This is a genomic window from Anaerofustis stercorihominis, assembly GCF_024623185.1.
GTDB lineage: Bacteria > Bacillota > Clostridia > Eubacteriales > Anaerofustaceae > Anaerofustis.
Map to the genome: position 1 here is coordinate 57,672 of NZ_JANJZK010000004.1, position 92,844 is coordinate 150,515.

Consider the following 92,844-nt stretch of genomic DNA (forward strand, 5'->3'; position numbering starts at 1 on the left):
ATGTGCAATTATAGAAGAATTTTTAAAAGGAGTAAACTAATGAGTAAAATTAAAGCAGTTATTTTTGATTGGGCGGGAACAACGGTTGACTACGGATGTTTTGCACCCGTTCAAACTTTTATAGAAGTTTTTAACGCATACGGACTCAATCCAACAATGGAAGAAACAAGAAAACCAATGGGTATGCTTAAAATAGATCATATAAGAACTATGCTTAATATGGATAGATTAAATAAAGAATTTACTAAAAAACATAATAGAGATTTTAATGAAGATGACGTTAAAATCATGCATGATAGATTTTCAGATATGATATTAAAAGTTTTGGATAAACATTCTGATGTAAAGCCTTATGTTTTGGAAACAGTAGAAGAGCTTAGAAAAATGAACATTAAAATAGGCTCAACTACAGGTTATACAGATAAAATGATGAATATAGTGACCGACTCGGCAAAGAAGCAAGGATATGAACCTGATATATGGTTCAGTCCCGATTCGACTAATGGAATAGGAAGACCTTATCCATATATGATATTTAAGAACATTGAAGAATTAAAAATACAATCCGTAAATGAAGTTATTAAAGTCGGAGATACCGTTTCTGATATTTTGGAAGGAAAAAATGCGGGAGTTATTTCTGTAGGTATTATCGAAGGCAGCTCTGAAATGGGGCTGACAATGGAAGAATATAATAATTTAAGCCAGGATAATAAGAAAAAAGAAATTGAAAGAGTAAAACTATCTTATAAAAATGCAGGAGCAGATTATATAATTAATGATATTAGAGGAATAATAGATATTATTAATGCCCTTTAATATAAATATATTACTCCGTACAAAAAATAGATGGCAATGATAATTGTCATCTATTTAAATTTATAAATATAATATAAATTTAAAATAAATCTGGTAAATAACCATAAATATTAATATAATAAAAAAAGACTTTATACATTTTAGAAAGGACACTGAATGCAAAGTTCCAAATTAGTTTCTAATATATTGGATATAGGTGAAATGCTTCTTGTATCGGGAGCGGAAGTAAGCAGAGTCGAAGACACTATGATAAGAATTGGAAATGCTTACGGTTTTAAAAAAGTAGATGTATTTACTATTACATCAACAATAATTTTAACTATACACCTCTCAAATGATGAAATATTGACGCAAACGAGAAGAATTAAAAAATATAATACAAATTTTGAAAAGGTCGAATATTTAAACCAACTATCCAGAGATATATGTTCTAAGAAAATAAATATTTCAAAAGTAGAAAAAGAAATAAAAAATATAGATAAAACAAAAAATTATCCCAAAGTATTACATTTATTTTCTTATATAGCTATTTCATTTGCTTTTTCTGTCTTCTTCGGAGGCACTTTTTTAGATGCTGTAGCGTCGGGAATGACAGGAGGATTTTTATATTTATTACTTGAACTACTAAATAAAGTTAATATGAATAATATAGTTATAAGTCTTTTATCCTCTACAGTAACGGCTTTAAGTGCAGTAACCTTATCAAATATGGGTGTAGGAAGTAATATAGATAAAATCATAATAGGCAATATAATGCTTCTGATACCGGGGATCCCTCTTACAAATTCTTTAAGAGATTTAATCAACGGTGATATAATATCCGGTCTGTTGGGGCTGCTCGAATCCTTACTTAAAGCTATAGCGGTTGCACTGGGGTTTGCTCTTATTCTAATACCCTTAGGAGGTTAACATGATAGAAAGTCTTATTCAAATAATAATGGCCCTATTGGGTTCCGTAGGTTTTGCGATACTTTTTAATATAAAAAGAGATAAGATATCTATAATAGCGTTCGGAGGAGCAATGTCTTGGATTTGTTATTTGTTTTTTTACAGTTATAATGCAAATAAAGTAATAAGTTTATTTATTTCAACTTTTATATTATCTATATTCGCAGAAATCATTTCCAGAAAAATAAAAACTCCTGTGATAATAATCTTAATACCAATACTGGTACCCTTGATCCCGGGAGGAGACTTATATTATACGATGTACAATTTGGTTACAGACAAAATGGATAGTTTCATTTATTTTTTTAATCTTGTAATTAAAGAAGCGGCAGCCATTTCTTTTGGAATAATATTAGTAACTTCAATAATGCAAATAATTACAAAAGTAAAAAAATATTATATAAGAAAAAGACCTTATTAAATAAGATCTAATCTTATGGGCACTACGCCTGCTGCGCAGATTCCGCGCCCAAAAACATAAAGCTATAATTTATCACTTCTTCTCTATAAATTCAAGATTTTCTACACTTGGATCATTTATAATATTGCCCATATAATCAAACCTCGAACCATGGCAGGGACAGTCCCACGATTTTTCGTCGGGGTTCCATGACAGTTCACACCCCAAATGAGGACACTTTGTAGAAACTATAAAGCACTTTCCGCTTTCATCTTTATATACTCCGACTTTCTTACCATTATACTTAACAACTCCCCCATGTCCCAAAGGCAGTTTGTCAAGTTCGGTATTTGGTATATCAAGAAATTCCTTAGATAATCCTTTTATGGAATATGGACCTTCTTTAATAGCCGATTTAACAATGCCTTTGGTATCAAATCTGCTTGGAGAAAAAATACTATTTTTATTATCGAGACCGTTAGATATCATATCAGCAATTATATTACTTCCAAGCATAGAAGAAGTCATTCCCCACTTATTAAATCCGGTAAGCACATAAACATCTTTAAGAGAGTCTGAAAATAATCCGATATAAGGAACCTTATCTATACTTATACAGTCCTGAGTTGAGTATTGTCCGACTTCTTTATACTCTTTATCAAATGTTCTTAGTTTTTCTCTGAGTAATTTATATTTATCGCCTTCTTTATTTTCTCCCGTCCTGTGATTTTCTCCTCCAAATAAAAGATACTTATCATAGCTTCTAAAAGAATAACTCTTATCATCTACATCTAAATATACATTTTTAAGCTTCTTCGTACTTTCTGATATAAGTACATAAGATCTTTCCTGATGCATCCTTAAAAAATAATATCCGGGAGTATTCACAAAAGGATAATGACATGCAAATACTATTTTATCTGCTTTTATTTTATATCCTTTATCGGTAGTTAATTCTTTATTATCTCCATTAAATTCTTTTATAAATGTATTTTCATATATTTTTAAACCGTTTATTATATGTTTTACAAACTTTAAAGGATTAAATTTTGCTTGATCCTTATATTTTATTGCTCCCTTAAAGCCTTTTGGAAGTTCACATTCTTCAATATATTCACAGTCTATACCGCATTTAATAGCTGCTTCATATTCTTCTTTTAAATGATAATCATATAAAGTAGAGTAAAGAAAAGAAGAACATTTTTTAAATTCGCAATCAATATTTTCTTTATTTATTAAATCTTCATATTCGTTTATAGCTCTTTTATTATAGTCGGCATATTCTTTTGCTTTTTCCAAAGAAAAATTATCTATCAAATAATTATAAATAAGTCCGTGAGCCAAAGATATTTTTGCTGTCGTATATCCGGTAGTACCCGAACATATTTCTTTCGCTTCAAAAATAGCAGCATTTATTCCTTTTTCCTTTAATTTATAAGCTGTTAGTATACCGGCAAGACCTCCTCCTATGATGGCTACATCAACATTGATATTATTTTTCAAGCTTTCATAGCTAGGCAAATCAGTAGTGTTTTTCCAAAGTGCATCCATAATAAATACCTCTTAATATTTTTTTATAATTATTGACACATTATTGAAATGTATAACATTATAAAAATAAAAAAAGCAGTATTTATTTACTGCTTTTTAGCTCTATCTATTCAATATAAAATTCATTATTTTTTCTGCTCTCACATGCTTTTTTTAACTTTTTCTTAGAAGCCGCAAGCATAACTTTACTGACACTTCTTGCTTTATTAGGACAAATCTCTATACATCTCATACAGGAAATACACTTTTCTTTATCTGTAAGTTTTGGGTTATCCATAGGTATTGCCCCTACAGGACATTTTTTGACACATAGCCCGCATTCAATGCATTTGTCAGAAGATTTAGGTTTGATGGGTACTCCGTTATATTCTTTATAAGGATAATTTCCGGGAACTTCAACATTGCCTTTAATATCATCATTATCATTTAAATAATCTTTAACTTTATTAGCATAATCAGTTAATTCTTTTTTATCATCTTCATCGGGACGTCCTTTTCCATAAATGTGCATTATGGAATGTTCAGCTACAGCCGCAATAGCAGAAAAACATAAGAAACCATTATCTTTAAGTATATCTTTAAGTTCTTTTAGCGTATCATCATATGCTCTGTTACCATAAGAAACGATAAGTAAAGCAGGAGTATCATTACCTTTTATTTTTGAAATATTATTTATTGCAGCACTTGGAACTCTGCCTCCAAAAGACGGAACCGAGATTATACAGAGTTCATCTTTATTAAATTGATATTTTTCATAGTTTTCATTATGTACAGATATGTCTATATTATTTATTAGTTCCTTATCCCATACATCTAAAATGATATGTACTATTTTTTCAGTACCTCCTGTAGGACTGAAACATAGGCTGTTCACCTTTGATATTTTCATGATTATCTCCTTTTTATTTCTATTTGATTATTTTATTAATTTTCTAAAATTAATATTAATATTTTTAAATTTACTGTTTTAATTTAAATAAAACCAGTCATATAATATGATATTTAACTTAATATAAATAATATTCACCAAATTTATCAATATAACTAATCAATAATTTTGTTATTTCTGAACTCATAATTTTAATTTTATTTATATTATCAAAACAACATAAAAATGATTTTAATAAAATACTTATTATTATATTAAATAATACTTCAATTTTATATTATATTAAAAACAAAAAATCTGATTTATACAAATTAAACATTTCTGCTACTTTTAATTTAAAATCGAAATCTGCTTCTACTTATATATTAAATATTATAAATAAAATAACAAATTTATTTAATATTAAATAACTAAATTTGATTTAATTAAAAAAGACAATTATATATTGTCTTTTTTATATTTCTATTTTTTAACTCTGTCAAAATATGGACTTTTACCGCTGATACTTATAGGGATACCTTCCCATAAAATATCTTCACCCTCAGCATAATCCATTTCCTCGGCTACTTTTCCTATCGAAAACATGACTCTGCTGTCAACCCTGTTATCAGCGGCAACAGAAACGGCTGAGCCTATAGCAATACCCAAATCCAATGTATTAAAAGCACATCTTCCGCCTAACTTTTTATTTTCACTGCAGTTTTCAAATCCGCAGAACGAGCAATGAGGAAGTCCTGTATAAGCCCTTTTTACACCAATCAATACTACTGCATCCGAAGCTCTGAGGTTTCTTCCGTCCCTTACATAATGCCCTTCTGTTTCTCCGAATTCTCTTAAATAAACTTCTTCCATTTTATCTGCAAGTGCATCCTTTTCTTTTCCGGTTAAGACAACGGTTACGATATTGTCTACACCTTTTGCCTTTGGCGCGGTTCTCGCAGCGGCACACATCTTTGCGGCAGTTTCTAAAACAGCTTTTTCTTCCATTTGTTTTTCATCGTAAAACATTTTTATATCTCCTTTTTATTTATATAAAATATAATTTATATAATTTTTACAAGTATCATTGCAAGTCCAAGAACAGCAAGAACTATACCCGTTATCCTGTTTAACTTTTCGGGAGTTGATTTATTTGCAAATAATGCAGCCACTCTCGCACCTACAAATGTAGCTATTATACAAGTTATAAGAGCAGGTATATCCGGGGTAGTACTTATGGCAGTGTGAGATAAAAATCCTGTAAGTGCAGTAAAAGTCATGATGAAAACACTTGTACCGACAGCAGTCTTAAGTTCATATCCAAGAACACTCGTTAAAATAAGAAGCATCATCATACCGCCTCCGGCACCTATAAATCCGCATATAAAACCAATCAGTATACCACAAATAATAGAACTTATGATCATGGATTTTTTATCTTTTTTCTCCAAATTTTCTTTGGTAGTCATAACGGGTTTTACTATAAATTTGATACCCAGTAAAAATGTCATGAATACAGAAAAACTACCCATTGTGGAATTGGGTACTATTGAAGCTATATAACTTCCCACGACGGTAAATATCAAAACAGCGATAAGCATTATAATCCCGTTTTTAATATCTATATTTTTATTTTTGTAATATATGTAAGCAGAAACTGCAGAAGCTAAAACATCCGAAGCCAACGCGATAGAAACAGCTTCATACGCATTAAATCCCAAGAATGTAATAAGCATTGGAGAAATTACCGCCGCCGCAGAAAGACCTGCCAGCCCTGTTCCTATCCCGGCACCAAGCCCTGATATAATATAAATCAAATAACTAAAAATCATAAAAACCTCTCAATATAAATTTACTTAAATAAAATACTAATTATCAATATCTAATTTATTTAAACTATCGAAAGTTTTTAATAAATTAGTAAAATTTTCTTTACCTATTTTATTTTCGATATCTTTCTGAGCATTTTCCCATAATGGTATAGCCAAATTTAAAAGAGTTTTCCCTTTTTCGGTAAGCCTTACTTTTTTATTTCTTTCAGATATATCTGAAATATCTTCTATCAAATATTCTTTAAACAGTGATTTTAAATTTCTAACCACGGTAGTTCTTTCAAGTCCTACTTTAACTGCAATCTCGCTTACCGAAGCAGGTTCTATCTTTAATATATTTTTAAGTAAATAAAACTGATTTATTGTAATACCAACTTCTTTTAAATAATTGTCATAATATTTTGTAACTATATTTGCTGCTCTTCTAAAATTAATACAATAACAGCTATATTTTTTTGAATTATCCATACCCTCACCTTTTCGTGTATATACACTGTAACACTTTATAAAAACTTTGTCAATATATTTAATTTATACTATATCTTCAAGTTTAAATTTTATGACTTTCTTTAAGTCATTTATGTTTACTTCAACCTGATATCCAACCTTACCGGCAGAGAATATAAAAGTATCAAATTCTTCTGAAGTTATATCAATGACAGTTGTAAATAATTTCTTCATCCCTATAGGAGAACATCCCCCATGAACATATCCGGTAAGCGGTAAAAGCTCTTTTTCTTTTATCATATTAATAGATTTCTCACCTACACTTTTTGCGGCTTTCTTCAAATCAAGTTCTTTATTTACGGGAATGACAAACACATAATATTCCTTGGATTTACCTACGGTAACTAAAGTTTTAAAAACTTGATTTTCATTTTGATTTAAATACCTAGCTACTTCCCTTCCGCTTATAGCTCCTTTTTCCTTATATGTATAACTTTTATATTTAATATTCTTTTTATCCAATATCCTCATAACATTCGTTTTTTCACTCATCATTGACCTCAATATAAATAATTTAAAATAAGTTTAGCACATGATAATGCTTCTTTCAATTTAAGTAAATAAAAAACACCTTATAAGTAAGGTGTTTTAAATCATAAATCTATTTTTTTAAATGATTTTATCGACTTTTTATATGTAAATATATTAGATATGATAAATATAAATATACTAATGATCAATAACATTATTTTTCCAAATAAAAATATATCATCGGGAGTATCTATATAATTAATTACAAAGGGAAAAATATGTGTAGATGATTCAATTATTATCATAAGTATAGTAGAAAGTATTGAAGCTATACAAAATGAATATCCCACTTTATTTACATTCTTATAATAATGTGTAAAGAATACATAATTATATATACTATATATCAAAAATCCCATTGCTAATAATGAAATATTTGCATCGAGTCCTGCCAGATTAGGTGTATATACAAATATATTTTTTATAATTATAAAAGGTATAAGTAACAAAACTTGAGATATTTCAATAAGGCAAACAAATAATATCCTGGCTTTCACAATATCACTTCTGTCTATGGGAAGAAGCATTGAATAATATATATCCTTAGTTTCTCTGACGTTTAAAGATATAAAAAATATTCCTAAAATACTATAGAAAAATATGACCATATAAGGATAATTGGGTATTATTACCATTGATGATAATAGTAAAAATACATATGTACTCGGATGTATAGCAAGTTTAAATTCTTTATATAATATATTTTTCATTATTTTCATCCCTCTCTAAATGTATCATTATACTTTCCAAATCAGTATTTACTACCTCATAATAGTCTTTTAAATCATCATTAGAGCTTATAATGCCTTCATAACCATATTTAGTTTCTTTTATTCCTATTAGATTTTTATTATCTTCATCTATATAGTTTTCTTTTTTAATCCTCACACATTTGAATTTACTTATCAAGTCATCATAAGTTTGATTTAAAATGATTTTTCCGTTTTTTATATATATGATATTGTCTGCACATCTTTCCAAATCAGATGTTATATGAGTAGAGAAAAATATAGTTACCTTTTCTTTATTTATAAGCTCTAAAAATATATCTAAAAGTTCTTCCCTCGAAACGGGATCCAACCCGCTTGTGGGTTCATCAAATATCAATAACTTTGCATTATGAGAAAGTGCAAGTATCAGAGAATATTTAACTTTCATTCCTTCGGATAATTCACAGGGTTTCTTATTTTCATCGATATTAAATTTATTCATATAATCCTTATATGCTTCATCATCCCAGTTGTCATAAAATCTCTTCGTAACAGAAGTTATAACTTTGATAGGTTTTAAAGAATAATAATCTATACCTCCGCTTACAAAACCAATATATTTTTTTATTTTATTTATATTATCTCTGTTATATTTTTCAAAAAAAGTTATATCGCCGTCATCGATTTGAATAAAATTCATAATAGATTTAATTGCGGTCGTTTTACCCGCTCCGTTCCTACCTATAAATCCTACTATTTTACCTTCATCAAGAGAAAATGATATATTTTTAAGTTCGAACTTTTCATACTTTTTATTTAAATTTTCTATATTTAATACTTTCATTTTATTATGTCCTTTTCTTATTTATCTTTTAATATCTCGTCTGTTATAGGTTTGAATATTTCTGTCTTAGCAAGAGCCAATCCTTTATTTATATCACCTAAAAATATAAGATAATCTCCTGCATTGATATTAAAAATTTTTCTTGCTTCTTTAGGTATAACTATTTGTCCCCTATCGCCGACTTTTACAGTACCAAATAAATATTTGCCTTCATCATCATCGGATTTATCATCTACATCATCGAGTAAATACCTCACCAAAGTATCGATAGTTACCGAGTAAACATTGGATAGTTCCAATATACTATATAAATCAGGTATACTCTCTCCTTTTTCCCATTTTGCTATGGCTTGCCTGCTAACACCTATCTTCTCTGACAACTGTTCCTGAGTCAAACCGTTATTTTTCCTTAAGTCTTTTAAATTTTTGTAAATCATAACTCTTCTCCTTAATTCAAAAGTATAAATTTAATATAGAAAATTTAAAACCAACCAATATTTACATTTATGTTATATTTAGTTGCAAAATATAATTTAAATATATCATCATTTACCCAATAACAATATTATTATTTCTATCTTTATGTTTTTTATAAAATAAAAAAGACAGGTATAAACCTGTCTAAAAAATACTAAATATTATTAATCCGATAATTTCTTTTGATTATAAACAAATACGAATACAGTTGCAAGAACCACCAAGTTTACCATCATGATAGAAACTCGTAGAAAAGTAAAGTTATTTGCTATATCAAATATGATAGTCATCAATTGTCCGCTGTATAATCCCATTGCAATGGTAGATAAAAATCCGCTTCCTGTACCCGATGCAATTAGTGGAACAAGTGCGAACAAAATTGTTATAGGTGTACTTGCAGCAGCTACATTCGAACCCGACTTAACAATTACCCCTATAATAGCACCAAGTATCGTTGAACATAGTATACCGAGCATTACTATAAGTAAAAACTGAGGTATATATATAAGCTCTAAATTTAAAAGAGGCAAAAACAAACATGAAGTAACTATATTAAGTACGAATACAAAACTACCTACACCAAGCAGATACTGTAACGGTTTAACATTTGATAGTATCAGTACTCTTAAAGTTTGTTTATCTTTTTCCTCTGCAATAAGTGCAGCAGTAATCATCAAAGGTATCATAGATATATGCATTGTAAGGAAAATAAGCGGATTTGTTCCTGCATTTCCTTTCATCATTGCTGTTATCAAATATGCAAATACAGGGAAAAGTAAGAATAAAAATACTATTCTGTTACTTCTAAGTGCATCTTTGATTTCTTTAACAAAAATTGCTTTTATTTTTCTAAGTGATGTTGACATTATATTAACTTCCTTCCTGTAAGAGCAATAAATACTGTTTCCAAGTTAGGTTCAGAAGAGTGGATAGATACGACTTCATTGTTTCTGAAATGATTTGCTATCTTATCGGCACACTCACTGTTATTTAAATATCTTACTATATTACCAGATTTAAGAAGTAATTCGACTTCATTTTTTTCATTATACTGTCTGCATAATTCTTCAGGAACACCATACTCAACAATAACACCTTCATTAAGTAACGCTACATGATCACAAAGCTTAGTAGCCTCTTCCATATTATGTGTAGTTAGGAATATAGTAGTACCTTGTTCTCTAAGTTCAAATAATAATTTATGTACTTTCTGAGCTGTTAAAGGATCAAGACCGCTTGTAGGTTCGTCTAAGAATATAAGTTCGGGTTTATGCAGTATAGCTCTTGCTATAACAAGTCTTTGCCTCATACCTTTTGATAAGTTACCCGCTTTTTCCCACTTAGCATCCGCTAAATCTACTTTATCGAATACATCATGAACTTCCTGTCTTGATATATTATGTAAATCTGCAAAGAAAAGAATATTATCAAAACAAGTAAGTCTTTCATAAACTCCGCTGTCGTCAAGAACCATACCTATTCTTTCATAATCTGCATCTTTAAGTCTTATACATTCTTTATTAAATACTTCTGCAATACCAAGATCCGAAGGGATCTGACCTGTAAGGATTTTTATCAAAGTGGTTTTACCTGCTCCCGAAGGACCTAAAAAACCTAATATTTCACCTTTATTTACATTAAAAGTTACATCTTTTAATGCTTCTTTTTCGCCGAACTTCTTGTTAACATGTTCCAGCTTTATAACTATGTTTTTATTTTTCGCCATACAATACCTCGTATAAATTTTACTTAAATATTATAGTAATTTTTAAAACTTATATCTCATTATATATTGTTTAAAATCAGTAGTCAACAGTTTTGAAATTTACTTTTATTTACATAATAAAAAAAGACTAAAATACTAAATAGTCTTTATTCTTCGATTATATGATTATCTATTATCGCATTTATATCTTTATATAAAAACTTTTTAAGTACTTCGAGTTTTACAGGCTCATTATATAATATTACATTATAACAAGTTGAATTTACAAATTCCAATATGGTATAAAGCATAAGTTCTTGATTATCAAATTTATATCCTGATGTGTCAATCAAATCGTAAAAATATTTTTTAAATTTATTATCTTCTTCATTATCCTCTATTATTACTTTCTTAAATACGGCCCAGCTTAAATTTTTAGCAATGAAACTCAACATAATTGGACTTTTATCCAGTAAATCAATTATATAATCCACTATAAATATTATTTTATCATGGAATTCACTTATATTTTCTTTTTCTAAAGCTGATTTTGCTGCATTAAAAATTTCCGTAGACTTATTGAAAATAAGAGTATCATTAATATCATATTTATTTTTAAAGTATAAATAGAAAGTTCCTTTTGCAACTTTAGCTTTTTTAGTTATATCCGATACAGATGTTTTTTCTATGCCTTTAGTTATGAATAAACTAAAGGCAGAATCTAAAAGAGCATCTAATTTTAATTTCTTTTTATCTTCAATAATCCCCATTTTTATATCTCCTTACTTTAAATATTATTATATTAATAGAGGAAAGTCAATTATTAAATCAAAATAATTGACCATAAGTCATTTTTTATTTATTATATATTGACTAATGGTCATATTAGTATTATAATCTTCTACAATAATAAAATGACTAATGGTCATATTAGTATTATAATCTTCTACAATAATAAAATGACTAATAGTCATTATTTAATATATACCTTCATATATTAAACTTAAGGAGGAAATTATATGATAAAAATATCTGAAAAAATAGTAAAAAATAAAATACTGATTTTAATAATAAGTTTACTTTTATTGATCCCGTCAGTAATAGGATTTATTACTACAAGGATAAACTATGATATATTATCATATCTGCCTAAAGACCTGGATACGATGAAAGGTCAGGATATACTCATCGATGAATTTGGTAAAGGCGGATTTGGTATGTATATAGTTAAGGGAATGGAAGATAAAGACATATCAAACTTGAAGACCAAAATAGAAAATGTAAAAGGTGTTGAATCGGTAATATGGTACGACGATATAATGGATACATCTGTACCGAAAGAAATACTTCCGGATAATATTTATAAGGAATTTAACAACAAAGAAAATAATGAAACATTAATGGCAATTTTCTTTAAAGGAAGTATGGGGTCGGATGAAACGATGAAAGCTGTGGAAGAGATAAGGAGTATATCCGATAAACAATGTTTCTTAAGCGGTATGTCATCTGTAATAACAGATATAAAAGAGGTCGTCAATCAAGAAACAGTGGTTTATGTAATAATAGCAGCTATTCTTACATCTATAATATTAGCTTTTTCAATGGATTCATTTATGATCCCTGTATTCTTTCTGCTCAGTATAGGCATGTCAATATTATATAACCTCGGAAGTAACTTCTTCTTAGGAGATGTATCATTCATAACAAAAGCATTGACTGCAGTTCTTCAGCTTGCCGTTACAATGGACTATTCGATTTTTTTATATCACAGTTATCAGGAAGAACTCGAAAACTTTGATACAAAAAATGAAGCAATGGCAAATGCCATAACAAATACATTTACTTCGATAGTAGGAAGTTCCATAACAACTATAGCAGGATTTTTAGCTCTTTGTTTTATGACATTTACTCTCGGACTTAATCTTGGAATAGTAATGGCAAAGGGCGTAGTAATAGGTATTATATCCTGCGTTACAATACTGCCTTCATTTATACTTACTTTTGAAAAGACAATCAATAAAACAAAACATAGAAATTTTATGCCGAACTTTGATAAGTTATGTAACTTTATAGTTAAAAACTATAAAATATTTGCTTTACTGTTTGTAATAATATTGATACCTTCTATATACGGATATAAAAATACAAAAGTTTACTACAACTTAGCTGATACACTCCCTGCTGAAACAGAAAGTATAGTTGCAAATAATGCACTGGTTAAAGATTTTGATATAGGTACAACACATATGATACTTGCAGATAAAAATCTATCCAGAAAAGATACCTATAATATGATAAATGAAATAAAAGATGTAAAAGGTATAAAAGATGTCTTATCACTGGATTCTATAGTAGATCCTTCTGTACCCGATGAAATGATACCAAGCGACGTGAAAGAATTATTAGAAAGCGATAAATATAAACTAATAATAATAAATTCATCTTACAAAACCGCATCAACAGAAGTAAACAATCAAATAACAAGTATAAATAACATTACAAGTAAATACGATAAGAACTCACTGGTGATAGGAGAAGCCGCATGTACTAAGGATTTAATAGATATAACAGACAGAGATTTTAAAGTTGTAAGTTATATTTCAATAATAGCAATACTTATTATAATAGCCTTCGTATTTAAATCAATATCCCTTCCTATTATATTGGTTTCGATTATAGAGTTCGCTATATTTATAAATATGGGTTTACCTTTCTATACAAATACCACGATACCATTTATAGCTTCTGTGGTTATAGGTACTATACAGCTTGGAGCTACGGTAGATTATGCAATCCTCATGACCACGAGATATAAAAGAGAAAGGACTAACGGACTTAGTAAAAAAGAGTCTGTGACGATAGCTCTTAAAACATCAATAAATTCAATTATAGTAAGTGCTTTGGGATTTTTCTTATCAACTCTCGGAGTTTCTGTTTATTCAAAAGTGGATATGATAAGTTCTCTTTGTACTCTTTTATCAAGGGGGGCGATCATAAGTATGTTTACTGTTATATTCATGCTTCCATCAGCATTGATGATATTTGATAAACTAATAATAAAAACAAGTTATAAATTCAATATAGGTAATAAAGGAGAAGTTTTAAATGAAAAATAAAAACAAAATAATCGCAGGAGCTTTATCTTCGTTACTTGTAATTTCTACATTTACTCCAAGTATATTTGCAAAAAGTTCAAAAGTAACTAAAGAAGAAAGCGTATATGTAATTGCAGACCAAAACGGTAATGTAAATAAAAAAATAGTAAGCGACACTTTAAAAAACACAAAAAAAGGTGATAAAATCGAAGACAAATCTAATCTAAGAGATATAAAAAATGTTAAAGGAAAAGAAACATTCAATAAAACTTTTTCTAAAGTAATATGGAACAGTGAAGGAAAAGATATAACTTACCAAGGAACATCAAATAAAAAACTACCTATAAGTGTAAAACTATCATATTACTTAAATGGAGAAAAAGTAAGTGCAGAGGATATAGCACATAAATCAGGAAAATTAAAAATAAGATTTGATTATAAAAATACAACATTCAATAATAACCCGTTTATGATAGTTTCAGGGATGATAATGGATTCTAAAAAAATAAGCAATGTAAAAGTTACAAACGGAAAATCAGTTGATGAAGGAGATAATACATTAATTATAGGGTACGGTTTTCCGGGAATGGATGAGTCTTTAAGTATGAAAGGAGTAGATATACCTTCATATTTTGAAGTAAGTGCCGATGTAAAAGACTTTACATTTGACGGAAGTATGAGTTATGCTACGAATGAAATATTTAGTGACATAGACTTATCCGATGTAGATAGTTTAATGGATTTAACAAATTCTTTAAGTAAACTTTCAAGTGCTTCAAACAGCCTTGTTGAAGGATCAGATGAATTATATAAAGGAATTACCACTTTAGTAGATAAATCGGGAACACTTACAACAGGAGTAGATAAATTAAATAAAGGTGCTAAAAAATTAGCCGATGGAAGCAAACAGCTAAAAACAGGAGCAAATGATATAAAAAACGGAGCAAACACTTTATCTAATAAAATAGATACTCTTTCAACGAGTTTAAAAACAGCAAAAGAAGGAGCTTCTACATTAAAGGGAGGTTTAAATACAGCCGGAAGCACTTTAAATCAAACAATAGCTTATAATGAACAAGTAAAATCAGGTATTGATACCATGATAAGTCAATTAAAGAGTGCAGATCCTTCAAATCCGATGATTACACAGCTTGAAACGATGTCAGGTACACTAGACCAAACTATCAAAGGTCAAAAGCAAATATCTTATAACTTAACTACATCATCTAATTCCGGAGGAAATCCAACACTTATGAAAGGTGCTTCTGACTTACAAAGCGGACTTTCTCAGATATATGACGGAAGTAAATTATTAAAAACACAGGGAAGCGATAAAATAGCTATAGGTGCAAATGATTTAATAAATAAAGGTATCGATCCATTGATATCAGGAAGCAATGATTTAAGTGACGGACTTAATACACTTCAAAAAGGAAGCAGTCAACTGATAAGCGGGATAAATAAATTACAAAAAGGTTCTAAACAACTAAAAGAAGGTATGAACCAATTTGATAAAGAGGGTATAAGTAAACTTGTTGAAGCTGCCGGAAGTATAGATAACTTAAAGGCTAGGCTTCATACGACTATAGATAAAGCTAATGATTATAATAATTTTTCAGGAATATCAGATAATATGAATGGAAGTGTTAAATTTATATATAAAACAGATGCTATAGAATAAAGTAATTAAACTCAATAATATTGTAAATATAAAAAAGGATTGAATTAGATCAATCCTTTTTTATATATCATTTAAACTTTATATATTATTTTAAAGCCATGAGTAGCTCTAATTAAATATTAAATAAACTTTATAAGTCAATTATATATATTTATTTAAAAGTCCTTCAAAACCTTTTAAATCATCTTTATCGGGATGAGTAAGAGCATTATCAAAATTATTGATCATACCTTTAATGTTTTCATCATTGGGATTTACATCTAAAGATTTTTCATATCTTTTTCTAATTCCAATACCCATTTTCCCCTGACACATATAATAATCTATTACTTCACAGCTATCATTAATATCCTTTTTTATATTATTGATAATCTTATTATAATATTCTTTATTACTCATAAAACCTGCGGTACCAAATAATATAATTTTTTTATTTTCTATTTTACTTAATAGTTTTTTTATATTATCGGCAGCACTTCCTTTATCGGTCCAAAATCCCACTAATATTATATCTTCATTATTATCAATATAATTATCTTTATACTCTTCAAATTTAACTATATTATTTTTTAATATATCATATGCTTTTTCGGCAAGCAGCTTTGTATTTCCGGTTTTTGATTCGTAATAAATACTATATTTCATTTTAATTCTCCTTATTAAAAAAGACCATAAGGTCTTTCTTAGTTAGATATTCTAACAGGCATTATTAGATAAGTGAACTTATTTGAACTTACAGGCTTAATCAAACAAGGACTGTTAGAACTGTTAAATTCTAATATAACTTTTTCATCTTCGATAACTTTAAGTGCATCTATAACATATCTGCTGTTAAACGAAATATCCAAATCTTCGCCGCTTAAATTTATATTTATATTTTCTTCAACATTACCGTAAGCAGACTTACTTGTAAGTAGTAAATTATTATCGGTAAAATGAAGTGTTATCAGATGAGCTCTTCCTTCATCGGAAATAATCGCAGCTCTTTCACAAGCAGACAATAACTCATTTTTATTCATTTTAACTATTGTTTTACTTTCTTTAGGTAAAAGATTACCGTAATCTATAAATTGCCCCTGAAGAAGGCTTGATACCAACTGAGTCCTTCCGATGTTTGCAACGAACTTTTTATCATTGATATTTAAAAATACATCATCATCGTAATTTGTAAGTATTTTATTGAGTTCGTTTAATGTACTCGAAGGAACTACACACTTAATGTTATTCATATATCTTTCTTTTGATTGTTCGCTTCTTATAGCCATTCTAAAGCCGTCTATTGCAACAAATTTAATATCTTCGTCGTTATTTTCTATTAATATACCGGTTAGTATAGGAGAAACAGAATCCGAAGTCGCACATGCAAAAGATGTTTCTTTTACCATATTTCTTATAACGTGGTTGTCCATTTTTATAAAATCATTTATATTATAAACTTCTTTGTTAGGGAATGTTCTATGGTCCATAGCAGTAATATTAAACTTTGAATTTAAACAAGTAAGTTTAATATTATTGTTCTCATCTGCATCTATCTCAACTTCACCGTTATCAAAACTTCTGACTATATCACTTAGTATTCTTGAATTTATTAAAAGTTTACCTTCTCTTATTACTTTAGCATCTATTATCGTTGATATTTGTATCTCTTTATTAGTAGCATATAAAGAAAGTACATCATCATAACTTTCAAGTAGTATACCTTCCAAAGATCCTACATTTCTAAGAGTTGTTGCTTTACTTACCGTTACAAGTGCTTTTAAAAATTCATTTCTATCAACTTTTATGTTCATTTATGAGTATCCTTTCTGTTATAGAGTTAACTGCCATTTTTATCTTTATAGAATTATTAATTATTAAAGAGTAATAGTATTAGTAGTGTTGATAATGTTGATAAGTCAAAAATCTATTTTTATCAGCTGATTTTGTCGATTTTTTCATGTTAATAATTAATAATTTTATTAGGATAACTATCTTAGTAAGTTGTTACTTACTATTTTTTATTTCGAGAGTTATCTTCTTTATTTCTTCTTCAAGTGTTCCGTTTGTCTTAAGTTCTTCTTTTATTTTATCATAACCGTGGATTACTGTCGAATGATCTCTTCCTCCGTAGTAATCTCCTATTGCAGGAAGTGAACTGTCTGTTAGCTCTCTAGCTAAATACATGCTAATCTGTCTCGGAAAAGCTATATTCTTAGTTCTTCTTTTAGATAAAATATCGGCTTTACTTATATTGTAATAATCACAAACTACTTTTGTAATCAAATCCATAGATATTTTTTTATCGCTTATATCAATTATATCTTTTAATTGTTTTTTTACAAGGTCTAAAGTTAAAGGTTTGTTATAAAATTCATTGAGAGCCATTACTTTTAATAATAAGCCTTCAAGTTCCCTTATATTGGATTCTATGTTTTCAGCTATATAATTAAGTATTTCGTTACTTACCTGATAATTTTCTTCTTTTGCTTTTTTTCTGAGTATTGCAAGTCTTGTTTCAAAGTCAGGCATAGATATATCACATATAAGTCCAAGAGAAAATCTGGAACGAAGCCTGTCTTCAAGATGAGGGATTTCTTTTGGAGGTTTATCGGATGTTAATATTATCTGTTTATTTGAACCTTGAAGTGCATTGAATGTATGGAAAAATTCATTTTGTGTTTCATTTTTTCCCGCTATAAACTGAATATCGTCAATCAATAATACATCTGCATTTCTGTATTTATTTCTAAACTGTACATTGGTTTTATTTTGTATAGCATCCAAAAATTCATTTAAGAATTGTTCGCTCGATAATAAAACAACTTTTTTTGTAGGGTCTTTTCTTAGTATATGCTGTGCTATTGCGTGCATTAAGTGAGTTTTTCCAAGTCCCACTCCCCCATATATAAAAAGAGGATTGTATTTTTTAGCCGGAGCATCGGCAACAGCCAAAGAAGCTGCATGAGCAAATCTGTTATTTGGACCTACCACAAAAGAATCAAATGTATATTTGGGATTGAATTGTATATAAGAATTATTATATACATTATATTCCACACTTTGTTTTGGTTCTGCAGCTGCAATCTCATCTATGGCTTCATTTTCACTATAAACCATATCATTTGATGACGCTACTACGAATTTAACTTTAATATATCTTTGAGTATAATATTTTAAAGCATTTTCAACAAGTACTGCATATTGCCCTTCAAGCAGTATTTTATTTCCTTCGTCGGGAACTTGTAGAAAAAATGTATCATTTTCATAAGCTAAAGGTGTTATTGATGTTTCGAAATATTCTTTAAACACAAAATCAGATAATTCATCTTCTAAATATTCCAGTGCATTGTTCCATAATTCCGTTTTAAAAGACATTTTAACCTCCAAGTAATAATATAAATATCAATAGTAAACAATCATATATAAATGTGAAAATAATAAAATTCAACTTATAAATTTTATTAACATTTAAGTTATCAACATATAAACGAACTTAAAATCGACATATTTTCCTAAAAAAGCAGAAAAAAAATAGGCTTATTAATAATTTACCCACAATAAATGTTAATAACTTTTATAATATATGTAGATAAGTGGTCTTTTTATCTATTATAACAAAAAATGCTAAATTATCAACATTTATTTTAAGTGTTATAAACAGTGTAAATATGCTATATTTCTACTATATATGCTATTATTTTTATGATTAAGTAATGCATTTTGTGTTTTATAAATATATTGGTTATAAAATAGGTTAAAAAAATATTATTAAAATTTATGTTAATAAAAAATATACTTATTCAAAGATTATTTATAAGTATACTAATAATAAAAGTTGAAAAATAAATAAATTAATTTTTACCAATCTGATTAAATAAAACAAATTAAATATTAAAAAAGTCCTGATTTAAATCAGGACTTTTTATTAATTTTGATTTCTTCCACAGCATTTTTTATATTTTTTTCCGCTTCCGCAAGGACATGGATCATTTCTTCCCACCTTATTTTTATTAACTACAGGTTTCTTTTTTGCAGGTTCTTCTCCGTCGTTTACATACATTTCTTTAGGAGCTTCGTTTACTATTTCTTCTACTCTTTCCATGTGGAATAAATATTTAACGGTATCTTCTTTTATTACTTCATTCATTTCTTCAAACATACCAAAACCTTCCTTTGTATATGCCTGAACAGGATCTACTTGTCCGTAAGCTCTAAGGTTGATACCTTGTTTTAATTGGTCCATATTATCAATGTGTTCCATCCAATTTGAGTCTACTACTCTTAAAAGAACAAGTCTTTCTAATTCTCTGAGTTCCTGAGATGAAAATTCTTCTTCTTTTTTCTTATATAATGAATATACTTCTTCTTTTATCGTATCCTTTAATTTTTCTTTACTGTCTATGGAATTATCAAAATCCATTTTAAGGTCAAAGATATTAAATATATTTTCTTTGATTTTATCAAAGTTCCAATTATCTGTAAAATGTTCTTCTGTCGTGAAAGATTCAACAATATTATCGATAATGGAATCTATCATTTCTCTTATTGCATCGGATACATCTTCACCTTTAAGCACTTTCTTTCTTTGATCATAAATAACTTTTCTTTGTTTATTCATTACATCATCGTATTGAAGTACATATTTTCTTATACCGAAGTTCTTACCTTCTATTTGCTTTTGAGCATTTTCTATTGTTCTGGTAAGCATTCTGCTTTCTAAGGCTTCATCTTCTTCCAAGTTTGTTTTACTTGCAAAGTTTTGAATTCTTTCTCCGCCGAAAAGTCTCATTAAATCATCTTCCAGAGAAATGAAAAATTGTGAAGAACCTGGATCACCCTGTCTACCGGATCTACCTCGAAGCTGATTATCTATTCTTCTGCTTTCGTGTCTTTCCGTACCTAGTATATGAAGACCGCCGAGCTCTTTAACTCCTTCTCCGAGAACTATATCAGTACCTCTACCTGCCATATTTGTGGAGATTGTAACTGTTCCCATTTGACCGGCATTAGCTATGATTTCAGCTTCTTTTTCATGGAATTTAGCATTAAGTACACTATGTTTGATACCTTCTCTTTTAAGAAGTTTGCTTAATCTTTCACTGTCTTCGATCGCTATTGTACCAACCAAGATAGGCTGACCTTTAGTATGTCTTTCTTTTATTTCATTTATAATTGCTTTTTCTTTACCTTTTTTTGTTGTAAAAACCGCATCTCTCATATCTTCTCTGATTAGAGGTTTATTTGTAGGTACTTGAAGAACGTTCATATTATATATTTCTTTGAATTCTTCTTCTTCAGTTTTGGCTGTACCAGTCATACCTGCAAGCTTATTATACATCCTAAAGTAATTTTGGAATGTTATTGTGGCAAGTGTAACACTTTCTCTTTCTACTTTTACGCCTTCTTTTGCTTCTATTGCCTGATGAAGTCCTTCTGAATATCTTCTTCCTTCCATAATTCTTCCGGTAAATTCATCTACTATCAAAACTTCTCCGTCTCTTACAACATAATCTCTGTCTTTAAACATCAATGTATTTGCTCTCAGTGCTTGATTTATATGATGTTGAAGTTCCATATTGTTGATATCGGATAGGTTTTCAATATTGAATGCTCTTTCGGCTTTTGCTATACCCTTTTCAGTTAAGTTACATGTCTTTTCTTTTTCGTCTACCGCATAGTCTTCTTCGTTTTTAAGAGTTTTTATGAATGCATTGGCATCATAATATCTTTTTGTACTTTCATTTCCGCTTCCTGAAATAATAAGAGGAGTCCTTGCTTCATCAATCAAGATACTGTCGACTTCATCGACAATGGCATAATTAAGGTCTCTTTGGACCATTTCATCCATTTCTGTGACCATGTTGTCTCTTAAGTAATCGAAGCCGAATTCATTGTTTGTACCATATGTTATATCTGCATCATATGCTGCTTTCTTTTCTTCAAATTCAAGACCATGAACAATAAGTCCAACGTTTAATCCTAAGAAATTGAACATTTTTCCGTTCCATTCGCTGTCTCTTTTTGCCAAGTAATCATTGACGGTTACTATATGAACACCTTTACCGTCAAGTGCATTTAAGTATGCGGGAAGTGTAGCCATCAATGTTTTACCTTCACCGGTCTTCATTTCCGCTATATTTCCCTGATGAAGAATGATACCGCCTATCAGTTGAACTTTAAAATGTCTAAGTCCGAGTATCCTGGTCGATGCTTCTCTTACCGTAGCAAAAGCTTCAACGAGCAGATCATCCAATGTTTCGCCATTATTTAATCTTTCTTTGAATTCTATAGTTTTATGTTGTAGATCCTCATCGCTTAAAGCAGAATATTCATCTGCCAACGCTTCTATTTTATCTGCAGTTTTTTCTAATTTTTTAATTTCTTTAGTGTCTAAAGATTTTGCAACCGCTCCAAGTAATCCCATTTATAAATCCTCTCTTTTAACGATTTTCGTAAATTATATTGTATCATACTATAAGTTAAAAAATGTAAAATTTAAGCAAATTTTAATATAAATCAGTAATTTATTAATTAATTTTAATTATTATAAGTTGTGTATCTTTTTAAAACTTCATTATTCATTAAATAATAATTTGCAAAGTCAAAAAGATCATCTTGCGATATATCCATTTCATATAAAATATCAGCATTTATATCATCCAAATTTTCGATATTATTTTTTTCATTTTCATTAATATTTCTCTTACCTTTTACTTTTTCTTCCATTATCATGTCATAAGTTATATCAGTTTGGTCTTTATGTTTTATAAATGCATATTGATCATAATTACTGTAATAATGAATTATTATGTACTCTTCTTTATTTAAAAGAATATTTTTTTACAATATTATTTTTTGATAAAGAAAATTTTAATATATACTTATTAAAATCAGTTATATAATATAAACTTAAATTATTATTTTTTAATTCATAATTATAACCGGACTTTTTCATTTTATTATAAATTAGCTTTCCATTATTACTGTCATATTTATAATCAAGTCCTAACATAATCAAAAAAACTATAATTATAATGATAAAAAAAGGAATAATTATAAAATAAATTTTTTTTTAAATTTTTCCCTTTTATTTCCCCTAATAATCTTATATAAGTATTATTATATCATACTAATAAATAATACTTTATAATAATATATTGTTTTATAAAAATATAGTTATTTGTGTTATACTGTTTTTGATATATTTTACTTTAAATATTTATTATATATGAGGTGTTAATAATGATATTATCTGGAAAAGAAATAGAAAAACATATCGGAAAAGAAATAATAATAGAACCCTATGATAAAAATAGAATAAATCCTAACAGTTATAATTTATCATTATCTAATGAGCTGCTTGTTTATGATAATGATTTACTTGATATGAAAAAGGAAAATAAGGCTTCAAAAATTATAATTCCGGACGATGGACTCATACTGGAACCAAATAAATTATATCTCGGCAGGACAAATGAATTTACGAAGACGAATAAATTTGTTCCTATGCTTGAAGGTCGTTCTTCAACAGGAAGACTGGGATTATTTATTCATGTAACAGCAGGCTTCGGTGATATCGGTTTTGCGGGATATTGGACACTTGAGATTTTTTGTGTTCAGCCTATAAAAATTTATCCTAATGTAGAAATATGCCAAATTTATTTTCATGATATCCACGGAGATTATGATTTGTATACAAGCGGTAAATATCAAAATAATACAGGGATACAGCCAAGTTTAATGTTTAAGGATTTTGAAGAGTAAATTTAAATGATGCTTATTAACTAAGCATCATTTTTTATTATTTTATATAATCCCTTATTTAACTTTATATTTATATCTTATTATTTTTTGCTTTTTTATTGTAATGTTTTTTATTCTGTAAAAAATATTTTAAATAAAATAACCATTAATATATTTATAAAAATATGTTAGATTATATCATTTTTTAATGATTTATAATTTATATTATTATGCTATTTTGACTGAAAAACAATATAGTATATAATTACATTATTATTTTTAAATATATATTTAAAAAACCTCTAATATGTTTATTAAAAATTAAATTCATTCTCCCAGTTAAAATCTCCTGATTCTTCAATGCTTTTAGGCCAATGTTCGCACCAAGAAGGTACACTTGGATTTCCAACTCTATCTAAACTTGGTGTATATGGTTTTATATCCAGTACCGGACTGTTATTATACGCGTCTATATAATATGTCTTTATTATTCCCTCATTCAAGTCTATATCTGCAATATCAATAACGGATACTGCTATAGGATTTGGTCTGAACGGTGAACGTGTTGCAAATGTTCCCATTATGTCAGGTGAATTTTTATATGGACTTTCGACCTCTACTATTTTTCTATATTCCTCTTTATCATTTTCGCTGAACCACCAAATAATTTCTGCATGAGAAAAATCATTTAATTCTTTTAATCCATGGATATATTCTTTATCCACCCTGATGTACATCATATCATTATTTACTTCGATTTTACCTATAGGATTTATTTTTAAATTTTTATTCATTTTGTTTTACCTCCGTTTTATATATCGAAAGTATAATCCCTCACACGGTGTGAAGGTCAAGAGGTTTTTATAAGAGGGATTTGAAGTTCTGTTAAATATTCCTCAGGATTAGTGCTATTAAACGGACCTATATGGCATATTTGTCTTGTAGGGTTTTTGATTTTATAATAATTATGATTTTCCAGCCATTTTGCAAAATCATAATAATACTTTCCTATATTACTGAAATCGCCGTAGGCCATTATTGAAGCCATGTTTTCTACTTCTTCTGTTTGTATGTATTTAAAATTGCCGTCATCTTGATTTGATTTATTTACACATACCCCTACCGCTATATCTATATTTTCTTCTTTATGTTCCTCATCATAAAAAAAAGTTATGCATTTGGGATCTTTTTCTATTTCTATATCATTTTCATTTATATATTTATTTAATTCTTCCCACAGCTCACTTTCATGAAAATATGTTTTTATTTTTTTTCTTAGTATGAACATATTATAACTTGGGATATTCTTGATAATTATATTAGAATGTATATCAAAATTATTTTGATTAATATCTTTTACAGCGGTATCAATTTTATTGATTTTTTCTTTAAGACAATATATTTGCTCATATAAGTTTTTCTTTTTATTGTTTAATTCCTTAATAAAAATCTCTTCATTTTCCTTATTTAATATATCTTTTATTTTTTTTACCGGGAAATCCATATCTCTTAATAGTAATATTTTTTGAAGTGTTTGTATTTGTTCTACAGAGTATAACCTGTAATTAGTAAATTTATCCACCTTCACAGGTTTTAATAAATCCACTTCGTCATAATATCTGAGCATCCTAACGGATACTTGTGTCAACTTAGAGAACTCTCCTATTTTAAACATTTTAAATCTCCTTAAAAAAACAATCCCACTATAGTGGGATTAAATTTATCTGTAAAAAATATCATCTTCTGTTAAATTTTTAATGACATCATTATATTTTATTAATTCTTTTTTTGCTTCTTCCAAATCAAGTTCTTTATAATTTCCGCACTCTATTTCGGACTGACCCGGTATAGCTCCTTCATAATCGCAAAGTTTATCTATTGTCTCTTTCACTAAATTGATTACTTCTTTATGTGTAAGTCCCAATGTTAAAAGATAAAACCCCGTTCTGCATCCCATTGGTCCGAAGTAAATTACATTATCACTAAATTTTGAATTTCTTAAATGAGTTGCACATAAGTGTTCTATTGTATGAAGTGCTTTATTTGATAAAAAAGGAGGTGTATTGGGTTTTATAAACCTTAAATCATATGTTATAACTCCCCTGTCTTCTCTTGATAAATAAATACCGGGTTCTAATTTTGTATGATCCACCATAAAACTTGCTATCTTTTCCATTTTTCTCTCCTAATATTCAATTTTTATGTATATTTTAGCATAGTATTACAAAAAACATTATAAAAGAATATAAATATTTGTTTTTGTGATTATTCTTGTTTAATAAATGGTAATTTAATGTTAAAATTATATTCAAGATATAAAAAATAAGGGGGTGAAGATGATGAAAGAAATTTATGATTTCCTTAAAATATGCGATACTTATTATTTGGCAACAGTAGAAGGTGATCAGCCAAGAGTCCGTCCTTTTGGTACAGTCAATATTTTTGAAGATAGGCTTTATATTCAAACCGGTAAATTGAAAAATGTAAAAAAACAAATCGACATAAATCCAAAAGTTGAAATATGCGCTGTTTGTGAGGGAAAATGGCTGCGTGTTGAAGCTGCTTTAGTTGAAGATGATAGGATAGAAGCAAAAAAAAGTCTTCTGGATAATTATCCACAGCTTAAAGATATGTATTCTGCAGAAGATGAAAATACTGTAGTATTTTATCTTAAGAATGCAGTAGCTACGTTTTATTCGTTTACTGATGAACCTAAAGTAATAAGATTTTAAGAATAATATATTTACATAGGTATTGATATATGTTCTATATAAATAAAAAAATGGACAATCAACTTTAGCTAAGGGAATATTTCTTGATTATCCATTTTATATATTGTTATACAACAACAGTTATATAGTTATTATATCAATATAAGTTTGAAATTACAACAATTTTTAAGCGATTACTTAATTAAATTCGAGTATTTGCTTAATTCGAGAAAAAAAATGGTTTTTATGTAATAAAAAATTGATTATTATAAAAAAATAATATATATTATTTGTATATATATTATTTGGAAAGGTATATTCATGAAAAAAGGATATATAACCAGTCAGCTTATATTGGAAAATACGATTGATTATGTTGCAAATCATGGTTTGGAAAATGTCACAACAAAAAAAGTGGCAAATGAAATGAATATTTCAGAAGGTACTATTTTATATCATTATAAAAATAAAAAAACTTTACTTAGAGAATGTTTATATTATGTTGATAATAAAATAGACGGTGCATTAAAAGAAGTATCTTTTTGGGGATTTAATTTACCTAAAGGTATAAAAGAACTTTGGTTTAAATATTTTGAATATCTTATTGCTCATGGTAATTATACAAAATTTTATTTAAGCTACAGACAATCATCATATTATGATGAAGAGACTATGAAAGGGCAAAATAAATCCTTTGCGTTTTTTATAAAGATAGTAAAAAAAGTAATGCCGAAACTTGGAGCGGATCCTGATATATTTTGGGTATATTTAATAGAAACAACGTTAAATTTTGCTGTTAGAGTATCAGATAAGCAAATAGAAAATAATGATAAAAATATAGAAAAAATATTTAAAATTATATTTTATGGAATAAATGGTATAACACATAATCATAAGATGGAAGAGTTTAAATAATAAAACTAAAACATTTAATCAATGATTAAATGTTTTTTTGTTTAATTAAGGTTAAAAAGTATAAAATTTCTATTTTTAGCAAAACTAGTATTAATGAATTTTTATCAAAGGAGAGTTTAATGAAAGCAACTGGAATTGTTAGAAGAATAGATGATTTGGGTAGAGTTGTAATACCAAAAGAAATAAGAAGAACATTAAGGATCAGAGAGGGAGATCCTTTAGAAATATATACAGATTCACAGGGAGAAGTAATTTTAAAAAAATATTCTATGGTCGGAGAATTATCAAATTTTGCTCAGGAGTATGTTGATAGTTTATCTCTTTCAGCTAAAGTCACAAGTGTTATATGTGACAGAGAAAATATTGTAGCGGCTTCAAGCGGAGATAAGAAAGAACTTATGGATAAAAGGATAAGTAAAGAGTTAGACAGAGTGATATCCAAAAGACAGCTTGTAACATCTTTAAACGGTGATTATGATATTGTAAGTGATAAAAAGAATGAACATGTATACGAGGTTATTTCCCCTATTGTGGCAAACGGAGATCCTATAGGAGCAATAGTATTACTTAGTAAAGATAAACATGCACTTCCCATTGAACAAGCTAGTCTGCTTGCTAAGACAGGTTCTATTTTCTTGGCTAAACAGCTTGAACAATAATTAATATAAAATTTTATAAAATAAAAAACATATGATATACATATGTTTTTTTATTATATAAATAAAAATCAGTTTTTTATGATATAATTATATAAATTAATTAAAAAATGAGATTTATAATAAAGGATAAAATTATGGGTCAAAGTAAAGATAAAAGAATTTATTTGTGGGATAATTTGAAATTTGTTTTAATTTTTTTAGTTGTTTTAGGACATTTTGTTGCAGTTTATTATAAAAAAGAAAATATGGATTATATTAGGGGTATATATTCATTTATATATTTTTTCCATATGCCATTATTTATTTTTATTACAGGATTATTTTCAAAAAAATCAATAAATTCATATAAATTTCCTTATAAAAAAGTTATATCATATATTATATTGGGTTATTTCTTAAGTTTTTATGATAATTTTATAAGATTTTTATTAAATAAAGATGTAAATTTTAATTTATTAGGATCAAGTGGTATTATATGGTTCTTATTTGTTATTGCTATATTTTTTACTATTACATATTTTTTGAAATGTGTAAATATAAAATATTTATTTGTTTTTTCTATTTTAATGGGATTATTTGTTGGTTATGATAAAAATATAGGTGATTATTTATATATTATGAGAAGTGTTGTTTTTTATCCATTTTTTCTAGCAGGATATTATTTGGATCCCACTCAAATTATAGATAAAGTAAAAAATAAAAAATATCATATTATTTCATTTATATGTATTTTAGCCTTTATATTTATATGTGTTAAATTTCCTAACCAGATGTTTCAATTTAGAAAATTATTTTTAGGTAAATATCCTTATTATAATGGTATAAATATATATTATAGATTTATTTATTATATATCTGTTTTTATTTTCATATCAATGGTTATATCTATAACGCCAAATAGGTATATTAAAGGATTTACCCAATATGGTAGTAGAACGTTGCAAGTATATTTTTTACATAGACCTATGATAACATTTGTTATTAATTTAGGTTTTGGAACCTTTCTAATGAATTTCTGTGGCAAGTTTTGGATGATACCATATTTCATATGTGCAATAATTCTTACATATGTACTCTCAATAAAGTTTTTTGAGAGACCATTTAATTTTATTCTTAAAGATATATATAAAGACAGATAATCTATCTGTCTTTATTTCTTTCACTTATAAACAATCCAATCAATACTAATATAGTTCCTAAAATGATACTTAAAGTTATTTTTTCTTTAAGTACTATAAAAGAAGTTATTATCGTTATTACGGGAACGATGTAGATATAAGCACTTGTCTTTATTGTACCGAGTATCTTTATTGCAGTATTCCAGGTTACAAAACAAATTGAGCATGCCCCAATTCCTAAAAATAATATATTAAATATCACTGTGAAATTATTAAACAAAGATAAATCAAATGTAAAGTCAAAAAAAGGCAGCATTACTGACATAAATATCAGTCCATAAAAGAATATCCTCCTGGTACATTGAATTATATTATATCCCAATTCACTTATTTTTTTGCTAAGCAGTGAGTAAACAGCCCATATCATTGCCGCTAGTAAGGCGAGAATATCTCCCATAGGGGAGAGGCTGACATTATTGGCATCTTTAAAGCTTATAAAAATAATTCCGCTTATAGCTATAATAAACCCTATAAAAAAATTTTTATGAAGGCTTTCGTTTTTTATGAATATACTTGATAAAATTGCCGTAAAAAATGGAGCTACTGAAACGAGCACCCCAACATTAGATGCAGAAGTATAAGTAAGCGCGGTGTTCTCAAATAAATAATATAAACTTACTCCGCTGAGGCCCGCAAATATAAAGTATATCTCTTCTTTTCTCTTCTTTAATTTTAATCTTTTAGGATACATTAATATTAAAAATATAAAACCCAGAAAAAATCTGTAGAATAATATTTCTATTGGCGTAAAAGTTTTAAGTAAAATCTTTGTTGAGATAAAGGTGGTTCCCCAAATAAAGATAGTTATAAATGCTAATATATGTCCTTTTGCTTTTTGCTCCATTTCTCCCCCATTATTTAAAGATATTTTTATACTCCCCGGGTGTTAATCCTGTAAGTTTTTTAAATGTTTTAGTAAAATGACTTTGGTCGGTAAAACCTAGTTTAAGTGCAACTTCTACAATATCGTTATTAAATTTTAATAACTCTTTTGATTTATTTATCCTTATAGTTTCAATATATCTATACGGCGTTATTCCCTTTATTTTTGTAAAACTTCTTATTACGGAGTATTTATTAAAACCTGATATTTCACTTAGTATATCAAGGGAAATAATTTTATCGTAATTTTCTTTAATATAATTTTCTATGGTTTGGATTTTAATATTTTCATTAGTTATTTCAAGGCTTTTATATTTAGAATATTTATCTATTAATTCATCCATAAAAAGAATAAACAATTCTTCTCTTTCCATCTCATTTTCATTTTCCATAATCATATCATGAACTTTTATAAATTGCTTTGCGAGTCCCATATCTTTTATTATGGGATATTTGAATTTTAGAGTATTTTTATCCTTTATGATATATGTAAGATATTCCATGCTTTGTTTTGGTATATTTACTGCTATGTATTTTAGCAATGAATTATCTTCGTTTCTGCAGTCATGATTATCGTAAGAATTAAATAATATCATATCATCACTTTTTATATAATATTTTTTTTCTCCGTAAGTTAGAGTCCTGTTCCCTTCATTTATGAGACCTATTACATAATGATCATGAAAATGATTGGGAAAATCCTGAGTTCCGTTACTGAAAATATAAGCTTCAATATTTAGTGTTTTATCGAATATAATTTTTCTATCATTCATTTTTTCACCTAATTTAATTTACCATTTAAATTTTTAATAGTATTGTACAATATTGATAGATCCATATAATTATATATTTTTTATCATCAAAAATCATTGAATTTAACTAATTATTATAATTATAAAGTTTCTATATATGAACATACGTAAGGATAAACTAACAATTTTATTTTTATTGGCGAAATATATTGCATTTATATGACATAAGTAATATTATAATGTTAGCAATAAGTTGCTGAGAAGCAGAAGATTATATAGTAAAATGATAAAATTCTAAATATATGATCCATTATGTGTTAATAGCCAATTTCACTTCTGCTTCTCTAATGTAAATTTTTCTTGATATATCATTGTCAAATATAGAAAAATTTGGTATAATAAATAAGCAAATTTTGTTTGAAAAGTTAATAAATCGGAATAAACAGAAATGTCTTTTAAGATATTTCTGTTTTTCTTTTATAAATAACTATAATGAAAATAAGCTTGAAATAGATTGTTGTAGAGGTATATAATTAATTAATAAAATTTAAAGGAGAAATAGTATGGATTATAGAATTTTTCTTGATACTGCAAATGTAAAAGAAATCGAAGAAGCTGTAGAAACTGGAGTTATTTCCGGTATTGCCACAAATCCCAATAAGATGGCCAATGTCGGCAGAAAATATGAAGATGTTATAAAAGATATTCGTTCGTTTTTTGACGGTCCTATTGCCGTAGAGGCAATCCCTACGGAAACCGAGGAAATAATTGAAGAAGCAAAGAGATTAAATGAACTTTCAGAAAATATTGTTATTAAAATACCTGCAAATAAGAAAGGAATAAAAGCTATAAATAAATTGGTTCCTATGGGAATAAAGACTAATGCAACACTTATTTGTAATCCCGGTCAGGCACTTGCGGCAGGACTTGCCGGCTCTCCTTTTATAAGTCCGTTTATAAGCAGAGTTGATTATATTGGTCATGACGGAATGGAATTATTTAAAAAAGTAAGACAAATGTATGACTTTTATGAAATAAAATCTGTTGTTATCGCCGCAAGTATTAAAAACTGTAATGATGCTATAGAAGCTATTCTTGCCGGTGCGGATTCCCTTGCACTTACATATGAAGTATTCAATCAACTATTCAATCATCCTATAACTGAGGAAGGAATAAAAAAGTTTACCAAGGATTATAATTCTATTTACGGTAAGTAATATATATATTTAATAAATTTATTAAATATAAAAATTAAAGGAATGTCTCTAGTATGAAAACATATATAAGAGATAATATGATTTTATAGGTATACAAATTTTTTTATTATGATTATTTGAAAAAGACTATTTTAAAACTATTGAAGTTGAAAAGTAATATGTTTTGTATATTAAATATGAATTTATAGAAAATTGTATGAGAATAAAAATAAAGAGTTATTTTATTTAGTTAATAAATATTAATATATAAATGAAAAAAATATAATGATAAGGTGATTACGTTCGTCGTCACGGAAATAATTAATAGCATTAAAAAAGACCTCATGTGAGGTCTTTTTATTTTATATTATTGCATCAACAAAGTTATCTACATCGAATTCTTCCAAGTCTTCAAGTCCCTCTCCGAGACCTATATACCACATAGGCGGTTTATCTTCTCCCGCAAGTGATACTATTACCCCGCCTTTTGCACTTCCGTCAAGTTTTGTCATTATGATTCCGTCAACTTTTGCACTTTCATTAAAACTTTCTGCTTGTATTACACTGTTTTGCCCAGCCCCCGCATCAAGAACCAAGACCGTATATAGGTTATAATCTCCTTTGAATTTGTCACAAACTCTGTAAATTTTATTTAGTTCATCCATTAAATTCTTTTTGTTTTGAAGTCTTCCCGCGCTGTCCGCTAATATTATATCCATATCTTTAGCCTTTGCCGAATCCAAGCAGTCATATATCACGCTTGCGGGATCCTGTCCCTGAGAGCTCTTTACTATAGGTACATTTAGTCTTTCTGCCCAAGTAGCCAGCTGTTCGCTTGCGGCGGCTCTGAATGTATCTGCAGCTGCCAATATTACTTTTTTATCTTCTTTTAAAAATTTATTTGCAAGTTTAGCTATCGTTGTGGTTTTTCCTGCCCCGTTCACTCCAATAAATAATATTAAAGCGGGTTTTTTGATTTCCCTGTCCCATAAATTTAAATTAAGTCTGTTTCTGATTTCATCTTTTATCAAATCATATAATTTATTTATATCTTTTACATCTTTTTTAGTTGCATTTTCCTTTACATTTTCAATGATTTCTTCACTTACGTTAAAGGGGATATCGCTTAAGATAAGTACTTCTATCAATTCTTCATATAAATCATCATCTATTTTATTTGAAGAAAATACATCTTTCAGTTTCGATAATAAACTTTTTTTTGTTTTATCCAAACCTCTATTATATTTTTCGTTAGGCATTTTTTATTTGACCTCCTTCATGGATATCTTTTAGTTTAACACTTACGATTCTCGTTATACCTTCGCTTCCCATAGTAGCTCCGTATAACACATCGGCAATACCCATTGTTATTTTTCTATGTGTTACGATTATAAATTGATTGTCATTGATTATTGATTTTAAATAATTACAAAACCTTGCAACATTTGCGTCATCAAGCGCTGCGTCGATTTCATCCAAAACACAGAATGGTGCGGGTTTTAATTTAAGTATAGCAAAAATCAATGCAATTGCTGTCATAGACTTCTCTCCGCCGGAAAGGGAAGATATGTTTTTAAGTTTAGTTTTCGGCGGCTGAGCTACTATGTCGATACCGCTTTCCATGATATCATCCGGATTGGTAAGTATGAGTTTTGCGCTTCCTCCGTTGAATAGTTTTTTAAATACATTATCAAATTCAATATTTATATTGTCAAATTCTTTTATAAATCTTTCTTCTATTTTAGAATTCATATCTTTAATAATATGTAATAATTCTTCCTTTGAATTTTCCAAATCATTTTTTTGTTCACTTAAAAATTCAAATCTTTCCTTGACTTCTTTGTACTCTTCGATTGATTCAACATTTATATTACCAAGCTTTTTAATATTTGATTTTAGATCTCTTACTTTAGTCTCGATCTCAAGCATATTTTCTATAGGTGCTTTGAATTCCACAGCCTGCGAGTATGTAAGATTGTAATCCTCGACAATCCCTCTTTGCAGATAGTCAAATTCCAATGTGGTTTTATCTTTTTTATTCTCAAGCTTTTGAATTCTTTCGCTTAAAGCAAATCTTTCTTCCTGAAGATTTTTTAGTTCTATATTTACTCTGTCAAAGTCTTCGCTATTTTCTTTTTTCTTTTCAATCAAAGATTTATAATTATCATCCAAGTTTTGTTTTAATCTGTCGTAGTCATTGTCTATTTCTTTTGCTTGTTCTATCTGTTCTTTTAATATCAAAATATTTTCTTCGTTTTCGTCTATTTCTTTTTTGCTATCTAATAAAGACTTTTCAATATCTCTGATATTTTTATTTAAATCATAAATAGAAGAATTATAATTTCTCAGTTTTTCTTCTTCCTTATAAAGTTTAAGCTGTTCATTGTTTAATTTTGTAGCCATTTCGAGATATTTATCTTTATATAATCCCAGAGAAATCTTAGATATTTCATCTTTTTTTTCTTCTATTTCCAAAGCCAATTTTTTTACTTCTTCTTTTGATCTTTCATTCATTTCATGGATTTTTTTATCCGCTTCTTTTAAGTTTGATATTTTCTTTTTATTATCTTCAAATGTTTTTATTAAATTTTCCAGCTGATCTTCTTTGTCTCTGTTTTTATCTTCTTCTTTGCTTATGATCAGAGTAAGCTTATTAATTTCTTCGGCTTTGATTTTAAGTTCTTCATCTTTTTCTCTTAATTTTTCATCAAATAAGCCGCCTTTTTTAAGATGTTCATTATAATCTTTGACGGCTTGTTTTATTTCATTCTCTAATTTATCTATTTTATTTTTTCTTGATAATAGTCCTTCATCTCCGCGTTTATTTTGCCCGCCGACTAGAGCGCCTCCGGGGAATAATACTTCTCCGTCTAAAGTAGCTATTTTATATTTGTGTCCGCTTTTTTTAGCAAAGTCATTTGCATTATTTAAATTATCAAATATTAAAAGAGTACCTAAAGCATTCTTTATAATATTTTCAAATTTTTTATCGTATTTGACTAAATCACTGCCTATACCTTCGAAACCTTTTGCAGATGTTATAGAGGAATTTAAGTTATAAATTTCTCTTGGTTTTATTATATTATGAGGAAGGAATGTTATTCTGCCCCACTTGTTTTGTTTTAAAGCTTTTATTGCCTTTGATGCGGTAGCTTCATTTTTTACTATTACGTGTTCTATGGTAGAAGCAAGAGATTTTTGAATTGCATCCATGTACTTTTCTTCTACGGAAATTAAATCCCCTAATGTTCCATATACTTCATTTTTTAATTCACTGTTTGATTTTGAGTATTCAAAGATTTTTTTGATTGCAAATTTATAGCCTTCTTTGTTTTCTTCGTATCCCGAAAGTATGTCTTTTTGTCCTTTAAGAAGCTTTACTCTATTATACTTATCTAAAAGTTCTTCTCTGAAATCTGCTTTTGCTTCTTCGATTTTATATCTTTCTTCCAATAGTTTGTTATTTTCGTCATCGAGTTTATCGAGCTTTTCTTCATTCTCTGAATTATTCACATTTTTGAGTGAATTTTCCAATTCTTCTATGTTTTTTTCTAAATTATCATTTTCTTCTTCTAATTTCGATTTGATAAACTTATTGTTTTCTATTCTGTTTAAGCTGTCGGATAATAAGCCTTCTTTGTCCTTTAATAATCTTTCCTTTGTCTTTAAGTTTATATTTTCTCTTTGAATAGCATTTTCCGTTTCGTTTGAAATGCCTTTTAATCTTTCAACTTCTTCCTTGAGTTTATTATATTCTTTTGTCAATTCATCAAATAAAATTTCCTGCTCATTTAATAAGCTTATAGTTTCTTTTTTCTTATTTTCTATCGTTTCTTTTTCTTCTTCTAACCTTATTATACCTTCTTTTAAACTGTCTATATTACCCAGATGAGTTTCTATTTTATTCTTATTTACTTCAACTTCAACTTTTGAATTTTCATATGTGGAAATAAAATCATGAATTTCTTTGTTTGCATTATTTATTTGTTCATCAAAAGTATTGATTTTTAATTTTAGTTCGCTGTATTTATCATCTAAAATAGAGATACTTTCCTCTTGTTCTTTTAAAGTATCTTTCATGATTTTTTCGTCTTCATCTAATTTAGATAATTCTTCTTTATATTTGTCTGCTTTATGCACAAAGAGATTAAGTTCCAAACCTTTGAGTTCTTCACTAAGTTCTATATATTTTCTTGCTTTTTTCGAATTTCTTTTTAAACTTGGAAGTCTGATTTCAAGTTCGCTTATTATATCCAAGATCCTATATAAGTTATTTTGTGTTTTATCAAGCTTTCTTAAAGCCTCATTTTTTCTTGTCTTATATTTTACTATCCCTACGGCTTCTTCTATCATCAGTTTTCTGTCCACTGCTGAATTGTTGACTATACTTTCTATCTTACCTTGAGAAATAATTGAATAACCTTCTCTGGACAGCCCCGTATCCATAAATAATTCATGAACGTCTTTGAGTCTTACCGCATTTTTATTTATATAATATTCGCTTTCTCCCGAGCGGTACAGTCTTCTTGATACATTGACCTCACTGTATTCGCTTGGTAAGATACCTGTTGTGTTATCTATAGTTATACTGACGAACGCATACCCAAGTGCTCTTTTTTCTTCTGTTCCGGAAAAGATGACATCTTCCATCTTGCCGCCTCTTAGAGTCTTTACTCTTTGTTCTCCCAGAACCCATCTTATTGCGTCTACTATATTACTTTTACCGCTGCCGTTTGGACCTACTATCCCCGTAACTTTATTATCAAAAATTATTTCGACTTTTTGTCCAAAGGACTTAAAGCCATATATTTCAACTTTTTTTAAATACATTTATTACCGCCTAAATCAGTTTAAGTTTTTTTAGAGTGTTTAAAGCTGCGTGCTGTTCCGATTCTTTTTTATTTTTACCTTCGCCATGTCCCATATCTTTATTATTTAATATTACTTTTGAAGTAAATATTTGATCGTGTTCCGGACCTTTGATTTGAACGAGTTCATAACTGAAATCTTTTATATTTTTTGAATGTACATATTCCTGAAGAAGTGTTTTATAATCGTAAGTCAAATTTCCGCCAATTGCCTTTTTTATTACATCGGATAATAAATTCAGTGCTATCGTACTTACTTTTTCGTAATCGCTGTCTAAATAAATTGCTCCGAGCACAGCTTCAAAACAGTCGGCAATAATATTTTTTTTGTATTTACCTCCGCTGTGCATTTCCCCTTTACCGAGCATGATAAATTCTCCAAGCTCTAATTTCTCCGATGCGATAAATAATGAGTCGGCACAGACTATCAGTGCTCTGAGTTTTGTAAGAACTCCTTCTTTTTTATTTGTAAGGGTTTTATAAAGATATGCACCTACGCATAAATCCAGCACTGCGTCTCCGAGAAATTCCAATCTTTCATTGTTTTGTAAAGCCTTATTTTCATTGCTTTTTGATGAATGAGTAAGGGCAACTTTTATCAATTCTTTATCTTTAAATTCATAACCTAATTTTTGTTCTAATTTTTCAATCTCCATATTTCTACCTCATAAACTATGTAAAAAATCACAGAAATCATTCCTTCAATTTTTTAAATAGTTTAAGGCTCCCTTATAAGGAGCCCATTTTCTATTTTTATTAATTTTATAATGCTTCTAAATAATCAACTACATCTTTAACAGTCTTCATGTCTTCTAATTTGTCTTCTTCGATTTCTATACCGAATTCATCTTCGAAATCTGCGATCAGTTCGATTAGAGTAAGTGAATCAACATCTAAATCATCTGTAAAAGAAGTTTCCATTTTAACTATGTCTTCATTCACCTCTAACTGCTTAACGATAATATCTCTAACTCTTTCAAAAATCATTGGTGATATCCCTCCATACGTATTTATAGATTATTATATATATACTTATATCATATATTCCTTATTTAGCATAGATATTTTTAATTTTTTCTAAAACTTCATTTTCTTCAAATTTTATGGCTTGCCCAATTGCGTTTTTAAATGCTGTTTCATCAGAATTTCCATGGGCTTTAATGATACCACCGTTTACTCCGAGAAGAGGTGCTCCGCCGTATCTCTTAGATGATAATTTAGCCATTTCTTTGTTTAAGACACTTTTTGTTAGTACATAACTTAGTTTTGTCTTTGTATTGGTGTAGAAAACATCTTTTAGTATGTCCTTCATCAAGTTTCCCATACCTTCTATTGTTTTTAGGATAATATTTCCGGTAAATCCATCACATACTATAACGTCATTATCACTGTTCATTATATCTGTTCCTTCCATATTCCCTGCGAAATTTATATCTTCTGTTTCTTTTAATACTTGATGAGTTTCTTTATATAATTTATTTCCTTTTTCTTCTTCGCTTCCAATATTTGCAAGGGCAACTTTGGGATTTTCAACTCCCATAACGTATTTCATATAAATACTTGACATTGAAGCAAACTGTTTTATATATTCGCTTGTGCAGTCTGCATTTGCTCCGCAGTCCATAAGCAGGATAGGCTTCTTCCTTGCAGGAAGGACTGCTCCGAGAGCCGGTCTTTTTACGCCTTTTATTCTTCCCGTAACCAGCACTCCCGCTGAAAGAACAGCTCCCGTACTTCCCGCTGTTACAAGAACGCTGTTATGGTCTTCTTTAATGAGATTTGCGGCAACTACCAATGATGATTGTTTTTTTCTTCTTATTGCCAAAGCACTTTCGTCATGACAGGTTATTTCTTCCGGTGCATGGATAATGCTTATCTTATCCATACTTAAGCTATTTTTATCAAAAACTTCCTTGATTTTTTCTTCATGACCTACTAATGTGATTTCTCTGTTGAATTCTTTAACTGCCAGTACAGCTCCTTTGACCATTGCGTCGGGAGCATAGTCTCCGCCGAAAGCATCTACATATATCATATCTATACCTCTTTATATAATTTTTTCATTTAAAAATGTAATTTAATTTAAAATAATTTTAAATTAGTATCTAAACCGGATTATATCATAATTATAGCTTATTTTCCAGCACTCCAGCTTTACTTTATAGGCTATTATGTGCGAAATAAAATGAAATATCACAAAATAAATAAAATAATTTTTAAGATATAGCTCTTAAAAAATTTTATAAATCAGTTATAAACATTTTACATATGTCTTTTGCTTAAAGAACAAATAATTATTTAACATATTGGAAAAGCTCAGATTATTTAATGTATAAATATGTCGTTTGACATTTATATATTAGGATATTAGAATAAAATATAATACAAATATTATTATTTCAGGGGGAATAATATAGTGAAATTTTTAATATTAATGGGAAGCCCGCGTAAGAATGGAAATACGATTTCTCTTGTAAAGCCATTTATAGACGAGATAAGAAGATCAGGGGATGAAACAGATATTATTTGGTTATATGATAAAGATATCAAGGGATGTATCGCTTGCAGGCATTGCCAAAAAGATTGGAGTAAATTTGGATGTATACATAAAGATGACATGCAGTTTATTTTTGATAAAATTCTTTTATGCGATAAAATAATTTTAGCTACACCTATTTATAGTTGGTCGTGTCCGTCACCTATGAAAGCGATGCTCGATAGGCTTGTATATGGAATGAATAAATATTACGGTGATAGAAAAGGTCCTTCTCTATGGAAAGGTAAAAGTGTTTCTATAATAACTACATGCGGATATGACCCGCAAAAAGGGGCAGACTTATTCGAAGAGAGTATAAAAAGATACTGCAAGCATTCTAAGTTGATTTACGAAGGTATGTTGGCAGAACGCGACTTAGGATATAGTGAAGTCTTTATCAGTGATGATAAAATAGAAAGAGCCAGGTCATTTGCAAAAAAATTATTAGACTGATTTTAATATGTATTATCATATAAAGGTAATATAAAATTTAAGATATGGATAAGTAAACTTGTTAATAACAAAAATAATGGAGTATAGATGTTTATATTAAAGAAATATGATAAAGAGTATCAAATAGATTTAATTAATTTTTTAAGTAAGTGTCTTCCTGAGTCCAAAAGGGTATTTGATATATCTTCTCGTCATAAAGTATATGAGGACATAGATAATAACTTTGAGTATTTTGTATGCTTGTTTAATAATAAAGAGATCATAGGCACGGTTGGATTAAAAAGATTAAATAACGAAGACTGTGAATTAAAATCTTTATATATTTATAAGGATTATTATGGTAAAGGTCACGGTTTAAAATTATTAACGGATGCTATAAATAAGGCTAAAAGTTTAGGCTATAAAAAAATGTTCTTGGATACTTTATCCAAAAGCACCAATGCCATATCTTTATATAAAAAGGTTGGTTTTACTGTTACGAAAAGATATAATGATAATGAACTTGCTAATATATTTATGGTCTTGGATTTAAATAATTAAATTTAGAAATTAAAAAGTAATCAATATTTTCATTTGATTGCTTTTTTTATTAAATTAACTATTCATTAATGAAATTTTAAGTTATGATTAACTTAAGTAGTGTATAAATATAATATAACATTTAAGGAGAGGATAATGTCACTAATACTTGTAGTTGAAGACGATAATAAACTCAGAGGTGAGTTAACCTTATATTTAAAGAATAATGGCTATGAAGTCGATGAGATTTTAGATTTTAAGAATAGTGTGGATATTATCTTATCAGGTCATGCGGATCTGGTTCTTCTTGATATAACTCTTCCGGGTATCGACGGGGAATATATCTGCAGGGAAGTCAGAAAATCCAGTGATATACCTATTATTATGCTTACGAGCAGAAATAATGAAATGGACGAGCTTTTAAGTATCAATTACGGAGCAGACGACTATATTACAAAACCATATAATCCGAGGATTTTGATTGCAAGGATAGAAGCACTGTTAAAAAGAGCAAATAAAAATTTCAGCGATGTTATTTTTTATAACGGACTTAAATTAAATATTTCAAAAAGCACTTTTTCATATAATGATAAAGAAATCGATTTAAGTAAAAATGAACTTAAAATATTACATTTTCTTCTAAAAAATAAGTCTAGAATAGTATCAAGGGACGAGCTTATGGATTATTTATGGGACAATAATGAATTTGTTGATGATAATACTTTGACCGTGAATATCAATAGGCTTAGAAAGAAGTTGGAAGGCGTGGAGCTTAAAAACTTTATTGAGACAAAAAGAGGACAGGGATACATAATATCATGAAACTAAAAGATTTTTTAAGGGACAAGTTTGTAAATATAATGTTATATATAGGTTTATTTTTAATAAGTCTATTTCTGCTTAATATATTTAAAGTCAACAGCTCACTGAAAGTAAATATATTGATTTTGACATTTATAGTCCCGGTTATTTCTTTAGGCTATGAGTTTTATAGAAAAAGAGATTTTTATAATAGACTTAAGAAAAATCTGGATAATTTGGATAAAAAATATTTGATAAGCGAATTTATCAGAAATCCTAATTTTATAGAAGGCAGGATTTTAAATGATACGATTTATGAAATCGATAAGTCGATGAATGAATACGTAAATTTATATAAAAGAAAAAATCATGATTTGGAAGATTACATAGAACTTTGGTGTCATGAAATAAAAACGCCTATTTCTACTTCTAAAATGATTATTGCCAATAACAGTAATGAAGTAACGGATAGTATAGACGAAGAGTTAAATAAAATAGATAATCTTGTTGAGCAGGTTTTATATTACGCCAGAAGCAAGAACGTCGAAAAAGATTATATAATAAAAAGAGTCAATCTGGAAGATATAGTAAAAAAAGCAGTGCTAAGAAATAAAAAAGACTTTATTAATAAGCATATAAGTCTGTACATGAATGATCTTGATGTAGAGGTAAGCAGCGATAGCAAATGGCTTGAATTTATTATTAATCAAATAATAATAAATAGTATTAAATATTCAAAAGATGAAAAACCTAAGATTTGGATTTATTCCATAAAGAAGAGAGATGGAATAGAGCTTTATATAGAGGATAACGGTATCGGAATAAATAAAAGTGAGCTCGGTAAGGTGTTTGAAAAAGGTTTTACCGGAACCAACGGAAGGAAAACATATAAGTCCACGGGTATGGGGTTATATCTTTGCAAAACCCTTTGCGACAGCTTATATCATAAAATAGATATCCTTTCTCAGGAAAATGCAAAAACCGTAGTGGTAATCACTTTTCCTTTAAGTTCACTTATAGATGAGGTAAAATAAAACAGACATATGTCTGTTTTTTTATTTATATGTTTGGCTATTATTTACAATAAAATTAATTCTTACAAAACTGTAAGGTTATGTAATATAAATCAATGGATGAAAAAATTATCTTCTTCTATAATCTGATTAAAGGAGGGAGATAAAATGAAAAAGAAAGTGGCACTGGTACTTATTTGTTCGATTTCACTGTTGTTGGTAGGCTGCAGCATCAATAAAGATAAAGTAATAAATAAGTACAATGATATTATCGAAACATTTGGAAAGAATGCTCTTACAAAAGATAATGACTTGATCGGAAAGAGGGTTCTAGAGGATAATTACAACATAGGGACATATGAGTGTAATTATAATGATTTCTGTAATACCGAAGTTTTATTTGGTTCTTGTAAAGTTAACAGATCAAAAGAGAAAATTAGTTTAAATTACAAAGTAAGTGTTGATAAAGGAAAAGGCAAGTTGGTTTGTAAGAATAACGGAGAAGTAAAAACTATCAATCTATTTGAAGGTGCTGGTTTTGAAAGCGGAGAAATTAATATAACCATGTACGATGGTGATTTTTATATAGGATTTATAGGTGATCATTTTAGCGGTTCACTAAATTTAATATCTAAGGAAATTTAAAGGAGATTTATTATGGAAAGAGTTTTAAAAGTTGAAAATATTGAAAAATATTATGGAAATAAGAGTAATTTGACAAAGGCTATTGAAGATATAAGCTTTGAAGTGGAAAAGGGAGAGTTCGTTGCGATAATGGGTGCCAGCGGAAGCGGTAAGACTACGCTTCTAAATGTTATATCTACAATAGACAAAGTTACAAGCGGAGATATTTTTGTCGGTGATATCAACATTACAAATTTAAAAGGTAAACAGTTAAATGAATTCAGAAGAAACAGACTCGGTTTTATATTCCAGGACTTTAATTTGCTTGATACTTTAACCGCATTTGAGAATATAGCTCTAGCCCTTACTATACAAAAGATAAAACCAAACGATATAGAAAGAAGAGTAAAAAATGTAGCTAAAGCACTGGGGATAACAGAAGTACTTAATAAATATCCTTATGAGATGTCGGGAGGACAAAAGCAAAGAGTTGCATGTGCGAGGGCTATAATTACCAATCCTAAATTGATCCTTGCTGATGAACCTACGGGAGCCTTAGATTCAAAAGCCGCAAAAATGCTTTTATCGAGTTTAGATTTACTCAATGAAAAACTAAGTGCTACTATTTTGATGGTAACACATGATGCTTTTACAGCATCTCAGGCAAGAAGGATCCTTTTCATTAAAGACGGAAAGATATTTAATGAAATAATCAGAGGAGACAGCTCCAGAAAAGAATTCTTTAATAAAATTATCGAAGTAGTTACGCTTCTTGGAGGTGAACTAAACGATGTTATTTAAATTATCGATTAAGAATATCAAGAAAAGTTTTAAGGATTATGCCATATATTTTATGACATTGATCCTTGGTGTCGCAGTGTTTTATATATTTAACTCTATGGACGCACAGGAACCAATGATGAACTTTTCCAAATCTTCATACGATGTGGTCAAGTTGATGATCGATATGTTGTCAGGGTTATCGGTATTTATATCAGTTATTCTTGGATTTTTGGTAATATATGCAAATAACTTTTTAATTAAGAGGAGAAAAAAGGAATTTGGTATCTATTTGACTCTTGGAATGGGCAAGGGACAGTTATCTAAAATATTACTTTTGGAAACCTTATTCATCGGTATCATATCATTAGCTGTTGGTCTTGTATTAGGAGTATTTGCATCTCAGTTTATGTCTATCATAGTTGCCAATATGTTTGAAGCTGATATGAGTAATTTCCATTTTGTACTTTCCAATGCTGCAATCATCAAAACAATAATATATTTTTCGGTTATGTATTTATTCGTAATGGTATTTAATACATTTATGATTTCTAAATATAAGCTCATAGATTTATTGATGGCAAGCAGAAAGTCGGAAAAAATCAAAATGAGAAATCCGATTGTATCCATAATTGTATTTATAATATCTATAATAATGTTGGGATTTTCTTATTATAAAGTAACTGCTGGCGTTGAAGGACTTAATGAAAATGATATTATTATATATATTGCTATCGGTTCGGTCGCTACTTTTCTATTTTTCTTTTCACTGTCAGGTTTTATATTAAGACTCGTGAAATCGAATAAGAGGTTATATTATAAAAATTTAAATATGTTTGTACTTAAACAAATAGATTCAAAGATAAATACCACGGTAATCTCTATGAGCATTATATGTTTGATGTTATTTACAACCATAGGTATGCTTTCATCGGGACTTGCTATGAACAACGCTTTAACACAAAATTTGGAGAAATATAACCCTGTAGACATGACAATAATAAAAACCATGAATTTGCCGGATAACAAAGGGTATTCAGATACAGCAATCGATTATTCAAATAAAAGTATCAAAGAGATATTAAATGGATTAGGTTATGATTTAAATAAAGATTTTAAAGGATTTACAGAAGCTTACAGTTATGCAACGAATGAACTTACTTTAAAAGATACTTTAAAAAGTCAACTTGATAACATGAAAAAAGATTTTCCTGAAGTTAAGACTGATACCGCGGAAGAAATCATGAAGTTATCCGATTATAATAAGATAGCTAAATTATTTGGTAATGAACAAATCAAATTAAATAATAATGAGTATGCTATAGTTTGTGATTATGATAACATAAAAGTATATCGCGACAAAGCACTTGAAAGCGGGAATGAAATAACTATAGGGGGTAAAACTTATACTCCTGTGAATAAAGAATGTATTGACGGATTTATTCAAAATACTATGCAGGCTGTGAACACCGGACTCATAATTTTACCCGACAGTGCAAAACTTAAACCTTCTTGGATAGAATTCAGTTATGCAAGTTCAAATTATACACTATCAACCAAAGAACAAAAAACTGCTTTTGAAGAAAAGATGATCAAAAAAATAGATAAAAACAGCGGGTTTAAGGATGTAAAAGATTATAATATAAGGATAAAAAGTGCAACAAGAATAACTAATATAGAATCCTCTAAAGGACTTGGTGCGACGGTGACATTTATTGGGATATATCTCGGAATAATATTCCTTATTACATCTGCCGCGGTACTTGCGTTAAAAGAGCTTTCAGAGAGTGCTGACAATAAAGACAGGTATACTATTCTAAGAAAAATAGGTACCGGTGAAGGTATGATAAATAGGGCACTGTTTACACAAATAGGGATATTCTTTATCCTTCCGTTATTGCTTGCGATAGTACATTCAATATTTGGTCTTCAGTTTGCCGATCACATATTAAGTACTATAGGTCACATGAATATACTTCCTTCTATAATCGTAACATCTGTAGTAATAATTTTGATTTACGGAGGATACTTCTTATTGACTTACTTCTCAAGTAAAAATATAATCAAAGAAAATTAAAAAAAGAGGCTTATGCCTCTTTTTATTTACTTGAATGAGTCAGATAAATCTTTTAAGCTATTGAGAAGATTACCTAAAATAGCATTTGATAATTTATCATTTTGTTTTATTACCCACTTATCGTCTTTCTTGTTTAAACTTACTGTTACTTCATTTGTAACTGTTGCAGAGCTTTTAACCGCATCGTCAATCATTGTATTTAGTTTCTTTTCAACGTATTTATTCATTTCGTCTTCCGATGCATCTAAATGAGATAGAGCGTATGCGAACATATCGGTAAAAAATGTTTTCATTCCGCTGCCAAAGTCTTTATTCGTTATTTTTACTTTTACTGCAGCGGTATCTCCATTATCTTCTGTAGATACGATTTCGTAAGATAGATTAGATAATATTTTTTTAGCTATTTCCTGACTTTCTTTATCTACTTTATCCTTGTCCTTTTCATCTAAAAAACTGCTTAGATTTTTATCCACACTGTCCAGTACATCTTCATAGTTTTTAAGAGTTTCGGCATCGTAAGCTTTGAGTGCGTCCAAGTATTCACTTACCGATTTATCCGGTGACTGTCCGCCGCATGCGCTCAACGATACTAGCATTAAAATACTCAATACAAATCCGGTTAACCTTTTTACATTTTTCATTTCATTTCCCCTTTTTATTTTATATAAATATTATAAAAAATTATTAAAGAAAACTCAATCAAATTATTCTTTTGTCGCCTTTGTATAATTATATAAATAATGAAAATGATAAAAACTTTTAATCTTTTTGTGAAAGGAAATCAGATATCTTATATAATATCTGTATTTTAATTATGTTGATATTCATAGAGCCAGAAAAGAAATTTTGCATTATCTCTGGGTCTTAAATATAAAAACACTGTCAGACAATATTTTATCGTTATAGCCATGATCGGTTTATGATGAGCTTCTTACAAAATAGGTTTTATCTTTGCGATAATCGTTAGATAATAAAAAAAATTTGAAATAAGAAATTAAACTCAATGGATTGACAGAATTATCAGACAATGTTAGAATATTACCGACAACTTGTCGGTTATAAGTCGTAATAGGAGTGTGTGAATAATGCGAATAGTAAAAGAAGCCGAGGAACGAAAAAATGAAATACTGGATATAGCAGAACAGCAATTCGTAGCAAAAGGATTCGACAACACCAGCACTAACGATATTCTGCGGGAAATTGGGATTGCCCGTGGAACACTGTATTATCATTTTAAATCAAAAGAAGAAATATTAGATGCTGTGACTGAACGGATTACTGAACAGTTGGTTGAGAAAGCAAAAGAAATATTTAATAAAAAGGAACTTTCTGTGTTTGAACGAATAATCATGATAATAAATTCGCTTAATATAAGCAGTGGTAATCTTGGACATGAAATTCTGGAGCAAGTACATAGGCCACAAAATGCACTTATGCATCAGAAAATGCAAAAATGTGTATTGTCAGGCATTACTCCTCTTATTACATCACTAATAGAAGAATTAATCACACAAGGAATATGCCAAACGGATTATCCTAAGGAAGTCTCGGAGATGGTACTTATTTATTATAACGCCATGTTTGATAATCTTACGGAACTTAACGAAGAGATCAAGCAGAAAAAATTAACTGCATTAATTTATAATCTGGAACGACTTTTAAATATGGAGCAAGGTAGTATACAAAAATTGATTTCGTAACAACCCAGATAGAAACAGTTATATAAAAACAATTATAAATTAGAACTTATGGAGGTTCAACATGAATATTATTGAAGTAACAAACAGAAATTCATCACTGATAGAACAATTATTAGGAGTGTGGGAAAGCTCAGTAAAGGCAACACACTTGTTTTTATCTGAAAATGAAATAGAAGAAATTAAGAAATATGTCCCACAGGCATTAAAAGAAATACCACATTTAACGATTGTGGAAACCGAAAATCATATTCCGGTAGGATTTATGGGAATAGTAGAGCAACATCTTGAAATGCTTTTTATTTCTCACAAAGAAAGAGGAAAAGGGTTAGGTAAAGAACTTCTTAAATATGGAATAGAAAAATATTCAGTGAATGATTTGGCAGTAAATGAACAAAATCCTCTTGCGAAAGGCTTCTATGAACATATGGGATTTGAAGTATATAAAAGGACAGAGTATGATGAGCAAGGTAATCCATATCCTCTTTTATATATGAGATTGGACTAAATAAATTCCGGCTTATAGAGAAATTGTTAGAAAAATAAATTATAAGAAACGTAAAGTTTGCATAGAATTCGAAGGTAAGACAAATAAATAAGAAAAATTTAGCAATATTTTTTTTGAAACCGAAGAACTAATATTACAACAAACTGTTAAATTGTACTATTTTACTTTCTCAGGTTCTCTTGTTTATATTAACCAAACTGTAAATAGATTTTGACTTTACCCGTTGATAAGACATTTATTATAAAAAAAGTAAAAACCGCATATCCGACAACAAAAGGATTTGACCTGCTGTATTTTATCTTATAACATAAGGGGCAGATATTTATGAAAGACTAACTTTATGAAAATATTTGGGGCTATAATTATATATCAGATACTAAAAATTCGACTTCAATTATACGGAGGTTAAGAAAAAGAGTGTGCCTTTCCCTGGTAATCTATATTATTTACTGACCGTCTGGAGTTCTTGATATAAACTCATCACAGAAAAATCGTAGGTTATGTATTACTATTTTGTGAGCTCTATATAACTGCGATTTTTATATATAACACATATTTTTAATCTCAGAGTCATATCAAAGCACTTCTATAATTGGTAAATTAAACACCAAAATTTATATTAATACTTTATAAGTCTGGTGTTGAAATGAAAATCAGCATTTTTATTTTGAATTTTATGTAAAAAAAATCTCCTCATGCGAAGAGATTTTTTTACTATAATTCTTTTTTCCATAATCCGTGAAGATTACAATATTCATGAGCCGAAATGACTTTATCACCTTCAGGGATTGCAAATTCTGCTTTTGGTTTTTCTCCCGGTTTTAAGTGAGTAATTTGATTTGTTTTTTCAGTTTCAAGAGTGATCCATTCAATATAGTGTTCATCAACCATAGGATGTTCAACTTCTCCGATGAATACTTCAACTTTATTTCCTTCAACCGCTACGACCGGAATATGTTTTTCAACCGCAGCATCTTTTACTCCAGGTTTTATTTCTTCCATTTTTTCACCGCAGCACATAACAGGCACATCCATATTTCTTACGAAAGTAATGATATTTCCGCAGTGTTTGCATAAATAAAATTTTTGTTCCATTATTATCCTCCTAATTTTTTCTACTATTATTTTGTTTACTTAGACCCAAATTTATACTTTCTTTTTAAATTTAAAATCAATTTATATTTTTTTTATAGAATTTTTATTATTTTTAAATGTTAAATTATAACTGGATATAGATAAAATCTATTTCTAAATGATAATTATTGTATTTACTTATAACAAAATATTTGATACCATTAAATTTAACTTAATTCAGTTAGGAGAAATGAAATATGGATATAAAAAATAAAAAACAAGGAACTAAATGTGTTCAGGGCGGATACCAGCCTAAAAGCGGTGAACCCAGAATACTACCTATAATACAGTCAACGACCTTTAAATATGGTACAAGCGAAGAAATGGGAAAACTTTTCGATCTCGAAGCCGAAGGTTATTTTTACACTCGTCTTCAAAATCCAACAAATGATATGGTGGCTCAAAAAATTTGTGAACTTGAAGGAGGCGAAGCTGCCATGCTTACTTCTTCCGGTCAGGCTGCAAATTTCTATGCGGTCATGAATATTGCCGAAGCGGGAGACCATATTATTTGTTCATCTGCTGTTTATGGAGGTACATATAACCTTTATGCTCATACCATAAGGAAAATGGGCGTTGAGTGTACTTTTGTAGACCCGGATATAACTAAAGAAGAACTTGGTAAAGCATTTAAAGAAAATACTAAAGCAGTCGTTGGAGAATCTATCGCAAATCCGGCACTTGTAGTATTGGATATAGCGAAATTTGCTGAGGCGGCACATGAGCACGGAGTTCCGCTTATTATTGATAATACTTTTCCAACACCTATCAACTGCCGTCCTTTTGAATGGGGTGCGGATATAGTAACACACTCAACCACTAAGTATATGGACGGTCATGCTACAAGTGTAGGCGGATGTATAGTTGACAGCGGAAATTTTGATTGGGATGTTTATAAAGCTAAATTCCCGGGACTTACAACTCCGGATCCTACATATCACGGACTTATTTATACCGAGAGATTTGGAAAGAAGGCTTATATAACTAAGGCAACTGCACAGTTGATGCGTGACCTCGGTTCAATTCAGTCTCCTGAAAATGCTTTTCTTTTAAATATAGGACTTGAAACACTTCATTTAAGAATGAAGAGACACTGTGAAAATGCACTGGCAATCGCTGAATTTTTATCTAATCATGAAAAAGTAGCATGGGTCAATTATGCTGGACTTAAGGGTAATAAGTACTATGAATTAGCTAAAAAATATATGCCTGAGGGTACATGCGGAGTGATATCATTTGGCTTAAAAGGCGGAAGGGATGCTTCAGTTAAAATGATGGATAATCTGGAACTTACCGCTATTGTAACCCATGTTGCAGACGCCAGAACTTCGGTGCTTCATCCTGCAAGTCATACTCATCGTCAAATGAATGATCAGGAATTGATTGAAGCAGGTGTTCAGCCTGATTTAATCAGACTGTCCGTAGGTATAGAAGACGTAGAAGATATCAAGGCAGATTTAGCAAAAGCTCTTGAATTGGTTTAGTCAAATGGAATAAATATGATAAGCAGCAGTTTTAGAAATAATATCGGAAGTTATTCTTGGATTATTACTTGGAATATTTATTAAGAAGAAATTAAAGAGATATTAATTTTAGTAGTAGAAAAGAGGATTGAATTATGGCTGTTATAATACCAAAAGATTTGCCTGCATCTAAGCAGCTTGATAGAGAAAATATCTTTGTTATGCATGAAGAGAGAGCCAAAAGCCAGGATATAAGACCTCTTGAACTTGCAATAGTAAATTTGATGCCCACGAAAATCGTTACAGAAACACAGTTACTTAGGCTTATAAGTAACACTGCACTTCAAGTCAAAGTAGATTTGATTAATATGAAATCTCATACCAGTAAAAATACATCACATAATCACTTAAAAGCCTTTTATAAGAATTTCGATGATATAAAACATAAGAAATACGATGGTATGATTATAACGGGCGCTCCTGTTGAAAAATTGGAGTTTGACGATGTAAATTACTGGGAAGAACTTCAGGAAATATTTGATTTTGCAGATAAGAACGTTTTTTCTACCATGTTTATTTGCTGGGGAGCACAGGCTGCATTAAATCATTACTATGGAATAGATAAAAAAGATTTGCCTGAAAAAATGTTTGGAGTATTTGAACATAAAATAGTCAGAAGAAGACCTATAGTAAGAGGTTTTGATGATGTTTTTTATGCACCTCATTCAAGACATACTCAGTGCAGGATCAAAGATATTAAAAAAATAGATGATTTGGAAATAGTTGCTTCAAGCAGAGAAGCAGGAGCATACTTATTGGTCAGTAAAGATCAGAGAAAAATTTTTGTATTTGGGCACAGTGAATATGATCCCAATACATTAAAAAAAGAATATGAACGTGATAAGGCAAAAGGACTTAATCCCAAAGTTCCAAAAAATTATTTTCCAAATGATGATGATACAAAAAAACCTATAGTAAGATGGAAAGCTCACGGAAATTTATTATTTTCAAATTGGCTTAACTATCATGTTTACCAGACAACACCGTTTGATCTTGAAAAATTAAATCAAATAGATAAAGAATTCGGAGTAGACGAATAAATAAAAATAAAAAACGACCGATATAGGTCGTTTTTTATTTTTGTTGTGAGAGAAATCAAAAGTCTGAGGGGTTTAACTTTTGTTCTTCCAAATCTATGCTAATCAGATATTGAGCAAGTTTTAACTACTTTTGCTATTCCCTTTTCATTTAAAGAAATTACTTTAAATTTATTAGAACTTACAACTATTTCGGAAAAACAGTTGCTGCAAAAATATTTTTTTCTGCCAATTTTTCCCATATCTTTATTTGAACAGTAAGGACATTTCATATTAAAAACACTCCTTTTTTCCTTATGATTAAGAAGTATATTCGCCGAACCTTTAAATTACCTTAAAAAATTAAAAATATCAAAAAAAATTGTTTATTTTTATCTAATGAACTATAATATATAAAACAGAAAGGAATTGATATTATGAGAGTACTTATTATAGAAGATGAAGTTAATTTAGCCCTTCCTCTTGTAGCACTTTTAGAGAAAAATAAAATACTTGCAGATACTGTCGCTGACGGGACATCCGGATTGATGTTAGCCAGAAAACCTGTTTACGATGTTATCGTTCTTGATATAATGTTACCTGAGATAGACGGGCTTACCATACTCAAGATTTTAAGAGAAGAACATAATAATACACCGATACTTCTTTTAACTGCTCTGGATAATATTGATGACAGAGTCAGGGGACTTAATCTCGGTGCGGATGATTACCTTACAAAACCTTTTGATACAAAAGAATTAATCGCAAGAATCAAGGCTTTATCAAGAAGAGGCTCGGGGAGTATCACCGAAGAGGTGCTTCATATCGGTAACGTAAGTTTGAATGTCAATAATGCTTCTTTAAGTATCGGGGACAGAGAGGAAACTTTAACAAAAAAAGAAGCTAATCTGCTTGAAACTTTAATGAAAAACAAGGATAATGTACTTTCTAAAGATTATATTTTGGATAAAGTATGGGGTATTGACAGTTATGCAATAGATAACAGCGTTGAAATATATATACATTATTTAAGGAAAAAATTAGGCAGTGATGCAGATGTTAAAATAGTCACAAACAGAGGACTTGGATATACTTTAAAGGAAAAGGATAATGCTTAATAAGATAAAAAATAAACTTATTTTAACGAATACTTTTGTTTTATTAGTCATCTTGATTATGGTGACTTCTTTTATTTATGTATTTTCTTCTTATTCTTTTTCAAATACTTCGGATAATGAACTATTAAATCTTGTATATCAGTCAAAGCGATTTTCAAAGAGTAATTTTAAGAGTATTGAAAATGATTTATCCTATAATCAGGAACTGAGTTACTTTAAAGAAAAATTAAGCAATGAAAAATGCAAATTGATATTTTTTAACAATGAACTTAAACCTATTTTTTCTTCTGGTAAATTTAAAATCAGCAAAAAAAAATTAGGAAAAATCGCTACGCTTTATTTTGCTGATGTCAATTCGTCTCATACCGAGGTCAAAGAGCAGGATGGAAGATATGTCTTTTCCGATTATGAAGACAGCAAAATATCATACAGAACTTGTACTACTCTTATTACAGATAATGACGGGAATATGCAGCTTATCCTAATTGCAGAAGATAACAGGGCGGAAAATGCCACTTTAAATACTCTTTTATATATATTGGCACTAACTGTTATTTTCGGTGTTGTCGCGTCTCTTCTCGGAGGTTTTTATACTGCCGATAAAGCTCTGGTTCCAATAAAAGAAAATATGGATAATCAAAGACAGTTTATCGCGGATGCTTCACATGAGCTTAGAACACCTATTGCGGTAATAAAAACAAATCTTGAATTGATTGAGTCTAATGAAGACGAAACGGTCAAATCCCAGGAAGTATGGATAGATTATGCTAAAAGTGAAATTAAAAGAATGGATAAAATGGTGGGAGATTTACTAATATTATCTAAAGCTGATTTAAATGAAATACCTTTTAATAATAAAGAACATGATATAGTTCACCTTATAAAAGAAGCAATCGAAAAAATCGAACCTATTGCCGTAAAGCGAGAGATAAGAGTTTATATGGCTTGTCCATACAACAGAGTAAAAACAAATATAGACGAAGATAAATTTACTCAGCTATTAATGATACTTCTTGATAATGCAATAAAGTATTCTGAAGATAAAACTCAGATCATGATTACTGTTAAAGTCAATTTAAGTAAAAATAATGTAGTAATCAAAGTAAAAGATCAAGGTATAGGAATGAAGAAAGATGAGATAGAAAAGGTATTTACAAGATTTTATCGAGTAGATAAAGCAAGGAGCAGAAGAGAAAACGGAAGCGGACTTGGACTTCCCATCGCAAAATGGATAGTGGAAAAGTTAAACGGAACTATTAATATAGAAAGCATTGAAGATAAAGGAACTGATGTTATAATAGCTTTACCTTTAATTTCATATGAGGAGACAGAATAATGGATTTACTAAGTATGTTAAATGAAAAACAACAGGAGGCTGTCACATGTGTGGACGGTCCTCTTTTGATACTCGCAGGTGCGGGAAGCGGTAAGACGAGGACGATAATACATAGAATAGCTTACATAATTGAAAATGGTTATGCAAAGCCTTGGGAGATACTTGCGCTTACCTTTACTAATAAAGCAGCGGGAGAAATGAGAGAAAGAATAGACAGTATGGGGATACCTTTTACATCCGATATTTGGATGGGTACCTTTCATTCCATTTGTGCAAGGATATTAAGGATAGAAGGACACAATTTGGGATTTACAAGTAATTTTTCTATCTATGACGACGATGATACAAAAAGATTAGTTAAATCAATATTAAAGGATTTGGATATTTCGGATAAAGAATTTCCTGTTGAAGGTGTCAAATCACAAATATCTTTACTTAAAAATAATTTGGAAACCAGTGATGATTACCTTGAAGAACACGATGATTTTGAAGGAGGATATACCGAAGCTAAGATAGCTCAGGTTTATGCCGAGTATCAAAAGAGATTATTAAGTAACAATGCGATGGATTTTGATGATTTACTGCTTAATATGAATATATTATTTGCAAAATGTCCTGAAGTGCTTAATAAATATAAAAACAGATTTAAATACATATTGGTAGATGAGTATCAGGATACCAACCTTTCTCAGTATGCTATAGTAAGCAAACTTGCAGAGGATCACAGAAATATATGTGTCTGCGGTGATGATGACCAAAGTATATATGGCTGGAGAGGAGCGTCTATCAGAAATATTTTAGAGTTTGAAGAAGACTTTGAGGATGCGACGGTCATAAGACTTGAACAGAATTACAGGTGCACACAAAATATTTTGAATGCGGCAAATGGTGTAATAGAGCATAATCAAAGAAGAATGGGTAAGACATTATTTACGGATAATGACGAAGGAGAAAAAATAAAGTATTTGAATGCAAACAGTGACCTCGAAGAATCGTCGCTTATTTCCAGGGAAATATTTTGCTTGAATGAATATCACGATATACCATACAGCGATATAGCCATACTATATAGGACTAATGCTCAGTCTCGTATACTTGAAGAAGGACTCATGAGAAGGAATATACCTTATCAAATCGTTGCGGGAACGAAGTTCTATGACCGTATGGAAATCAAAGATATCCTTGCTTATTTAAAACTCATAGTCAACCCTCAGGATGATCTTGCTTTAATAAGAGTGATAAATACGCCCAAAAGGGGTATAGGTCCCGCAAGCGTGGAAAAAATCAAAGATTATGCCTTTATGAAGGGTATATCTATGTATGAAGTAATAAAAGATATAGATTCTTCGCCTTTGTTTAAAGGAGCCATAAAAGAAAAGCTTATGAATTTTAGGGATACTATAGAAGAAATCAGAAGGCTTCCCGAGAATAACGGACTTATGGACATAGTAATAAACACTATTCATTTAAGCGGATATGAAGAAATGCTTAAAGAAGGTAAAGTAGAAAATTCTTCAAACAGACTTGAAAACCTTGATGAACTTGTAAATGCCGCAGGAGATTTTGAAAGTAACGAAGAAGAAAATACATTGGAAGCATTTCTGGAAAATGCGGCTTTGGTCGCCGGAGTTGATTCATATGATGAAGATAGTTCAAAAGTATTATTGATGACTTTACATAATGCAAAAGGTCTTGAATTCAACATCGTATTTATGCCGGGCATGGAAGAAAATCTCTTTCCTACGTACAGAGCCGTGAATGAAGACAGCGAAATGGAAGAAGAGAGAAGACTTTGCTATGTTGGTATAACGAGAGCCAGAAAACAGCTTTACATGTCTTCCGCAGAAAGCAGAAGAGTTTACGGAAGAAACGAATTCAGAAATCCTTCAAGGTTTTTACTCGAAGTTCCCGATGATTTGATTGAAGGAACAAATTTTATCAAAGAAAATAGTAAAGAAAAAGAACTCTTAAAAAGTTCAATTAAAAGAATATATGACCCATATAAACAATCTCCTAAAAAGGCAGAAAATCTATTTAAGCAGAACAACAATCTTTCTGATGTTGACTTAAACCCGGGAGATAAAATAGATCACAACGCTTGGGGTATAGGTACTGTAGTGGGAGTTGACGGTAGTGGTGAAGATGCAAAAGTAACCGCAGCCTTTCCTGAAATTGGTATAAAGAAATTTATGGCGGGTATAGCCAAATTTAAAAAAGTTCAGTAATATATATAAAACCATATTTTAAACTCTTTAGGGTTTTAGTATGGTTTTTTTATATACAAAAATCTATGATTATTGTAAAATTATATAGAAAAAGTAAAAATTTTCTTTTAAAAGTGTCACAATTTAAGATAAAAAGAGTCTAACTATATGAAAGGAGGAACGAAATGGAAAATAAAGAGATCAATAAATTTATATCGTTAGCTGTCGAGGGAAACAGCGAAGCTTTAGAAAAAGTTTTATCTGAAATAAATGATTTTATATTCAATCTTTCCCTTAGAATGCTGGGGACGATACATGATGCAGAAGACGCTACTCAGGAAATACTAATAAAAGTCATGTTAAATCTATCTTCGTTTAAAAAAGAGTCCGCATTTAGAACTTGGGTATATAAAATCGCGGTTAACTATTTATTTGATTATAAAAAATCCATGTTTTATAAATATCCTTTAAGTTTTGAATATTATGCAGATGATATCAAAGCCGGATATATTGATGATGAAGATATTTTTGAAGGAGATAAAAATGAGCTGTCAAAAGAGCTTAAATTATCGTGTACCAATGTAATGCTCCAGTGTCTGGACGCTAAAAGCAGATGTGTTTTTATTATCGGGACTATGTTCGGTGTCGATAGTAAAACAGCGGGAGAAATATTGGATATGACACCTGAGAATTATAGGCAGATACTTCATCGTGCACGAAAGAAAATGGCTAAGTTTTTAAGTGAATACTGCGGATTGAGCGGGACCGGATTGTGTAATTGTAAAAAAAGAATTGGTTATGCAGTATCTCAGCATAGATTAGATCCTAAGGACCTCGAGTATTCAAAACTTGAAATATTGGATGAAGATATATTGGAAGATTACATGAAATCAATGGAAGCTTTTGATGAAAAAATTACAGTTTTTGAAGATTTACCAAAATATAACTCCAATATAAATATGAAATCTTTCATTAACGATTTAGTTACCTCAAAACATATGAAAAAAATTAAAGAATACTAGGAGAATAAAAAATGATAGACACTAAGAAAATTTTAAACTTTATAAAAGAACTTAAAGAAAACAATAACAAAGAATGGTATCATGCACATAAAGAAGAGAGACTTAAAGCCAATATCGAATTTGAAAAATTAATACAAGAATTGATAATCGAAATAGGTAAATTTGATGAAAGTGTTTTAAATAATAATCCGAAGGATCTGACATTTAAAATGGTGAGAGATACTAGATTTAGTAAAGATAAGTCTCCATATAATCCTGTATTCAGAGCACATATTTCATCGAGAGGGAAGCTTCCCATTCCTGTCGGATATTATATTTACATAGGTTGTGACAATACTACATTTTTAGGCGGCGGATTGTTTGCTGATATGTTTAAAGACGCTATCAACATGGTAAGAAGCTATATAGATAAAAACGGAAAAGAATTAGATGAAATAATAAACGACCCCGGTTTTAAAAATAATTTTGAAATGTGCGGAGTAAAACTTAAAAATGTACCCGCAGGTTATGATAAAGAACATCCTTACGGAGAATTTCTTAAACATAAAAGCTGGTTTATAGAATACCCTATAAGTGACAAAGACTTCATGGACAGTGAAGCATTTATAAAGAATGCAGCAGAAACATTTAAACTGATGAAGCCTTTTAATGATTATTTAAATAAAGCATTGGTCGATTTTGAAATGCCAAAAAGATAAATATTTACTGATTTTATTATTTATAAATCTATTATTCAATTTTAAATATAAATATAATTAAAAAAAGAACTCAATATGAGTTCTTTTTTATAAGTTAATTATATATTAAAATTCTATATTTCTGTATACTACTTTTCCGTCTTTTATTGTCATCTTTGGAATTATTAGTTTATTTCCCTCTAAGCTGCCGCCGTATTTATCATTGAATGTTACATCTTTTTCTTTGATTTCCATAATACATATATCCGCGATTGTACCTTCTTTTAGCGTATCTATTTCTCCGCTTAGGTTCATTCTTTCTGCCGGATTTTTTATACATATTTTTGCTAATTCTTCTATACTCATACCGAGGTTTAAGTATATTGACATTGTATACGGAAGAGAAAATATAGGTCTTTCATAAACGTTGTATGTTACCAAATCCGTACCTATCAAATCCGGTTTTAAACCTTGCTTGAATGCCTTATTGATCATATCAAAGGAAAAGCTTCCTCTTCCGCTTGCTACATCGAATAAAACTCCTCTTTCCTTAGCTTTTATAGCTTCGTCTATTATTTTATCTTCGTCATCTAATATAGTAGGTTTTGTTTGCTGATACATATGAACCCAAATATCATTTTTTCTCAGCATATTAGCGGCTTCTTTTAATTCATCTAAATCTTTTATATGTACAGAAACCGGAATATTTAGCTCTTCTGCCAATTCTATTGTTTTTTCAAGAGGTTTTAACCCCATATCTTTGATAGATTCTCTGCAAAGTCTGATTTTAAGACCTAAGATAGTATCTTTATATTTTTCGGTATAGAATTTTATCATTTCTTTATTGAAAAATTTGGGGTCTATGTTTTCAAAGTAATCTTCGGTAATGAGTCCGGAATTGGACACGTTTAAATAGCATTTTATGTTCATCATCGAATTCATAACAACGCTTTTATAGAATAAATTGAAATTTGACCAACCCGAAGACCCTTGGTCTATAGCGGATGTCACTCCGCTTGGAAGCATTATTACGTCCGCATTTAAATTAGTATCTCCGCCTCCGTTATAAATATGAGTATGGTTTTCGATGAGTCCGGGCATTACGTAATGCCCGTCTGCATCTATCTTTTGTTTATACTCTATTTTTTCATTATCTTTCGGAGGTGATACTATTTTATCATTAATAATATAAATATTTCCTATTTGATGTTTATTATATAGCGGATCGATTAACGTTCCGTTTTCAATGATAATATCATATAGCATTTATCTTTCCCGACTTTCCTTTTGTCTTTTATGAGTAGCTCTTGCTTTTAAAAGCTGATTTTGAATATCTTTTTCAGTCTTTTCCCCTGCTCTGTCTAATAAAATAGGAGTTGCGTCAATAGTCTTTTTATCTAAAACGACTTTATTATCCAAAGTAACTGCAAAATCATAATCAAAATTAATGTTTTCCGCTTCCATACTATCGACAGCTATGACGTTGCTTTCTATAAAGAAATCTTCTCCTAAATTATAAATTCTTTCTTTAATGTTTTCAACATCATCTTTATTTCCATTTGATACCAGTAAAACTTCAATCATAATTTAACCTCTTAGCCTGCTAAGCCAAAAATTGATAGTATTGGTTTTATTAATAATAAGAATGCATGTTCAGGATTACCGCCTGCTATTAATGATGCACCTGTAGGTAAATCTACTCCTGCCCATGTTGCAAGTCCCGTAACTAGCGGACATATTGCATTGATAACATATATATGCAGTGCATAGAAAATGAGCATTGTAACAATGGTCCTAAATAAATTTCCTTTAGAGTATGCAGCCGCAGGAACGCAGAAATATGTAAGTCCTGTTAGTGAAACTATAGGTAAAAATCCATTTCCCGGAAGTAATACCGCTAAAAGTATTGCGAAAGGTATCATTATCGTAGATGCTGCTATAACTGTAGGATCTCCTATACCTAAAGCACAGTCCATACCAATTAGTAAAGATCTTCCTTTAAGTTTTTTCTTGGTAAATTCAGAAGCGGCTCTTGAAATAGGAGCTAAACCTTCCATAAGAAGAGAAACCATTCTAGGAAGAAGTACCATAGCTGCCGCAATACCTACACCGGTATTAAGGATTTTATCAAGCGGAAGTCCGCCAAGTAAACTTAATATTATACCTATGAAGAACCCTAAGAACATAGGGTCGCTTATACCCTTTAATTTGTTGATCTTAGCCGGATTTATATCAAAATCTTTAAGTCCGGGTATAAGGTCGATTACTTTATTTACAATGAATGAACAAATTGCGCTCGTCATTGTAGCAAGTGTGGTACAGCTGGTGCCTTCAAGTCCGAAATATTCCTGCCAGGTTTTTGAATCCCAGTCGGCAAGAAGAAGAGTTATAATAGAGAATATAGCTGAAACTATGAGGCCTACAGCTATACTTCCCGAAATCAAATAGGCAATGCCTCCTGCTAAGATAAAGTGGAACATGTTCCAAATATCAATGTTTAATGTTTTTGTTAATTTTAATACAATCATTATTACGTTTATTAAAATAGCTAACGGAATAACGAGTGCTGCGATAGGGGTTGCCCATGCTGCTGCTCCTACTGTCGGAAATCCAACGTCGATTATATTAAAATTAATACCAACTTTTTCTGCAAGTGCGGTTGCCGCAGGTGATACTGCGTTACCGAGCAGTGATATAATCAAGTTGATACCCTGAAATCCGATACCAACGAGTAATCCCGATCTGAATGCTTTCAATGGTTTCATTCTGAATGCCAATCCCAATAATATTAGAAATAGCGGCATGATTACCATTGCTCCGAGTGAATCTGTAATATATTTTACAATAGTTAATAATGTATCCATAATATCCTCCTTATTAAAACTTATAAATTACAATATTTTTCCCTTTTTAATACGTATATTTTTTCCCTTTTATACAACTATTTTTTTATTTCTTTTACTGCTTCAACGAATTTATCGATAAATATATCTTCTCCTATTCCCGTAAGAAGAGATGTTCCCGATAATATTTTTACTTTTACATCATCATTGGAATACCTGCTGGTCACGACGACCAAATCAGCATCCGCCAGCATTCCCTCAAGTCCGCTCATTGATGTTTTCTTGAGATTGATATCTAGATTATAGTCTTCGGCGATATCTATAAGACGCTGTTCTACGACTGTCGATGTTGCTATCCCGCTTCCGCATGCGACTACCACATTTACTGTCACAGTATAAACCTCCTTTCAATTTTTTATAAAATATATATAATGTATATATTTAACTGAATTATTTGGCAATCAGGATCCTTACTCCCTTTTCTTCAAATCGTCTCTTTAAGTCCGCTTCCATTTTATCTGTTATTATTATGTCTATTTTATCTACATCGCAGAGTTTCGCGAAAGATTTTTTCCCTATTTTAGAGCTGTCACATAGAACGATTACTTTATTTGCATTTTTTATCATTTGTTTTTTTACTGCTACCGAGTCCAAAAAGTTATAAGATAAACCTTCATTTAAATTTAAGCTGTCTACGGATAAAAAACATATATCGGCTAGTGTATGTTTGAATAGATCTTCCGCCATAGGTCCAAAAATGGCATATCCCGGAGTTTTTATATATCCTCCGCATATTACAACGCTCATACTCGGATATGTAGCAAGCTTATTTGCTATCCTTACATCATTTGTAACTACTACGATTTCTTTATCATTCAAGTATGAAGCTATTTCATTCGTTGTAGAACCGTTATCTATTATTACTATTTGCTTATCTTGTATCAGCTTCGCGGCAAGAGCTCCGATTTTTCTTTTTTCGTTTATTGCCGTCATGTTCTTTTTATAATAGGGTGTTTCGTTTAAAAATATATTTTCTGAAGGTATTGCTCCTCCATGATTTTTCTTAATCTTTCCTTTTTCTTCTAATTCAATCAAATCTTTTCGTACAGTTACTTTAGAAACATTAAACTTCTCTGAAAGTTCATTTACCGTTGCCTCTTTCTTTTCGTATATGTATTCTAATATTGCGTATTGTCTTTTATTCTTATACATAACTATTCAATCCTTTGTTTCTTTTCTCTTTACCTTAATTATAGCAAAAAGAAAAGAAAAGTAAATTAAATATGTTTGTTTTTGTTGTTTATTGCGTATTTATGTTGCGTTTTATTTCCTTTGTTGTGAAAATCATATAATATTACTTTCCGTTAGAAAGAGATATTATATATGTCTCTATTTCTGTTTAAGTAATTTTGATATTAATTATTTAGTGCAGCGAATTAATGTAAATTAAGCAATCATGGCATAACTGATAGTAAAATATTAATTTTAAATAATATTAAAGCTATAACACACTTTATATTTCTTTTAATTGTTATTTTCTTACTTTTAAGTCAATAAGAAATATTTTAAAGATTCTGAAAATATTGTTAAAAGATAAACATGTGATATTATAATTTATTTTATATGAGAAGGTTTTTGAAATTTTATTATATTAAAAAATAAGTACAAGAATATTTATTTTGTGTTTTGAAGCAAGATATTAAAATGGATATATCTGTAATTATTAATATGATATTCTAATTAGTTTAAAATCGAACAATAATTTAATATATGTATTTTTAGATTTATTAAGATTTGTTTTAGGAGACTACACTATATTAAAATATTTAATATGTGAATTAGCATTCGGAAATAAAAAAATTAGTGGTAGAGGAATATTACCCGGGAAAAGTACAATACTCCGTGATATATTATCGATATACAAAGAATAAAAATAATTTTATATTTTATAAGTAAAATGGTTATAAACTATATGTTTGGTAATTTATTAAATTTTAATAATGAGATAAAGAAATTAAATGTTTTTGTAACAAGTGATTTAAATAGAGTAAAAAAAGGTAAGTAGGTAAAAAGGAGGAGTATTCCTCTTTTTTATTTGTTTTTATAATATTAGGTTGATAAGTAAAGCAGAAAAGTTATATAATCTACAATAAATACATAATAAGGAGCATAATAATGGATAAAAATAAAGATATACTTTTAATAAATGACTTGCCGGGGGTAGGTAAAGTTGCGTTATCGGCTATGATGCCTATAGTGTCTTCAATGGGGTTTAGAGTTCATAATCTGCCTACCGCAATAGTTTCAAATACTCTTGATTACGGACTATTTGAAATACTTGATATGAGTGAGTATATGAAAAAGACTATAGGTATTTGGAACGAACTTGGATTTAAATTTGATGCTATCTGTACCGGCTTCATAAATTCCGACGAACAGGTTGGACTTATCGAAAAGATAATTGAAGATAATAAAGAGAATGATCCCCTTGTTATGGTCGATCCGATTATGGGGGACGATGGTAATTTATATATGGGATTAAGTAAGAATGTGGTTAAGAATATGAGAGAAATGTGTGCCCTTGCAGATATCGTTACTCCTAATTTTACCGAAGCTTCTTTTATACTTTATGATGAAATGAAAAAGGATGAACTTGATAGTGATGAAATAAAAGAATACATTGATGAATTCAGAAAACTGGGTTCAAAATCAGTAGTGATAACAAGTGTTAAAAGTAAAGATAGTAGTAATTATTCAATAGAAGGTTATTCACATTTTGAGGATGAATATTTTTCTGTGCCTTATGATTATATAAACGTAAGGTTCCCGGGTACCGGAGATGTTTTTTCAGGTGTCATGGTAGGAAAAGTCTTGGAAGGCAAAACTCTTAAAGAAGCTTGCAAAATAGCTTCGGATTTTGTCAGGAAAGCTATGGAGAGAGATGAAAAGATAGTTGTTGACAAGAGAAAAGGAATGAATATAGAAGATAATCTTCAGTTTTTAAAATAGGAGAATGAAATGAGAAGAAAAGACAGAGAAATGAATAAAGATTTTGCCTTTAGTGTTCTGGATAAGGCTCCTTTTGTTACTTTATCCATGGTAAACGAAGATAAGCCTTATTCCGTACCCGTTTCAATAGCAAGAGATAATAATATTTTATATTTTCATTGTGCTTTGGAAGGAAGCAAGGTAGATATTTTAAATAAGAATAATAATGTGACATTGACAGCAGTAAGTAAATGTAAGCCAAGACCTATCGATTTTACTTTAGAATATGAAAGTGCCGTAGTAAATGGAAAAGCATTTAGTGTAATTGATGAAAAAGAGAAGATTTATGCTCTTAAATTGATATGTGAGAAATATGCATTATCTAATATTGATAATTTCGAAAATGCAATTAACAGAAGCTTACATAGAACTAATATCATAAAGATAGAAATTGATGATATATATGGAAAGAGAAAAAAATATGGCTCTGATGGAAAAGAGCTGAAATACTGTAAAGAAAAATAAAGGACTAACATATGTTAGCCCTTTATTTTATAGTGTTCCGAAAATCCTGTCTCCCGCATCTCCGAGTCCGGGTACTATATATCCATTTTCGTTCAAATGATCGTCTAATGTACCCATATAAATATCTATATCGGGGTGTGCTTCCTTAAGTTTGTTTACCCCTTCAGGAGCAGCTATTACACATATGAATGTTATGTTTTTTATTCCTTTTTCTTTTATTTTATCTATTGCGTCAACTGCTGAGCCTCCGGTAGCCAGCATAGGATCCACCACAAATGTCTGCATGGTTTCGTAATTCCCCGGCATTTTAAAATAATATTCTCTGGGTTTTAATGTTTCTTCATTTCTTTCCAGCCCTATATGTCCTACCCTTGCATTCGGTAAAAGTTCCAGCATTCCTTCCAGCATTCCAAGCCCTGCTCTTAAAATCGGAACTATGGTTATATCTTCATTAATAAGTTTTTCGCATTGTGCCGTGCATAATGGTGTTTCAACCTCAATATTTTGTGTCTTTAAATTTCTTGTTGCTTCATAGCCAATCAATACGGAAAGCTGTTTTATGGAATCTCTGAATGTTTTTGTATCGGTTTGTTTGTTTCTTATTTTACTTAAATAGTCCTTTATTATAGGATGTTCTGCAATTACTATTTTTGACATATTATTACCTCATCGTTATTCTGTTATTTATTTTATAATAAAGTAAAGTATAAATCAATTACAGTATCATAATTATTTAGAAATATTACATAATTTGACTAAATGTGTACTATGTTATATAATTAAAAGTATTAATAAATAAATTTTTATAAAATTATAATTCAATATTCATACTAATTTAAGTTTCATTTAATAATAAAGTAGGATAATTATAATATATATGTAGAAAAATAAAATTTTATGGAAAGGGAGTATTTAAATGATTAAATTTGAAGATGTCTCCAAGTCGTACAAGAAAAAATCTGTACTCAAGGACGTCTCATTTGAAATCGAAGATGGTGAATTTGTTTGTTTATTAGGTCTTAGCGGCTGCGGAAAAACCACTATCCTAAAGATGATAAATAAACTCATAACCCCCACAAAGGGTAAAATAAGCATTAACGATGAGGATATAAGTAAAATCAATGATATCGAACTGAGAAGAAAAATCGGCTATGTAATACAGCAGACCGGATTATTTCCTCATATGACGGTTAGAGAAAATATAGAGCTTATACCAAAACTTCAGAAGAAAGATAAAGAAAAAATAAAAGAGAAGACTTATGAACTTTTGGATATGATAGGTCTTGAAGCAGATGAATATCTCGATTTATATCCTACACAGATGAGCGGCGGTCAGCAGCAGAGAATAGGAGTTGCAAGAGCTTTTGCAAACGATCCTGATATCATACTTATGGATGAACCATTCAGTGCACTTGACCCCATTACGAGAAACAACCTACAGGATGAGCTTTTGGAAATCCAGTCAAGGGTCAAGAAAACTATTGTATTTGTAACTCATGATATTTCCGAAGCAATAAAACTAGCGGATAGGATATGTCTTATTAATGAAGGAAGGATCCAGCAGTATGCTTCCCCCGAAGATATCTTGAAACATCCGGCAAATGACTTTGTTCAGAATTTTATAGGCAAGAAAAGGATATGGGAATCTCCCGAACTTATAAGAGCAGAAGATATTATGCTTGATAATCCCGTTACATGCTATGATAATCTGAAATGTTTTAAAGCCGGTGCAATAATGGGAGATAAAAAAATTGACAGCATTATAGTTATAAACAAGAAAAGAAAATTTTTGGGTCTTTTGGATGCCAGACGTGCATTAAAGGAACGTAACAAAGACTTGACTGTGGGAGAAGTATTAAATAGACACAAAGAAAAATATCATACCAACTTTATATATGTTTCTCCGGAAGATTCCATAATAGATGTGCTTAATAAGACGGATGAGACAAATATATATACTATTCCTGTGGTTGACAAGGATAATAAATTAGTGGGACTTATTACTAAGAGTATCTTATTTACAGCACTTAAACAAAAATATGATGAAAGCGAGGATGAAGAATAATGAGTGGATTTATAGATTATTTTTCGGCTAACGCTTCTACCATATTAGATTTGTTCATAAAACATATCGAGCTTACATTTATTGCAATTATAGCTTCGATAATAATAGGTGTTCCTTTAGGTATTTTGATTTCCTACGTAAAACCTGCCAAAAAACCTATAATGGCTCTTACTAATATAATCCAGGCTATTCCTTCAATGGCACTGCTCGGATTTTTGATACCATTTGTAGGTATAGGAACAAAGCCTGCGATTATAATGGTTATATTGTATTCGCTTCTTCCAATAGTAAAGAATACTTATGCGGGTCTATCGAATGTAAATCCTGATACACTTGAAGCTGCCAAAGGAATAGGGCTTACCAAACTCCAAATACTTTATAAAGTCCAGCTTCCACTTGCTCTTCCGGTAATCCTTGCCGGAGTAAGGATAAGTGCTGTCAGTGCTGTAGGGCTTATGACTCTTGCCGCATTTATAGGTGCCAGCGGTCTTGGTTATTTGGTTTATGCGGGGATTAGGACAGTTAATAACAATCAAATATTATCCGGAGCCATACCGGCCTGTTTCTTAGCGTTATTTATTGATTATATTTTTGGTATATTTGAAAATAAATTGATACCTAAAAATATGAAACTTTCAAATCCTACAAGTAAATTCAAAAGGAATTTTGATAATGTAATTATAATACTTACTTGTATAGCATTAATCTTTGGAAGTGTATATAATTTTAAACAAAGTTCCGGCGGGAAAACTATTAATTTAGGTTCCATGGACTTTACCGAACAGGAAGTTCTTTCATACATGACAAAAGAGCTTATAGAAGAAAATACAGATATCAATGTTAAACAATCATTATCATTAGGTGCCAGCGGTATCGTACTCGATGCAATGAAATCCGGTGATATAGATATGTATATCGATTATACCGGGACTTTATACGGAAGTGTATTGGCGCATGAAAATATAAATGACATGAAGAAAGTTCTTGATACATGTAAAAAAGAAATGAAATCGAAGTATAATTTAAATGTTTATGATAGTTTAAACTTTAATAATACTTATACATTAGCGGTAAGAAAAGATACAGCTAAGAAATATAATTTGAAGAAATTCAGCGATCTTGAAAGAGTTGCAGATAAACTTACTTTATCGCCGACTTTGACATTTATGGAAAGGAAGGACTGTTATAAATCACTTCAAAAGACTTATGGAATGAACTTTAAGGAAGTTGTACCTATAGACGGTTCTCCTAGATATACAGCTCTTAAAAATAAGAACTGTGATGTAATTGACGCTTATTCTACTGACGGACTTTTGAAGAAGTATGACCTTGTTGTCCTTGAAGATGATAAGGGAGCCTTCCCTAGATATGAAGCCGTTCCCGTAGTTAGTGACGAAGTCAATGAAGAATGCCCTGAAGTAAAAGGGTTAATGGAAAAATTGTCAAAATATCTAAATGAAGATGTAATGATAGACCTTAATTATCAAGTTGATGTAGAGGGTAAAAAAGCTAAAGATGTTGCTCATGATTTCTTATTATCAAAGGGACTTATAAAATAGGTTATAGAAAATTAAATAAAAAATCTCATAGAAATTTCTATGAGATTTTTTTATTATAAGAATTTATATAAGTTTAGTCCGGTTTCCTCGTCGTACTCTCTTTCTACTTTTCCTTCTATATTAAGGAGTGTAATTTCACTGGTAGCGGAGATAAAGCATTCATTTAAGTGACCTCCGAAAATTTGCATATCTTTATTGCAAAGATTTATATGTACATGCAGATATACTTCATCATCAAAAGTGGATATATTACCCACCAGAGAAGTTATTTCCATTGGCTCTTCCATAGTCGTTTGATGATATAATTTATTTTCTGTATCGTATAGACCTATCGTTGCTTTATTTGCTGCGCCAAGCCCCACGAAGCTTCCCAGCTTGATATTTTCTTTCCTGCATAAATCCGTTATGCTTGATATTACTTCATCTCCTTTATTGAGTCTGATTATATATTTCTCTTTAAATTTTCTAAATTCCATTTTTATCTCTCCCCTCAAGGAATTATTTAATGTTAATATAATTATACTTCTTCTAAAATAAAAGAACAAGCAAGTAAATAATTCTTAATGTATATTTAATGAAATATAAATAAAACTCTAACAATTAATTTAATTCATTATTATGTTTTCTTTGACTGAATATAAAAAAGAGTATATAATTGAATTAATAAATATTCATTTAGGGGGTACGTTATGAGTTACATATTAGGTTTTTTTGATATCCTGTCAAACCTTGGAGCAAGTGTTATGATGCCTATAATTATTTTTGTCATCGCTCTTTGCCTTGGTACGGGATTTGGGAAAGCACTTAAGGCAGGTCTTACAATGGGAGTTGCGTTTATAGGTATCAATCTTGTAATCAATTTGCTTGGAAATACTATCGGTCCGGCTGCACAGCAAATGGTAGAAAATCTTAATTTAAATTTAAATATCCTTGATGTAGGCTGGCCTACCGCAGCACAGATCGCATTTTCAACAAAAGTAGGAGCAATAATCATTCCTGTTTGTCTTCTTGTAAATGTCGTCATGTTGATATTTAATCTTACACAAACCGCGGATATCGATATTTGGAATTTCTGGCAGTTGGCATTCACCGGTTCTCTTGTTGCTATAGTTACTTCTTCTGTAACATTAGGACTACTTGCCGCTGTTTGTGAATTCGTAATAGCTTTGGTGCTTGCGGACTTAACGGCGGATAAAATTGCTAAAGTTACAAAAATGGACGGGATAAGTTTTCCTCATACTATGACTGTAGTTTTGGCTTCTATTTCATTCGTAGTAGATAAGATAATCGATAAAATACCTGGACTTAACAAAATAGATATAAATGCTAAAAAAATGGAAGAAAAACTCGGAGTCTTAGGCGATCCGCTTATTATAGGATTTGTTATAGGTCTAGTTATAGGTATACTTGCATATGGTATAAAAGCTTATGATAAGTACCTTTTAATTGCTATTACTTTAGGAGCTACACTCGTTCTTATTCCCGCAATGGCAAAATACTTCGGAGAATCTCTTACTCCTATTTCCGAAAGAGCTCAGGTAATTGTAAATAAGAAGTTTAAAAACAGAGGTAAAATATATATAGGAATGGACGCTGCCGTTGCTCTCGGTAATTCAACGACTATAGCTACCGCACTAATCCTTACACCTATCATAATACTTCTTGCTTTGATAGTTCCTCACAATCAGTTCCTTCCTTTTGCGGACCTCGGTTCTGCACCGTACATAATGGCTTTGATTGTACCTATGTGTAACGAAAATGCATTCAGAAGTTTACTAATAGCTATATCTATGATGGCTATAGGTGTGCTTTTATCTACTGCCATCGCTCCTGTGTTTACTCAGGCTGCACTAAGTGCTTCTTATCAGCTTCCCGAAGGTTTTAGTTTAGTAAGCTGTATTTCAAACGCATCGACGCCTTTAAATTATATACTGGTTAAAGTGTCAGAAATATTTAGATCTTACGGTGCTGCCATATTCTTTGCGGTAACAAGTTTAGTATGTGCAGTAGCAAATGGTATCAGGATAAGAAAACAAGTTAAACAATCAAAAGAAATAAGCGAAAATTAAACAAAATCAAAAAATTAAAGTAAAATACCAAGATTATCCCGTCTTGGTATTTTTTATTTGTGGAAATATTTATAAATTTGTGAAAAAAATTTTATTTTTATGAAATTGTTTGTTATAATAGTGAGGCATATGTTAAACAAAGGAGATCGAAAATGAAGGAACAAGAAAATTTTAAACCTTTTGTCCCTGCCGAAAAAACATTGCCAGAGTTTACAGCAACATCTATTATATTAGGTATCATCATTGCTGTATTGTTCGGTGGGGCTAATGCCTACTTGGGACTTAGAGTAGGTATGACAGTATCCGCTTCCATTCCGGCGGCGGTTATCTCAATGGGGATTATCAGAGTAATCCTTAAAAGAGATTCAGTGCTTGAAAATAATATGGTACAGACCATTGGTTCTGCGGGAGAGTCCGTAGCAGCCGGTGCTATCTTTACCCTTCCTGCACTTTTCTTATGGGCAAATGAATGGAAAACAGCATTCCCTTCTTTACTTGAAATCGCAATTATTGCCGCAATAGGCGGATGTCTTGGTGTACTTTTTATGGTACCGCTAAGAAAAGCATTGATTGTTAAAGAACATGGGACTCTTCCTTATCCCGAAGGACAAGCTTGTGCGGAAGTACTTCTTGCGGGAGAGGAAGGCGGAGCAAAAGCCGGTCTTGTTTTTAAAGGACTTGGTATAGCCGCTGTTTATAAATTTATAGCAGACGGACTTAAACTGTTCCCAAGTGAAGTCCATTATGAAATCCCGGCATATCCCGGAGCCGGAGCCGGTGCGGATGTACTTCCCGCTTTGCTTGGTGTGGGTTATATCTGCGGAACTAAGATTTCATCTTACTTATTTGCAGGCGGTGTTCTCGGATGGTTCGTATTAATGCCGATGATCGTACTTTTCGGAAGTAACATAGTACTATTCCCTTCTACTACTCAAACTATAGGTCAGATATATGCTGAAATGGGTTCAATGGGGATTTGGTCAAACTATATCAAATATATAGGTGCCGGGGCAGTTGCCGCAGGCGGATTTATAAGTTTGATAAAATCTTTACCTCTTATAGTTACTACATTTAAAGATGCTATAAAAGATTTTGGTAAAACATCAAGTGATAATGATACTGCAAGAACTGACAGAGATTTACCTATGTCTGTAATCCTTGTTGGTATTTTGGCGTTTGCTTTGATATTGTGGTTGATACCAATAGTCCCTGTTAATTTATTCTCTGCATTAATGATAGTAGTGTTCGGATTTTTCTTCGCAACAGTATCATCGCGTATGGTCGGACTTATAGGAAGCAGTAACAATCCTGTATCGGGTATGACAATAGCGACAGTATTGATTGCCAGTATCTTATTAAAACTTACCGGTCAAACAGGCAGAGAAGGTATGGTAGCAGCCATTGCAATCGGTGCTGTTATATGTATCATAGCTGCTATAGCCGGTGATACATCTCAGGATTTAAAGACAGGTTATATTGTAGGAGCTACACCTAAACGTCAGCAAATCGGTGAACTTATCGGTGTTGTTGCGTCTGCTGTTGCAATCGGAGCAATCCTTTACTTATTGAATGCTGCTTGGGGATATGGTTCAACTCAGCTTCCTGCTGCACAAGCCACTCTTATGAAAATGATCGTAGAAGGCGTTATGGGAGGAAATCTTCCATGGAACCTGATATTTGTCGGAGTATTTATAGGTATTGTAGTTGAAATACTTGGCATCCCCGTTCTTCCGTTTGCAGTAGGGCTATACTTACCTATACATTTAAGTGTACCTATGATGATCGGCGGAGCCATTCGTTGGATTATTGAAAAGAAAAAGGACATGGACGAAGCTAAAAAGAAAGCTGTTGTTGAAGACGGAGTATTATTCTCATCCGGTTTGATTGCAGGCGAAGGTCTGATAGGTATTCTTCTTGCGGTATTTGCCATAATCCCAATGAAAGGCGGAAGTTCCAATCTCGGTGAAATATTAGGAAACTTCGGTTCTCAAACGTTCTTAAATTCTAATTTAGGAGGTATAGTATTCTTCCTTATCTTGATTGCTATATTCTTTAAATTAACATTATTTAAGAAGGCTAAGAGTAATGAAGAATAAAAATAGCGAAAATTATTTGGACTATATTCCGATTTGTGCTCCCGACCATGAATTTACGGTTCGTAAAGACGGTATCGTTGTAATTCATCAGGAGCATAAAGGATTTTACAGTAAAATCGCACAAAAGATTTATAAACGTCCGAAGGTAAGTAATATCGATTTGGATGAATTCGGAAGCTTTGTATGGAAACAAATGGACGGACAAAGAACTATTTATGAAATAAGTTTACTTGTTAAAGAAAAGTTTGGAGAAGATGCTGAACCGTTGATCCCAAGGCTTACGGAATTTTTTAGGATATTATTTAAAAATCAATTTATCGGATACGTTAAGGAAAAGAAATAATAAATTATTTTTTGATTTAGAGAACACATTTATATGTGTTCTTTTTTTATTAATAGTGTTATTATATAAAATTAAAAGGAGCAGAAAAATGGAACAAAAGGAATATTGGAATAATATTGCAGATACAAAAGAATTTACTACACCTTTTAATTTAAGTGAATTTAGTAACTTTGTAAAGAAGGATATGAAAATTCTTGATGTTGGGTGCGGTTACGGAAGAACTTTAAATGAGTTATATGACTTTGGATATAAAAATCTTTATGGGATAGATTTTTCAGAAAACATGATCAAGAGAGCAAGGTTGAATAATCCAAGTATAGACTTCAAAGTAAATGACGGAAACTTGCCTTATAAAGATGACACTTTCGATGTTGTGATTTTATTTGCTGTTCTTACATGTATCAGTGATAATGGTACTCAAAAGGATTTAATAAATGAAATCTATAGAGTGTTAAAACCTGGTGGCATTGTTTATGTCAACGATTTTCTTCTAAATAATGATGAAAGAAATATCAATAGATATAATAAATATAAAGATAAGTATGGTATTTACGGAGTCTTTGAACTTGAAGAGGGTGCTATATTAAGACATCATGACTATGGTTATATAAAAGAGTTACTAAATCTTTTTAATAAATTAAAATTTAAAAGGGAGACCTTTAAAACCATGAACGGACATACATCAAATGGTTTTTATTTCTTTGGTGAAAAATAAGATATATATTATATTTATTTCCAATTATATCATTATATGTAAAGTATTATGTTGTATTTTACATTATAAAGTTTATTTTAAATATGTTATAATATAAAAATAATAAAATTATCAATATAATTATTAAATGAATAGTAAAATAGATAGTAATTTAACCAATAAAAATAATATTATTTATATTATACATTACACCAATAGACGGAGATAAATATGAAAGATATTGTTTTGATCATAGACTGCGGGACGCAAAGTATAAGAGCTATGCTTATAAACAAAGACGGAGAAATACTAAATAAGAAGAAAAAAGAATATTTATATATTACAAAAGACAAAGGAAGTATAGTTGAATTCGATGCAAATGACTTTTTTGAAGATATTATTAATTTACTAATAGAACTTAGAAACGATAATGTAAATTTATATGATAAAATTAAAGGCGTTACGGTAACGACACAAAGAGATACCTTTGTTCTTGTAGACAGAAACGGAGAACCTGTGCGAAATGCAATATCTTGGCTAGACAGAAGAAAAGCCAAAGAATATAAAAAATTAAACCCGCTATATAATTTATTATTTAGTATAGTGGGGATGAAAAAAATGGTTAAAAACTTTATGGAAGATGCAAGATACAACTGGGTAAAAGAAAATGAACCTAAAATATGGAGTAAAACTTATAAATATCTTCTCCTTCCGCAATACATAAATTATAAATTAATAGGAAAATACATAGAAAGTGACTCCGGAACTGTAGGACACATACCCTTTGATTATAAAAAAAGAGTATACGATAAAAAGTTTGGAGTAAAAAGACAAATATTTAACATAGAGCAGTCTAAACTTGCAAGAACAGCTCCTACTACCAAAATAATGGGATATATTACCCAGGAAATAAGTGAAAGAACACATTTAAAAAAGGGGACACCACTAATTGCAAGCGGAAGCGATAAAGCCTGCGAGACAGCAGGAGTAGGATGTATAAAAGAGGGTATAGGTAGTATTTCACTGGGCAGCCAGGTAACCATGCAAGTTACAACCAATAGATACTATGAACTGACTAGATTTGTTCCCCCATTCGATAGTGTAATACCCGATATGTACAATCCGGAAATAATCCTCTACAGAGGATTTTGGCTGGTGACTTGGTTTATTAAAGAATTTGGATACAAAGAAGAATTATTTGCTACAGAACATGAAAAAAGCATATTTTCCATAATGGACGAAAAATTAAATGAAGTACCTATAGGATGTGACGGACTGGTCCTTCAGCCTTACTGGGGACAGGATATACTTCGCCCCGGAGCCAAAGGAAGTATACTTGGTTTTAATGATAAACATACCAGATTTCATATTTACAGAGCTATAATAGAGGGAATAGGATATTCTCTAAAAGAAGGAATAGAAAGGATAGAACAAGTATCCAAAGTAAAAATAGAAAAAATAGCTCTTTCCGGGGGAGGCTCAAAAAGTGAAGTCATATGCCAAATATTAAGCGATATTTTGAATAAAGAGGTTTATTTGATACAAACCTATGAAGCAACTGGGATAGGTGCCGCAATGGCTTGTTTCATAGGACTCGATATATATAAAGATTTTAATGAAGCAAGTGAAAAGATGGTAAGAGTCAAAAAGACTTTTATGCCTATATCGGAAAATGTAGAAAAGTATGATGACATATACCGTAATGTATATACTAAGATTTATAAAAATGTAAAAAAAATATACAGAAAATTAAATAAAATAAATATATAAAGGAGAAATAATAATGCCACTAAAAAGTACTATAGATAACTACAAAGGTTATCTCGGGATTTCACCAAAGGCAAGCGACTTTGAAGAATACTGGAAAGAATCTGTTGAGGATATGAATAAAACTGATTTTACTTATACCCTCGAAAAAAAAGAGTTCCCAATGAAAAACATCGAAGTATTTGATTTATATTTCAAAGGTATGAACAATGAAAGAGTACACTGCGAATTAGTCAAACCAAAAGATATAAAGGATAAAATTCCTGCGATAATGTCTTTTCATGGATATACATCAAATGCCGACAGCATATATTCAAAGGTACCTTATGCATATAATGATATGGCCTTTTTAGCTTTTGAAGTACCGGGACAAGGGGGTAAAAGCGAAGACAATTACACAGCAGACGGACCGACGCTTTACGGACAAATAATAAGAGGTGTCGATGATAAGGATAAGAAAAAATTATTTTTCAGAAATATATATTTAAATGCACTTAAAGCTTCGATAATACTAAGCAATATGGATTTTATAGATGAAAATAGAATAGGCACAACAGGAAAGAGTCAAGGCGGAGCATTAAGTCTTGTAGTGGCAGCTTTAAATAAAAAGATAAAATCAAGCGCAGTTATTTATCCCTTCCTTTCCGATTTCAAAAAAATATTTGAAATGAATATGTGCGAAGATGTATATGTGGAATTTAAAAACTGGTTTAGAAAATATGATACGATGCATGAAAAAGAAGATGAATTTTTTGAAAGGTTATCTTACATAGATGTACAAAACTTTGCAGATAAAGTTAACTGTAATGTTTTATTTATAACAGCACTTTTGGATACAACCTGTCCTCCTATCACTCAATTTGCCATTTACAATAAACTAAAATGCAGCAAAGATTTAAAAGTTTACTGTGAGTATACACATGAAAGACTGCCTTATTCCGATGATATAATATATGAATTTTTTAAAAACGAACTTTAAACATTGTCAAAATTTATAAAAATTAATATATTATTATTAGATAGATAAACGGAGGTAAGAATGGAATACATATATAAAACAAAAGGTACTTGTTCGAGTAAAATAAAATTCAATATAGAAAACGATGTAATAACAGACGTAGAATTTACAGGGGGCTGCAACGGAAATCTTCAGGCTATAGCAAAGCTGATAGACGGGCTTACCGTAGATGAAATCGAAAAAAAACTAAATGGGATAATATGCGGGAATAAATCTACTTCTTGTGCGGATCAACTGGCAAAAGCGGTAAGATGTGCATATGAAAAGCTAAATAAATAAAAAGACAGATATAATCTGTCTTTTTTATTTTAATTGTTATTTAAAATCAAGTCATAGTCTTTTGAGATTGTCATTATATGGTCGCTTATGCGTTCAATATCATTTACGATCTGAGAAAAAAATAACGTGATCTCAAAAGAAATACTTTTTTCTTTCATCCTTATTATCTGTGTCTTTTTTATCTCTTCCAAAAATTCTTTTATCTTATTATATTTATATTCGGTTTTCTCAAAATCATTTAAAGAAAAAGTTATATCGGTAACTAAATCTTTTAATTTTATAATCCTGCTTTTTTCACTTTGATTTAAATCAACTTTATAATCTTTTATCTTAAATGCATAATTTGATATACTTTCTATATCTATAAGCAAATGATAATATACACTCATAATAAAACTATTCTCGCTATTCTGCTCAATCCCAAGTGCTTCGGTTATATATTTTGACAGCTCTCTGCTTAAAGTATTTACCTTGTTGTTTCTATCTGATAAATCTTTATTTGTTTTACTATTATATGATATTATCTGAGATAACCCGTCATCGATATTTTCAAATGACAGCTTACTTATATAGCTTATTTCCTGTTCTATTTGCTCAACTAGTATTGCAGATGTACCTATTTGATATCCGCTGGCAGGAAGAGGAGATAAATAATCCTCTTCTTTTTCTTCTTTCTTTGAAGGTAAAATTTTCTGAGCAAAGGTTGCAAGATATCCTCCGAAAGGAAGTAAAAGTAAAGTAGTAACGATATTAAATAGTGTATGCATATTTGCTATCTGTGATGCGGCATTGTTAGGAGTAAGAGAGCCCACAAAATCAGCCAGAGGTGTAAACATACAAATAACAGTAAATATCAAAGTACCTATTATGTTGAATGATAAATGGATCACAGTCGTCTGCTTAGCCTCTCTATTTGTTCCTATAGAAGCTAAAACAGCTGTAATACAAGTACCTATATTTTGTCCAAACAATACATAAACTGCGCCGTCTAATCCTATAAGCCCATTTGCGGCAAGTGCCTGAAGTATACCCACGGAAGCACTGGAAGACTGGATAACAGCAGTAAATACCGCTCCGGCAATAATCCCAAACAAAGGATTTGAAAATGTAGTCATTAAACTTATAAATCCTTGTGACTCCCTTAGCGGCATCATGGCAGTACTCATCATTTCCATACCTATAAATAAAACACCCAGTCCCGCTAAGATCTGACCAAAATAATTTACCTTCTGATTTTTAATGAATACGACCATGACTACCCCTAAGAAAGCTAATACAGGAGCAATAGTACCTATATCAAGGGCAATGAGCTGCCCTGTTATGGTAGTACCTATGTTGGCACCCATAATGATCCATACAGCTTGTCTAAGACTCATCATACCGGCATTGACAAACCCTACGACCATAACCGTAGTAGCACTGGACGATTGTATCACCGCAGTAATTAAAGCACCTACAATAACCCCCAAAAATCTATTTGATGTAAGCTTTTCAAGAATACCCTTCATCTTGTCGCCCGCAGCATTTTCAAGACCGCTGCTCATCATCTGCATTCCATATAAGAATAAAGCAAGTCCTCCAAGGAGGCTAATAAAATTTAATGTTGTCATAATCATATCCCTTTATTTCGTAAAATTTCTCCATATAAATCGTATAAGTATTGTAAAATGACAAATTAAAAAAGTATATACAATATTCTTAAGTTTTACGATGACTTTACCAACATTTTACTTTTGTAGGAAAAATAAAAAAACACCCATTGGGTGTTTTATGTATTTATATAATTTTTCTTCTTATCACAGCACATCTCTGTAAGTATCTCATTCATATAATCCATTTCTCCCTCATTTATCAAGACGGTAATAAAATCACCTGCTTTAATCCTGTTATAACCTCTCGGTATAAACTCATGATGTCCTCTCTCGATTGCAACGACCAGACAATTATGAGGCCACTCTATCTCATTCAGTTTTTTATTATCCACTTCGCTGTCAAAAGTAACATTATAAGTTATAAGCATTGTTTCGTCGGAAGGATTTGCAAGTTTAGTTCCCTGTTTTTCCAAAATACCTTCTAGTAAACTGGAATAAATCGGTTCGCTTTTGCACAAATATGCTACTACATATGCAACGACACTTACCAGACTTATGGATATCATATGATCAAGAGAACCCGTCATTTCCGCAATCAGAATTATTCCCGTAATGGGTGCTCTGACGGTGGCAGCGAAAAATCCTGCCATAGAAAGGATTATGAATTTATCCATAAAAATATCGCTTACTCCTAAAGAACTTATACAAATACTTCCAAAACTCGCACCTATAAAAGACCCCAAAACAAGCAGCGGATAAAATATACCTCCGGGAGCCCCCGAACCGAAACAGATAACGGAAAATAAAAATTTCACAATAAGTAAAGACAACAGAGTTGTCAACACAAAGTTGTTTTTAACTAACATTTCAACCATCACGCTTCCGCCAGCAAGCACTTTTGGATATAAAGCGGCAAAGATCCCGGCAATCAAAAAAGGAATGATTAACCTATACTCCGGTTTTATCATTTTTAATCTGGAATAAAGCTTTTGACCTTTAACCATGAATTTATTATATACGGCGCCGGATATGCCAAGAATTATACCAAGTACTATAATAAGTCCGTATAGAGTAAGAGGTATAGGAGTGGAACTGCTGTAATTAAAAACGGTAGACAATCCAAATACACTTTTAGCAAGGAAATCCGCAGTTACAGCAGCAGTCATTACACTTACTATGACACGTCCGTCAAAATTCTTATGTATTTCTTCCAATGTAAACATGACCCCTGCCAAAGGAGCATTGAATGCAGCCGCAAGACCTGCTCCCGCACCGCAGGATATATAAGTCTTTTCTTTAGTTTTCCCCTTTTTTTGAACCTGAGCAAGTTTTTTGCCCGCCATGGCACCGAGCTGTATGGAAGGTCCTTCTCTCCCGAGAGATAACCCTCCTACTATACTAAGCGTCCCGCCTAATATTTTTGCTATTATTACTTTAACGGGATTTTGAGACAAATAGCCTTTCATTTCGCCGCTGACCTGCGGGATACCGCTTCCAGATATCATAGGTTCCCATTTTACCAATTTACCTACTATAACAGAAATCATGGTTAAAAATATTATCCATAAAATAATTTTTAATATATCACCGTGAATATAGTCTACGGCAAAAAATAAAAACTTCTCGGCCTTTGTTAATAGTAATCTATAAATAATTGCGACCAGTCCCGCTACAATACCTATCAAAAAACCTTCAATAATAAATTCTATTTGTGAACGTCCCTTTTTGTTATGCAGTCTTGTCTTAATATTCTTAGCCATTACATCGTTCATTTTCATTCCCCTTTTCTCATTTTAATTATAATATAAAGACTTTTTATTAACAATATAAAACTTAATGTCCAAATTACTTATATAAATAGAATTTTCAGGGATAAATAAAAATAGATACAAATTATATTTTATTAATAATTTATTAATTTGCAATTAAAATTATATAATATCATTGACAAATTATATATATAGTTGTATAATTTCTTTAAAATTAAGGAAAGGTGCAGGCAAAATGGGAAAAAGTGTATATAGTTTAGTATTAATGGATGAAGTGGTAGATAAAATAGATGAGGCGGCTTACCAGATTGGAACAAGCAGATCGGGACTTATAAATCAAATACTCGCGGATTATGTATCATACACCACTCCGGAAAAGCATGTGGAAGGGATATTCTCTTCACTGGAAAATATGTTTAAAGAAATGAATACTTTCCAAGTTTTAGCTAATCCGTCTCCTTATTACATGAATATAACAAGTTCTTTAAGATATAAATACAGACCTACCATAAAATATGGAGTGGAGCTTTACGATAATTCAAAGTATTCCTTCGGAGAGCTTAAGGTGACTTTAAGGACTACTAATCAAACATTGATAAGAGATATGAATACTTTCTTGAATTTCTTTGCAAAACTGGAAGAAAAATATATCAGAGGTATTTTGGAGGAAAACTTATGTTACAAGATAGAAGAGAAAAAATATACAAGGCAGTTTGTAATGCCGAAGGAACAAGGTGTTGACAAGGTTGATTTGGGGGTACTTATCGGAGAATACATTCAAGTTTTTGACAGCGTACTTAAAGTATTCCTAAATAATTTACCATATATAGAAGATGCATGTTCCGACGCAGAGAAAGAGTATATAACTTTAATGCAAAAAGTACATGCAATTATTTAAGAGGAGGATAATATTATGAATGCAAATGACTATACAGAAAAATCGCTTCTCGCAATACAAAATGCACAAAACCTTGCTATGGATAATAATAATTCCGTTATAGAAACAGAACATTTATTATATGCACTGTTAGAAGATAACGGTGGATTGATAGGTGAGATATTATCCAAAATGGGTGTTGACCTAAGCGGGTTAAAAAGAGAAGTAAAAAATAAAATTGATAGTTTCCCTAAAGTATCGGGAGGGAATGAAAATAATTTATATGCCAGCAATAATCTAAACAGAGTAATAAATCTGGCAGAAAAAATAGCTAAAAATATGAAAGACGAATACGTTTCGGTAGAACATTTATTTCTTGCCTTATTTAGTGAAGGCGGAAGTTTTATCAAAGACGTATTTAACAGATATAAAGTAATAAAGGAGATGTTTACAAAACAGCTATCCTTAGTGAGAGGAGGAAGAACAGTGACTAATCAAAATCCTGAAAACACATATAACGTACTTGAAAAATATGGTTCCGACTTGGTAGAACTCGCTAAAAACAATAAACTTGATCCTGTTATAGGCAGAGATGATGAAATAAGAAATGTTATAAGGATACTATCAAGGAAGACCAAAAACAACCCTGTATTGATAGGAGAACCGGGGGTCGGTAAAACGGCTATCGCTGAGGGCTTGGCTCTTAGGATAGTAAGAGGTGACGTTCCCAATAACCTAAAAGACAGAAGCATATTCTCTCTTGATATGGGTGCTTTGGTTGCGGGGGCAAAATTCAGAGGAGAATTCGAAGAAAGAATTAAAGCGGTATTGGATGAAATAAAGAAAAGCGAAGGTAAGATAATATTATTTATCGACGAACTTCATACCATAGTTGGAGCAGGGAAGACAGACGGAGCAATGGACGCCGGTAATCTTTTAAAACCTCTTCTTGCAAGAGGAGAGCTTCACTGTATAGGAGCTACCACTTTAAATGAATACAGACAATACATCGAAAAAGACGCGGCTCTGGAAAGAAGGTTCCAGCCTGTAATGATAGGAGAACCAACAGTAGAAGACACGATAGCAATACTAAGAGGACTGAAAGAAAGATATGAAATATATCACGGAGTAAAAATTACCGACCAAGCGTTGATTTCTGCCGCAACATTATCAAACAGATACATCACAGACAGATTTTTACCCGATAAGGCAATTGACTTGATTGATGAAGCCTGTGCTTTAATAAAAACCGAAATGGACTCTATGCCTACGGAACTCGACGAAGTGAACAGAAAAATCATGCAGTACCAAATCGAAGCTACCGCACTAAAAAAAGAAAAAGATGAATTGTCTAAAAAACGCCTTGAAGAAATAAACAAAGAAATTGCGGAACTTCAAGATAAGTTCAATGAAATGAAAGCTAAGTGGCTCAAAGAAAAAGACAATATAGGAAAAGCACAAAGGCTCAGAGAAGAAATAGACAAAGTAAATATTGAAATTGAACAGGCTCAAAGAGTAAATAATCTTAATAAAGCCGCAGAGCTTAAATATGGAAAGCTCCCTGATTTACAAAAACAACTAAAAGAAGAGGAAGAAAAATCCAAAGAAAAGAATAATACCCTTTTGAGAGATAAAGTATCCGATGAAGAAATAGCTAAAATCGTTTCTAAATGGACACATATACCGGTGTCAAAGCTTGTTGAAGGTGAAAGAGAAAAGCTCCTTCATTTAGAAGATACATTGCATGAAAGGGTAATAGGACAGGATGAAGCGGTAAAACTCGTATCAGACGCAATCATAAGGTCTCGTGCGGGTATCCAAGACCCATCCAAACCTATAGGTTCCTTCTTGTTCTTGGGACCGACAGGGGTAGGTAAAACCGAGCTTGCCAAAACACTTGCGTATACTCTATTTGATAACGAACAAAATATCATACGTATAGATATGAGTGAGTATATGGAAAAATTCAGTGTTTCCAGACTTATCGGTGCGCCTCCGGGATATGTTGGATATGACGAAGGCGGTCAGCTTACCGAAGCGGTAAGAAGAAATCCGTACAGCGTGGTTTTATTCGATGAAATAGAAAAAGCTCATCCTGATGTATTCAATATCCTTCTTCAAATACTTGATGACGGAAGAGTTACGGATTCACAGGGAAGGACTATAGACTTCAAGAATACCATTATAATTTTGACTTCCAACCTCGGAAGCGATTATTTATTGGAAAGCACAGAAAAATATGGCGATATCACAGATGAAACAAAAGATAATATAGATAAACTGCTTAAAGCAAATTTCAGACCTGAATTTTTAAACAGGCTCGATGAAATAGTAATCTATAAACCGCTTAAAAAAGAAGAAATATCTAAGATTGTAGACTTGATGCTTAAAAATCTTGAAAAGAGAATGGAAGATAAATTCTTACATTTAAATATTACAGATAAAGCAAAAGAATTTATTATTGATAACGGATACGACCCAATATTCGGAGCAAGACCTCTTAAGAGATTTATTCAAAGTAAAGTAGAGACCCTTATTGCAAAATCAATTCTATCTAATAACTTTGAAAGCGGAACGACACTTACAGTAGATATTAAAGAAGGAGCTTTAGCCGTTACATTCTAAATAAAAAGGACCGTAACGGTCCTTTTTATTTTACATAATAGTTTATTTTTTACGGTTTTTTATTTTTAATCACTGGAGAAATAAATTAAAATATTTTTATTTTTATAGAATACAACATATTATTTCTCCCTTAATGAATTAAATAAATTTTAACTGTTTATCAACATATCCACATTTATAATTTATTCATCTGTTAATACTTTTAAATCACTTTCTTCGTACTTATTATGACCTTTTAAACTCTTCTTATATTTCCAGCATTTTATAGCTTCATCCAAGTTTTTTTCTTTGTTGTTACTGAAAAAATCTCGGATATATGTGTTATATTCAAACTGCTTATCTATTTTAGTCTTTCCTTTTTTCTTATCTTTAAGGATTTTATAATACATTTCCACAGCGTCTTTATAAGTTTTTCCGCTGTTTGACTTTAGCCACTTTTGAAATATTACATTAAAAGAGAAGGATTTTCCAATTTGTTCTTTAAAAAACTTTCTGTGCTGTTCAGAGCAGACAAAGTTATCTTCAATGATACTTGCTAAAGTTATTTCCTTTTTTAAATTGCTTTTCTTCCTAGTATTTTTACTTTCTTTTTTCTCTCCTGTATCCAAATAATGGCTTATCCTATCCGTAAGTTCGAGTTTACTCCCTGAAGTCTGCATTCCTTCTTTTTTTAAAAAATTTACTAACTCTTCCTTTAAATAATAATAACTTTTAAATGTCTCACTGTCTAAATCCTTATTTAACTTTGGTCTATTACTCATTATCAATTTCCTTTTTATGTTTAATCAGTTATATCTTTCAAATGATTTAAATGTATTCCGATATGTCCTATGCCAAGTATTATCGTTGATATTATAAGCCATATTACTTTACCATATATACCAAGAAGCAAAAATGCCAATATAGGAAGAGTTGCACCTGCAACAGGAATACCAAATATTGGGCTGTAAAAGTCTTTTAATGTTTTATGGCTCTTAAAATATCTTATCCACCAATATTCATAAATAAGCATAAATGCAAATGACAATATAAGCCATATACTCCATACTGAAAAAGAATGGATATTAAAATCGCTAAATATCAAAACAGTACAGCTTACCAAAACTTGTCCTATTCTTTCAAATATAATAAGTATTCTATTCTCATTTTTATATTCATATTCTGCGGGCTGATTTTTACTCCATATAATATTGGGTATAAAAAGCATAAATAAATATATCATACCTACATAAGAAAATCCTAAATGTCCCATAACTTTTCCCTTTATTTTATCATTATAAATTTATTATTAATATTTTAACATAAATATATCTTATATTAAATTTAATGTTTTTTTAATAAATAAAATTTATAATAGTATAAATAAACGGTCATATGTAATAAAAAATTATTAAACATTTTATTAATATGTAGACCTAAAAGGTATAATGGTTTATAATATCTAAAAATCTTATATTGTATTTTTAATATGAATAGAAAATTAAGGGGTTTTATTGTATGGATGAATTATTAGATACACTGGTCGCTTTTGTGGACAATCTGGCAATGCCTATTTCACTTAATAAAATATTATCAGGGCATGTAATACCGGTACTGAGTAATGTATTAGTCATGGGCTTTTTATGGATCGCCGCAAGTATTTATCTTTACTTTTATAAAAAAGATGCGAAATTTTCCATTCTTATAATAGTTGGTCTTTTCCTTTGCTCTATTATCGGTAATGAAGTGATGAAACCTGTTTTATTTCATTTCAGAGCATTTTTAAGTGAACATAATGTATGTATATATCTTCCTGAAATCGGAAGATATACTTTTCCCGCAGGATACATAATGATGAGTGTATGTTCGACTGTACTGATATATTATAATGAATTTCAATTTGGTAAATATGCTCTCGGGTTGACCCTTTTGATTTGTTTTACAAAGCTTTATATAATAACGACTTACCCTGTTGATTTTGTGATAGGTGTTGGTTTAGGATTGTTGGTAGGAGGTATTCTTATATTATTTCACTTGAAGAAGAAAAAGGAATACGAAGAAATTTTAGACTTGAGCGATAAGTTTCATTTTTAGAGATATAATAAAAATTTAAAATAGTAATTAAATAAATTTTAAGATTATAAAATAAAAAAAATTATTTAGTTTTAAATGATATAAATAAGATTATCAATATGTATGTAATTTACTTTAATATAATGTAAGGAACTCCTATAGATTATAAATTATTGAACTTTATATTCTCTTAAAGTATAAAAAATAAAATAGTTACTTATTTTTTCTATTAATAAAATTACATAATATATTATTTAAAATTAATATTTACGGATGAGATAGCAAGTGCTATCTTTTTTGTTTTAAATTTTTCATTGTCACATAATATTTTTTTTAGTGGTAAAAATATAAAAAAAGAAAGGATAGTAAAATGAGAAATTATTCAAATAGTTTATTGGATCCTGATGAGTCTGTTATTTTAATAATAGATGAACAGCCGGCAATGTTTTTTGCGGCTGAAGGGAAAAGGGAAAGTGTAATGAACAACGTTGTAGGACTTGCGAAGACAGCAAGATCATTTAATGTTCCATGTATATTATCAACAGCGGAAACTAAAAAATTCAGCGGAGAGCTTTACGCTAAGGTAAAGTCTTTATTTCCTAAAGTTACACCTATAGACAGAACATCTATCAATGCTTGGGAAGATAATAATTTTAAAAGAGCCGTAAGCGAAACGGGTAAAAAGAAACTTATAATAGCCGGTTTATGGACGGAAGTTTGTGTTACGTTCCCAGCTTTAAGTGCTTTGGAAGAGGGATATCAGGTATATATCGTTACAGACGCATGTGCGGGAGTTTCAAAAGAAGCTCATGATATGGCTATAATAAGAATGGCGCAGGCAGGAGCCGTTCCCGTTACATGGATGCAGGTACTTTTAGAATTCCAAAAGGATTGGTCTAATCAGGAAACTTATACAAAAGTCATGAGTATATTAAAAGAAAATGGCGGTGTTTACGGACTCATGGTCGAATACGCAGAAAGTATGTTAAAAAATTAAAAAGAGCAGCTTAGCTGTCTCTTTTTTTTATAATATAATTAATAAATAGGTGTAATATTTTAAATATAATATATGGAATAAATGTTATAAAAAAATTTAGTATAAGTAATACTATAAGTATAAAAATTAAAAAAGAAGGACCGAACAATAATCCATAAGAGGATAGATAAAATAAAAATGAAATCGGAAAAGATAATTGATAGAGTATCGGTAGCGTGGTATACTTATTTTCAAAAGCAAAAATAAAATAAAAAAACAGAAACAAATATATAAGATAAAATATGTATATATTTTTAAAATGATAATCATTGTTTCTATATAGTTTAATCAATGAAGATGATAAAAGTATTATAATATTTATAGTTTTAAATAATTCAGAATTATAACTATTAATATTCAAATAAATAATTAAGTTTAAGATTTGTAAAAGTATTGCTGCTATAAATAAAAGATTATTCTTCAAGAAGATAGTTATTTTATTCATATTAATTCCCTCGTTGATTTCATTATAAAAGGCTATAATTAAGTTTACATTAATAAGATATTATATAACTATTAATAAAAACAGCCATAATAATGGCTGTTTTTTTATAGCAATCTTTGTATCTTTTCACTTTTCTTTAATATCTCTTTATAGTTGTATTTATCTTCTATTTCTTCTATGGAAACTTCTTCAAGTTTGTTTTGTTTATAGTATTTTTTCAAAATATCATATAAATTAGTTGGCTTATCAAGAGTTTGATTATTTAGTTTTTTCTGCCAATTTTTTATACCCAGGTTATCCATTGTTATACAAAGTTCCATCCCGGTATTATATAACTCCCAATCTCCTATAAAAGTTGTGGGGTATTTATCCTTACTCATTGCATCAAGAACATCTGAAAAGGTGACTTTTTCTTTATTATTGGTAAAGGCTAAGACACCATACCTTGTATTTGTGAGTCTTGCAGCTTTTAAACCAACGTAACATGCGCTTCCTTCGGCGGTTTCTTTTGAATGTTCTTCCTTTAGGTAACCTTCGTTGATTTCTTTTCTTTTTTCTTCTATAGAAATATATTCACTGATCAATTTATTTAACTTCTTTTTGCTTATCTTATCTTTTTCATTTTCTATTCTTATTTTATCCAGAACTTTATACTTAAGCCCTATATAAGATATTTCTTTTTTTGTTAAAGCTACGCTTGAAGGTTCTCCTTCGATTTTCCAGTCATTTTGCATGTAATAATGAAATGCCTCATGTGTGAAGAATGGCGAAAATGCATATGCGGGATCGACTGCTTTTCTAAAGTTATTGGTATTGTATTTAAAACAGAAAATATTCCTATTTTCTCCTATAGTTAGATCAGAACCCGTATCGGAAAAATTTCCTCTTATACTTTCTACTTTAAGAGGTGCCTTGTTAAATCTATAAACACTTTTAAAGTAGAATCCTTTAGGCATTTTAACTTCTTTTGCATCCTGCTCTTCCATTCCTTTTACATTTATGGCATAATAAGATACATTTTTTCTGTTTCTGCTGCCGTTTTCATCCTCTTCATCTTTTCTTATTAAAATGAAAGACTTATCTTTTAGATTATAATCTCTCCATAAATTTTCTTTAGATTTATATAAAATTTTATTTAATTGGCTGAACATTTTTTTATCAATGCTATCCAGATTTTCGTATTTGATTACTTTGCCTTTAAATTTATTATCGACTTTTTCACATCCAAAAATCGAAAAGCAGAATAAAATCGTTAAAAGCAAAATAACTAAGCTCGTTAATCTTTTCTTCAAAATATATCCCCTCCGATATATTTATTTATACCATATAAAGTGTAAAAATCATAACATTTAGATAAAAAATAATCAAATCTTAATAATTTAAAAAATCACCTAATAAAAGGTGATAGCTTTTATTTATTATGGTGCGCCCAAGAGGATTCGAACCTCCGGCACATGGTTTAGGAAACCATTGCTCTATCCTACTGAGCTATGGGCGCATGTATTATATAAGATAATATATCATATTATTTATAAGTAATCAAATAAAATTTCATTAGATTTTATAATGAAAATAAAGCAAATGTAAACAGTTTATTAAAAAGTACTAGGATTTTATTTTATTTTATAATATAATATAAGATATCTATAACAAAGAAAAGAGGTTTTTATCATGAAAGGAATTAATGCATCGCCTGGAGTTGCGATTGGAAATGTATTTTTATATGTTAAGGAAGATCTAGTTGTAACGCCGGGCAAAATCGAAGCAGGGGCTGTTGACGCAGAATTAAAAAAATTAGATGACGCGATTGAAAAATCCAGAACAGAATTACAAGCCTTAAAAGAAAAGACAATAAAAGAAATCGGGGAAGAAGAAGCAGAAGTATTTACTGCTCATATGATGTTCCTGGATGATCCCGGATACATAGGTGAAGCTCAAAATAAAATTAAAAACGAATTGATCGTTGCAGAACAAGCTTTGAACGAAATCACAGAAATGTTCGTTGGAATGTTTGGCAGCATGGATGATGAATATATGAAAGCAAGAGCAGCTGACTGTCAAGACGTTGCTGACAGAATCTTAAGACATCTTCTTGGTATAGAAAGTGCGGATTTATCACAAGTCGGCGATAACGGTGTAATCGTTGCAGTAGACTTAACACCTTCCGATACAGCTCAAATGAACAAAGATAAAGTAATCGGCTTTGCTATTGATGAAGGAAGCAGAACTTCTCACTCAGCTATCATGGCAAGATCTTTGGAAGTACCTGCCGTTGTAGGTCTTGGTGATATTACAAGTAAGGTTAAAGGCGGAGAAAAAATCATCGTTGACGGTACCGACGGTAATATTATCATTAATCCTAGTGATGAAGAAATTAAAGAATACGAAGCTAAAAAAGAAGCTTATGCAAAAGAACAAGCTGAACTTGCAAAACTTAAAGATTTAGCAAGTGAAACTTCTGATGGACATAAAGTAGAACTTTGTGCAAATATCGGTAGTCCTAATGACTTGGAAGGTGCTAATAAATATGGTGCTGACGGAGTTGGTCTATTCAGATCCGAATTCTTATATATGGACGCTAAAGAAATGCCTTCAGAAGATGTTCAGTATGAATCATATAAAAAAGTTTTGGAAGGTATGGGTGACAGACCTGTAATTATCAGAACTCTTGATATCGGAGGAGATAAAAAACTTCCTTATCTTCCAATGGAAGAAGAAATGAATCCATTCCTTGGTGTTAGAGCTGTAAGACTTTGCTTCCAAAATGTTGAAATGTTCAAAACACAGCTTAGAGCGTTACTTAGAGCAAGTGTATACGGAAATGCTCATATCATGTTCCCTATGATTTCTAATGTTGAAGAAGTTAGAAAAGCTAAAGGTATTTTAGAAGAATGTAAAGAAGAACTAAAAGCAAAGGGTGTTGAATATGATGAAAACATTAAAGTTGGTATCATGATTGAAATCCCATCGGCTGCTGTAACTGCTGATATCATTGCTAAAGAAGTTGATTTCTTCTCAATAGGAACAAATGACTTATGTCAATACTCATTAGCTGTTGACAGACAAAATCAAAATCTTTCTGAACTTAATCAGCCGCTTTCACCGGCTATTATAAGACTTGTTAAGAATGTTATTGATGCTTCTCATAAAGCAGGTATCTTTACAGGTATGTGCGGTGAAATGGCAGGAGATCCAACATCTGCATTATTATTATTAGGTCTTGGATTAGACGAATTTTCAATGTCTGCTCCTTCTATTCTTAGAGCTAAAAAAGTAATCAGAAGCTTTACATACGAAAAAGCTCAGGAAATTGCCAAAGAAGTACTTGAAAACGCTGAAACTCAAGATGAAGTTAAAGCTATTTTAGGTAAATATTTAGACTAATATATAAAGAAAAAGACTTCCAAGCGGAAGTCTTTTTTAGTTTTAGGACTTGTATTAACTATGTTTTTATTCGTTCTATATCTTTTGCTAGGCTACTCTTTGTTAATTTTCTGCTTGTTATTTTTCTAATAAGAATACTAATTTTAGGATATGATAATCTTACTATAAAGTAGTTTATATATTCAATCATTGTGAATAATATCAAGAATACCGAGCCTACGTAATATAAATTCGAAATAAAAGGAGAAAGTAAAATGATTGGTATATACCCTAACAATAATATAAAATCAATATATTTCAGTACTAAATAGATTTTAATAAATTTGATACTATTAAAATTATTATTGAGTTTAAGTAAACATATAAGCCAATAAAAAGAAACTTGTAATAGTATGAAGCATAGTAATGTCATAGGATATGTTATTTGTATTTGATTTTCTTTAAACCAAATAAAATAACAAAATATAAATAAAAAACAGCTTAAAAGTTCTGATGTAAATAATTTAAATAATTCTTTTTTTATTTTTTTTCTCATATAAGCACCTTATATTTAAAATGTTAAAAAGTCTATATAGACTCTTTTTATTTGATATATTTATCCAGTACTTTTATTAGTTCATCGAAATCAATGGGTTTTGAAATATGTGCATTCATACCGCTTTTAATGGAGAGCTCTATATCTTCTTCAAAAGCATTCGCGGAAACTGCTATTATAGGAATATCTTTTGCATTTGGATGTTCTGATGTACGGATAGCTTTTGTAGCTTCATGACCGTCCATTACAGGCATTTTTATATCCATTAGTATTGCACTGTAGTAATTTTTATCACTTTGTCCAAATTTATATAATGCCTCTTTTCCGTCTACTGCTTCTTCAACGATAATCCCATTTTTCTCTAAGACATATTTACTTATTTCCCTGTTTATTTCGTTATCTTCTGCAAGAAGAATTCTTATTCCCCTTGTGTTTTCTATGTTGTGATTTGGATACTTATTTTTTAATTTTAAATATTTATTATATTCTTCTTCATTAATTTTATTTAGCTCAAGATCGAAAAAGAAACTGCTTCCTTTATCTACTTCACTTTCAACTTTTAATTCTCCGCCCATCATTTTAACCAGATTATAAGATATGGCAAGCCCCAGTCCTGTCCCTTTGTATTGTTGCTCCAGTGCATTATCGGCTCTTTCAAATGCTTGAAATATGGTTGGAAGTTGTTTTGCTTCTATTCCTATCCCATTATCTTTTATAGTAAAATGTACTTTTGATTTATTATTATTTGTATCAATATCGCTGATTATTACTTCTACTTTTCCTTTTTTATGTGTGTATTTTATTGCATTGCCTATTATATTTATCAGTATCTGCTGAAGATGAAGTTCATCTCCCATTAAATAAGGACTTTTTAAATCATATTTACATACAAAGTTTATTTTTTTATCATCAGCTTGATTTTGTATAATCGTAATTATATTTTTAATAAGCACATCTAAATTAAAAGGCTTATTTTCTATTTTGGTTTTTCCGCTTTCTATTCTTGAAATATCAAGAACGTCATTAATGAGATTTGTTAAGTAATTTACTGAAGTATCTATCTTATCGAAACACATAGTAACTTCATCTTTACTATTTATACTTTCTTTTCCTATTTTGGTCATTCCGCTTATTGCATTTAATGGTGTCCTCATTTCATGAGATATATTAGATAAAAATCTTCCTTTTGCATTACTTGCATTTTGTGCATATACGGTAGCCTTATTGTATAAATCAGTGATTTTCCTATAGAATTTTACCATTATAAGCATTGCGAGCAAGCAGGTTATAATGGCAACAATAGGAGTAAATATAGCGGATTTGAGATATGTATCATATTGATGATTTGCATCGAATTCCATTCCGAGAAGTCCAATTACATCTCCCCTATGGTTTTGTCCTGCGTGTATGGGAAAATATGCAACGAAAATCTTTCCCCAGTTTGTTTTTATTATTGAGTCCGGAAGAATAACCTTACCTTCCAGTGCTCTTTCCATTGTCGGAAGAACTTCATCTTCAAGTTTTGTTCCCGGGAATGCAAAATCACTTGCACCGAGGTCAAGCCCGTCAACAAGATAAATTATTTCTCCTTTATCATTCCTCTTTGCTGTGTATAAGTATCTGACACCTGTGGCATGACGAATACTATTCAAAAATTCTTGATGTTCTTTATATATAGTACTGTTCATGTCTTTATTGTTTTTTACAGCGTCAAAAGATTTTATATCCAGATTGCTGTCTACACTGTTATATATTGCAAGAGCTCTGTCCTGAAGTGATCTTATCATATCATCATGCGTATTTTTATAATTATAAAAAAATACTAAAGCAAATGAGAATAATACAATCAATGCGGTTAATCCCGCAACGAGTAAATCATTTTTAGAAAGTTTGTATCTCATATTATTCACCTTACTTTAGCTAATATTTTATTATTGTATATGATTGTTGATATGCTTAATTATAATATATAAATCTATTAGTAACAAGATAATTTGTATTTCGACAGATTTTATTTCATAATTGACTTATAAATATTATAAATTAGGTATATATAATAAATTAAGTGGGAATAATTGACTTAGAATACTATTTATAGTATAGTATTAATGCTAAGTTATCCCACTTAAAATAATGTTAAAAAAATAAAAAAAATACTTGACAAGTCTATGTTATGTGGACTATAATATTGTGTACTGACGCGGGGTGGAGCAGTTGGCAGCTCGTCGGGCTCATAACCCGGAGGTCGCAGGTTCAAGTCCTGTCCCCGCAACCAAAAAGATAATATGGCGGGATAGCTCAGTTGGCTAGAGCACACGGTTCATACCCGTGGTGTCGTAGGTTCAAATCCTATTCCCGCTACCATATATAAGGCCCCTTGGTCAAGCGGTTAAGACG

The 92,844-nt window shown here is 30.2% G+C and carries 87 protein-coding genes and 3 tRNA genes (1 of these 90 cut by a window edge); 46 read left to right on the top strand and 44 right to left on the bottom strand.

Annotation, left to right across the window (positions count from 1 at the left end; all coding sequences use genetic code 11):
* From phnW to NSA01_RS03545, 4 genes are all read left to right on the top strand, one after another.
* Positions 1 to 40: the final stretch of a 2-aminoethylphosphonate--pyruvate transaminase gene (phnW, locus tag NSA01_RS03530; RefSeq protein ID WP_257480135.1), read on the top strand. It extends 1,052 nt beyond the left edge of the window; the window shows 40 of its 1,092 coding nt (coding positions 1,053-1,092); its start codon lies beyond the left edge, outside the window; the stop codon is at positions 38 to 40.
* Positions 40 to 816 (top strand): phosphonoacetaldehyde hydrolase, encoded by a 777-nt coding sequence (phnX, locus tag NSA01_RS03535; RefSeq protein ID WP_257480136.1) that lies wholly within the window; start codon positions 40 to 42, stop codon positions 814 to 816. Before phnW ends, phnX begins: the two co-directional genes overlap by 1 nt.
* A 156-nt stretch (positions 817 to 972) precedes the next feature.
* Entirely contained in the window at positions 973 to 1,725 is a 753-nt protein-coding gene (locus tag NSA01_RS03540) for a threonine/serine exporter family protein (RefSeq protein ID WP_257480137.1), read from the top strand.
* A 1-nt stretch (position 1,726) separates the two neighbouring features.
* Positions 1,727 to 2,185: a threonine/serine exporter family protein gene (locus NSA01_RS03545; RefSeq protein ID WP_257480138.1), complete on the top strand. Its 459-nt coding sequence runs from the start codon at positions 1,727 to 1,729 to the stop codon at positions 2,183 to 2,185.
* Between the two features lie 72 nt (positions 2,186 to 2,257).
* On the opposite strand, the gene NSA01_RS03550 is transcribed toward NSA01_RS03545, so the two are convergent.
* The 12 genes from NSA01_RS03550 to NSA01_RS03605 all read right to left on the bottom strand — a co-directional run bounded on the left by NSA01_RS03550 (position 2,258) and on the right by NSA01_RS03605 (position 11,959).
* Positions 2,258 to 3,715 (bottom strand): FAD-dependent oxidoreductase, encoded by a 1,458-nt coding sequence (locus tag NSA01_RS03550; RefSeq protein WP_257480139.1) that lies wholly within the window; start codon positions 3,713 to 3,715, stop codon positions 2,258 to 2,260.
* 106 nt (positions 3,716 to 3,821) lie between these two features.
* Complete coding sequence (locus NSA01_RS03555; RefSeq protein ID WP_257480140.1) at positions 3,822 to 4,604, bottom strand: EFR1 family ferrodoxin; 783 nt, start codon at positions 4,602 to 4,604, stop codon at positions 3,822 to 3,824.
* A 462-nt stretch (positions 4,605 to 5,066) separates the two neighbouring features.
* Positions 5,067 to 5,612, bottom strand: coding sequence for a ferredoxin domain-containing protein (locus tag NSA01_RS03560; RefSeq protein ID WP_257480141.1), 546 nt, complete (start codon positions 5,610 to 5,612; stop codon positions 5,067 to 5,069).
* 35 nt (positions 5,613 to 5,647) lie between these two features.
* On the bottom strand, positions 5,648 to 6,415 hold the full coding sequence (locus NSA01_RS03565; RefSeq protein WP_257480142.1) for a sulfite exporter TauE/SafE family protein: 768 nt from the start codon (positions 6,413 to 6,415) through the stop codon (positions 5,648 to 5,650).
* A 36-nt stretch (positions 6,416 to 6,451) separates the two neighbouring features.
* On the bottom strand, positions 6,452 to 6,883 hold the full coding sequence (locus tag NSA01_RS03570) for a MarR family winged helix-turn-helix transcriptional regulator (RefSeq protein ID WP_257480143.1): 432 nt from the start codon (positions 6,881 to 6,883) through the stop codon (positions 6,452 to 6,454).
* Positions 6,884 to 6,946: 63 nt separating this feature from the next.
* A complete protein-coding gene (ybaK, locus tag NSA01_RS03575) occupies positions 6,947 to 7,414 on the bottom strand; it encodes a Cys-tRNA(Pro) deacylase (protein WP_257480144.1) in 468 nt (155 codons plus the stop codon).
* Between the two features lie 101 nt (positions 7,415 to 7,515).
* Complete coding sequence (locus NSA01_RS03580) at positions 7,516 to 8,163, bottom strand: ABC-2 transporter permease (RefSeq protein WP_257480145.1); 648 nt, start codon at positions 8,161 to 8,163, stop codon at positions 7,516 to 7,518.
* Complete coding sequence (locus NSA01_RS03585) at positions 8,144 to 9,007, bottom strand: ABC transporter ATP-binding protein (protein ID WP_257480146.1); 864 nt, start codon at positions 9,005 to 9,007, stop codon at positions 8,144 to 8,146. Before NSA01_RS03585 ends, NSA01_RS03580 begins: the two co-directional genes overlap by 20 nt.
* 17 nt (positions 9,008 to 9,024) lie before the next feature.
* On the bottom strand, positions 9,025 to 9,444 hold the full coding sequence (locus NSA01_RS03590) for a helix-turn-helix transcriptional regulator (RefSeq protein WP_257480147.1): 420 nt from the start codon (positions 9,442 to 9,444) through the stop codon (positions 9,025 to 9,027).
* A gap of 204 nt (positions 9,445 to 9,648) precedes the next feature.
* Positions 9,649 to 10,350 (bottom strand): ABC transporter permease, encoded by a 702-nt coding sequence (locus NSA01_RS03595; RefSeq protein ID WP_257480148.1) that lies wholly within the window; start codon positions 10,348 to 10,350, stop codon positions 9,649 to 9,651.
* The gene (locus NSA01_RS03600; RefSeq protein ID WP_257480149.1) at positions 10,350 to 11,210 is read right to left on the bottom strand and encodes an ABC transporter ATP-binding protein; all 861 of its coding nucleotides are present in this window, start codon (positions 11,208 to 11,210) and stop codon (positions 10,350 to 10,352) included. The genes NSA01_RS03595 and NSA01_RS03600 overlap by 1 nt, the downstream gene beginning before the upstream one ends.
* Positions 11,211 to 11,356: 146 nt before the next feature.
* The gene (locus NSA01_RS03605) at positions 11,357 to 11,959 is read right to left on the bottom strand and encodes a TetR/AcrR family transcriptional regulator (protein WP_257480150.1); all 603 of its coding nucleotides are present in this window, start codon (positions 11,957 to 11,959) and stop codon (positions 11,357 to 11,359) included.
* Between the two features lie 249 nt (positions 11,960 to 12,208).
* On the opposite strand from NSA01_RS03605, the gene NSA01_RS03610 reads away from it, so the two are divergent.
* Both NSA01_RS03610 and NSA01_RS03615 read left to right on the top strand, forming a co-directional pair.
* The gene (locus NSA01_RS03610) at positions 12,209 to 14,305 is read left to right on the top strand and encodes an efflux RND transporter permease subunit (RefSeq protein ID WP_257480151.1); all 2,097 of its coding nucleotides are present in this window, start codon (positions 12,209 to 12,211) and stop codon (positions 14,303 to 14,305) included.
* Positions 14,295 to 15,965: a hypothetical protein gene (locus tag NSA01_RS03615; RefSeq protein WP_257480152.1), complete on the top strand. Its 1,671-nt coding sequence runs from the start codon at positions 14,295 to 14,297 to the stop codon at positions 15,963 to 15,965. Before NSA01_RS03610 ends, NSA01_RS03615 begins: the two co-directional genes overlap by 11 nt.
* Before the next feature lie 141 nt (positions 15,966 to 16,106).
* On the opposite strand, the gene bilS is transcribed toward NSA01_RS03615, so the two are convergent.
* The 5 genes from bilS to NSA01_RS03640 all read right to left on the bottom strand — a co-directional run bounded on the left by bilS (position 16,107) and on the right by NSA01_RS03640 (position 22,670).
* Complete coding sequence (bilS, locus tag NSA01_RS03620; protein ID WP_257480153.1) at positions 16,107 to 16,610, bottom strand: flavodoxin family protein BilS; 504 nt, start codon at positions 16,608 to 16,610, stop codon at positions 16,107 to 16,109.
* A gap of 38 nt (positions 16,611 to 16,648) precedes the next feature.
* Entirely contained in the window at positions 16,649 to 17,755 is a 1,107-nt protein-coding gene (dnaN, locus tag NSA01_RS03625; RefSeq protein WP_257480154.1) for a DNA polymerase III subunit beta, read from the bottom strand.
* A 193-nt stretch (positions 17,756 to 17,948) separates the two neighbouring features.
* Entirely contained in the window at positions 17,949 to 19,319 is a 1,371-nt protein-coding gene (gene dnaA, locus NSA01_RS03630) for a chromosomal replication initiator protein DnaA (RefSeq protein WP_257480155.1), read from the bottom strand.
* Positions 19,320 to 19,869: 550 nt separating this feature from the next.
* Complete coding sequence (secA, locus tag NSA01_RS03635; RefSeq protein ID WP_257480156.1) at positions 19,870 to 22,368, bottom strand: preprotein translocase subunit SecA; 2,499 nt, start codon at positions 22,366 to 22,368, stop codon at positions 19,870 to 19,872.
* Between the two features lie 113 nt (positions 22,369 to 22,481).
* Positions 22,482 to 22,670, bottom strand: a complete 189-nt coding sequence (locus NSA01_RS03640; RefSeq protein ID WP_257480157.1) for a hypothetical protein — start codon at positions 22,668 to 22,670, stop codon at positions 22,482 to 22,484.
* Positions 22,671 to 23,186: 516 nt separating this feature from the next.
* On the opposite strand from NSA01_RS03640, the gene dcd reads away from it, so the two are divergent.
* Entirely contained in the window at positions 23,187 to 23,708 is a 522-nt protein-coding gene (gene dcd / locus NSA01_RS03645; protein WP_257480158.1) for a dCTP deaminase, read from the top strand.
* A gap of 293 nt (positions 23,709 to 24,001) precedes the next feature.
* Here dcd and NSA01_RS03650 read toward each other — a convergent pair whose 3' ends face one another.
* From NSA01_RS03650 to NSA01_RS03660, 3 genes are read right to left on the bottom strand one after another with little or no spacing between them, the layout of a single operon-like run.
* On the bottom strand, positions 24,002 to 24,481 hold the full coding sequence (locus NSA01_RS03650; RefSeq protein ID WP_257480159.1) for an SAM-dependent methyltransferase: 480 nt from the start codon (positions 24,479 to 24,481) through the stop codon (positions 24,002 to 24,004).
* 56 nt (positions 24,482 to 24,537) lie between these two features.
* Positions 24,538 to 25,362 carry a MerR family transcriptional regulator gene (locus NSA01_RS03655; RefSeq protein ID WP_257480160.1) on the bottom strand — a complete coding sequence of 275 codons (825 nt, stop codon included), beginning with the start codon at positions 25,360 to 25,362 and terminating at the stop codon, positions 24,538 to 24,540.
* A gap of 45 nt (positions 25,363 to 25,407) precedes the next feature.
* Positions 25,408 to 25,863 carry an S-ribosylhomocysteine lyase gene (locus NSA01_RS03660; RefSeq protein ID WP_257480161.1) on the bottom strand — a complete coding sequence of 152 codons (456 nt, stop codon included), beginning with the start codon at positions 25,861 to 25,863 and terminating at the stop codon, positions 25,408 to 25,410.
* A 163-nt stretch (positions 25,864 to 26,026) separates the two neighbouring features.
* Here NSA01_RS03660 and NSA01_RS03665 point away from each other — a divergent pair, with 163 nt between their 5' ends.
* The 4 genes from NSA01_RS03665 (at position 26,027) to NSA01_RS03680 (ending at position 29,111) form a co-directional block, all read left to right on the top strand.
* On the top strand, positions 26,027 to 26,419 hold the full coding sequence (locus tag NSA01_RS03665; RefSeq protein ID WP_257480220.1) for a pyridoxamine 5'-phosphate oxidase family protein: 393 nt from the start codon (positions 26,027 to 26,029) through the stop codon (positions 26,417 to 26,419).
* A gap of 300 nt (positions 26,420 to 26,719) precedes the next feature.
* A complete protein-coding gene (locus NSA01_RS03670) occupies positions 26,720 to 27,313 on the top strand; it encodes a TetR/AcrR family transcriptional regulator (protein WP_257480162.1) in 594 nt (197 codons plus the stop codon).
* A 119-nt stretch (positions 27,314 to 27,432) separates the two neighbouring features.
* The gene (locus tag NSA01_RS03675; RefSeq protein ID WP_257480163.1) at positions 27,433 to 27,972 is read left to right on the top strand and encodes a stage V sporulation T C-terminal domain-containing protein; all 540 of its coding nucleotides are present in this window, start codon (positions 27,433 to 27,435) and stop codon (positions 27,970 to 27,972) included.
* Between the two features lie 134 nt (positions 27,973 to 28,106).
* Positions 28,107 to 29,111, top strand: a complete 1,005-nt coding sequence (locus NSA01_RS03680; RefSeq protein WP_257480164.1) for an acyltransferase family protein — start codon at positions 28,107 to 28,109, stop codon at positions 29,109 to 29,111.
* A 1-nt stretch (position 29,112) separates the two neighbouring features.
* On the opposite strand, the gene NSA01_RS03685 is transcribed toward NSA01_RS03680, so the two are convergent.
* Complete coding sequence (locus NSA01_RS03685; protein WP_257480165.1) at positions 29,113 to 29,994, bottom strand: DMT family transporter; 882 nt, start codon at positions 29,992 to 29,994, stop codon at positions 29,113 to 29,115.
* Positions 29,995 to 30,004: 10 nt separating this feature from the next.
* A complete protein-coding gene (locus NSA01_RS03690) occupies positions 30,005 to 30,805 on the bottom strand; it encodes an AraC family transcriptional regulator (RefSeq protein WP_257480166.1) in 801 nt (266 codons plus the stop codon).
* A gap of 542 nt (positions 30,806 to 31,347) precedes the next feature.
* Here NSA01_RS03690 and NSA01_RS03695 point away from each other — a divergent pair.
* A complete protein-coding gene (locus NSA01_RS03695) occupies positions 31,348 to 32,001 on the top strand; it encodes a transaldolase family protein (protein ID WP_257480167.1) in 654 nt (217 codons plus the stop codon).
* Positions 32,002 to 32,342: 341 nt separating this feature from the next.
* Here the strand turns inward: NSA01_RS03695 and ftsY are convergent, their stop codons facing one another.
* The 5 genes from ftsY to plsX form a co-directional block, all read right to left on the bottom strand.
* A complete protein-coding gene (gene ftsY, locus NSA01_RS03700; protein ID WP_257480168.1) occupies positions 32,343 to 33,239 on the bottom strand; it encodes a signal recognition particle-docking protein FtsY in 897 nt (298 codons plus the stop codon).
* A complete protein-coding gene (gene smc, locus NSA01_RS03705; protein ID WP_257480169.1) occupies positions 33,232 to 36,810 on the bottom strand; it encodes a chromosome segregation protein SMC in 3,579 nt (1,192 codons plus the stop codon). The genes ftsY and smc overlap by 8 nt, the downstream gene beginning before the upstream one ends.
* A 10-nt stretch (positions 36,811 to 36,820) precedes the next feature.
* Positions 36,821 to 37,504, bottom strand: a complete 684-nt coding sequence (rnc, locus tag NSA01_RS03710; RefSeq protein WP_257480170.1) for a ribonuclease III — start codon at positions 37,502 to 37,504, stop codon at positions 36,821 to 36,823.
* Positions 37,505 to 37,610: 106 nt separating this feature from the next.
* Complete coding sequence (acpP, locus tag NSA01_RS03715) at positions 37,611 to 37,835, bottom strand: acyl carrier protein (RefSeq protein ID WP_257480171.1); 225 nt, start codon at positions 37,833 to 37,835, stop codon at positions 37,611 to 37,613.
* Positions 37,836 to 37,896: 61 nt separating this feature from the next.
* Positions 37,897 to 38,883 (bottom strand): phosphate acyltransferase PlsX, encoded by a 987-nt coding sequence (plsX, locus tag NSA01_RS03720; RefSeq protein WP_257480172.1) that lies wholly within the window; start codon positions 38,881 to 38,883, stop codon positions 37,897 to 37,899.
* Positions 38,884 to 39,264: 381 nt separating this feature from the next.
* Between plsX and NSA01_RS03725 the strand changes: the two genes are divergently transcribed.
* The 7 genes from NSA01_RS03725 to NSA01_RS03755 all read left to right on the top strand — a co-directional run bounded on the left by NSA01_RS03725 (position 39,265) and on the right by NSA01_RS03755 (position 45,651).
* Positions 39,265 to 39,837, top strand: a complete 573-nt coding sequence (locus NSA01_RS03725; protein ID WP_257480173.1) for a flavodoxin family protein — start codon at positions 39,265 to 39,267, stop codon at positions 39,835 to 39,837.
* Positions 39,838 to 39,924: 87 nt separating this feature from the next.
* Positions 39,925 to 40,377 carry a GNAT family N-acetyltransferase gene (locus tag NSA01_RS03730; protein WP_257480174.1) on the top strand — a complete coding sequence of 151 codons (453 nt, stop codon included), beginning with the start codon at positions 39,925 to 39,927 and terminating at the stop codon, positions 40,375 to 40,377.
* A gap of 135 nt (positions 40,378 to 40,512) precedes the next feature.
* On the top strand, positions 40,513 to 41,178 hold the full coding sequence (locus NSA01_RS03735; protein ID WP_257480175.1) for a response regulator transcription factor: 666 nt from the start codon (positions 40,513 to 40,515) through the stop codon (positions 41,176 to 41,178).
* Positions 41,175 to 42,191, top strand: coding sequence for a sensor histidine kinase (locus NSA01_RS03740; RefSeq protein ID WP_257480176.1), 1,017 nt, complete (start codon positions 41,175 to 41,177; stop codon positions 42,189 to 42,191). Before NSA01_RS03735 ends, NSA01_RS03740 begins: the two co-directional genes overlap by 4 nt.
* Positions 42,192 to 42,338: 147 nt before the next feature.
* Complete coding sequence (locus NSA01_RS03745) at positions 42,339 to 42,815, top strand: hypothetical protein (RefSeq protein ID WP_257480177.1); 477 nt, start codon at positions 42,339 to 42,341, stop codon at positions 42,813 to 42,815.
* 12 nt (positions 42,816 to 42,827) lie between these two features.
* Positions 42,828 to 43,595, top strand: a complete 768-nt coding sequence (locus NSA01_RS03750) for an ABC transporter ATP-binding protein (RefSeq protein WP_117531012.1) — start codon at positions 42,828 to 42,830, stop codon at positions 43,593 to 43,595.
* Positions 43,585 to 45,651 carry an FtsX-like permease family protein gene (locus NSA01_RS03755; RefSeq protein ID WP_257480178.1) on the top strand — a complete coding sequence of 689 codons (2,067 nt, stop codon included), beginning with the start codon at positions 43,585 to 43,587 and terminating at the stop codon, positions 45,649 to 45,651. The genes NSA01_RS03750 and NSA01_RS03755 overlap by 11 nt, the downstream gene beginning before the upstream one ends.
* 26 nt (positions 45,652 to 45,677) lie before the next feature.
* Here NSA01_RS03755 and NSA01_RS03760 read toward each other — a convergent pair whose 3' ends face one another.
* Positions 45,678 to 46,292: a DUF4878 domain-containing protein gene (locus tag NSA01_RS03760; protein WP_257480179.1), complete on the bottom strand. Its 615-nt coding sequence runs from the start codon at positions 46,290 to 46,292 to the stop codon at positions 45,678 to 45,680.
* 444 nt (positions 46,293 to 46,736) lie between these two features.
* Here NSA01_RS03760 and NSA01_RS03765 point away from each other — a divergent pair, with 444 nt between their 5' ends.
* Together NSA01_RS03765 and NSA01_RS03770 are read left to right on the top strand one after the other, a co-directional pair.
* Complete coding sequence (locus NSA01_RS03765) at positions 46,737 to 47,351, top strand: TetR/AcrR family transcriptional regulator (protein WP_257480180.1); 615 nt, start codon at positions 46,737 to 46,739, stop codon at positions 47,349 to 47,351.
* 61 nt (positions 47,352 to 47,412) lie between these two features.
* Positions 47,413 to 47,856 (top strand): GNAT family N-acetyltransferase, encoded by a 444-nt coding sequence (locus NSA01_RS03770; RefSeq protein ID WP_257480181.1) that lies wholly within the window; start codon positions 47,413 to 47,415, stop codon positions 47,854 to 47,856.
* Between the two features lie 714 nt (positions 47,857 to 48,570).
* Here the strand turns inward: NSA01_RS03770 and NSA01_RS03775 are convergent.
* On the bottom strand, positions 48,571 to 48,951 hold the full coding sequence (locus NSA01_RS03775) for a desulfoferrodoxin family protein (protein ID WP_257480182.1): 381 nt from the start codon (positions 48,949 to 48,951) through the stop codon (positions 48,571 to 48,573).
* A gap of 236 nt (positions 48,952 to 49,187) precedes the next feature.
* Here NSA01_RS03775 and NSA01_RS03780 point away from each other — a divergent pair, with 236 nt between their 5' ends.
* Complete coding sequence (locus NSA01_RS03780) at positions 49,188 to 50,474, top strand: O-acetylhomoserine aminocarboxypropyltransferase/cysteine synthase family protein (RefSeq protein ID WP_257480183.1); 1,287 nt, start codon at positions 49,188 to 49,190, stop codon at positions 50,472 to 50,474.
* Positions 50,475 to 50,608: 134 nt separating this feature from the next.
* Positions 50,609 to 51,553, top strand: coding sequence for a homoserine O-acetyltransferase MetA (gene metA / locus NSA01_RS03785; RefSeq protein WP_257480184.1), 945 nt, complete (start codon positions 50,609 to 50,611; stop codon positions 51,551 to 51,553).
* A 98-nt stretch (positions 51,554 to 51,651) separates the two neighbouring features.
* On the opposite strand, the gene NSA01_RS03790 is transcribed toward metA, so the two are convergent.
* Positions 51,652 to 51,822, bottom strand: coding sequence for a hypothetical protein (locus tag NSA01_RS03790; RefSeq protein WP_007050495.1), 171 nt, complete (start codon positions 51,820 to 51,822; stop codon positions 51,652 to 51,654).
* Positions 51,823 to 51,966: 144 nt separating this feature from the next.
* Here NSA01_RS03790 and NSA01_RS03795 point away from each other — a divergent pair, with 144 nt between their 5' ends.
* The 5 genes from NSA01_RS03795 (at position 51,967) to NSA01_RS03815 (ending at position 57,907) form a co-directional block, all read left to right on the top strand.
* Positions 51,967 to 52,647 (top strand): response regulator transcription factor, encoded by a 681-nt coding sequence (locus tag NSA01_RS03795; RefSeq protein WP_257480185.1) that lies wholly within the window; start codon positions 51,967 to 51,969, stop codon positions 52,645 to 52,647.
* On the top strand, positions 52,640 to 53,983 hold the full coding sequence (locus NSA01_RS03800) for a sensor histidine kinase (protein WP_257480186.1): 1,344 nt from the start codon (positions 52,640 to 52,642) through the stop codon (positions 53,981 to 53,983). Before NSA01_RS03795 ends, NSA01_RS03800 begins: the two co-directional genes overlap by 8 nt.
* Positions 53,983 to 56,208: a DNA helicase PcrA gene (pcrA, locus tag NSA01_RS03805; RefSeq protein ID WP_257480187.1), complete on the top strand. Its 2,226-nt coding sequence runs from the start codon at positions 53,983 to 53,985 to the stop codon at positions 56,206 to 56,208. Before NSA01_RS03800 ends, pcrA begins: the two co-directional genes overlap by 1 nt.
* Before the next feature lie 164 nt (positions 56,209 to 56,372).
* Positions 56,373 to 57,209, top strand: a complete 837-nt coding sequence (locus NSA01_RS03810) for an RNA polymerase sigma factor (RefSeq protein WP_257480188.1) — start codon at positions 56,373 to 56,375, stop codon at positions 57,207 to 57,209.
* An 11-nt stretch (positions 57,210 to 57,220) separates the two neighbouring features.
* On the top strand, positions 57,221 to 57,907 hold the full coding sequence (locus tag NSA01_RS03815; RefSeq protein ID WP_257480189.1) for a DUF2461 domain-containing protein: 687 nt from the start codon (positions 57,221 to 57,223) through the stop codon (positions 57,905 to 57,907).
* Positions 57,908 to 58,012: 105 nt separating this feature from the next.
* Here the strand turns inward: NSA01_RS03815 and NSA01_RS03820 are convergent, their stop codons facing one another.
* From NSA01_RS03820 to NSA01_RS03840, 5 genes are all read right to left on the bottom strand, one after another.
* Entirely contained in the window at positions 58,013 to 59,152 is a 1,140-nt protein-coding gene (locus NSA01_RS03820) for an amidohydrolase family protein (RefSeq protein ID WP_257480190.1), read from the bottom strand.
* The gene (locus NSA01_RS03825; RefSeq protein WP_257480191.1) at positions 59,153 to 59,470 is read right to left on the bottom strand and encodes a hypothetical protein; all 318 of its coding nucleotides are present in this window, start codon (positions 59,468 to 59,470) and stop codon (positions 59,153 to 59,155) included.
* 11 nt (positions 59,471 to 59,481) lie between these two features.
* Positions 59,482 to 60,750, bottom strand: a complete 1,269-nt coding sequence (locus NSA01_RS03830) for a PTS galactitol transporter subunit IIC (RefSeq protein WP_257480192.1) — start codon at positions 60,748 to 60,750, stop codon at positions 59,482 to 59,484.
* A 77-nt stretch (positions 60,751 to 60,827) separates the two neighbouring features.
* Positions 60,828 to 61,121, bottom strand: a complete 294-nt coding sequence (locus tag NSA01_RS03835; protein WP_257480193.1) for a PTS galactitol transporter subunit IIB — start codon at positions 61,119 to 61,121, stop codon at positions 60,828 to 60,830.
* Positions 61,122 to 61,179: 58 nt separating this feature from the next.
* On the bottom strand, positions 61,180 to 61,941 hold the full coding sequence (locus tag NSA01_RS03840) for a DeoR/GlpR family DNA-binding transcription regulator (RefSeq protein ID WP_257480194.1): 762 nt from the start codon (positions 61,939 to 61,941) through the stop codon (positions 61,180 to 61,182).
* A gap of 963 nt (positions 61,942 to 62,904) precedes the next feature.
* Between NSA01_RS03840 and NSA01_RS03845 the strand changes: the two genes are divergently transcribed.
* Complete coding sequence (locus NSA01_RS03845) at positions 62,905 to 63,738, top strand: pyridoxamine kinase (protein ID WP_257480195.1); 834 nt, start codon at positions 62,905 to 62,907, stop codon at positions 63,736 to 63,738.
* Positions 63,739 to 63,747: 9 nt separating this feature from the next.
* Positions 63,748 to 64,242 carry a pyridoxamine 5'-phosphate oxidase family protein gene (locus NSA01_RS03850; protein WP_257480196.1) on the top strand — a complete coding sequence of 165 codons (495 nt, stop codon included), beginning with the start codon at positions 63,748 to 63,750 and terminating at the stop codon, positions 64,240 to 64,242.
* 27 nt (positions 64,243 to 64,269) lie between these two features.
* On the opposite strand, the gene upp is transcribed toward NSA01_RS03850, so the two are convergent.
* Complete coding sequence (gene upp / locus NSA01_RS03855; RefSeq protein ID WP_257480197.1) at positions 64,270 to 64,899, bottom strand: uracil phosphoribosyltransferase; 630 nt, start codon at positions 64,897 to 64,899, stop codon at positions 64,270 to 64,272.
* Positions 64,900 to 65,158: 259 nt separating this feature from the next.
* Between upp and NSA01_RS03860 the strand changes: the two genes are divergently transcribed.
* Both NSA01_RS03860 and NSA01_RS03865 read left to right on the top strand, forming a co-directional pair.
* Positions 65,159 to 66,307: an ABC transporter ATP-binding protein gene (locus tag NSA01_RS03860; RefSeq protein ID WP_257480198.1), complete on the top strand. Its 1,149-nt coding sequence runs from the start codon at positions 65,159 to 65,161 to the stop codon at positions 66,305 to 66,307.
* Positions 66,307 to 67,866 carry an ABC transporter permease/substrate-binding protein gene (locus NSA01_RS03865; protein ID WP_257480199.1) on the top strand — a complete coding sequence of 520 codons (1,560 nt, stop codon included), beginning with the start codon at positions 66,307 to 66,309 and terminating at the stop codon, positions 67,864 to 67,866. The genes NSA01_RS03860 and NSA01_RS03865 overlap by 1 nt, the downstream gene beginning before the upstream one ends.
* A 53-nt stretch (positions 67,867 to 67,919) precedes the next feature.
* Here NSA01_RS03865 and NSA01_RS03870 read toward each other — a convergent pair whose 3' ends face one another.
* The gene (locus tag NSA01_RS03870; protein WP_257480200.1) at positions 67,920 to 68,342 is read right to left on the bottom strand and encodes a PPC domain-containing DNA-binding protein; all 423 of its coding nucleotides are present in this window, start codon (positions 68,340 to 68,342) and stop codon (positions 67,920 to 67,922) included.
* Positions 68,343 to 68,555: 213 nt separating this feature from the next.
* On the opposite strand from NSA01_RS03870, the gene NSA01_RS03875 reads away from it, so the two are divergent.
* The 7 genes from NSA01_RS03875 to NSA01_RS03905 all read left to right on the top strand — a co-directional run bounded on the left by NSA01_RS03875 (position 68,556) and on the right by NSA01_RS03905 (position 76,132).
* Positions 68,556 to 69,935, top strand: a complete 1,380-nt coding sequence (locus tag NSA01_RS03875) for a PTS galactitol transporter subunit IIC (protein WP_257480201.1) — start codon at positions 68,556 to 68,558, stop codon at positions 69,933 to 69,935.
* Positions 69,936 to 70,087: 152 nt separating this feature from the next.
* Positions 70,088 to 72,031: an OPT family oligopeptide transporter gene (locus NSA01_RS03880; RefSeq protein WP_257480202.1), complete on the top strand. Its 1,944-nt coding sequence runs from the start codon at positions 70,088 to 70,090 to the stop codon at positions 72,029 to 72,031.
* Positions 72,021 to 72,374: a PqqD family protein gene (locus tag NSA01_RS03885; RefSeq protein ID WP_257480203.1), complete on the top strand. Its 354-nt coding sequence runs from the start codon at positions 72,021 to 72,023 to the stop codon at positions 72,372 to 72,374. The genes NSA01_RS03880 and NSA01_RS03885 overlap by 11 nt, the downstream gene beginning before the upstream one ends.
* Before the next feature lie 55 nt (positions 72,375 to 72,429).
* A complete protein-coding gene (locus NSA01_RS03890) occupies positions 72,430 to 73,089 on the top strand; it encodes a class I SAM-dependent methyltransferase (protein WP_373887175.1) in 660 nt (219 codons plus the stop codon).
* A gap of 210 nt (positions 73,090 to 73,299) precedes the next feature.
* On the top strand, positions 73,300 to 74,838 hold the full coding sequence (locus NSA01_RS03895) for an FGGY-family carbohydrate kinase (protein ID WP_257480204.1): 1,539 nt from the start codon (positions 73,300 to 73,302) through the stop codon (positions 74,836 to 74,838).
* A 13-nt stretch (positions 74,839 to 74,851) separates the two neighbouring features.
* On the top strand, positions 74,852 to 75,814 hold the full coding sequence (locus tag NSA01_RS03900) for an acetylxylan esterase (RefSeq protein WP_257480206.1): 963 nt from the start codon (positions 74,852 to 74,854) through the stop codon (positions 75,812 to 75,814).
* A gap of 60 nt (positions 75,815 to 75,874) precedes the next feature.
* Positions 75,875 to 76,132 (top strand): TIGR03905 family TSCPD domain-containing protein, encoded by a 258-nt coding sequence (locus NSA01_RS03905; protein WP_257480207.1) that lies wholly within the window; start codon positions 75,875 to 75,877, stop codon positions 76,130 to 76,132.
* A 29-nt stretch (positions 76,133 to 76,161) separates the two neighbouring features.
* Here the strand turns inward: NSA01_RS03905 and NSA01_RS03910 are convergent, their stop codons facing one another.
* Both NSA01_RS03910 and NSA01_RS03915 read right to left on the bottom strand, forming a co-directional pair.
* Positions 76,162 to 77,742, bottom strand: coding sequence for a Na/Pi cotransporter family protein (locus tag NSA01_RS03910; protein WP_373887176.1), 1,581 nt, complete (start codon positions 77,740 to 77,742; stop codon positions 76,162 to 76,164).
* Positions 77,743 to 77,900: 158 nt separating this feature from the next.
* Positions 77,901 to 79,496 (bottom strand): ClC family H(+)/Cl(-) exchange transporter, encoded by a 1,596-nt coding sequence (locus tag NSA01_RS03915; RefSeq protein WP_257480209.1) that lies wholly within the window; start codon positions 79,494 to 79,496, stop codon positions 77,901 to 77,903.
* A 232-nt stretch (positions 79,497 to 79,728) separates the two neighbouring features.
* Here NSA01_RS03915 and NSA01_RS03920 point away from each other — a divergent pair, with 232 nt between their 5' ends.
* The gene (locus NSA01_RS03920; RefSeq protein WP_257480210.1) at positions 79,729 to 80,391 is read left to right on the top strand and encodes a ribbon-helix-helix domain-containing protein; all 663 of its coding nucleotides are present in this window, start codon (positions 79,729 to 79,731) and stop codon (positions 80,389 to 80,391) included.
* 15 nt (positions 80,392 to 80,406) lie between these two features.
* Positions 80,407 to 82,995, top strand: coding sequence for an ATP-dependent chaperone ClpB (gene clpB, locus NSA01_RS03925; RefSeq protein WP_257480211.1), 2,589 nt, complete (start codon positions 80,407 to 80,409; stop codon positions 82,993 to 82,995).
* A 182-nt stretch (positions 82,996 to 83,177) separates the two neighbouring features.
* On the opposite strand, the gene NSA01_RS03930 is transcribed toward clpB, so the two are convergent.
* Positions 83,178 to 83,756, bottom strand: a complete 579-nt coding sequence (locus NSA01_RS03930) for an SAP domain-containing protein (protein ID WP_257480212.1) — start codon at positions 83,754 to 83,756, stop codon at positions 83,178 to 83,180.
* A 20-nt stretch (positions 83,757 to 83,776) separates the two neighbouring features.
* The gene (locus tag NSA01_RS03935) at positions 83,777 to 84,247 is read right to left on the bottom strand and encodes a hypothetical protein (protein ID WP_257480213.1); all 471 of its coding nucleotides are present in this window, start codon (positions 84,245 to 84,247) and stop codon (positions 83,777 to 83,779) included.
* A gap of 245 nt (positions 84,248 to 84,492) precedes the next feature.
* Between NSA01_RS03935 and NSA01_RS03940 the strand changes: the two genes are divergently transcribed.
* Positions 84,493 to 85,068: a hypothetical protein gene (locus NSA01_RS03940; protein ID WP_257480214.1), complete on the top strand. Its 576-nt coding sequence runs from the start codon at positions 84,493 to 84,495 to the stop codon at positions 85,066 to 85,068.
* A 349-nt stretch (positions 85,069 to 85,417) separates the two neighbouring features.
* Positions 85,418 to 86,044 carry a hydrolase gene (locus tag NSA01_RS03945; RefSeq protein ID WP_257480215.1) on the top strand — a complete coding sequence of 209 codons (627 nt, stop codon included), beginning with the start codon at positions 85,418 to 85,420 and terminating at the stop codon, positions 86,042 to 86,044.
* 588 nt (positions 86,045 to 86,632) lie between these two features.
* On the opposite strand, the gene NSA01_RS03950 is transcribed toward NSA01_RS03945, so the two are convergent.
* The gene (locus NSA01_RS03950) at positions 86,633 to 87,820 is read right to left on the bottom strand and encodes a hypothetical protein (RefSeq protein WP_257480216.1); all 1,188 of its coding nucleotides are present in this window, start codon (positions 87,818 to 87,820) and stop codon (positions 86,633 to 86,635) included.
* A gap of 129 nt (positions 87,821 to 87,949) precedes the next feature.
* Positions 87,950 to 88,026 (bottom strand) — tRNA-Arg (locus NSA01_RS03955).
* A gap of 170 nt (positions 88,027 to 88,196) precedes the next feature.
* On the opposite strand from NSA01_RS03955, the gene ptsP reads away from it, so the two are divergent.
* Positions 88,197 to 89,912: a phosphoenolpyruvate--protein phosphotransferase gene (gene ptsP / locus NSA01_RS03960; protein WP_365945597.1), complete on the top strand. Its 1,716-nt coding sequence runs from the start codon at positions 88,197 to 88,199 to the stop codon at positions 89,910 to 89,912.
* A gap of 582 nt (positions 89,913 to 90,494) precedes the next feature.
* Here the strand turns inward: ptsP and NSA01_RS03965 are convergent.
* Positions 90,495 to 92,348 (bottom strand): ATP-binding response regulator, encoded by a 1,854-nt coding sequence (locus NSA01_RS03965; protein ID WP_257480218.1) that lies wholly within the window; start codon positions 92,346 to 92,348, stop codon positions 90,495 to 90,497.
* 298 nt (positions 92,349 to 92,646) lie between these two features.
* Between NSA01_RS03965 and NSA01_RS03970 the strand changes: the two genes are divergently transcribed.
* Positions 92,647 to 92,722 (top strand) — tRNA-Met (locus NSA01_RS03970).
* 12 nt (positions 92,723 to 92,734) lie between these two features.
* Positions 92,735 to 92,811: transfer RNA gene (locus NSA01_RS03975), tRNA-Met, on the top strand.
* Positions 92,812 to 92,844: the final 33 nt, after the last annotated feature.

Bases quoted from the DNA above. Each gene is read 5' to 3' on its own strand.
- phnX (WP_257480136.1), top strand. From the start codon at position 40: ATGAGTAAAATTAAAGCAGTTATTTTTGATTGGGCGGGAACAACGGTT.
- NSA01_RS03540 (WP_257480137.1), top strand. From the start codon at position 973: ATGCAAAGTTCCAAATTAGTTTCTAATATATTGGATATAGGTGAAATG.
- NSA01_RS03545 (WP_257480138.1), top strand. From the start codon at position 1,727: ATGATAGAAAGTCTTATTCAAATAATAATGGCCCTATTGGGTTCCGTA.
- NSA01_RS03550 (WP_257480139.1), bottom strand. From the start codon at position 3,715: ATGGATGCACTTTGGAAAAACACTACTGATTTGCCTAGCTATGAAAGC.
- NSA01_RS03555 (WP_257480140.1), bottom strand. From the start codon at position 4,604: ATGAAAATATCAAAGGTGAACAGCCTATGTTTCAGTCCTACAGGAGGT.
- NSA01_RS03560 (WP_257480141.1), bottom strand. From the start codon at position 5,612: ATGTTTTACGATGAAAAACAAATGGAAGAAAAAGCTGTTTTAGAAACT.
- NSA01_RS03565 (WP_257480142.1), bottom strand. From the start codon at position 6,415: ATGATTTTTAGTTATTTGATTTATATTATATCAGGGCTTGGTGCCGGG.
- NSA01_RS03570 (WP_257480143.1), bottom strand. From the start codon at position 6,883: ATGGATAATTCAAAAAAATATAGCTGTTATTGTATTAATTTTAGAAGA.
- ybaK (WP_257480144.1), bottom strand. From the start codon at position 7,414: ATGAGTGAAAAAACGAATGTTATGAGGATATTGGATAAAAAGAATATT.
- NSA01_RS03580 (WP_257480145.1), bottom strand. From the start codon at position 8,163: ATGAAAAATATATTATATAAAGAATTTAAACTTGCTATACATCCGAGT.
- NSA01_RS03585 (WP_257480146.1), bottom strand. From the start codon at position 9,007: ATGAAAGTATTAAATATAGAAAATTTAAATAAAAAGTATGAAAAGTTC.
- NSA01_RS03590 (WP_257480147.1), bottom strand. From the start codon at position 9,444: ATGATTTACAAAAATTTAAAAGACTTAAGGAAAAATAACGGTTTGACT.
- NSA01_RS03595 (WP_257480148.1), bottom strand. From the start codon at position 10,350: ATGTCAACATCACTTAGAAAAATAAAAGCAATTTTTGTTAAAGAAATC.
- NSA01_RS03600 (WP_257480149.1), bottom strand. From the start codon at position 11,210: ATGGCGAAAAATAAAAACATAGTTATAAAGCTGGAACATGTTAACAAG.
- NSA01_RS03605 (WP_257480150.1), bottom strand. From the start codon at position 11,959: ATGGGGATTATTGAAGATAAAAAGAAATTAAAATTAGATGCTCTTTTA.
- NSA01_RS03610 (WP_257480151.1), top strand. From the start codon at position 12,209: ATGATAAAAATATCTGAAAAAATAGTAAAAAATAAAATACTGATTTTA.
- NSA01_RS03615 (WP_257480152.1), top strand. From the start codon at position 14,295: ATGAAAAATAAAAACAAAATAATCGCAGGAGCTTTATCTTCGTTACTT.
- bilS (WP_257480153.1), bottom strand. From the start codon at position 16,610: ATGAAATATAGTATTTATTACGAATCAAAAACCGGAAATACAAAGCTG.
- dnaN (WP_257480154.1), bottom strand. From the start codon at position 17,755: ATGAACATAAAAGTTGATAGAAATGAATTTTTAAAAGCACTTGTAACG.
- dnaA (WP_257480155.1), bottom strand. From the start codon at position 19,319: ATGTCTTTTAAAACGGAATTATGGAACAATGCACTGGAATATTTAGAA.
- secA (WP_257480156.1), bottom strand. From the start codon at position 22,368: ATGGGATTACTTGGAGCGGTTGCAAAATCTTTAGACACTAAAGAAATT.
- NSA01_RS03640 (WP_257480157.1), bottom strand. From the start codon at position 22,670: ATGGAAGAAAAAGTAAAAGGTAAGAGAAATATTAATGAAAATGAAAAA.
- dcd (WP_257480158.1), top strand. From the start codon at position 23,187: ATGATATTATCTGGAAAAGAAATAGAAAAACATATCGGAAAAGAAATA.
- NSA01_RS03650 (WP_257480159.1), bottom strand. From the start codon at position 24,481: ATGAATAAAAATTTAAAAATAAATCCTATAGGTAAAATCGAAGTAAAT.
- NSA01_RS03655 (WP_257480160.1), bottom strand. From the start codon at position 25,362: ATGTTTAAAATAGGAGAGTTCTCTAAGTTGACACAAGTATCCGTTAGG.
- NSA01_RS03660 (WP_257480161.1), bottom strand. From the start codon at position 25,863: ATGGAAAAGATAGCAAGTTTTATGGTGGATCATACAAAATTAGAACCC.
- NSA01_RS03665 (WP_257480220.1), top strand. From the start codon at position 26,027: ATGAAAGAAATTTATGATTTCCTTAAAATATGCGATACTTATTATTTG.
- NSA01_RS03670 (WP_257480162.1), top strand. From the start codon at position 26,720: ATGAAAAAAGGATATATAACCAGTCAGCTTATATTGGAAAATACGATT.
- NSA01_RS03675 (WP_257480163.1), top strand. From the start codon at position 27,433: ATGAAAGCAACTGGAATTGTTAGAAGAATAGATGATTTGGGTAGAGTT.
- NSA01_RS03680 (WP_257480164.1), top strand. From the start codon at position 28,107: ATGGGTCAAAGTAAAGATAAAAGAATTTATTTGTGGGATAATTTGAAA.
- NSA01_RS03685 (WP_257480165.1), bottom strand. From the start codon at position 29,994: ATGGAGCAAAAAGCAAAAGGACATATATTAGCATTTATAACTATCTTT.
- NSA01_RS03690 (WP_257480166.1), bottom strand. From the start codon at position 30,805: ATGAATGATAGAAAAATTATATTCGATAAAACACTAAATATTGAAGCT.
- NSA01_RS03695 (WP_257480167.1), top strand. From the start codon at position 31,348: ATGGATTATAGAATTTTTCTTGATACTGCAAATGTAAAAGAAATCGAA.
- ftsY (WP_257480168.1), bottom strand. From the start codon at position 33,239: ATGCCTAACGAAAAATATAATAGAGGTTTGGATAAAACAAAAAAAAGT.
- smc (WP_257480169.1), bottom strand. From the start codon at position 36,810: ATGTATTTAAAAAAAGTTGAAATATATGGCTTTAAGTCCTTTGGACAA.
- rnc (WP_257480170.1), bottom strand. From the start codon at position 37,504: ATGGAGATTGAAAAATTAGAACAAAAATTAGGTTATGAATTTAAAGAT.
- acpP (WP_257480171.1), bottom strand. From the start codon at position 37,835: ATGATTTTTGAAAGAGTTAGAGATATTATCGTTAAGCAGTTAGAGGTG.
- plsX (WP_257480172.1), bottom strand. From the start codon at position 38,883: ATGATATATGTAGATGCTTTCGGCGGAGACTATGCTCCCGACGCAATG.
- NSA01_RS03730 (WP_257480174.1), top strand. From the start codon at position 39,925: ATGTTTATATTAAAGAAATATGATAAAGAGTATCAAATAGATTTAATT.
- NSA01_RS03735 (WP_257480175.1), top strand. From the start codon at position 40,513: ATGTCACTAATACTTGTAGTTGAAGACGATAATAAACTCAGAGGTGAG.
- NSA01_RS03740 (WP_257480176.1), top strand. From the start codon at position 41,175: ATGAAACTAAAAGATTTTTTAAGGGACAAGTTTGTAAATATAATGTTA.
- NSA01_RS03745 (WP_257480177.1), top strand. From the start codon at position 42,339: ATGAAAAAGAAAGTGGCACTGGTACTTATTTGTTCGATTTCACTGTTG.
- NSA01_RS03750 (WP_117531012.1), top strand. From the start codon at position 42,828: ATGGAAAGAGTTTTAAAAGTTGAAAATATTGAAAAATATTATGGAAAT.
- NSA01_RS03755 (WP_257480178.1), top strand. From the start codon at position 43,585: ATGTTATTTAAATTATCGATTAAGAATATCAAGAAAAGTTTTAAGGAT.
- NSA01_RS03760 (WP_257480179.1), bottom strand. From the start codon at position 46,292: ATGAAAAATGTAAAAAGGTTAACCGGATTTGTATTGAGTATTTTAATG.
- NSA01_RS03765 (WP_257480180.1), top strand. From the start codon at position 46,737: ATGCGAATAGTAAAAGAAGCCGAGGAACGAAAAAATGAAATACTGGAT.
- NSA01_RS03770 (WP_257480181.1), top strand. From the start codon at position 47,413: ATGAATATTATTGAAGTAACAAACAGAAATTCATCACTGATAGAACAA.
- NSA01_RS03775 (WP_257480182.1), bottom strand. From the start codon at position 48,951: ATGGAACAAAAATTTTATTTATGCAAACACTGCGGAAATATCATTACT.
- NSA01_RS03780 (WP_257480183.1), top strand. From the start codon at position 49,188: ATGGATATAAAAAATAAAAAACAAGGAACTAAATGTGTTCAGGGCGGA.
- metA (WP_257480184.1), top strand. From the start codon at position 50,609: ATGGCTGTTATAATACCAAAAGATTTGCCTGCATCTAAGCAGCTTGAT.
- NSA01_RS03790 (WP_007050495.1), bottom strand. From the start codon at position 51,822: ATGAAATGTCCTTACTGTTCAAATAAAGATATGGGAAAAATTGGCAGA.
- NSA01_RS03795 (WP_257480185.1), top strand. From the start codon at position 51,967: ATGAGAGTACTTATTATAGAAGATGAAGTTAATTTAGCCCTTCCTCTT.
- NSA01_RS03800 (WP_257480186.1), top strand. From the start codon at position 52,640: ATGCTTAATAAGATAAAAAATAAACTTATTTTAACGAATACTTTTGTT.
- pcrA (WP_257480187.1), top strand. From the start codon at position 53,983: ATGGATTTACTAAGTATGTTAAATGAAAAACAACAGGAGGCTGTCACA.
- NSA01_RS03810 (WP_257480188.1), top strand. From the start codon at position 56,373: ATGGAAAATAAAGAGATCAATAAATTTATATCGTTAGCTGTCGAGGGA.
- NSA01_RS03815 (WP_257480189.1), top strand. From the start codon at position 57,221: ATGATAGACACTAAGAAAATTTTAAACTTTATAAAAGAACTTAAAGAA.
- NSA01_RS03820 (WP_257480190.1), bottom strand. From the start codon at position 59,152: ATGCTATATGATATTATCATTGAAAACGGAACGTTAATCGATCCGCTA.
- NSA01_RS03825 (WP_257480191.1), bottom strand. From the start codon at position 59,470: ATGATTGAAGTTTTACTGGTATCAAATGGAAATAAAGATGATGTTGAA.
- NSA01_RS03830 (WP_257480192.1), bottom strand. From the start codon at position 60,750: ATGGATACATTATTAACTATTGTAAAATATATTACAGATTCACTCGGA.
- NSA01_RS03840 (WP_257480194.1), bottom strand. From the start codon at position 61,941: ATGTATAAGAATAAAAGACAATACGCAATATTAGAATACATATACGAA.
- NSA01_RS03845 (WP_257480195.1), top strand. From the start codon at position 62,905: ATGGATAAAAATAAAGATATACTTTTAATAAATGACTTGCCGGGGGTA.
- NSA01_RS03850 (WP_257480196.1), top strand. From the start codon at position 63,748: ATGAGAAGAAAAGACAGAGAAATGAATAAAGATTTTGCCTTTAGTGTT.
- upp (WP_257480197.1), bottom strand. From the start codon at position 64,899: ATGTCAAAAATAGTAATTGCAGAACATCCTATAATAAAGGACTATTTA.
- NSA01_RS03860 (WP_257480198.1), top strand. From the start codon at position 65,159: ATGATTAAATTTGAAGATGTCTCCAAGTCGTACAAGAAAAAATCTGTA.
- NSA01_RS03865 (WP_257480199.1), top strand. From the start codon at position 66,307: ATGAGTGGATTTATAGATTATTTTTCGGCTAACGCTTCTACCATATTA.
- NSA01_RS03870 (WP_257480200.1), bottom strand. From the start codon at position 68,342: ATGGAATTTAGAAAATTTAAAGAGAAATATATAATCAGACTCAATAAA.
- NSA01_RS03875 (WP_257480201.1), top strand. From the start codon at position 68,556: ATGAGTTACATATTAGGTTTTTTTGATATCCTGTCAAACCTTGGAGCA.
- NSA01_RS03880 (WP_257480202.1), top strand. From the start codon at position 70,088: ATGAAGGAACAAGAAAATTTTAAACCTTTTGTCCCTGCCGAAAAAACA.
- NSA01_RS03885 (WP_257480203.1), top strand. From the start codon at position 72,021: ATGAAGAATAAAAATAGCGAAAATTATTTGGACTATATTCCGATTTGT.
- NSA01_RS03895 (WP_257480204.1), top strand. From the start codon at position 73,300: ATGAAAGATATTGTTTTGATCATAGACTGCGGGACGCAAAGTATAAGA.
- NSA01_RS03900 (WP_257480206.1), top strand. From the start codon at position 74,852: ATGCCACTAAAAAGTACTATAGATAACTACAAAGGTTATCTCGGGATT.
- NSA01_RS03905 (WP_257480207.1), top strand. From the start codon at position 75,875: ATGGAATACATATATAAAACAAAAGGTACTTGTTCGAGTAAAATAAAA.
- NSA01_RS03910 (WP_373887176.1), bottom strand. From the start codon at position 77,742: ATGACAACATTAAATTTTATTAGCCTCCTTGGAGGACTTGCTTTATTC.
- NSA01_RS03915 (WP_257480209.1), bottom strand. From the start codon at position 79,496: ATGAACGATGTAATGGCTAAGAATATTAAGACAAGACTGCATAACAAA.
- NSA01_RS03920 (WP_257480210.1), top strand. From the start codon at position 79,729: ATGGGAAAAAGTGTATATAGTTTAGTATTAATGGATGAAGTGGTAGAT.
- clpB (WP_257480211.1), top strand. From the start codon at position 80,407: ATGAATGCAAATGACTATACAGAAAAATCGCTTCTCGCAATACAAAAT.
- NSA01_RS03930 (WP_257480212.1), bottom strand. From the start codon at position 83,756: ATGAGTAATAGACCAAAGTTAAATAAGGATTTAGACAGTGAGACATTT.
- NSA01_RS03935 (WP_257480213.1), bottom strand. From the start codon at position 84,247: ATGGGACATTTAGGATTTTCTTATGTAGGTATGATATATTTATTTATG.
- NSA01_RS03940 (WP_257480214.1), top strand. From the start codon at position 84,493: ATGGATGAATTATTAGATACACTGGTCGCTTTTGTGGACAATCTGGCA.
- NSA01_RS03945 (WP_257480215.1), top strand. From the start codon at position 85,418: ATGAGAAATTATTCAAATAGTTTATTGGATCCTGATGAGTCTGTTATT.
- NSA01_RS03965 (WP_257480218.1), bottom strand. From the start codon at position 92,348: ATGAGATACAAACTTTCTAAAAATGATTTACTCGTTGCGGGATTAACC.